Raw genomic sequence first — 115,343 nt, 5'->3', positions numbered from 1 at the left:
CTCAAGCCGAACCGCGCCCACATCTACGGCATGGGCATGGACATCGACCCGATCGAATACATCACCGAAGGGTCGAGCTCCCAGCTCGCCGAACTCCCCGAAGGAGCATGGGACTTCGGTCTCCTGCTCAAGGACGACGCGATCACCCTGACGCGGGAACTCGAGAAGTCCGACATCAGCGCGATCGGCTACTCCAACCCGGTCCGGTCGGACTTCATCTCCGACATCGCCGGAATCCAGTTCACCGGCCTGGAAGCGAACCGGTACAACATCGAGAACAACCTCGGTGTCGACCTGTCGCAGATGATCGCCGACCCGGAGACCGGTGAGATCGCGTTCGATCAGCCGGCCATCACCGCGATCCGACAGCAGCGCTACCTGGCGCTGACCCAGTTCAACACCGGTGTCGACCGGATCTACCTCGGCCGCCTGCTCTACGCGGGCGAAATTTCCGAGATGGGTGAGCAGACCATCTCCGACGGCGAGGGATCGCTGACATGGCCGACGACTGTCAACGCGACGGTCGACACCGAGCATGGTGTCTCGGTGCGGCACTACTTCGGTGGTCCCGGCTGGAACCGTGTCCTCGAGGACGCCGGGTTCAAGCGCAGCGCACTGACGATCACCACCGCGTCGCTGCCCGGCGGCACCGTGAGCGTGGCGTACTCGCAGACCCTGACGGTCACCGGCGGCACCGGCACGAAGACCTGGTCGGTCACGACCGGCTCTCTGCCTGCCGGTCTGACCCTGAACGCGTCGACCGGTGTCATCTCCGGAACCCCGACCGCCGCGGGTACGTCGAACTTCACCGTCCAGGTCGTGGACAGCGTGACCCCCGGCAGCGTGCAGAAGCCGCTGTCGATCGTCATCGCTGCCTGACCGATGCCCGGCCCTCGCGCCGGGCCCGAGAACGCACTGGGCAGGCGGGGATCGGCGGTCGACCGCCTGCCCAGTGCATCTTGACCGCCACACCGACCGTCACCGAAGGAGATCCCGTCATGGGACAGATGCGCACCATCAACAAGGCCGATTGGACACCGACACCGCTGGTATCGCCGGACGGCCACCTCTACACGCCCAGCTCGTACGTCGAGCACAAGCAGCTGGTCGCGTCCGGGTACGCGCCCGCGGCCGCATCCGAGCCGGTGCCCGCCGAGCCCGAACCGGCTCCGGCGCCCACCGCGCCAGTGCCCGAGCCCGCTGCGGAGTCGAGCGAGAAGCCGACTGACGAACCCGCCGATGTGCCGGCCGATTCGCCAGCCGATGCACCCGCCGAGGCGCCCAAGACCAAGATCACCCGACGCACCACCGGAGGCGCACAGTGAGCAACGACCTCGACAACGTGACCCAGTTCGACGACCCGAACGTCCGCAGATACGGCGGCGAGCAGCGTGAGCCCAAGGAGCCGTTCAAGTTCCAGATCGGCGAATCGCCCACCTTCCTCGTCCCGGAACCGGACTCCGACACCGTCATGGACATCGAGGAGGCCAACACGTCCCGGCGCGTCCTCAAGCTGTTCCTCGGCGATCAGTTCGACGATGTCGCCGACTTCCTCGGGCCGCAGCACCCGGACACGCTGATCGACCTCGCGCGTGACCTGTCTCGGCACTTCGGGCTGTTCGACACCGAGCAGGCGGTGAACCGGGCCGATCGGCGTAGTCGCGACCGGCGCCGCGCCGGGCGTCGTCGCTGACCGATGACCAATGACAACGGGTCGGCGGCCTCCTACTTCGAGACCCTCCTCGATGAGGCCGCCGGCCCGTTCGTCGTGCACCTGGACGACGACGGGCCCGAGCTCGTCATCGAGGCGCCCGAAGCGGCTGACGTCGCCGACCTCGACACCACCGCCTCCGTCCACGACCAGCTCGACCTCCTCGTCGGCGATGAACTGGCCGACGTCATCGCCGACCACTACGCACGCCGGCCGATCTCCGAACTCGCCGACCTCGTCGACGACATCCGCGAGCATTTCGGGGTCCTCATCCCGCCGGACTCCGGATGGGCGTACCTGGTCCACGAGATCGACCGCTACGGCGAGGCCATCGAAAAGGACCTGTTCGCCATGCCCGGCGACGAACGGCTCTACGACTGGGTCCGCGATCACCTGAGCAACCCCTGGAACCGGCTGCTCCGGCTGTTGCCCGCACTGCCGGAGGGCGGCTGGTACTACGCCGCGATCTCCGACGACGACGAGCGCGCCATGCAGCGCCTCGAGATGGAGCAGCGCGGCGAGCTGCCCAAGCCATCGAAACGACCCTCACTCGTGGGGTGGACACAGGACCGTGAGCTTCTCACCGAGGCGGTCGAGGCGATGGCGCTGATCGTGCACGGCGTGTGGGGCGCGAGCCCGAAGTTCAAAGGCAAGGGCGGGAAGCCGCCACGCCGTCGACCGCGGCCGCAGACAGCACGTGACCGCGCCGAGGAATACCAGGCGCTCGTCGAGCACGACGACATCTCGTCGCAGCTGCTCGGCAGCCGTTACACGCGGCGCATTCAAACTTAGGAGGTGTCCAGTGGCTGACCTACAGGGTGGGCAGACCTTCATCAACGTTCTCCCGTCGATGGGTGGTTACTTCAAACGGGTCCGGACCGCGATCAAGGCCAACCCGGTCAGCCACGAGATCGGTGTGCGGGTCGACCAGCGTCAGCTCGCGAAGGCGAAGTCGGATCTCGATCGCGCCGCCAAGGGCGCAGCCGACGCACGCCGCCGCGAGGTTGCGGCGACCAAGGACGTCGTCGCGGCCGAAAAGGAACTGCAGGCCCTTCGTAACCGGGGCGTCACCGATGCGGGCCGACTCGCCGCCGCCGAAGGCAAGGTCGCCAAGGCCAAGCGCAACAGTCAGTCCGCGGCCGATGCGTTGCATGCTGCGGAGTCGAAGCGTTCGACGGCGGGCACCCGTGTTGCACGCATCGAGGCTCGGATCGACAGCAAGCGCGCCGAGGCCGACAGCGCATCGCTGCTGCAGCGCCTCTCTGCAGGTTTCGAGGAAGGTGGCCGCACCGTCGGCTCCCGGTTCGTCGACGGCATGAGCGCCACGATGAACTCGAACGCCCGCGGAAACGACGAGGGCCGCAGTTTCGCGGCGGGATTCGTCTCCGCCATCGGAACTGGAATGCGGATGGCGGCAGTAGGTTTCACGGTCGCCAACGATGCGGCACGGTCGGTCGTCAGAAATGTGGGGATGGCGGCCGCCGGTATCGGACTGGCCGCACGGGTACTGAAGTCGTTCAGCGCGGGCCTGCTCGTCAGCTCGTCGCTGCTGAAGGTGATGACCGGCGCCGGCGTCGCCAAGCTCGCCGGTCTGCTGCGCCTGGCCGCCGCGGCCGCGAACATCCTCGCCCGGGATATCGGCCGGGTCACCTCGGCGCTGCTGGTCATGGCCGCAGTGTCGAAGCTGATCGGCACCCTAACGCGCATCGGCAAGGCGCTGGGAATGGTGACCGTCGGGTCCGCAGTCGCATTGGGTGCGATCTCGGCGCTCGGTTCCGTCGTCGCATCGTTCGCCACCGGCCCGCTGGTAGCGGGACTGACCGCCGTCGCCGCAGCGATGGGAACCGTCGCGGCAGCAGCGGCGGGCATCCTCGGCCCGGCCATCGGCGTGGCGAAGATGGCGTTCGCTGGACTGTCCGATGGCGCCAAGGCGTGGGACAAGGCGCAGAAGGCTGCCAACACCTCGTCCTCGCAGGGCGCATCGGCGATGAAGGCCGTCGAGAGCGCCAAGAAGTCGCAGGCCCGCACCGCGGAGCAAGGTGCCCGGCAGATCGTCGACGCCGAGAAGCGGGTCGTCGATGCGCAGGAGGCGGTCAAGGACGCGCAGGACGACGTCAACGACGCCCGGAAGGAGGCCAAGCGCGACGCCGACGGCTACGCGCGGACCCTGAAGGGCCTGGCTCTCGACGAGGAGAGCGCAGCCCTGGCCCTCGCCGAGGCCAGGGAGAACCTGCGCGAAACCCAGGGCAATCGTGACTCGGACGCCACCGACATGTGGCGGGCGGAGCTCGGTGTCCGCGAGGCGGAGCAGGCTCTCGAGGAGATCAAGGCCTCAAACAAGGAGCAGCGCGCCGAGATCGCCGACGCACAGGCCAAGGGCATCGAAGGCTCCGACAAGGTCGTCGAAGCCAAGGGCCGCGAGGTCGACGCCCAGGAGCAGCTGCGCGAGGCCCAGGCCGATGCCGCACAGACGCAGCGGGATGTGGCGCAGGCCAACATCGACGCCGCAGAGGCTGTGGCGGACGCCTACCAGAGCATGGCGGACGCGCAGCAGTCGGCAGCCTCGGGAGATGACCCGTTCGCCGCGATGATCGGGCAGCGGCTCGCACCGCTCCTGCAGGCGTTCAAGAACCTGCGCGAAGAAGTCACCGACCGTTTCAGCGGCGCGATGATCGGCTCCTTCGGCATTCTCGGTGGACTGATCACCCGGCTCACGCCGAGCCTCGGTGGACTCGCTACCACCCTGGGCAACATCGGGTCGCAGATCGCGACGTCGATCTCCAGCCCGGCCGCCGTGGCGGGCTGGGAGCGAATGATCGACGGATCGAACCGCTTCTTCGGAAGTCTCGCGCAGGGCGAGAACGGTTTGGGTTCCGCGTTTTCCGGGCTGATCAGTGTGCTCGGAACCGCGGCGCAGACCTTCGCCAGCAGCGGAGCTGGAATCAACGAGTGGCTGCTGGACCTTGGCGAGAAGCTGCGGAACATCAGCGCCGAGGACCTTCGATCCTCGTTCGACGGGATCCGGCAGACGTTCGAGAACATTGGCAGCGTTGCCGGTCCGCTGTTCTCGCTGTTGCGTGGGTTCGGTGCGGAAGCCGCGTCCGGGCTGGCACCCGGGTTCTCGGCGTTGGGTCAGGCGATCCGGGACTCCATTCCCGGGCTGATGGACATGGCGCGGGTGTTGATGCCCGCACTGGGGCAGGCGCTGGCCAACCTGGCTCCCGTGCTGCCCGGGCTGGTGGAGGCGTTCCGTCCGTGGGCGGACGTCCTCGCGGCGGTGGCGCCGCACCTGGCGACCATCATCGAGAAGCTGGCCCCACTGGCGCCGCTGCTTCTGGCGACGGTCATGGCGGTGAAGGTCATCATGGTGGCGGTGACCGCGTGGAATGCGGTCATGTTCGCCGCGTCGGTGGCGCAGGGTGTGTTCGCTGCTGCGACCGGGCGCTCGGCTGCAACGCTGGGCGCCAATACGGTCGCCCTGGCCGCGCACCGTGCAGCGCTGCTGATCGGCACCGCGGCGCAATGGGCCTTCAACGCAGCGATGAGTGCGAACCCCATCGCACTCATCGTGATCGCGATCGCCGCACTCGTTGGGTCGCTGATCTACTTCTTCACCCAAACCGAGACAGGAAAGCGGATCTGGGAGACGGCGTGGAACGCGATACAGGCCGCAATGTCCGCGGCGTGGGCGTTCGTACAGCCGATCTTAGGATTTTTTCTTGAGAAGATTCGCGAACTTGGATCGGTCGTATCCTGGTTGTACGACAACATAATTCAGCCATATTTCGGACTCGTCGGAACCGTGATATCCACGGTCGTCGATGGGGCGGTGGCTGGATTCGGACGCTTCATGGACGGCCTGCGATCGGTCGGAGATTTCACGAGGAGCGTCGTCGGTGGGATCGAATCGGTCTGGAGTGGACTCCGGTCCATCCTGGCGAAGCCGATCAACTTTCTCATCAACACGGTCTGGAACGAAGGCATCCTCAAGGCCTGGAACAAGGCCGCAGGCCTCCTCGGTCTCGACCAGGCCCAGCCGCTCGCCGGCATCCCCGAACGGGCGACCGGTGGACCGATCTTCGGGCCCGGCAGCGGCACGTCGGACGACGTGCTGATGTGGGGCTCGAACGGCGAGCACATGGTCACCACCAAGGAGGTTCAGGCGGCGGGCGGCCACAACGCGATCTACGCGATCCGCGACATGATCCTGCGCGGCATCCCGTTCGAATGGGATGGCGGGCAGATCGTTCGGCAGGTCGGCCGCGACAACCTCAACGCCTACGGTGCCAGTGTGGCGGCGCAGGGGTACGGCAACGTCGACCCGCAGGGCATGTTCGACTGGCTGCTCCCGGCCTACAAGGACGGCGGCGAGATCCGCCCGATGTGGCAGACGCAGCTCGAGAACGGCCACCGCGCCGCGAAGATGCGCAACGGCAACCCGTACACGTGGGGGTTCGAGGACTGCTCCGGGTACATGTCGATGATCGCCGACGCCATCATCAATGGCGGCGACGGTATAAGAAAGTGGGCGACCGGGTCGTTCCCCGGCGGCCAGCCGTGGGCGCCCGGTCTCGGCGAGGGCTTCTCGGTCGGCGTGCACGACAACCCGGGCGGGCCGGGTGGTGGACACACCGCGGGCACCCTGACCGGTGTCGGCGGGTACTCGACGGTCAACGTCGAATCCGGTGGCGCTCACGGGCACGTCGCCTACGGCGGACCCGCGGCAGGTGCCGACGATCCGCAGTTCGCCGGCAAACACCCGGGGCTGTTCCACCTCGCTATCGGAGCCGACGGCGCATTCAAGCCGGCGGGCCCCGGCGGCGGTGGTGGGGGACCGTCCCCGGACGGGAAGAAGTCGTTCGTGCAGTCGAAGATCTCGGAGATCTTCGACTTCTTCCTGAACCCGATCAAGGCCGGTATCGGTGCCGCGATCGGGACACCTCCGCCCGAGTCGCGTGGTGTGCCGCCCGCTTTCCTCGACAAGGGCCGCGACATGACGTCGTCGTTCCTGGCAGACAAGGTCACCGGCCTGGGCGATCTGCTCGGGTCGGTCTGGGACAAGGCCAAGGGCATCGGCGGACTGTTCCGTGATCAGGGTGGCTGGATCCCGAATGGCTCTCGATCGTCCGCAACGAGACCGGCAAGCCCGAGGCCGTACTGAACTGGGATCAGGTTCGCTCCATCGAGGACGTGATGCAGTTCATGCAGTCGAACTTCGCTGCGGCGGGCAAGTATGCCGGTGAGATCGACTGGGGCGGTGTCGGCGGACAGATCGGGACCTCGCTGCTCGCGGAGTGGGGCAACGACCTGCTCGGCATGGCTGGGTTCTCGTCACAGTTCGAGGGGATGCAGCTCGTCGACGAGACGGGCCGTAGTCGCTCGGATCAGGCGGGGCCACGGGACGAGGCCACGTACGACCAGACGCCGGCCGAAACCCCAATGGCCGATCCTGGCACACCGGAGGCCGCCCCGGCCCAGGCGGAAGCCCCGGCCGTAGTGGAAGCTCCGGCATCGGTCAAGGTGCAGGCGGAGCCGGAGTCCGTCGTCGACGCCGTCAAGCGCGCGTTCGCGGCAAACGGTTGGAACGAGGGCGAGCAGTGGGCCGCGACCGACTGGATCATCCAGAAGGAATCGGGGTGGAACCCGCTGGCACGCAACCCGCAATCGGGTGCGTTCAGCCTGTTCCAGTTCCTCGGCTCGACGAAGGACCAGTACCTGCCCGACGAGAGCACCGACCCGTACACCCAGGGCGTCGCGGGACGGAATTACATCCGCGACCGGTACGGCGACCCGATCGCCGCGAAGTCGTTCTGGGAGAAGAACGGTTACTACGACCAGGGCGGAATCGCCTCGGGCAAGGGATATCTGCTCAAGGACGTCATCCGTCCTGAGCGGGTTCTCTCGCCGCGGCAGACCGAGGCGTTCGAGTCGCTGGTCCCGATGCTCGATCGGGTTCAGTCGGCGGCGACCGCACCCGGTGACGTGCTCACCGGTGCGGATCGGGGAGCGCTCGAGTACGCGCCAGTTGGTGTGGGCGGTGACACCTGGAATGTCCACGGTCGCCTTGATCCGGAAACGAGACGGGAGATCCAGATCATGATCAACCAGCGTGACCGCGGCCACGGCAAGGGCCCCGAGTCCAGGAGGCGTTGGTGAACGACTCGATCGTCATGGTCGGGTGGAACGGGACGCCGCCGTACACGCTCGGCGGCCCGACGCGGGGGAGGGCGCGGGATGTGTGGATCGAGGACGGCCTGGCCGGTCTCTGGGTCCCCGCGCCCCGCACCCCGACCCGCACCTCGCGGGCCTACCAGCACGGTTCGACGCCGAAGGTCACGAAGATCGAGGAGCGCCTCCTCGACTTCCAGGTGAGGATCGAGGGCCGCACCCGATCCGACTTCGAGATGGCGTTCGCCGACTGGATGGCGGTGTGGTCGTTCGACTACGACAACGAGGTCATCACCAAGACCGGTGCCGGTCCCCGGTCGATCAGGCTCCGGCTTGACCGGGACCCGAAGATCGTCGGCCGGATGTCGATGCAGACCACCCGCATCAGCATCGAGATGGTCGTGGTCGCGTGCTGGCCGTACCTGACGTCGAAAACCGACATCCTGAAGTGGGAACCCGGTGTCGGGTCGCACACGGGCACGGTGGTAGTCGACAACCCGACCGATGTGCCGTTGTGGATGAAGTTCGAAGGCACACCGGCCACGAAGTGGATCCTGCCGGACGGCATCTCGGACCGCACGGTGCCGCTCAAGCCGCAGACCACAGGCTGGCGGGTCCAAACCCGGCAGGACTTCCAAACCATTCGGGCGGCCGGCGCCGGATTTGAGGTGTGGAAGGCGATGCGTGGCGTGAACTTCATGCACGAGATCCCACCGCGGACCCCGCCGACCGAGATTCCAGTCGAGGTGCAGGGGTCCACGGTTCCCGCCGAGCTTCGCATCCACCTGCCGCGCTACCACGAGATGCCCTGGGGGTGATCGCCTGTGAGTTACAACCTCGACGCTGACCTCGCGGCGATCGACGCCCAGGAGTACGAGGAGGCGGCGCTCGCGCTCCTGCGGACCCGGGTCACGATCCACGACAAGTACCTCGAGCTGGTCGGTGAAGTCGAGGGCGAGTACGACGGCTCGTGGGAGACGATGTGCAACGAGGTCGGTGAGGCGTCGGTCGGCATCGACGGCCGGGACGACCTTGCGGCGTGGCTGATCGACGGACTGTCCCTCGATCACGACATGTTCCTGGTGTTCCGCTCGCCGTGGAAGAAGGCCTGCTTCAAGGTCTACGACATCGAGTTCGACGAGGACGAGCACGGCGAGGCGATCGTTCGGCCGTTGGCCCGGCACATCCTCGATGAGGCCAAACATTGGCAGTGCTGGCCGAATACGTTCGCGCCGCTGAGTGTCCAGGCGCCGAAGATCGACTTCCAGGCGGGCAACTCGATCAAGGTGATCAAGGGCTACGCGCATCGGAACCTGCTGCGCCAGCAGCAACCGCTGTGGATTCCGTTCTTCGATATCTGGGACGCGGCGAACTGGCAGGCGAACTTCGACAACGCGAAGTGGCCGATGGTGATGATCCCGTACATCGAGTCGCGGGATGGTGTCGGACCGTGGACCGCGCTCGGCTCACGAATGGATGACTTCTGGGATCTGGTCCACCCGACGCTCGAGGACGGCGGACTGCAACTCACCGGCGACCTGTGGGAACCGGGGGACCCGCAGCCGTGCCCGACCCACTTCATCCTGGATCGGCCGACGTTCGTGTTCGACGTCAAGAAGCGGGCCACGATCCCCGGCGTCACCGGCACGATCCTCGACCCGATTCTCGACCTGCTGCGGATCTTCGCGCCAGATGGCACCTCGGACACCGTCACTATCGCAGACCCGAACGACGATCCCAACAACACCGATCCGAATGGCCCCTTCGCCATCTTCCGTCGCGGCCAGCACCGCGGACTGAAGTCGAAGATGGTGATACACAAACCGATTGAGCACTCAATCATGACGGGCGGACGCTCACCGGACGCTATTAACCAAGGTGCAAAGCTCGTATCGAACATCCTCCTGGGGTTGCTCGGCAGCGCGATTGGCCTGCCCTGGCTCACACTCGGCATCTTCGACAAGGCCGTCGAGGACATCATCCTTGCCTGGGCCATCGGGATTGACCATCAGCGCAAGGAGCGGATGGGGCCGTACTCGCACAAGGGCGGGTTCGAGGCCGGCGGCGGTGTCGCCATCTCGCCGTCCGGTTTGCAGACGATCCGCGTGGGTCTCCACAAGGCTCGCGGCTATGTCTCGTTCGCCGCCGAGGTCGACGACGCGGCACCATACCGCGTTGGACTGCATATCGACGACGGGCATCGCTGCGGATTCGAGATCGGTGACCGGATCTGGCTCTCGCACATCGCGTCCGTCCGCCAGTCGTGGGACCGCGCCAACCCCGACCAGCCGTGGGAGATCAACCTCGGCGACTACCGCTCCGAGGAATTGGCCGGAACCCGCGCGCTGCGCGGGCTCGAAGCCGTCAGTAGCGCGCTGCGCCAGCACAGCAGCGCCGTCTAGACCAGGAGACATCTGTGACACCCGAAGAGCTACAGGCGGCCCTGCCGGCCACCATGCACCCCTACGCCTACGCGCTGATGCATCCGCCGACGAACGGCGCCGGGTCGACCCCCGCCACGTTCGAGCCCGACGAGATCAATTCCTTCTGTCGGCACCTCGAGCGGTTGGGGTTCCGGCCCGTCGAGGAGTCACTCGACCGGTACGACCAGCCGGCCACCGGGCCGATCCACCCGCACAACCCGGGGCAATGGCGATCGAAGAAGATGCCCGAACCGAAACGTACTGATCCCTACTCGCACATCCGTGCGCAGCTCGCCGCGCTTCCGGGCGCGGCGCAACTCGAGCTGCTCCAGGAAGTAGTGGACGCACCGACCACCACTGAGCCGCCGGAGGAGGAGACGTGACCTCACCCGACAACTTCGTTCCCGGCGGACCGAACACCGGCTGGGACGACGTCGGCGATCTCGCCGACGCGCTCGGCTCGCAGGGCATTCTGGGGTTGCTGTTCGGCGGATTCACCAACCTGCAGGCGGGTCTCAATGACCTCGTATCGCAGATCGTTTACGGGCTGAAGGGAGTCACGGGCGGACTGATCGACCTGACTGGATTTATCCTCGAGACGGACCAGAAGGCGTCGGACGCGCAGACGGCCGCCGAGCAAGCACAAACCGAGGTCATCAACATCGGGTCCTCGATAGTAACGGTCGTCGACACCATCAACTCGGTGTCAGCGAACCCGTACTGGGTGTCGCTGAATCCGTTCGAGGACCCGTCGTTCGCTGTCAACGACCTCAAGCCTGTGACGGTTTACACGGGGACGAACAACACCGGCATGCATAACCACTCGTATGACGGGAATGCCGGGTCGTTCGCCTCGACCTCGATGGACGGCATCCATAGTCACACGCTGACGACCACGGTGCAGCAGCCGTTGATGCCGGCGACGTCGGGACGTCTGTACTTGGTGCCGATCCGTTGCCTCCAAGATCGCTTGTACTCGACGGCCGGGTTCGTCACCGACGGCACCACGGGTATGACTGGGCTGTACGCCGGCATCTTCACGTTCGACCCGAGCACGGGTGATGCGACCCGAGTTTGGGATTTCGGGAACGTGAAGGGCAACTTGTTTGCGGGCTCCGGTTTGCTCGATCAGCGGATGTTGACGACGGAGGATATCGCCGCCCAGCGTGGGCAATCCCTGTATGTGGGGATCCTCGCGGTGGGCGGGACGATGCCGAAGCTGGGTGCTCTTCCGTCGGCCGCGATCACCCGGTCGGACGGGCTGCACCCGAAGGCGCAAACCTTGTACGTCGATGGGCAGTCGTCGATCCCGTCCTCGATCGCCGGGTCCTCGGTGCAATCAAACCTGGGATACCAGGTGTGGGCGTGCCTCGGGCAACCAACGTCCTCGTACGATCCCGGCGCCCAGTTCGTGTTCACGGAATCCTTCAACCGTTCGGACGGCACCGGGTACGGGCCGTCGTACCTCACCCGAGGAAACTCACAGGGCATCGACGGCGGCATGGCATCGGTACTCGGCGGCTCCGACGGATACCGGGGTGCGCTACGCACGTCGCCAACGAACACGGACACGCAGTACTCGGAGATCGTATTGGGCACTCCGTCGCAGCTAGCGACGCGGGCGTACGTGCGGTGCCGGTCGGACTTCTCGTCCGGGGCGTGCGTCGAGGCGACGTCGAGTGAGGTTCGGATTCGGACGTTCACGAGTCTCGGGGGCGGCACGATCCGGGACTCTCGGTCGATCCCCGAGGCGTTGCCCGCCGGTTCGGCGCTTCGGATCTCGGCGTCGGGGAACGTGTTCACGGCGACTTACGAGGGCGGGTCGTTCTCGTGGACGGACACCGGCGGTGCGGTGGCCACCGGTTCGCAGTGCCGATATGTCGGCTGGGGCCTCTATCGCCTACTCGGCGTGAACTCTTCGAAGATCGACTCATGGGTAGGAAGGGACTACTGATGATCACTTCCGGCCAATTGGCTTCAGCTCACGAGGAATCCGACGCGGCCGCAGTATTGCTTCTGCACTCGACCGGTCAAACGGAGATCGTCACCGGCTGTGACGACATCACGCCCTACCAAGTCCGCGACGCAGATCCGCGGTACGTCTGCCGAATAGGTGCCGTGCACAGCCTCGTCCGCGCACTCGGCGCAGAACGCGCACGCGACCAGATAAACCGGCTGCTTCCCGAACCGAACCCACAGACCAAGGAGGCATGATGCCGACACGTGTTCGACCGGTCGCGCCAGAGTTTTACGTAACCAGCGGGTTCGGTAACCGATCCGGTGGATTCCACTGGGGAACAGACTTCGGGCGCAACGGCGGATCGGGCGGCCAACCTGTCTTCGCCGCGCAGGGTGGCTCCGTCGTGATGGTCGGTCCGGCATCCGGCTTCGGCCAGTGGGTCGTCCTCGATCACCCGACAGCAGACGGATCCGGAACGACGGTCTACGGCCACGTGATTCCCGAGGTCCGCCAGGGCCAGCGCGTCGTGGCCGGGCAGCGCATCGCGCGTATCAATCCCGACTCGAACACCAACGGCGGCGTTGCGCCGCACCTGCACTTCGAGGTGCATCGCTACGTCTGGGTCCAGCCGGGACCCGACCGCCTCGACCCCGTGCTGTGGCTCGCCAGTTCGGCACCACCCGCAACAGGAGGTACACCAGTGGGACAGCTACAGGCTGATGTCACACTGCTCTCGCCCAACGACGATGGGCCCCGGAACCCTGCGAACTGCACGCTCGCGATCGTCCACACCGACGAGGGCGACCCCAACGGGCCGATCGAGGACCTCCTTGGATGGCTCAAGCAGGAGCGGGCGCAGGCGTCGTACACGCTCCTCGTCGGCCGCGACGGGCGCATCGGCCGATCGAACGACGACAACTACGTGCCCTGGGCTGCAGGCTCGCCCGCGAACGAGCGCGGCCTGCACCTGTGTTTCAAGGGCCGCGCCTCGCAGTCCCGTGCCGAGTGGCTCGCGCAGGGCCGCCAGCTCGACGCCGGCGCCCGCGTGCTCCGCGACTGGCGCGACCGCTATGGCATCCCGCTCGTCAAGCTCAGCGGCGCGCAGATGCGAGCCGGGCAGAAGGGTGTGGGCGGACACGTCGACACCGTCGATGCCTGGCACTCGACCGACCACACCGACCCCGGCCCCGGATTCCCCTGGGACGTCTTGCTCGCCAAGGCTGCCGGAAACACCACTCCTGAGGAGGGCTTTCTCATGGCACTGTCCCACGAGCAGCAGCAGCGCATCTTCACCGAGTTGACGCAGAAGCTGCCATCTCGATCGAAGTACCGCACCAACGACGAACCGGTCGACACGCTCGCCGGAATGGTCCTCAACATCGACGCCCGCATTCACGAGGAGTCGACCGAGCGCGAAGCGCTCAACGGAGTGAAGTCCGCGATCGACCTCGTCCGCCGCGAGGCAGGCAGAGGCGACGCCGGCGCACAGGCAGTGCTCGCGAAAATCAACGGAGGTAAGTGACCATGAGCTCGGAATACTACGAAGCGACTGTCGAGCTGCGCAGCCTCGACTCCCGGACGTTCTGGCTGGACGCCCTCGACCGAGCTGGCCGGTCGTTCCTGCAGAACGTGCTCGTGTTCTTCGGCGCCGGCGTCACGATCGTGTCGGTGTCGTGGCCCACGCTGCTCGGCGCCGCGGCGCTGGCCGCCGTGGTGTCGCTCGTCCTCGCAGTGAGCACCGCCACGGCAGTGACGTCGGGGAACTTCCTCGTCGACCTCGCCGACCGGGCCGTGCGCACCGGCGCCGGATCCCTCGCCGCGGCGATCCCGGTCACCGGCAGCATCACCGACATCGACTGGCCGAGCTCCCTGACGATCGCAGGCACCACGGTCCTGCTTTCCGTCGTGACCTCGCTGCTCACCGAGAACCGCGGTCCCGCAAAGGGCCTGCCGACACTGGCACCCGTGGACGGTGAAGTCGTCGAGGTCACTGACACCGAACTCGACGGCTGATGTCCGTGCTCACCCCCGCCGCGTGGGAGGGGGTCAGCACGGTGACGGTTGTCATCGTGCTGTTCCTCCTCCTCGCCGTGTCGCTGATCCGAGGCTGGATCGTCTTCGGGCCGGCGCACCGCGAGATCGTGCGGGCGAAGGATGAAACGATCACCGACCTCCGTGGCGGCCGCGCCGAGGACAAGTCGGTGATGGCAACACTTGCCGCGACGAACGCCGAATTGGCCGTCACCGGTGAACTGTCCGCGCACGTCGTCCAGGCGATCCGTGAGGCGACCGGGCAACGGGCAGAAGCCGCGGGGAACGCGGGGCCGACATGAGGTGGCCGTGGTCGAAGGACGTCGACGCGGCCCAGGCCGAAGCGCGGGCCGCCGTCGAAGAGCACGCCTACGCCGTGGATCGACGCATCGAGACCGAACGCAAGAGCACGACCGAAACGCGAGTGGCGAGGGTGGTGCGAGCGGAGTTGGAACGCAACGGATACACCGAGCTGCTGCAGCAGGCATGGGGAGGTGTCCGGTGAAGAATGCTGCCGACTGGACGCTGTTGGTATTCGCTGCACTGGTCACATGTTTCGCGTTGACATACGTAATTCGGTCACCGTGGTGGCGCAACCGAATCGGCGAGATCTACCTCGTCAAGTCGGTGATCCTGTCGCTAGTCCTCATTCAGATCAGCCTGGCGACATGGGTATCGACGGAGTATCCCGGCCGGCACGTGGTCCGGTTGATCATCTACACCCTCGGGATCGTCTCGTACGTCTTCATGCTGTGGGCACTGGTCCGCGAGCAGAACGAAGACCGCGCCCAGAAGCGCGCCGAGAAGGCTAAGGCAGAGAAGGCTAAGGCCGAGCGAGGGCAGACATCGGACGAAAGCGATGAAGCCACCCAATGAGTTGTGGCCGAACCTGATCGACGAATAGAGGAGAAATTGTGACTGTCTACTCGCAGCCCATCACCGACATAGCAGGTGCTGGCGACCAGAGCCGATTCTGGTTCTACCGGGAAGACAACCTCAGCCCGAGTGCCGACGAGTCGGAGATCATCACCGGTAGTTGGGTGGACGTCCAACCGGTCGCTGGAGTGCTTACCACGCCGCCACTCAAGCCGGGTCCGGCGAAGGTGTCGTGGGGTGGGAAGGCGTACGACCTGGTCATTCCCGACGTGCCCGACGACGAGCCGATCCCGCTGTGGCCGGACATCCAGAACTACGTGCCGCAGCCGGGCCCCGTCGTCAGTGCGGCCGTCGCCGCGAAGGAGGCCGCCGAGGCTGCTCGCGATGCTGCACAGGAGATACTCGCTGACGTCGAGTCCGGCGTCGTGCCCGACTCCGGCGTTGCGGCCCGCGTCGCGGAGGAAGGAAGCGCTACCCGAACCGCCGTCGATGCCCGGGTCGAAGCTGTGGGTAACGGTATTTATGCCCCGGTGGATGCGACGGGAAGCACAAACCGAGTCGTCATCATCGGACCCTCGCTCGAGGAGCAGAACGGCCAGGGCGCGATAGCGCTGGACCCGGATTTCTCGGTGCCGTCCAAGACTGCGATGCGCGCCCGCGGCTGGTTCACCTGGTGCAACGGCTTCCTCGGGAACATCCTCAACTTGGCGAAGAACTCCGGTGTCGGCGGTAACAAGTTCTTCGAGATGCGCGCACGGTTCGCGACGGACGTCCTCGCCTACGACCCGGACGTCGTGATCATCGGTTCCCCCACCAACGATGTCGGCGCGGACCGCGCTCTCGCGGACATCCTGGCTGACCTCGAGTGGATGATCGAGCAGTGCCGCGCTGTCGGCGCTGTGGTCATCGTGCTGAACATCCCACCCCGCATCACATTCACGTCCGCAGCTCGGCGGCTCACGGTGGCCGAGTACAACCGGTATGTCGCGGCGCTGTCAGCCACCCGCAAGGGAGTTCTCGGGGTCGACACCTGGCGTTGCCTGGCCGACCCCCTCAGCGGATTCCCCGTACCCGCGACCACGGTCGACGGCACCCACTACTCCATTGCTGGCGCAGCGATTCTCGGCAAGTCCATTGCCGACCAGATCCGTCACCTGTTCACGAACAAGCCCGGGCAGACCTCGTTCTCGGTGGACCCCCGCCGCTTCATGGATAACCCCGCCCTACTGAGCAACGGCAGCGGGTGGACCGCCCTGGCTGGGTCGACCGTGACGTACACGCAGGAGGTCGGCGGCTACGGCAACGAGGCAACGGCCACCTTCAGCGGCAATGCCAGCGCCACGGCAGTGTTCGGCCTGACACGAACGGTCGACATTGCATCCGGCCTGTTCTTTGTCGCGGACGTCATCCAGGCCACGGCTCGCGTGAAGTGGTCGAGCATGGTTGCACTGGCTGGCGATATCCAATGCCAGCCGGTACTGATGCTGGAACAGCTCACCTCCGGTGGGTCCGTCATCAAGACGGCCCGGGCGCTGTGGTCGAACTCGACCGAGTGGGCGACCTGGCCGTCAGGCAACACCGTCGTTCAGCCGACGCCAACGGCGGGCGACATGGTCCTGTCGACCTGGCAGTCGACCATCGCGTCAAACTGCACGCAGGTGCGGCTGACGATCGGGTGGATGGGTGCGGCGTCCGCCACGGTGAAGATTTCCGAGCTCTCGCCGCTGAAGGACTCGGCCTCGACGATCGCTCATCCGAGCCCCGCTCCCGCGAACACTCTCCCGACCCCGGTGATCACCGAGACGATAACCAACCTCACAGCCTCGGTATCAGGTACGTCCTCCACGGACGGCGATGGATCGATCGTGGCCTACGCCTGGAACTTCGGGGACGGCACGACGGCCAGCGGTGCGACCGCCTCGCACACCTACGCCACAGCCGGATCGAAGACTGTCACCCTCACGGTCACCGACAACGCGGGTGGAACCAACTCGACGTCGAAGTCGATCACGGTCACCGATCCGCCCGCGGTCACCCGCGACGATCCGGGCGTCTCCGGGTACAGCTTCCGGTGGGTGGCGGACGAGGTCACGGCGGCAGACGGTACAGCGGTTGCCTCCCTCGCGGACTGGGAGAGCGGGAAGAACCTCGCGAACGCCACGTTGGCATCGCAGCCGACCGTGCAGACCGTGGCCGGCGAACGGGTCATCCGCTTCGACGGCACGGACGACTTCCTCAGCGTCACTGGTCTAACGGCCTGGGGTTCGTGCGTCGTCATCGGCCGCTACGTCAGTGATGCACCCGACGCGGTTGCCGGCATCTTCTCGGCCACCGATGGCAAGCCTGGTCTTCAGCGCGGCACATCCGCAACGTCGTACCGCGGCACTGTCGTCTGGACCGGCGCCCGGTCGGTGACTGCACCGTCTGGCGTCACGCTCCCCAACGGAACATGGTTCTGCTTCGCCATGAGGAACACGAACGGCGACGCACGGTACGAGCAGAACGGCTCCGCCGTCACGCTGGCAACGGCCGACGCAGTCGAGACGGCAACCACCTTCCAGATCGGACGTCGGAACACCGCCTACGGCAAGGTGGAAATTGCGGAGGTCATCCTCTACCCAGGGCAGCTGACTGACGCGCATATGGCGTCGATCTACGCAGCGGCTCGGGCGAATCACCCTGCTCTCTTGCCGTAGCCTTCAGGGCTTCGCCGTTGACCATTTCTGTGACGACCATGCCCATTGTGAAGATGAGGGGCTGCCACTGGGGGATCAGGGGCGTGACAAGCAGGGCCGGTACCTCTCCAGCGAGAGCAAGAGGATGCCGGTCCTGCTTGACTGGAGCGCGAACAATTGGGCTGGCCGGTCAAGTACTCGAGCCGCTTCCGACTGACAGTGGCTGGATCCGCGGACGTGCAAGCGACTTCAGCCGCAGTGCCGGCTTCTCGATCCAGAACCAGCTCAGCGCTGCGATGGGCAGCGTGATCGCGGTCGCGAGAAGCGCAAAGACGAGCGGCGGAAATCCGCCAATTGTAATGAACAGCAGCTGCTGAATCGGGAAGGCGTAGATGTACACGCCGTACGAAACGTCATTTCTGAGCACAAGGTGCTTGCTCTTGATCAATGCGCCCGTGCCGATCACGGCGTACGCCCAGAATATTGCTCCGACGACCCTGTAGTCGGGCAGCCACATCGACCCAGCCGTGATCGCGAATGCGCCAATCACCAACGGCCACGAGCATCGGATCGAATCTTGAAAGCGGAAGATCAAGGCGCCAGCGAGGAACATCACCGCGAATCGAGCAGCGTTCTCGGCGTGTCCTCCGATCGAGCCCAGTGTGGTTACAGCCAACAAACCCCAGGCGCCAGCGAATGCGAATGGCAGGCACCAACGTCGTGGGAGCACACCCGTCACGCCGAGGGCTAGCACCCCCAGATAGCAGAGCGCTTCCCATCCGAGTGTCCAGAGCGAACCGTTCCACGTACCACTGTGAGGGAGGGAAGACGGCGTGTCGCCTACTCCGCGCTCGAAGATCCAGATGCCCGCGTTGGCCAGGACGTACCGCACGGGCGCGAATGAGGAGAGAAGCGCGACTCCGTTGCCGCCTTGCATCCACACCCCGACTGGAGCGACGACGAATGCTGTTAGGGCCAGGCACAGATACAGCGCCGGGAGAATGCGAACAAGCCTCGCCACCACATAGGCCCGGACGTCAGGTCTGCGGACCCAACTCGACGTGATGAGAAACCCAGAGACCGCGAAGAAGCCATCCACCCAGACATCGGCGACAAACTGGCGCAGTGGCGCAAAGCCGATATCGTCCCCGGTCAGTGGGAAGGAATGCCAGAAGATCACTCCTACGGCCATCAATAGCCGTACCGCATTAAGAGCGTTCAGCTTTGGATCGAAGGCCTCACGCAGCGTCATTCTTCCCCCAGTGCAACGGTTGGGGACCGCACGCTTCGCGCTAGCTGGTCCGCCTTTTGGAAGTGCAATGGTTGCGGACCTGACCGCAACTCAACCGGACGGCACGTCACTTGCCACCGCTTTTCGCGCCTACGATACAACTAGTGCGTAGATGACGTGAGCCTGCGCTCCCTGAAAGATGCACAGCCAGTGCCGATTCATACCGCACCCTTGTTTGCGCCCCCAAGTCCGGACTTCTGGTGCGCTCTGCTGGCCGCATTCGTTCCAACGTGATCATTGACTGGGTCGGATTGGGCCACGTGACCGTGATTTCGGAGCGTGGTGTCGTCGCCGACCGTAAGCCAGCCCACTTCCCTGAGCGCAGGCCCACGTCCACCCGCTAAGCTCACCGAGAATCATCCGAGGTTGAGCAAGGGGAAGCACGCGCCATGGCCTACTTGGCAACGATCGGACTGTTGGGGATCTTCCTGGTGATCAACATTTTGATCGTCAGGCCACAGTGGTGGATAGGGATCGTTGTACTCACAGTAGCGGCGACAGTGCCAGTCCAGATTCCAATGGCCGTACCCATCGGCGGGTTTGGTGTCTACCTATCCGAAATCGCGCTTCTTCTGGCCGCGCTGTTCGTAGGCGTGAAGTACCAGGCGAACCGGTTGAGCGACTTCTGTTCAGCCGCGGTCTTTGCAGCGACGACCGTGTTCGCCCTATATGGGATTCTGAGCGGATACCCGACGCAGCAGGTTGCCGGCGACTCGCGCGGGCTGTTCGCGCTCGCGCTCGCACTGTTTGTTGCAGGGCGGGTCGCGGGGACCCCCATCGCAATGACAGCACTGAAGGCTGTCCGCGCGACCCTGTGGTTGTCGTTTGTCTTCATCAGCCTGGCCGCGCTGGATGTCGTCCAGATCGCCGGCCGAACATCGGACGCATCACTCGACCCAAGCTCATCGATAGAGGTGACACGCATTCAGTCGCCCACAACACACCTGGCGGCGTCTGTTGTAGCTATCAGCATCGCCTTGTGTGTCGCTAAGCCGGGGTCGTTCCGGGTGGTGCTTCCATACCTGATTCCGGCGCTGGGAATTACCTTCTTTGCATACTCGCGAAATGCGCTCGTGTTGGTCGCTATCACGGCTGTCCTAACCCCTCTGCTTGAGAGAAGGTTCAGGGCGTGGGTCAGAATGATGGTCGTCGCCGGATGCCTGTGGGTTGTATTCGTGGCGACAGGTTGGACGCTCAGTCAGCTCGCAGATCTCCCGGGCTTCGGGTATCTGCACCGCATGTACGTCGCCTACTCCGACCGAGTCATTGGTGGACTGTCAGCTGAGGCGCAACTCACTGACTCGTCAATCCTGTACCGGCAGCTTGAGGTCCGGAACATGAAGACGGCGATCACCGACTACGAGGTAGTCGGACACGGGTTGGGATATGCGTATCAGCCACAGCGAGATCGGAATACGCCAACCTCATCGTTCTATGGTCATCACTTCTACATCTGGGCGATTGTGAAGACAGGCTTTCTCGGACTGCTTATATACCTCGTGGCGCTGATTGCGCCCCTGGTGCGGGCTACGAAGTGGTCTGGCAATCCATTCCGCTCCGCATGCGCGAGCGCGGCAGTCGCAGTCCTGTATGTCAGCACGGTCGCGCCGATGCCAATGAGTACCAACGGTGGACCACTCCTCGGAGCGCTGTTGGGTGTGGCAGCAGGCTTATGGCCTTCAGCCGGAGGTCAAGGAAAAACCGTCACTACGAGCCGTGGCATGGGTGATCGCAAAAGCAAACCTCAGAGCCCCACCCTGAGTACCCTTCCGTCGTAACAAGACACTCCGCCGACCGCGGCTTCATTCGGAGCAATCTCCGTAGTATCGATACGCTGCGGGGAGGCGTGATTGCCGTGTGGCCACAGCGTGGGCATTTGCCGCCCTCCACGATCGCCCGAACGGGGACTTTCATGCGCGTTTCTGCCATTGGAAAAGCGTACTTCACTCCTTGCCAACCTGACGGCGATGAGTCAACGGTGACCGCATCCTGCGGGGCCAGCTTTACATAGGATGCGGTCCTCAGAATCCGACCTCATGTAGTTTCTCGGCGACCGCTGCGGAGATTTTTTCCTGGTAGTCCGGGGTCATGTGCGACCTATCTCGCCTGGTTGGTGTCGTTCCAACGAAGCTCGGGCAATGGCCACTTGGAGTGCAGAACCACTGCCTCGAATCAATGAAGTGCCCGCCGACCGCATCGGCCAGGCGCCCTTCCGTCGAAGCGCGCGTCGACCACTGATCGACTACTTGGCCGAGGCAGTCGGCCGGCTTAGCGGATCTGGTGTAGCAATCTCCGATGTCGATGCTCGCCGGAGGTGCCGCGAGGAACACCACGCTCTTCGCGCTCGTCGCGAACCGATCAACGAAGCGCCTCATCGCTTCAGTCCACTCCGTGGAGCCCTCCGATGTGTAATTGTTCGCGATTACGACCGCATCCGGCTTGACCTCGTTGATGAAGTTGATCGTATTCTCTCGGTGTTCCGGGCAAGCGGCACCGATCTTGTTGTCAGTGGCCTCAACAGCAAGATCAACGAATCGACAGCCAAACATTCCCTCCACAATCACCTTCCACTGTCCACCACTATTCTCAGCAAAGCGTGCGAGCGGGTGGCCATACGTCATTGAGATCGAGTCGCCGACGAGGATCATCGTCTTCGGCGCCGTCGGCGAACCCCAGGAGCACTCTGCCACTGGCAATCGCTTTGGATTGCCACACTTTAGAACCTCTGCTGGCGCCTGAGGTCCGCCGATTGCGTCATCCATCGACGGAGCTAGGTCCGGCCATTCCGTTGCACTGGCGGCGTCTGTGATTTCCTCGCTGAGCGCTGTTTGAGCTGGGCCGAGATCCATGTTCAGACCAGCGTCGACCCCGGCTACCGCAGAAGACGGTGTGTAACGCGGAACTGGTGAAACGGCCACGGTTACGGGTGCGAGGGCGAATGCGGTGACACCGGCCGTGACTAGTGCAAGGGCTCCGATGCCGATGCCTTGATTCCTCTCGCTCATCTTCGTTATCGGTAGCCGCCAACGCGAGAGGTCGAGGATCTTCTGATCCTTCTTTTCGGTGGAAGTCTCAAGCCACCTCGATCGTCGAATTGGGTTCTCGAAGAAGTGGTAAGCCGCGATTGAGAGACCGAACATCAAGAGAATGGCTGCGGAGAAGTAGTAGCCATTACGGTCCATGATCGCCGCGAGCAGGATGATCACGGGCCAGTGCCATAGGTACAGCGAATACGAGATGTCGCCAACGTAGGTGCTGATGCGGTTGGTCAGTAGTTTCAGGGACTTCTGCTCGCCGGAGACACCAGCGACAATTACGAGAGCTGCACCGAGTACGGGTACCGCAGCCCAAGGTGCAGGGAACCCGCCACCCGTTTCGGTAATTACGAGCGCTCCAGCAGTAATCGCAATCAACCCAGTCCATGCGATGAATGGACGGGCACGGTTCGGGATGCGTTCGAAGAAGCTGATCGCGATCGCCAGTAGGGCGCCGATACCGAGCTCCCATACGCGAGTGAGTGTGGAGAAGTATGCCCACGTCGGGTTACCTGCGGTATCGATCACTGCATAGACGAACGACGCGGCGACGACGGCTCCCATTACTCCAGCCGAGAGTGCGAGTCGCGCTTTGCCCTTCCATGCCAATCGAGCCGAGATGACCCCGATGACGAAGATGACAGCAGGCCAAACGAAGTAGAATTGCTCCTCGACTGAGAGCGACCAGTAGTGCTGCAACGGGGAAACTGGGCCGGAGGCGTTGAAGTAGTCAGTTCCCTCGATGCCGAACCGCCAGTTCGAAACGAATAGGAAGGCGGCAATTGCGTCAAGCCCAGTCGACCTGAACCGATTCCCCGTGTAGATGAAGTATGCGGCGACGCACGTCGTGACTAGGACGAGGGTGGCGGCGGGGACGATACGGCGGATACGCCGTCGGTAGAAGCTGGAGAACGAGATCCGCCCTGTCTTTTCTAATGTGTGTAGCAGCGACCCAGTGATGAGGAATCCGGAGATCACGAAGAATACGTCTACGCCAATGAACCCGCCCCGCGGCCAGTTGAAAAGGTGGGAAAACACCACCAGCATCACCGCAACCATACGGAGACCCTGGATGTCGAGTCGCTGGGTCGCCTTTTGTTTTGGCTTACCAGGTTTCCGGCGCGGCGAAGAAGGCCTCGTGATGGTTGCCACCGATGTTCCCCTCAATATCTGGCCCCCATAGAGGAGGGCGATGGTAGCAATATAGACCGCCCGGTACCTACTCGCCGGTTAAGTAGATCGTGCGAATGACACTCGCGTACCGAGATACTCCCAAGTCAGCCGACCGCTAACGCGAGCTTCGCATGGCCCTGGGGCTGCGCGCCGGCCAGCACGCCCATACCGCAATGAGCACTGCCGTGACCGACAGCAGGTCCGAGACGGTCACCCCATTGGTGGGCGTGATCTCGTACAGCGTCCGGCCCTCGAGCGGGCCGTTGCCGAAGACCCATAGGACCGCCGCGACCACGGTGGCGGTCGCGGCAACCCTCGTAGGCCGAGCAAGGCACCACGCAGATGCGGCGAACAAGAGATTCATGAATACGAGCGGGTAGAAGAGTGTCGACGGGTCTGACGGCATCTGCCCATCCTGCCGTGAGAACCGATCATCGTCGTGCCGCACCCCGCCCAGAATTGCTCACTATGCCCCGCGAAGGAGTAGCGATGCTCAACACGTCAGCGGAGCGGAAGCGGGAGCGACGGCTCATGATCTTGACCGGGATTTTGTCCGGCCTCGGTATTCACCCACGGGGCCTCGGTCGATCGTACCGCTAGGCAAATCATCGACGAGATGAAACAATCGCCTACCACGCGCCAAGCGGCGTGTGCGAAGCTGTGCAACAAGCCGGATTAGTCTTGCGAGGAGGGAAAGCGCATGGCACGTTCCCCCGAAGCGCCCGTTGAACCGGATACCATCGTTGCCGCCCGGATAAGCACTGGTCACGACGTTGAAAGCGCGGCGAAGAAGCTGGGTGTTGCCCCAGAGAAGCTGAACAGCTGGGAGCTCGGAGACGCTCGGCCGACACTTGCGCAGGCCAGGAACATGGCGAAGCTGTACGGAACCACAATCGCAGCGTTGCTCACGAATATCGAGGCAAACTTCGAGCCGGTGCCGCGCCTACCGGATTTCAGACGCGATCATGATCGTCCGGTAACGACCGCGGTGATCGGTGAACTACGTAAGGCTAGGGATCGAAGGAAGCGTCTGCTCGAACTGTCTGGTCCAACTGGTGAATTTCCACGGCTGGATTTACGTCGCAGCAGTATTGAAGAGGTCGCGAACGAGGTCCGACGACTGACTGGTGTATCCATCGATGATCAGCGCAAGTTCCGCGACGCAGGGGCAGCGTTGAATGGCTGGATCCGAGCGGTCGAGCGCCTCGGCGTTCTCGTGTTTCAGGTGAGTCGGATCCCGACCAGTGAGTTCCTGGGAATGTCCTACTACGAGGAGCTTCAGCCAATCATTCTCCTCAATGGCGCTGACATACCGCAGAGACGCATCTTTACGCTGTTCCACGAACTGGGCCACCTCCTCAGTCGGACCAGCGGGATCTGTGATATCTACAGTGGCGGTGCATCCGAATCCACGTGCAACGCGTTCGCAGCCGCGTTCCTGCTGCCCGAAGCCGCATTGCTCGCTGCGCTTGGACATCAGGAACCGATTGGTGCCTTGGACCGGTTGTCCAAACACTTTCGGGTGAGTCAGTCCGCAGTTGCGGTTCGCCTTCGAGAGCTCGGACGAATCTCTGCCCGCGAGTTGTCCCGACAATTGGCGATCGCGCGGGAGAAGGCACAAGCGCCTAGGGAGCCAAGTGACAACGCCGGGTTTGTCCCTCCGTATGTGCTCAAATTGAGGAACCTCGGAGAAACCTACGTGTCTTCCGTGCTTGACGCTATGCACGAGGGCACGATTTCTGCCGTCGATGCGAGTTACTTCCTCGACGCGAAGCTGCCCACCATCGACAAGATGGAGCGCGAGATCGCCAAGAGAGCGGTGGGTCAGTAGGTGGATACGTATCTTGTCGACACCAATGTCATTGTGCTGATGAAGCGTTACACCCCGCGAGACCTACACCCGTCATTGTGGCAGGCCGTCGAGGCTCTGGTGTCCGATGGTCGCCTGATGATTCCGCGTGAGGTGCTGGAAGAGCTTGACCGAGTTGAAGATGAGCTTGCTCCGTGGGCGAAGCGGATGGACGGCTTTGTCGATGAGCCGACGCTCGAAGATATTCAGATCGTTGCCGACATATCTGCAGCACACCCCGGGTGGGTGGTTGGTCAGCAGAATGGTGCCGATCCATGGGTTGTTGCTCAGGCATACCGGCTGGGGTCGGTCATCGTGACCGATGAGCGCGCCAAGGGTCCGAACACCGCTGACAAGAATTTGAAGATCCCGAATGTCGCGGCGAAGTACAACGTTGAATGCATCAATATGAATGATCTCGGGCGCAGGGAAGGCTGGGTATTCTGACGGCGTTGTAGCGCCGGAATCCCGCTCCGTGACGTCCAGATCATGGCCCGCCGCTCCGACCCGCGCATGACCCAGCGGTACGACCGGGCGCGCAGCAACCTCGACCGGCACGGGCAACTACGTCCGCGCCTCATTCCTCGGCGGCGCCGCGTAGTCACGGACAGACGAATGCGGCCCGGCCGGGGCTTCCCTCCCCGAACCGGACCGGACCGCGTGAGCACGCTACAACCGCGCACCGACATAAACGCACCCACTCTCAGTGCGAGAGCGGGGGCGTTTGGTTCGTTTATGCGCGTATCAAACCAGACGATCCGGACCCTGGGTGGAAATGAGCCCTGTGTTGGACTCTCCACTTACTCTCCACTTTGGTCGACACAACTCGGCACAAACGGGAACAAGCGTTCGACGGGGAATCGCGGCGAAACTTGAAATCTGCTGGTAGGCGACATCTTTGACTTATTCCGCCTTGTGTCATATGTGCCCTCGGCAGGATTCGAACCTGCGACCTACCCTTTAGGAGAGGGTTGCTCTATCCCCTGAGCTACGAGGGCGCGTGTACACCCGTGGCGTACGCCGTGGTGAGTGTAGCGGGAATTGGGGTGCGCTCGCGATCCGGAGTGCATAGTCGGCAACAGATGTCCTGGCGGGGCTTGCCTGGCAGTCAAGAGACGGCGTGCCGGGCGCGGGAGGTGGCGTTCCGGTAGTCGAGGCCGCAGACCCGCATGACCTGACCGAGCGTGAGGTACCCGTCCATGGTCGTGGCCTTCGCGAACTTGCCGTCCGCGCGCACGGCGACGGTCACGGTAGAGCGGTCGCAGTCGATGCGTGCGAGTTCGTACTCGTCCACACCGTTGCTCGCACGGGCGGCGGTCCGCACGGCGCCCTGTGCGTACGCGATCTCGATGAGGTCGTCGATCATGAACTCAGCTCCTGCCTCGGTAAGTTCTAGGAAGGTTAGCCTTAGCTGGGTGTGGCCTGTCAACCCCTGCGTCTGAAGACACTGCCCTCGAACGCGGGTCTCGAGGAAATCGCGCGTAACGTGACCCACGCTTTTGTGGGGTGCGTTTCTCGGGCGCCAGACCCCGAGGGCGCGGCACGTACGACGAAAGGGTTGCGGGTTTCCATGGCTGACCGAACTTCCTCGACGGGCGCGATCGGATCGGAATCGGGCGAAACTCCGTCCACCGGATCAGCGGAAGCACCGCATCTGTCGCGGCAGCTGGCCAACCGTCATATCCAGCTGATTGCGATCGGTGGAGCCATCGGCACGGGCCTCTTCATGGGCTCCGGCAAGACGATCTCGCTGGCAGGGCCGTCGGTGATCTTCGTGTACATGATCATCGGCTTCATGCTGTTCTTCGTCATGCGGGCGATGGGTGAACTTCTGCTCTCGAATTTGCAGTACAAGTCCTTCTCCGACTTCGCGGCAGACCTTCTCGGCCCGTGGGCCGGATTCTTCACCGGCTGGACGTACTGGTTCTGCTGGATCGTCACCGGAATCGCCGACATCATCGCCATCTCGGGTTACGTGCAGTACTGGTGGCCAGACCTGCAATTGTGGATTCCAGCGGTCGTCGCTATTGCAGCGTTGCTTCTGCTGAACCTCCCCACCGTGCGGGCGTTCGGCGAGACCGAATTCTGGTTCGCTCTGATCAAGATCATCGCAATCGTCAGTCTCATCGTGGTGGGTCTCGTCATGGTGTTCGCCCACTTCACTGCCCCGAACGGTGCTCAGGCCGGCTTCGACAATCTGTGGAACGACGGTGGCATGTTCCCCACTGGCGCAATGGGTTTCGTCGCCGGATTCCAGATCGCGGTGTTCGCGTTCGTGGGCATGGAACTGGTCGGCACCACCGCGGCCGAAGCGAAGGATCCGGAGAAGAACCTTCCGAAGGCGATCAACTCCATCCCCATCCGCATTCTGTTGTTCTACGTGGTGTCGCTGATAGTGATCATCTCGGTCACGCCGTGGCGTGAGGTGGTTCCCGGCGAGAGTCCCTTCACGGCGATGTTCTCGCTCGCCGGTCTCGCGATCGCGGCGGGAGTGATCCAGTTCGTGGTGTTGACCTCTGCCGCGTCGTCGGCCAACTCGGGTATCTACTCGACGTCACGGATGGTTTACGGTCTCGCCCGCGAGGGTGACGCACCCGCCCGATTGGGCACGCTCAGCTCGCGCCGGGTGCCGGCCAACGCGTTGATGTTCTCGTGCACGTTCCTGCTGTCGGCCATCGCGCTTCTCTTCTCCGGCGATTCCGTGATCGAAGCCTTCACGACGGTAACGACGATCTCGTCCGTGCTCTTCATGTTCGTGTGGACGATGATCCTGGCCAGTTACCTCGTCTACCGGAAACGTCGGCCGGAACTGCACGAGGCGTCGGCCTTCAAGATGCCCGGCGGTGTGGTGATGTGCTGGGTGGTGCTGGCCTTCTTCGTGTTCCTGCTCTGGGCTCTGACGCAGGAAGAGGACACGCTCGAGGCGCTGCTCGTCACGCCCCTCTGGTTCGTCGTGCTGGGTATCGCCTGGGCGGTGGTGCGGACGCGCGCCCCACACAAGGCCCGCTATGCCGAATTCCGCGCCGAACTCGAGCGGCGCAAAGCATAAAGATTCGGTCACGGTGGCGCTGACCTATATCGTTTTGTTACATTCGTCGCCAGACAGAGGAGCCCACCCCACACGGGGCGTGCTGCAATCCGACGACTGACGAGGTATCAACTGTGGGTTCCCACCACCGCTCGAACGGCAATTCGCTCCGATTCGAGATCGATCCGGACGCGGCGCGCGGGCGCCATCGCACTGCGCAGACCGGAGCGGGAGTGGGCGTGAAGGCAGCAACGGTTGCGGCGGCCACCGGCGCCCTCGTCGTCGGCGCAGCCCAGCTCGGAGCGGGCAGCGCGGCCGCTGCCCCGGCCGACTCGCACGCTGTCGAGCCGGCAGCACCGCACACCGCTCCCAACCTTCCCTTCGAGATTCCGGCGGGCGTCCTCCCTGCCGGATTCGAATTGCCTGCAGATTTGGGGGCTGCCGTCCAGAACTTCGGCGGACCCGACCTGGGGGCGCAGGCACAGCAGTGGCTGAGCTCGGTCAACCCCGTCAAGCCGCACGCGGTACAGCCGGTCTCGGGCACCCTCACATCCAACTTCGGCTCGCGCTGGGGGGCGCACCACGGCGGCATCGACATCGCCGCTCCCATCGGTACCCCCGTCCTTGCGGCCGCCGATGGTCAGGTCATCGACGCCGGCGCTGCGTCCGGTTTCGGCCTGTGGGTGCGGTTGCTTCATGACGACGGCACCGTGACGGTGTACGGGCACGTCAACGACTACACCGTCGCCGTCGGGCAGCGTGTCTCCGCCGGACAGCAGATCGCTCACGTGGGCAACCGTGGTCAGTCCACCGGCCCGCACCTGCATTTCGAGGTCCATGACGCCGCCGGCAACAAGGTCGATCCCGCCCACTGGTTGAAGGAAAACGGCGTGGCTGTCACGTGGGGCGACGCCGGCGCCAACGCCTGAGTCTCATTCCGGCTCGAGATCCGGGTCGTTACGGAAGACGAGGGGCCCACCGTCGAGGGCTATCGCCCATCGGCGCGACACGGCCCAGTTGCGGCCGTAGGACTCGTCGGTGATGTCCTGGACGCCGCCGAACTCGTCGACGATGACGCCCGTCTCGAGTGGCCACTCCTTCTCGGGAAGCTCGGGATCGACCGAATGGCGGGTCTTCACCCGCGTTCCCACGCTGAACTCTGGTTTCTTCCTCGAGTCGGTGTGAGGTGTCATCTCGGATCCTTCCGCTCACCAGCGTCTGGTTCGAGGTTATCCCGCCACCCCGGTCTCGTGCCGACCGAACGGATATGCTCGCGGAACCGAAGTCGCAGAGCAGAGGAGTGGCATGGGCCGCGAGGTCACCTCTCGGACATTCAGCCGAGCAGATCGACGTTTGTTCCGCCAGAAGGTCCTGATGTGCGCCGACGCGCTCGAACGCATGCTGCAGGAAGGCGCTTTCCGGGACGACATCGATCCACCACGACCGATGTTGGGCATGGAGATCGAGTTCAATCTCGTGCACGCAGACATGACGCCGGCCATGTCCAACAATGCCGTGCTCGAGTCGATCGGTGACGACGCGGTGTTTCAGACCGAGCTGGGTCAGTTCAACGTGGAGATGAACGTCAAACCAGGGCCGCTTGTCGGTGACGGGACGTTCGACCTCGAGCGCACGCTGCGGGCATCACTGTCCGTCGTCGATGCCCGGATCCACCGCCACGACGCACAACTGGTCATGATCGGGATGCTGCCGACCCTCGAGCTCGAGCACCTGGATCGCGAGTGGATCTCGGCCAACCCTCGGTACGAACTGCTCAACGAGCAGATCTTCGCGGCACGTGGGGAGGACATCGAACTCGACCTCGAGGGTGTCGCTCTCGAAGGCCGTCCGCAGGAGCAACTTCGTGCCGACAGCAATTCTGTGGTCCCCGAGGCAGCGTGCACGTCACTGCAACTGCATCTGCGAGTGGCACCCGAAGAGTTCGCTGCACATTGGAATGCTGCCCAGTGCCTCGCAGGTGCGCAGGTCGCGCTGGCAGCCAACTCGCCGTTTCTCGCGGGGAAGGCGCTGTGGCACGAATCGCGCATACCGATCTTCGAGCAGGCTACCGATACCCGACCCCTCGAGCTCAAGAATCAGGGCGTCCGTCCACGGGTGTGGTTCGGGGAACGGTGGATCTCGTCGGTCTTCGACCTGTTCGAGGAGAACTCCCGGTACTTTCCGGCGCTTCTTCCGGAGGTGACGGATGTCGACCCCGCGGCCGAACTGGACGCCGGCCGCATTCCCGACCTGAGTGAACTGCAAATGCACAACGGCACCATCTATCGCTGGAATCGTCCCGTTTACGACTGTGCCGACGGCAAACCGCACCTGCGGATCGAGAACCGGGTGTTGCCTGCCGGCCCCACCGTGCTCGACATCATGGCCAACGCGGCCTTCTACTACGGCGCATTGCGAGGACTGGTCGAAGCCGATCAGCCCGTATGGGCGCGCATGTCGTTCGACGCGGCGGAGGAAAACCTACGCGCCGGTGCCCAGCACGGCATGGATGCCCAGATGTACTGGCCGGGTGTCGGCACGCTGGGAGCGGACGAGCTGGTACTGCGGAGGCTACTGCCGATCGCCGACCAGGGACTGGCGGCCTTCGGCCTGTCACAGAAAGCGCGGGACCGCTACCTCAGCGTCATCGAGGGCCGATGCCTCACCCGGCAGACAGGGGCAGCGTGGCAGCGCGCGCAGGTAGTTCGTCACGAGGACGCCGGGATGAACCGGCGGGACGCGCTCGCCGCCATGATGCGTCAGTACGTCGAGAACATGCGTGACGGGAGCCCTGTCCACACGTGGCGAGTGTGAACCCCGGACGGTGACGAATCTTCCCCGTCGACGGCCGCCGCTCGGTGCTTCGATGAGCTAACCATGGGTGACATCGGCGCGGCTCGGGAGGACGATGAAAACGGACCGGTCTCATTTCATCTGGTCCATTCATCTGCCAATCCGTACAAGGAATGATTGCAATGCCGGTTACCGAGCAGTCCGTCGTCATCGCCCGCCCTCCCTCGGAAGTCTGGAATTATCTGACCGTCGCGGAGAACTGGCCCTCGTGGGAATCGTCGATCGTCGAATGCGAGCAGCTCACCGACGGGGACCCCGGGGTAGGCACCCGGTGGCGCGGAGCAACGCGGATCCTGGGGAAGCGATTCGAGTGGGTCAGCGAGTTCGTCGAATATCAGCCGGCGAAGGCCGGTGTATCCAAGTCGGTGGAGGGCCAGATCGGATTCACAGCCTCGACGAGACTCGAAGAGGTCGACGGCGGCACCCTGTTCACCTATCGCGTCGACAGCGACAGTGGTCTCGGAGGCATCTTCGGCAAGCTGGCGGACCCCACCGTCAACAAGGCGTACTCCCGCACGGTGCGGGCGAGTCTGGACAACCTTGCCGACCTGCTCACCACCGAAAGCTGAACTCGGAAAGGTGCACCACCCCGACGTCGAACAGAGATGTGATGTCGGTGACAGCGGTGTCGATCAACGGTCCGTCGGTAGCGGGTCGCGCAGTCGTGATGTGCTCGACCAATGTATCTGTCCAACAACCCCTTTGAAATATACACACGGAACTATCCGCAGGGCGCCCGACCCGCGAAGGGGCTGGAGTCTATGGTGCGTGGTGATGCCGGCCCGTTGCTGAAAGATGAAGGGCGGCAGACCCGAATTGGCGACCGGGGATAGTGTGGAGGCATGAGCGCACGGGACCGCAACAGTGTCGTCGTCGGGGTCGACGGTTCGGACAGCTCCAAGGCTGCGGTGCGAATGGCGGCTGAACTGGCCACCGAGCGCGGACTGAATCTGAAGATCATCCACGCGCTCGATTTCGCCCCGTACGGTTTCGGTGGGCCCTACATGGACTCGGGGGGCGTGTACGAGTGGGTCGAGGCGAGCGGGAAAACGATCCTCGCCGAAGCCCAGGAACAGGCGTACGTGGTCAACCCCATCATCGATGTCTGCACCGAGCTGTCCATCGGCAGCAGCGCTCAGTGGCTCGTCGACCTATCCGAGACCGCGCGGATGGTGGTGGTCGGCGCGTCGGGGTCGGGGGCTGCGGCCACGGCCCTGCTCGGCAATACCGCGATCAACGTCACCAGTCACGCGCATTGCCCGGTCGTGGTGGTACGCGGTGACGCGCACTCCGGCGGCCCGGTCGTGGTCGGGGTCGACGGGAGTCGCACCAGCGAACGCGCCATCGCCGTGGGCTTTCATGAGGCCTCGTTGCGGAACGCGGCGCTGGTGGCCGTCCACGTCTGGAGCGACCTCGGCCCGATGACCTTCGACGACCCCCGCAACGCCGCGCTGGTGCCCGCCGGCCTCGAGGAGGACGAGCGGGCAGTGCTCGCCGAGCGACTCGCCGGCTGGCAGGAAAAGTACCCTGACGTGCAGGTCTCTCGGAAGGTTTACGTCGACAACCCGCGAGCCCGGCTGCTCGGATGGTCGAAGAAGGCGCAGCTCGTGGTGGTCGGCAGCCGGGGGCGAGGCGGGTTCACCGGGATGCTGCTCGGCTCGACCAGTAACAGTCTGGTGTGCGGTGCCCATTGTCCCGTCGTCGTCGTGAGGCCTGAACGCCCCTGACGCCATCGGCGGCAGTAGTGTGCTGAGTTAGAGAAGAACGCCAGGATTGGGGAGCGACGTGCGCATCGGTATGGGCTTGAACTACAGCGGCGGATTCGCCGAAACGGTCGCAGAGGTCGCAGACCTGGAAAGGGCGGGCCTCGACATCGCGTTCGTGCCCGAGGCCTACTCGTTCGACGCGGTGAGCCAGCTAGGCTACCTGGCCGCCAAGACGTCCACGCTCGAACTGGCCTCGGGAATCTTCCAGATCTACACCCGTACGCCGAGCCTGACCGCCATGACGGCCGCCGGTCTCGACTTCGTGTCCAACGGACGCTTCGTCATGGGTCTGGGCGCGTCGGGCCCACAGGTGATCGAGGGCTTCCACGGCGTCAAGTACGACGCACCGCTCGGCCGCACTCGTGAGGTCGTCGAAATCTGTCGTCAGGTGTGGCGTCGTGAAAAGGTTCAGTTCCAGGGCAAGTACTACCAGGTGCCGCTTCCTGCGGATAAGGGCACAGGCCTAGGCAAGCCGCTCAAGATCATCAATCATCCTGTGCGTGAGCGCATTCCGATCATCATCGCCTCTCTCGGCCCCAAGAACGTCGAGCTGACGGCCGAGATCGCGGAGGGCTGGGAGCCGCTCTTCTACCACCCGGAGAAGGCGGCAAGTGTGTGGGGCGAGCCACTGGCCAAGGGCAAGGCCAAGCGCGACCCCAGCCTCGGTGAGCTGCAGGTTTATGCGTCGCCGGCGCTCGCTATCGGTGAAGACGTGGAGCACATGCTCGACTGGGTTCGCCCGAGTCTCGCGCTGTACATCGGCGGCATGGGTGCCAAGGGCAAGAACTTCTACAACGACCTCGCGGTCCGGTACGGCTACGAGAAAGAAGCCGAGACGATCCAGGATCTCTATCTTGCAGGCAAGAAGGACGAGGCCACCGCGGCGGTGCCCGACGAACTCGTCCGGGCCGTCTCGCTGATCGGACCGGAGAGTTACGTGGCGGAGCGCGTCGCGGCGTTCGCCGAGTCCGGCGTCACCACTCTCACCGTGTCGCCGCTGGCCGCCGACCGAGCTGGCCGCGTCGAGTTGGTCGAGAAGCTGCGCAAGATCTGCGGGTAACCGAACCACCGAATTGCCGTGCCTGGAAGCAGGTGTGAAGGAGGGGAAGGCGATCATGACCGGACATAAGCCGATCATCGTGGGTGTCGACGGATCCGAGTCGGCGTCCGCTGCCGTCGTGTGGGCGGCCCGGACTGCAGCTGCGCTGTCCCTGCCACTGCACATCGTGACGGTGGTGCATATCCCCGCCTTCTACTACACCGAGCCCTATCTGGCCGAGAGCTTCAAGGAAGAGCTGGCCGACACTGCCAAGGCCCGCCTCGGCAGTGCCCGCGTACTGGCCAAGCAGACCGTGGACGGCAGCCTCGACATCACCACCGAGCAGCACGAGGGCAAGGTGAGTCAGACGCTGATCGCCCTGTCTGCCGACGCGCACATGGTGGTTCTCGGCTCGCGCGGGCACGGTGAGTTCACCGGGTTGCTGGTCGGTTCCACCACATCCTCGGTGGCGGCCCACGCACAGTGCCCGCTGGTGGTGGTGCGTGGCCGCACACTCGACGGGCGGCCGCCCACGGAAGGTCCGATCGTGGTCGGCGTCGACGGTTCGGAAAGTAGCAAGGCGGCAGTGGACGTCGCCTTCGCGCAGGCGTCGGCGACGTCGTCGACGTTGGTCGCGGTGAACGTGTGGAGTGACGTCAGCGTTCAGCCTTCGCTCGGTGCAAGCCCGGACGACCCCTTGTGGGGGGGTATCCAAACCGGGGAAGAGGTAGTACTTTCCGAGCGGCTCGCCGGCTTCCAGGAGCGGTATCCCGACGTCACGGTCGAACGCGTCGTCGCGCGGGATCGTCCGGTGCGTGTCCTCAGTGAATTCGCCGAAAAGGCGCAGCTCGTCGTGGTCGGAAGCCGTGGGCGCGGCGGCTTCACGGGCATGCTGCTCGGTTCCACCAGTAATGCCCTGATGCATACCGCCGACTGTCCGGTGATGATCGTGCGGGAACAGTAGAAAGCATGACCACACGAGTGTTTCTCGTCGACGACCACGAGATCGTTCGCCGGGGCCTGGTCGACCTATTCGGCAGCGTGCCGGATCTGGAAGTGGTCGGGGAGGCGGGTTCGGTAGCGGAGGCGTTGGCCCGGTTGCCCGCCAGCGGTGCGGATGTCGCCGTCCTGGACGTCCGGCTGCCGGACGGCAATGGTGTGGAGCTGTGCCGGGACCTTCGAGCCGCCCTGCCTGCGCTCCGCTGCCTCATGCTCACGTCGTATTCGGACGACGAGGCGTTGTTCGACGCGCTCATGGCGGGTGCGTCCGGTTTCGTCCTCAAGCAGATTCTCGGCACAGACCTGGTAGCCGCAGTCCGTACGGTGGGGCAGGGGGGTTCGCTACTCGACAGCCGTGCCACGTCGGCGCTGATGCAGCGCATTCGGTCCGAGCGGAGGGAAGATCCGCTCGCGCAACTGTCGGAACAGGAACGGGCGGTGTTCGAGCTGATCGGGGAGGGTCTCACCAACCGGGAGATCGCCGAGCGGCTGTTCCTCGCCGAGAAGACGATCAAGAACTACGTCTCGCGACTGTTGGCCAAGCTGGGAATGCAAAGGCGCACTCAGGCAGCGGTATTGGCGACCGAGCTGCGGCGCCGGACCTAGGAGATGGGTACTCGCCATGTGACGAGTGTCCCCGAGGGGCCCGTCTCGACGGTGCAGGTGCCGCCGCACAACTCTGCTCGGCGATCGAGGTTGGCCAGGCCGCTACGGTCTCCTGGCGTGATGCCGATCCCGTCGTCCTCTACGGTGATGGCGAGTTCGTCTTCGGCTGCGATGCAGATGTCGATCGTGGTCGCGCGAGCATGCCGCAGCGCATTACTCAGGGCTTCACGCAGGACTGCCTCGGCGTGTTGGTGGATCCGGTTCGGCACGAGTGTGTCGATGGCGCCGGCGAATTGAACGTTGGGAGCGATCGGTGACTGCGCCGTGAGATCACTGACCACGTCGAGGAAACGTCTGCGCAGGCTCGTCGCGGACGCGGCATCGGTGGCCTGAAGATCGAAGATGGTGGTACGGATTTCGCGCACCGTCCGATCGAGTTGCTCGACTGCGGTGGCCACGATCGAACGCACCGCCTCGGGCACATGTCCGTCGGCGTCGGTGCTCTGCAGGCTCATACCCGTGGCGAAGAGACGCTGAATCACGTTGTCGTGCAAGTCCCGGGCTATCCGGTCGCGATCGGCGAGTACCGACAACAGTCGCTGTTTGCGCTGTTGGTCCGCGAACTCGACTGCCACAGCGGCGAGGTCGGCCACCGACTCGAGCCGAGCAACCTCGTCGGGGTCCCAGGGCTCGTTCCCGCGGGCGGTGACCACCAGGACGCCGCCGACCCCAGATGCCGTCGACAACGGAAGAACGGCGGCGCGACCGGCATCCGGCGAGAACGGCGCCAGACCGGCCAATCCCGTCAGCAGAGCGGGAGTCCGGGAATGCTGGACCTCGGCCAGCGGCTCGGCGTGCGCAGCGATCCGATAGGCGTCGGGAAGGGGACGTGCGGCGGTCTCCGCTCCCACAACGGCGCCGTCGCCCTGCGTGACGACGATGAACACCTCGTCGCCGCTCGACAATTCGCGTACCTGCCCGGCGAGGGTACGTAGGGTCTCGTCGAGTGAGCCACCGATCATCAAGCGCGACGTGATGGAGGCGACCGCCGTCAGCCACCGCTCGCGCGTCCGCGACTCCTCGAACAACCGGGCGTTGTCTACGGCCACCCCGGCCGACGTGGCGAGTGCGAGCAGGATCACCTCGTCCTCTTCCGTGAACTCGGGACCGCTGCGTTTCTCGGTGAGGTAAATGCTGCCGAAGACGGTCCCGCGCATCATGATGGGCGCGCCGAGGAAGCTATTCATCGGTGGGTGGCCGGGCGGAAGGCCTACAGATGCGGGATGGCGGGAGAGGTTCGGCAGACGGACCGGGCGCGGGTCGTTGATCAGGAGGCCGAGCAGCCCGCGACCTTCCGGGAAATGGCCCATCCCGGCGCGCTCGTCCGGGGTGATGCCCCGAAACACGAACTCGGCCAGACCGCCGTCGGGGGCACGCACACCCAGTGCGCCGTAGCGGGCGTCGAGCAGCGAGGTGGCCGAATCGACGATGCGCTGCAGGGTGGAATCGAGTTCGAGACCCGACCCCACCACGAGGACCGCCTCGAACAGACGCTGCAAACTCTGACGGGTGGGGACGACCTCGCTGAGTCCTCCGCGAGGCAGTCTGATCCTCATCCCGTGCTGGTCGTCCCGTCCCATGTCAGCAGCATAGGTGTGAGAGGGGGGTAACGCCCGGAACTGGGTATCGATAGAGGCGCGAGAGTGTTTACTCATTCGAAGTAACGCTTATCCATGAAGGACGAGGAGAAGAAGAATGAATCGACGGCACTTCGGACGACGGATCGCGGCAGGCCTGACCGCTGCAGTGGCAGCGACGATGATGTTTACCGGGGCGGCTTCGGCGCAGCCCACAGATTCAGTTCCGGCTGTCGACCCCACCACGGCGATCGCCAAGCTGCGGACCGCTGCAGCAGGTAATCCGGACGCCGAGGCCGCCATCGAACGGCTGGCACTCTCACCGACCGATGCGGCCGCGATGGACATCGCCCTGCCGGGCCAGATCTTCCAGGTTCCCGCGTACTCCGACACCGGTCAGGGCGGACCCGTCCTCGGCCAGCTGTACGGCGCCGGAGTGGCAACCAACATGAGCAACCAGTTCCGCTTCGGGTTCTTCGGGGGACCGGGGACCATCGCTGCCGACCAGGCGGGTGCCCAGCTCGAGGTCGTGTATTACAGCTTCGCCACCGGTGCCAGTGGCGTCGTCAAGCTGGACCAGAACAACGTGGCGGTTCCCACCGTCATCTCCACCCCGCCGGTCGCGGGTCTCGGTGGTGGCCTGGTCGTGGCGGCCGTGTACGGGTCGCTGAATCATCAGGTCGGTCCGAACATCGTCAAGAGCACGATCTGGTGGCCCAGTCTGGGGACCGTGCTCGCCTGACAGTCGAGCAACTAGGTGGCGGGTCCGGCCGACGGCCGGGCCTGCCACCACTCCGTCCAGCGCTCCTCCAGCTCGCGGAACTCTTCCTCGTCCAGGCCGTACACGGCCAGCAGTATCTGAGCACCACCGTGCGGGCGCGCAGAGTTGACCGGCTGCTCGCCGAACTGCAGCAGTCCAGGGCCGAGATCGTCGACACTTACCGCGGTCTGGTGTTCGCCGACGAAGCACACCACGCCGGACAGCAGGTCGCCCGCCGCAGAGACGGCGCTGAAGTGGTCGCCCGGCCTCGCGCCGGTGATCTTGTCGAGGCCCAGCAGATGCTGCGCCGAATCTCCCTGCGCGACTGGGCCTTCGAGAAACAGTGTGCGCCGCTCCGCCAATCCGTGCCGCTCGATGCCGAATTTCAGGAACTGCAGAAACGTGGTCCAGCCCTCGGTGACGTCGTCATACCAGTCGCCCGCGTCCGGGCTGCTGTCGCGGGGTGGCCGGGTGATCCGCACGAGGGTAGTGCCCTCGTGTTCGTGGAGTGTGAAGCGGTCACCCCCGGCCAAGGCCAGGCTGTACGTGGCAGGATCCTCGGTCACGTCGCGGAAATAGATTTCCTCGATCTCGGCGTCGAGGCCGTCATAATCCCATCCGTGCCAGCGCCGGATCAGCTCCGGATCCCGCAGCGCGGGCCACACCACGGACGGCGCCGCAGCCACGGACACCCCGATCACCGGTTGCGTATCGGTCATGTCACATGGCGACGGTGAGCAGAAAAGCCACGTCCTCCAGCGCTTCGACGCTGTGCCGATCACTCGGGAGAACCAGGAAATCGCCCGAGGAGCCTTTCCATGAATCCTCGCCCGATACCAGGGTCAGCTTGCCGCTGAGAATGAACAGAGTGCCTTCGCCCGGGCTCTCGTGCTCAGCCATCTTCTGACCTGCGGTGAGCGCGACAACGGTCTGACGGAGACTGCGCCGGTGGCCGCCGTACACGGTCTGCGAACTGCGACCGCTGGACGTCCCGCCTGCCAACTTCAGTTGCTGACGGGCAAGGGCGGTCAGTGACTTCTTGTCCATGAGTCGAGTATGACCCAACGCGCGCACCGTCACCCGGTGAATGGGGTAACGGTGCGGTCGTGGTGCTGTGGTCAGCGACGGGCGAGTGTCCACCCCTGCAGCGCCGCGAAGGCCCCGACCACAGCAGCCTGCAGTACAGCCCAGGCAGCTCCGGCAGTGGTGAGATGCTGCCATCCCGCGAGTACGAGTGCCAGGCTGGCGACCACCCACGCGGCATTGGCGACGATGACGGCCTCGACGGCCGCGGTTCGCGGGCGGTCGGGCGCACTCACCGACCACACGCCCACGGCGAAGGCGAGGAGGAACACCCCGATGACCCGCAGAAAACCCGTCGTCGGACCGAGCAGGCCGTCGAGTAGGCCGGCGGCAACGAGATAGGCAAGCCCGTTGACGCCCGTGACGACGGCGTCGAGGCGCAATACGATGCGCAGCGGGGAGAGGGCGGTTCGGGCTTCGAGTGCGGCGATCATGTCGGCGATCCTCACGTGAGACGAGTGAACGGGTATGTCACTCAGACTCGCGCCGAAGCCGAATGCTCTCAATTACCTTGCAGGTAATGCCCGGGTGTAGGTAATCCACCGGTACCGGGTGCCGTTCTTCGCCGACGTGAGCCACTCACCGGTGTCCTCAGCGTGCCAGGAGTCGTCGATCGGCGGTGCCCAGGCATCGCCGTCGACCGTGACGTCGACTTCGGTGACGAACAACCGTGTGGCGAAAGGCATTGCCGCGTTGTAGATTTCGCCACCGCCCATGATACAGACGTCCTCGTTCGTCAGTGCCAGCGCCGATGCGAGCCCGGACGCGGTCTCCGCGCCCTCCGCCATCCAGTCCGGCTGCCTGGTGACCACGATGTTGCGCCGCCCCGGTAGTGGCCGGAACTTTGTCGGCAACGAGTCCCAGGTCTTGCGGCCCATCACCACGGGGTGTCCCTGCGTGACCTTCTTGAAGTACGCCATGTCCTCGGGCACGTGCCACGGAATGGTGTTGTCGCGACCGATGACGCCACCGTTCGCCTGCGCCCAGACCAGGCTGACCTGCCGTGCGCCCACTAGACGGCCACCGGAGCCTTGATGGCCGGGTGATGCCGGTAGTCGACGATCTCGACGTCCTCGAAGGTGTAGTCGAAGATCGAATCCCGCTTGTTCAGCTTCAACGTCGGATACGGAAACGCTTCCCGGCTCAGCTGCTCCGTGACCTGGTCCACGTGATTGTCGTAGATGTGGCAGTCGCCGCCCGTCCAGATGAAGTCACCCGGTTGGAGTCCGGCCTGCTGCGCCACCATATGGGTGAGCAGCGCGTAGCTGGCGATGTTGAACGGAACACCCAGGAACATGTCCGCGCTGCGCTGATACAGCTGGCACGACAACCGGCCGTCCGCCACGTAGAACTGGAAGAACGCATGGCACGGCGCCAACGCCATCTGCGGGATGTCGCCGACGTTCCACGCCGACACGATGATGCGCCGGGAATCCGGATTCGACTTCAGCGTCTCGATGGTCTGGGTGATCTGATCGATGTTCTCACCCGAGGGGGTGGGCCAGCTGCGCCACTGCACGCCGTAGACCGGGCCGAGTTCACCGTCCGCGTCGGCCCACTCGTCCCAGATGGTCACGCCGTTGTCCTGGAGCCATTTCACGTTCGAGTCGCCGCGTAGGAACCACAGCAGCTCGTAGACGATCGACTTGAGGTGCACCTTCTTGGTCGTGACCAGCGGAAACCCGTCCGCGAGATTCCACCGCATCTGATGACCGAAGACACTCCTCGTGCCGGTTCCTGTGCGGTCGGCCTTCGGCGTGCCGGTGTCCAGCACGAGTCGGAGGAGGTCTTCGTACGGGGTCGGCACAGTCACGGCGTTCAGTTTAGGCGGCTCCGCCGCCCGTGAGTGGTCTGCGGGTCCCTGGAGTCCTCGACCACTCACGAGCGATAGCCTTCGCCCATGCGTGAACTTCTCGTGATCGGCATCGGCGCCGGCGACCCCGACCAGGTGACCGTCCAGGCGATCAAGGCGATGAACAAGGCTGATGTGTTCTTCGTCATCGGCAAGGGCGACGAGAAGCAGGACCTCGTCGATCTCCGCACCACCATTCTCGACGAACACGTCACCGGTCCGTATCGGGTGGTCGACATCGTCGACCCGCCGCGGAACCGCACGCCCGACGACTACGAGGGCGTGGTGGACGACTGGCACGAGCGCCGGGCGGCACTGTTCGAGGAGAAGTTCGCGGCCGAACCGGGAGTCGGGGCGATCCTCGTGTGGGGTGACCCGTCGCTGTACGACAGCACGTTGCGGATCGTCGAGCGAGTACTCGCCCGCGGAAATGTGTCGTTCGACTACTCGGTGATCCCTGGCGTGACCAGTGTGCAGTCGCTGGCGGCGGGACACCGGATGGTGCTCAACCGGATCGGTGAACCCATTCACATCACCACCGGTCGCCGGCTTGCCGAGGGACTCCCCGAGGGCGTCGACAACGCGGTGGTGATGCTCGACGCGAACACGACGTTCACCCAAGTGCCCGGCGAGGACGTGCAGATCTGGTGGGGCGCCTACCTGGGCACCCCCGACGAGGTTCTCATCTCCGGTCGCCTCCGCGACGTCGAAAGCGAGATCCAGCGGGTGCGGACCGAACTTCGCGAGCGCAAGGGCTGGATCATGGACACGTACCTGCTGCGGCGGTACGTCCGTTAGCCTGGTGCCATGCCCGAGCTGCCGGAGGTGGAGGCGTTAGCCGAGTTCCTGCGGAAACATGCCGTGGGCGCGGTCGTCGGACGGGTGGACGTGGCCGCGCTGAGTGTCCTGAAGACGTTCGACCCGCCGATCACGGCGTTGCAGGGCCGGGATGTGACGGGTGCTGCCCGTTTCGGTAAGCACCTGGCCCTCGACTGCGACGGGGTGTGGTTGGTCACGCATCTCTCCCGCGGAGGATGGTTGCGCTGGACCGACAACCCGTCGGCCGCCCCACCGAAGCCGGGGAAGGGTCCGCTCGCGTTGCGGCTCCACTTCTTCACCCCGGAGGGCGCGACACCGGCGTTCGACCTCACCGAGGCGGGAACGAAGAAGCGGCTCGCGGTGTGGGTGGTGCACGACCCGCAGGAAGTGGAGGGGATCGCGCGACTCGGCCCCGACGCCCTGGAGGTCACCGAACCGGAGTTCGCCGCGTTGCTCGAGACCTCCTCTGCGCGGATCAAGAACGCGCTGGTCGATCAGTCTCTGCTGGCAGGCGTGGGCAATGCGTACTCGGACGAAATACTCCACACGGCGAAGATCTCACCGTTCGCGACGGCGAAGACACTGCCGGAGGATTCCGTCCACATTCTGTACGACGCGATGCGCACGGTGCTGACCGATGCTGTCGAACGATCCCTCGGCCAGGATGCCGCGCGGCTCAAGGGGGAGAAGAGATCCGGTATGCGTGTGCACGCGCGCACAGGTCTGCCCTGCCCGGTGTGCGGCGACACGGTGCGGGAAGTGTCGTTCGCGGAGAAGTCTTTTCAGTACTGTGCCACTTGTCAGACCGGCGGCAAGGTGCTCGCGGATCGGCGGATGTCCAGGCTGCTGAAGTAGCTCTACGCACGCATATAGTTGTCGCCATGCGGAAACAGGCACCCGAGCGGTTCGGTACACCTCTGACGGCGGGCGCGATACGTGTGATGCTGCTCGGGTCGGGTGAGCTGGGCAAAGAAGTCATCATCGCCCTGCAGCGACTCGGCGTCGAGGTGATCGCGGTCGACCGGTACGACAATGCGCCCGGGCATCAGGTGGCGCACCGCGCGCACACCGTCGACATGAGCGATCCGGAAGCGCTGTTGCGTCTCGTCGACGCCGAAAAGCCGCACTTCGTCGTTCCCGAGATCGAGGCCATTGCCACCGACGCGCTGGCCACCGTCGAGGAGTCCGGTGCCGCCGTGGTGATTCCGACGGCGCGCGCCACCGCGCTGACCATGAACCGGGAGGGGATACGCCGTCTCGCGGCCGAGGAACTGGGACTCCCGACGTCGCCGTACGAATTCGCCGACTCGCTGGACGCAGTGCGTTCCGCTGTCGAACGCATCGGTGTGCCGTGTGTGATCAAGCCGGTGATGTCCTCGTCAGGGAAGGGGCAATCTACCGTCCGCGATCTCGAGGACGTTGACAAGGCTTGGGAATACGCACTTTCCGGCGGCCGGATCAATCACGGACGCGTCATCGTCGAGGGGTTCGTCGACTTCGACTATGAGATCACCCAGCTCACCGTTCGGGCCGTCGGCGCGGACGGTGAGGTGCACACCGCCTACTGCGAGCCCATCGGTCACCTGCAGGACGCCGGTGATTACGTGGAGTCGTGGCAGCCGCAGGCGATGAGCCCGGTAGCGCTCGCCCGTGCGCGGGAGGTAGCGGGAACGGTGACCGCGGCGCTGGGCGGCAGGGGAGTGTTCGGGGTCGAACTGTTCGTCAAGGGTGACGACGTCTATTTCTCGGAGGTCAGTCCCCGTCCGCACGACACCGGCTTGGTAACACTACGCACCCAACGCTTCTCGGAGTTCGAGCTCCACGCCCGCGCCATACTCGGGCTTCCCGTCGACACCACGCTCATCGCGCCCGGCGCGTCCGCGGTGATCTACGGCGGCAGGGACGCAGTCGGCATCGGTTTCGAGGGTGTCGCCGAGGCGATGGCCGTACCGGAAACCGACCTACGGCTGTTCGGGAAACCCGAAAGCTACGTCCGACGGCGCATGGGAGTGGCCGTGTCCACGGGACCCGACGTCGAGACGGCGCGCAGCAGGGCACGCGAGGCCGCGTCCCGCGTTCGTCCGGTCGAATGAGCACGGGAGCAGAGGCGCTCGTCGGCCTCGTTATCGTGATCGGGTTGATCGGCATCGTCATTCCGGTACTTCCCGGAACGATACTGATCTTCGCCGCAATTCTGGTGTGGGCAATCATGTCCGGCACCGCTACCGCGTGGGCCGTGTTCGCCGCTGCCACGCTGTTTCTCGTAGTGAGTGGCGTCGTGAAGTACACCTGGCCAGGTAAGCGGATGCGCAGTGCCGGCGTGCCCAACATGTCACTCGTCGCCGGTGGACTGACGGGGATCGTCGGATTCTTCGTTATCCCGGTAGTGGGCTTGTTTCTCGGCTTCATCGCGGGAACGTATGTGGCCGAGCTCTACCGGCTGCGGGCGCACAACCGTGCATGGGCGTCGACCTGGCACGCGTGCAAGGCAGTCGGGCTGTCGATGCTGATCGAACTGCTCGGCGCCCTGATCGCCTCCGGTATCTGGCTGGCGGCGGTGGTCGCGACTTAGGGGTATCCAGACGCGGTCGTCACCTGCAAGTATGGAATGCGGAACGAGATCTCCCACCTAGCGGAGGAACGCCCGTGCACACCAAGACGACCTGGATACTCGGTCCCCTCACTGTCATCGTCCTGGCCGTGAGCGGCTGTGGGGACGACTCGTCAGGCTCGTCGGCGGCGAGCGACACCAGCACTCCGAGCGCGAGCACCGCCGCGACCACCACCGCGGCAGCGGCCGCCCTGATGGAGCAGATTCCCTCCCCGTTCGAAGAAGAACCCCAGCTCGAGAGAACCTTCCTCGGCGCGGTGGACGATTCGGACGCCTATGTCGCCGTCGTCACGTCGGGTAGCGACGCTGTCGCATTCCTGTGCGACGGCGACGACATGTGGATGTGGATGTCCGGAACGATGGACGGTGACCGGTTGGCACTGACTGCGCCGGACGGGTCGGCGCTCACCGGCACGATGAGCGACGGAAAGGTGTCGGGGACGGTTACCGCTGCGGGCATGACCGACAAGGCGTTCGAGGCCGCACCCGCGGTGGCCGATGAAGGCCTCTACCGCGCCACCACCAACCGCGACGGTGCCGACTACACCCTCGGTTGGATCATGCGCACTGACGGGGTGCGGGGGCTCGAACGGCAGGCCAACGGATCGACCACAGGTGGTATCGCCGTCGACCGGAACGACGACATGGACGAACGCAATCGGGAGCGGCGGCAGGAGCGCAGGGACGACGATCAGGCCGCATGCGAGCAGATGGGCGGATACAACGACTGGCTCGCCTCACAACCGCAGACACCGCCGGTCAGCGAGATGATGTCGATGAACAGCATGCAGATGGAAGGCTGCTAGCAGCGTCCGTGTTCTAGCAGGGGCCCTGTTCGGAGCTGCAGCGGTACCACTCGCGTGCGTTGTCGCCCATGACGGCATCGAAATCGTCTCCGACCGCCTCCGCGACGATGTCGATGTCGCTGTCCTGGAACACTCTTCGGGAACGGCTGCCGGGGAGGTCGGTGCCGAACATCAGTGCCCGGGGATTGACGGCGTGAATTTGGCGGAGCACTTCGCACACGTCGTCGATGGTGGTTCTACCGAATCCGGTTGCTTTCACGCGTGCGCCGCGGTCGACGAGATCCAGTAGGTAGGGCAGCCCGCGGGTCGACATGCCGAGGTGATCGATACTGACGGCGGGAAGCTTGGCGAACACCGGCTCCAGCGACAACAGGAGGGTGGCGTCGACGTAGAACTCGGCGTGCCAGCCGGCGAGTTCGTAAGCGCGCAGCGCCTGCTTGGTGAGGAGCTTCAGATCGGTCGCGCTGCGGCGGAGGTTGAACCGGACTGCCCGCACGCCGGCAGAATCGAGACGCAGAATGTCCTCGTCAGTGGCGTCGGGCTCGAGGTGTGTGACGCCGACCCAGCTGGGGCCGAGTTCTTCCAACGCGGCAATCAGATAGCTCTGGTCGGTGCCCTGGTACGACGCAGTGACCACGGCGCCACCGTCCACGCCGAAACCTTCGGTCCGTGCCCGGTAATCGGCAATGGTGAAGGGGTCAGGCAGGTAGCCGTGATTCTCGAACACCGGGAACCGGGGATCGATGATGTGCACGTGGGCATCAAACACGGTTCACATTCTGCCTTGTCGCCGGCGTACCACGAGGGACTGCGAAGGGAACCTCCCGTGGGAGGCTCCCTTTCGCTGATGCTCGACGATCAGGCCTTGTCGGGCTCGCTGGCCTTGAGCATGTCTTCGCGTTCGACAACCTTGATGCGCTCGCGGCCCTCGGGCTCACCCAGGCTGCGCTCGTGCGCGTCGAGGCGGTACCAGCCCTGCCAGGTGGTGTACGGAATCTGCTTGCTCTCGAGGTACTCGATGATCCCGTCCTCGGACGGGTTGGCCGGTTCGGCGAAGGTGGGCCGGTCCTCGAGCAGGTTTGCCACGGTCTCGTTGGCGTCGCCCTTGGTGTGCCCGATGAGGCCGACGGGGCCGCGCTTGATCCAGCCGGTGACGTAGGTGGCCGGCATGAACCGGGCGGCACCCTCGGCCGAGTCGTCGGCGATGACGCGTCCGGCCTCGTTGGGGACGGTGCCGGCCTGCTCGTCGAACGGCAGCTTCGCGATGTTCTGCGACAGGTAGCCCACCGCGCGGTACACGGCTTGGACGTCCCAGTCGTTGAACTTGCCGGTGCCCTTGACGTTACCGGTGCCGTCGAGCTGGGTGCGCTCGGTGCGCAGACCGACGACCTTGCCGTCCTCGCCGAGGACCTCGGTGGGTGATTCGAAGAAGTGCAGGTACAGCCGGTGCGGCCGGTTACCGACGTCGCGGATAGCCCAGTCCTGCAGGGTGTTGGCCACCATGTCGACCTGCTTGGAGTTGCGGCGCGCCTGCTCCGAGCCCTCGTCGTAGTCGATGTCCTCGGGGTCGACGATGACCTCGATGGTCGGGGAGTGATCGAGTTCGCGCAGCTCGAGAGGCGTGAACTTGGCCTGCGCCGGTCCGCGGCGGCCGAAGACGTGGACCTCGACGGCCTTGTTGGCCTTGAGCCCCTCGTAAACGTTGGCGGGGATCTCGGTCGGCAGCAGCTCGTCGCCGGTCTTCGCGAGGACACGGGCGATGTCGAGGGCGACGTTGCCGACACCGAGGACAGCGACCTTCTCCGCGTCGAGCGGCCAGGTGCGCGGCACATCGGGGTGGCCGTCGTACCAGGAGACGAAGTCGGCGGCGCCGTAGCTGCCGTCGAGGTCGATGCCCGGGATGTTCAGGTCGCGGTCGGCGTTGGCGCCGGTGGAGAAGATCACCGCGTCGTAGAAGTTGTGCAGGTCTTCGAGGGTGATGTCGGTGCCGTAGTCGATGTTGCCGAGCAGGCGCACCGACGGCTTGTCGAGCACCTTGTGCAGGGCGGTGATGATGCCCTTGATGCGCGGGTGGTCGGGGGCGACGCCGTAACGGATCAGACCGAACGGTGCCGGCATCCGCTCGAACAGGTCGATGCTGATCCCGCCGTCCGAGGCGGCATCAGATTTCATGAGTGCATCGGCAGCGTAGATACCGGCGGGGCCGGCACCGACGATCGCTACGCGCAACGGACGTGTCTGATCAGTCATCTGGAGCGAACTACCTTCTGATGGGCGGACAACGAATTTTCAGCTTAAGTTAAGCCCAGCCTAATCGGGTGGCCGAGGTGTTGCGTCACGCCCCTGCCCGGCCGGGCCCGCACTCGGTGGCGCCGGTGAGAGCTGGGCGGCTCCCATTGTCTGGGCTTGCGAATGTCGAGGGTAGTCGTCTCCCGGTTGGGGGGTCACAAACCGGATTTGTACCAGCTGCTCTATACACTGCTGACCACGCCGAAACGAAGGGAAGTCATGTCCGATCCGAGCGAATCGCCGCACAACGCCGCGGGGGACGACCCGGAGGATCCCCGGCGTACCACTGCCACACCGTTCATCGCCGCCGTCGCCCTCGTCGTGATCATCCTGGTCGCGATCGTCGTCGGCAGTATTCTCTCGCCCGCCGACGAGAACGTCACCGAGGCCGACCGCATCAACCGCTCGGTGGCCGATTACATCCAGGCCCGCAATCATGACGACGCCGACCTGCAGAAGTCGTTGGTGTGTTCTACCTGGTCGGACGACCGGTCACCGCTCGCAGGGCGCGAAGGGGAGATCACCCTGCAGGGTGTCGACTCCTCCGAGGTGAACGGCGACCGCGCCCGGGCAGAGGTGCGGATCACGGCCGAGGACGGTCGCGGTGAGGCGACGGACACCTGGCAGCTGACCCGCTCCGGCGACAAGTGGGTCGTGTGCAATTGATGCGGGCCCAGAAGAGGGCCGCTTGCCCGGGAGGGCATCGATAAGAGGGTTGTGAAAAGCTGACATGGTGAGTTACGCAGGCGACATAACGCCGGAGCATGCCTGGGAGCTGCTTCGCGACAATCCCGACGCTGTGCTGGTCGACGTACGAACAGATGCCGAATGGAAATATGTCGGTGTTCCCGATACGTCCGCACTGGGCAAGCAGCCGGTGCTGATCGAGTGGGTGAGCTATCCCCACGGTGCCCGTAACGACAATTTCGTGGATCAGTTGAAGGAAGCCGGGATCACCGGGGGCGAGGACGCACCCGTCATCTTCCTGTGTCGATCCGGTCAGCGTTCCATCGGTGCGGCGGAGGCCGCGACAGCGGCGGGCATCGGCCCGTCGTACAACGTGCTCGACGGTTTCGAAGGCGCCTTGGACGCCGACGGTCATCGTGGGGCGGTCGGCTGGCGGGCGCTAGGCCTGCCGTGGAGGCAGTGGTGAGTGCAATTCCCCAGGGCGGCGCGTTTCAGAAGGCGCTGCCGGACGGCATCGGTCAGGGCACGATCAGTGTGCGCGGCGGAACCCTCCGATCAGGCTTCGAAGAAACGTCCGAAGCGATCTTCCTGAATTCGGGCTTCGTGTTCGAGAGCGCGGGAGCGGCCGAGGCGTCGTTCACCGGCGACATCGACCACTTCGTCTACTCGCGTTACGGCAACCCGACCGTGAAGATGTTCGAGGAGCGGCTCCGTCTCATCGAGGGTGCGGAAGCGTGCTTCGCCACCGCGAGCGGGATGTCGGCGGTGTTCACCGCCCTGGGCGCCCTGCTGAAGGCCGGCGACCGCCTGGTGGCGGCGCGCAGCCTGTTCGGGTCCTGCTTCGTGGTGTGCAACGAGATCCTGCCCCGCTGGGGTGTCGAGACCGTGTTCGTCGACGGCGAAGACCTCGACCAGTGGGAGGAGGCCCTCTCGACGCCGACCACGGCAGTGTTCTTCGAGACGCCTTCCAACCCGATGCAAACCCTTGTGGACGTGCCGCGCGTGGTGGAGCTGGCGCATGCGGCAGGTGCCAAAGTCGTGCTCGACAACGTGTTTGCTACGCCGCTGCTGCAACGCAGCCTCGATCTGGGAGCTGACGTCGTCGTCTACTCCGGGACGAAGCACATCGACGGGCAGGGGCGCGTGCTCGGGGGTGCGATCCTCGGCTCACAGGAGTACATCGACGGTCCGGTCCAGAACTTGATGCGTCACACCGGTCCGGCACTCAGTCCGTTCAACGCCTGGACGCTACTCAAGGGCCTGGAGACGATGCCGATCCGCGTTCGGCACTCGGTCGGTTCCGCTTTGCAGATCGCGCGGTTCCTCGAATCGAATGCCGCGGTCGAGTGGGTCAAGTACCCGTACCTCGAGTCCCATCCCCAGCACGAGCTCGCCAAGCGCCAGATGAGCGGCGGCGGCACGGTGGTCACCTTCGCGCTCGCCGCCCCCGAGAACGAGGCCAAGAAGCGTGCGTTCGAAGTACTCGACGCGCTGCGGCTGGTCAACATTTCGAACAATCTCGGTGACTCCAAGTCGCTCATCACCCACCCCGCCACCACGACCCACCGGGCAATGGGACCCGAAGGGCGTGCGGCAGTGGGAATTACGGACGGGGTCGTCCGGCTCTCCGTCGGACTCGAAGACACCGAGGACCTACTGTCCGACCTCGAGCACGCGCTGAGCTGAGCTGACGCAGCACCCGTGAGTACTTGTTAACTACGGAGCGTTAACAAGTACTCACGGGTGTCAGACGGAGGTTTCGGCCCGATCGAACGGGTCCGAGGTGCGCCCGACGAGATCGGCCACGGACTTGAGGACTGCCGTGGGGCGGTAGGGGAAGAGCTCGACGGAATCGCGCGTCGAGATACCGGTCAGCACCAGAATGGTCTGCAGCCCGGCTTCGAGCCCGCACACGATGTCGGTGTCCATGCGATCGCCGATCATCAGGGTGTTCGCGGAGTGCGCCCCGATGGCCCGGAGTGCCGAGCGCATCATCAGGGCGTTCGGCTTGCCCACGTAGTAGGGGTCGCGGCCGGTGGCCTTGCTGATCAATGCGGCAACGGAACCGGTGGCGGGTAACGATCCCTCCCGGGACGGTCCGGTGGGATCGGGGTTGGTGGCGATGAAGCGAGCACCTCTCTCCACCAAGCGGATTGCGGTGGTGATCGCCTCGAAGGAGTAGGTGCGGGTCTCGCCGAGCACCACATAGTCGGGATCGTTCTCGGTGAGGACGTAACCGATGTCGTGCAGTGCGGTGGTGAGACCGGACTCGCCCACCACATAGGCGCTGCCGTTCGGCCGCTGGCTCGCCAGGAACGTGGCTGTCGCCAACGCGGACGTCCAGATGGATTCCTCGGGAATGTCGAGTCCCGTGCGGAGAAGCCGGGCGCGGAGGTCGCGGGGTGTCCTGATGGAGTTATTGGTCAGCACGATGAACGGGATCTCGGCCTCGCGGAGCTCGGCCAGGAAGAGGTCTGCCCCCGGGACCAGGTGTTCTTCGTGAACGAGAACTCCGTCCATGTCCATCAGGTACGTCCAGCCGGGGTTTTCTACATCTGTTGTGCTCACCGACCCAGTATGAGGCAGCACCAGGCTGCTTGCGCGACTACGCCAGGAGCCGGCCCAGCCCGATCAGGCCGACCACCACGATGGTCACCCGGAGCGCGGCGGGGGACAGGCGACGGCCGTAGCGGGCCCCGAGCACTCCGCCGACGAGCGAACCGACCGCGATGAGGCCCGCGGCGGCCCAGCTGATCCGGTCGAAGGCGACGAGCGTGTACGCGAGCGCGGCGACGATGTTGACGAGCAGGGAGAGCAGGTTCTTCGCGCCGTTCATCCGCTGCAGACTCTCGGGGAGGATCGCGCCCATCACACCCATCAGGAGGATGCCCTGCGCTGCGGTGAAGTACCCGCCGTACACCCCGACCGCAAACGTGCCGGCCGTCAGCAACAGCAGACGCGGCCGGCTGAGGCCGGCTTCGTGGCTACCGCGCTCCTTCGCCCACGCCTGGATCCGCGGCTGCAACACCACGAGCACGAGCGCGAGGACCAACAACACAGGGACGATGAACTCGAACACCGATTCGGGCAGGTGCAGCAACAACCAAGCGCCGAGAATCGCACCGCACAGTGACGCCGGGATCTGCCAGCGCAGCCGGGACCCCTGCCCGGCCAGCTCTCGCCGGTAACCCCAGGTGCCGGAGACGCCGCCGGCGACCAAGCCCACCGCATTCGACATCGTGGCGGTCACGGGTGGAAACCCGAACGCCACCAGGGTCGGGAAGGTGATGAGCGTACCGCTGCCGACGACCGCGTTGATCGCACCTGCGCCGATGCCGGCAACGAGGATCGCAATGGCTTCGAGTGGAGTCACCGGGGCGACGTTACAAGGGGCGCCTGGCACCCTGCGCCCGGGTTCCGGACACGCGCCCCGTAGAGAGGGTGCCCACCCCATCCAACCTCATGGCGCGGCCGGTGTCAGCATTTACACGCAGCCTGATCCGATTACGGGGTTTTTCGGGTTTCCCCTGTGTGGCAGGGGAATTCGCGTGTTGACGAGGTGACGTGATGCGGATAGTGTTCGCGTCAACCATCCAGAGCGACCGAGAGACCTGGCTCGTCGACGTCGCAGCAACCCTTCCGACATTCTTTCGGGTGTGGGTGCTACCGCCAGGATCGATGGAAGGCATCACATGACACACACCGCACGCAGCACATGGCGCAGACGGCACATCGATCTGTGCCGCACCAAGTCCTGCGGTTGTTGACGTAGGTCCACCTCTCAGCTCACCGGGCGCAGTGCTCGGTGAGTGTCTGGCGCGTGTCCACGGGGAGCGTGGAAGTGCGCTTCCCTCTCGATCCCCGCCTCGATGAAAGGCCGTGTAGTGATGTCTGTCATAAGTGCGCCCCGACCCGTGGAGGACAGCCTCGACGACGGTCCACTCGGGGCGCACGCCTTCGAGAAGGCTGTGCCCGCCCCCTCGTCGGCGTCGAGGAAGTTCCAGTCGGCATGAAGTTTCTGCTGATGACTCTCGTCACGCATCAGCCCGACCCGGTAACCGGCGAGAAAGTCGACACTGCGACGCGATTGCGGGAAGTAGTCGATTCGGCGGTCCTCGCCGAACAACTCGGTTACGACGGGTTCGCTGTCGGTGAGCGGCACGAACACCCATTCCTGTCTTCGGCACCGCCCGTCGTGCTCAGCGCGATCGCGGCGCGCACAACCACATTGCAGTTGTGGACAGCCGTGACCACGCTCAGCCTGCTCGACCCGGTCCGGGCCTTCGAGGACTATTCGACGCTGGACAACCTGTCGGGCGGCCGCCTGCAGCTGATCATCGGCAAGGGAAACGGCACGGCCCAGGCCGAACTGTTCTCCGTGACCCCCGACGACCAGTGGGATCGCAATCGCGAGGGGTACGAACTGTTCCGGCAACTGTGGGAGAGCGAGGACGTGACGTGGCAAGGCAGCTTCCGTCCGCGTCTCGAACACGCTGTCGCACTTCCGCGACCACTCCAGCCCCGGATCCGGATCTGGCACGGCAGCGCCACGAGTAGGGAGTCGGTCGACTTGGCCGCTCGCTACGGTGATCCGCTCTTTTCCGCCAACGTCACCAACCCTGTCGAGCCGTATGCCGAACTCATTCGCCACTATCGCGAGCGGTGGATCGACTACGGCCACGACCCCGCCGACGCTCTGGTCGGTGCCGGGACTGCGGGCTTCTATGTGACGCCGAAGTCGCAGGACGCCCTCGACACCTGGCGGCCGATCCATGCCGCAAGGATCGAGTTCGCGCGCAGGACCGGACTGCCCGTGGTGTTCGACACGGTCGAAGACTTCGTGGAGCGAAGCTCGGCGCTCATCGGCAGTCCCGAGCAGGTGATCGACAAGGTCGCGCGGTACCACGAGCAGTTCGGCCACGAAGTGATCCACCTCGGGGCTGATCGAGTGGGGACAAGCGACAAGCAGCACCGCGAAAGTCTCGAGCTCTTCCAGGCAGAAGTGGCGCCCGCGTTGCGCGCGACCATCCCGAGCCGATCCCTCACAACCCTTCCGTGCACGTGAGCGTCCCCGAATCCCGGGTGTCATTCGTGCCTGTCATCGAATTTACGGAGCTATCGGTGTCCTCAGTGCTTGTGTCCTTGTCCCCGACCTTCCGCGGAAAAGCCCGTAGGGCAGCAGGTATCGGCGTCGCCGCCATAGTGGCGTCGATTCTCACCGCCTGCGGTGGCGGTTCCAGCAGTTCCTCCGCGGATGCGGGTCCCGCGCAACCGGGCGGCACACTCCGCTACGGCCTGTCCCAGGCGCCCACGTGCGCCGACCCCGCACAGTCCGGCACGAACCAGACGATCTACGTGACTCGTCAGGTGGTCGATTCGCTCACCGATCAGGATCCCCGAACAGGTGAGTTGACGCCGTGGCTCGCGGAGAGTTGGGAACTGAATGCCGACGCCTCCGCCTTCACCTTTCGCCTGAAGGAGGGCGTCACCTTCAGCGACGGAACTCCCCTCACCGCAGAGTCGGTGAAGAAGAATTTCGACGCGCTCGTCAACACCCTCACCGGGGCCAAGGCGCCACTGGCCGCCAGCTATCTGACCGGATACACCGGGACCACCGTGATCGATGCGCGCACCGCGCAGGTCAACTTCTCGGCACCGAACGCCCAGTTCCTGCAGGCATCGTCCACCCCGCAGCTGGGCATTCTGTCGGATGCGTCCGTCGCCAAGCCGGCGGAGGAGCGCTGCACCGGCAACATCTCGGGAACCGGGCCGTTCACGTACGCCGACTACCAGCAGGACAAGTCGGTGACCCTCGCCAAGCGGGCCGGATACAGCTGGGGCTCAGACGTATTCGGTCACGACGGCGAGGCCTACCTCGACACCATCGAGTTCAGCGTGGTGCCCGAATCCGGTGTCCGTACGGGCAGCCTGTCCTCGGGACAGCTGGACGCAATCAGCGATGCGCTGCCGCAGGATGCCCCGCAGATCGAAGGCGTCGGTGGGCAGGTGCTCACCACATCGAACCCGGGTACGCCATTCGGATTCCAGCCCAACGTGACTCGCGGACCGCTCGTGGATCCCGTCGTGCGCAGTGCGCTGGTCTCGGCGATCAACCGGCAGGAACTGGTCGACACCGTGCTCGGCCCCAACTTCACGCCCGCCACCAGCACGCTGGCCAGCCGCACCCCCGGCTACGTGGCGCTGCCGGACGTGACGTACGACCCGGAGAAGGCCAAGTCCATCCTGGATCAGGCGGGTTGGGTTCCCGGTGCCGACGGCATCCGGGAGAAGAGCGGTCAGAGGCTGAGCTTCCCCGTTCTGTTCAGCTCCGTGTTCGCCGGCAACCAGGCAATCCTCGAACTGGTGCAGCAGCAGCTCACAGCGGTGGGAGTGGATCTGCAGCTGAATCTCGTGGCCACTCCGGAGGCCACCGCTCGCCAGAATGCCAAGGACTTCGACGCCACCTACTACAACAGCACCCGCGCCGACGGTGACATCCTGCGTACCCAGTTCGGACTCGACGGCCGCAACCTCAACAGCCGTGGCCCGATTCCCGCGCTCGACGACGTGCTCGCGAAGCAACTCGCCACCACCGACACCACCGAGCGGAACGCACTTCTCGCCGACGCCCAGCAGCAGGTGCTCGACAACGGCCTGTGGATCCCCACCGTGGAGTTGTCGCAGGCGATCGGCGCAGGACCGAACGTGCAGGATCTGAGGTTCGAGGCCTCGGCCCGGCTCCAGTTCTTCGATACCTGGATCAGTGGACGCTAGAAGATGACTCGATACCTCGGATCCCGCGTCCTGCAGGCGTTGGGCGTGCTGTGGGCAACATTCACCGTGTCGTTCGCAGTCCTGTTCCTACTGCCTTCGGACCCAGTGAGCATCGCGGTCGATTCCGCAACAGCGGGGACGACGGTCGACGCGGCGGCCGTTGCGGAGTTGCAGGCGCGGTATGGCCTGGACCAGCCGGTATGGGTGCAGTACTGGAACTCCCTGAGCCACTCCGTTCGCGGTGACTTCGGATACTCGATCGCCACCGGGCAGTCGGTGACCGAGGCCATCGGGAACGCGGTGCCCAGCACCTTCGCGCTCGCGTCCGTGGCGCTCGTTCTCGCCGTGGTGTTCGGGACCGCGGTAGCGTTCGTCGCCACGTACACCAGGGTGCGCTGGGTACGGAATCTGTTGTTCTCGCTGCCGCCGCTCGGTGTCGCGGTGCCGACGTTCTGGGTAGGCCTGATTCTGCTGCAGCTGTTCTCGTTTCGATGGAAAGCCTTTCCGGCGTTCGGCGACCAGGGGATCGCGACCCTGGTGCTTCCCGCGGTCACTCTCGCACTGCCGACCGGCGCCGTGATCGCCCAGGTGCTCGCCGCGAGTCTGCAGACCACGTGGCGGCAAGCGTTCATCGACACCGCCCGGGCGAAAGGAGCCTCCCGGTGGAGGATCCAGACCCGGCACGCGCTGCGGTTGTCGAGCATCCCCGCCTTCACCATCGCCGGAGTATTGGTGGGCACGCTGCTGGCCGGGTCCGTGGTCGTCGAAACCGTGTTTTCACGAGCCGGAGTCGGGCGGCTCACACAGACCTCCGTGATGGCGCAGGACATCCCGGTGGTCCAGGGAATCGTGGTACTGAGCTCGCTTGCCTACGTCCTCGTCAACCTCGCCGTGGATCTGCTCTACCCGCTGATCGATCCGCGAATCATCGAGGGCAGAGGCAGTTCCGGCGGCACCGGCGAATTCGCGGAAGTGGAGGAGAAGGTTCATGTCTGACATCCTCACGAGGGAGGTGACGGGCGAGGTCGTCGATGTCGATCCGTCTCCGCGCATACTCACACCCGTGGCCGGGCCCTTCCCTGTTACCCGTCGGCGCAGTGTCGCGGCCTGGTTGCGTCGCAATCTCATGCTCGGGGTCTCCGCCGTCGTGCTCCTGCTTGCTGTCGGGTGTGCGGTGGCGCCCTCCGTATTCGCCGGCGGCAACCCACTCACCGGCGTGCCCGCGCAGAAGCTGCAGGCCCCGAGCGCCGCGCACTGGTTCGGCACCGACAACATCGGCCGGGACGTGTACACCCGAGTCGTTCACGGTGCCGGACTCTCGCTCACCGCAACCCTGCTGGCGGTGGGAATCGCCCTGGTTGTCGGTTCGCTGATCGGTCTGCTGTCCGGTGCGGCCGGGGGAGCGGTCGATGCGGTGCTGATGAGACTCGTCGATGTGTTGCTGTCCATTCCGGCATTGCTGCTCTCCCTCGCACTGGTCACGGCCTTGGGATTCGGCACCGTCAACGTCGCTGTGGCCGTGGGTGTCTCCCTGATCGCGAACTTTGCCCGTGTGATGCGGTCAGAGGTGCTGCGAGTGCGCCGGTCACTCTACGTCGAGGCCGCATTCGCCTCGGGAGTCCGGTGGCACACAGTGCTCCACCGGCACATCCTGCGGAACTCCTACGCACCCGTCGTCGCCCTCGCCGCCGTGGAGTTCGGCATGGCGGTCCTCGCGGTGTCGTCGTTGAGCTTCCTCGGATTCGGGGCGGTACCACCGACACCGGAGTGGGGTTCGCTGATCTCCGAGGGCCGCAACTACCTCGCGACGGCGTGGTGGATGACCACCTTGCCCGGCCTGGTGATCGTGGCCGTCGTGCTGTCGGCACACCGCCTCGGGCATGCACTCGAACAGAGAGAGTCGCGATGAGCACGAACGACACCCCGCTGCTGCAAGTCTCCGGACTGCGGGTCGCGTACGGGAGCGTGAGCGATCCACTTCTGGCGGTGACGGGCGTCGACCTTACGGTCTCGCGCGGGGAAGTGGTGGCCGTGGTGGGCGAGTCCGGCTCCGGTAAGTCGACCACCGCGCACGCGATTCTCGGGCTACTGGCGGGGAGCGGACGCGCGATCGGCGGCACCGTCACCTTCGACGGCGAGCGCCTCGACACCCTGTCCGAGCGCGCATTGGGGCGCATCCGCGGCGCGAGGATCGGGTTGGTGCCACAGGACCCGACGACCTCGCTCAACCCGGTGATCAGGGTGGGGGTTCAGGTCGCCGAGGTGCTGCGGGTGCACGGTCTCGCCGACCGGCGGACGGCCGGAATCGAGGCGGTGCGCATTCTCGCCGAGGCCGGGATCGACAAGCCCGACGTGCGTGCCCGGCAGTATCCGCAGGACCTGTCGGGCGGACAGCGGCAGCGCGTCCTCATCGGAATCGCGCTGGCCTGCAACCCCGAACTGGTGATCGCGGACGAGCCCACCAGTGCACTCGACGTCACGGTTCAACGCCGGATCCTCGATCACCTGGCTGCGCGTACCGCCGAGTCTGGCACCGCAGTCCTGTTGATCACGCACGACCTGGGTGTCGCGGCCGACCGCGCCGACCGGATCATCGTGATGAACCGCGGCGAGGTGGTCGAGTCGGGGCCCACCCGGGAGATCCTGACGCGGCCGCAGTACGCGTACACGCGCGCACTGCTGGCAGCCGCGCCCAGCCTGTCCGCGGCACCCCGGCGCAGAGAGCACTCGTCCACCGTGGTCGACCCGCTCCTGCGCGTGTCGGGCGTGTCGAAAACATTCCGGATCGACCGGAAGACAGCGATCGAGGCCGTCGAGGACGTGTCCTTCGAGGTTTCGCGCGGTCGCACGCTGTCCCTGGTCGGAGAGTCGGGATCCGGCAAGTCGACGGTGGCCCGCATCGCGATCCGGTTGGAGACGGCGTCTCGTGGCAGCATCGAATTCGACGGAGAAGACATCACGACGCTGCGGGGTGGCGCGCTGCGTGCCCTCCGCCGGCGAGTCCAACTCGTCTACCAGAATCCGTACGCCTCGCTCGATCCCACACTTGCCGTCGCCGACATCGTGGCCGAACCGCTCGGTGCCTTCAGGATCGGGAGCAAGGCCGAACGAGCGGAGCGGGTCGCCGAACTCCTCGAGCAGGTGGCGCTACCGCGCAGCTACCTCGCGCGGAAACCCGCAGAACTGTCCGGCGGCCAGCGTCAACGGGTCGCGATTGCCCGGGCGCTGTCACTGAACCCGGAACTTCTCGTGCTCGACGAGCCGGTGTCCGCTCTGGACGTTTCGGTGCAGGCGCAGATACTCGATCTACTGGAGACCCTTCAGCGCGAACTCGGCCTCAGCTACCTGTTCATCTCGCACGATCTCGCGGTGGTCCGGCAGATTAGCGACACGGTCGCCGTGATGCGGTCCGGTCGCATCCTCGAATCCGGCACCACCGCCGAGATATTCGACACACCCCGTCACGACTACACCCGGGAGCTGCTCGACGCGATTCCCGGGCGGTCCATCGCTCGCCCACCGTCTGCACAGCTGGAGGAAGCCATTCATGCCTGAACATCGTCACCACCCCCTCATCGCCGTCGACCTGTACGGCACCGGTCTGCACCCGCAGGCGTGGCGTCGCCCCGACTCACGCGCAGAAGATCTCTTCACGGCTGGTTACTGGACCGGGCTTCTGGGAGTTGCCGACAGGGCCGGCATCGACCTCGCCTTCATCGGCGACTCTTTCGCTCTCGCCTCGGCGGGCCACGGCGAACAGCGGGGGCAACTCGATGCTGTCGCGATCGCGTCACGGGCTGTGACGAGCACCCGGACCATAGGTCTGGTCCCGACGGTGACCGTGACCCATACCGAGCCGTTCCACGTCTCGAAAGCCATCGCGAGTCTCGACCACGCCTCGCTGGGGCGCGCGGGGTGGCAGGTCGATGTGTCGGCCGGTCGAGCCCAGGCTCAGCTGTTCGGCCGTAAGGACCCCCAGGACGGCGAAGATTTGTGGTCGGAGGCGAGCGAGGCCATCGAAGCCGTGCGTCTGCTGTGGGACAGCTGGGAGGACGACGCCGAGATCCGCGACGTCGCCACCGGCCGATTCGTCGATCGGGACAAACTGCACTACATCGACTTCGAGGGAACCCACTTCTCCGTGAAGGGGCCGTCGATCACACCGCGCTCACCACAAGGCCAGTCGCTGGTCGTGCTCGGTGTGCACGATGAACATTCCCACCGGGTGGCCGCATCACACGCCGACGTGATCCGCATCAGCGGCCTCACCGTCGACGCGGCCGGCCGGGCTGCGGCGGACATTTCGCGCGACGTGGTCGAGGCGGGCCGCGACCGGAGCGCGGTCCGGATACTCCTCGATGTGGAGGTGTTGCTCGCCGCCGACCACAGTGGCGCCGCCCGGGACCTCGCCCAGCTCGAGAACTGGGCCGGGACCGGGTACGAACCACGATCGCTCCTCTACCGGGGGGATGCGGCGGGACTGGCCGATCTCGTCGTGAACGTGGCGGGGGTGGGCGAGGTGGACGGCGTGACTTTCCGCCCGCTCGCGCTTCCCTCCGGACTGGACACCCTCGCCGAGGCAGTACTGCCGCTCCTGCGACCCGACGACGGCGACGTGCGTTTACTGCGGGAACGCCTCGGCTTCGACCGTCCCACCAATCACTTCACCCGAACAGGACTTTCGGCATGACGACATCGCGAGCGATGCCCCGCAAGCAGATACACCTCGCAGCGCACTTCCCGGGGGTGAACAACACCACGGTGTGGAGCGACCCCGAGTCGAAGAGCCAAATAGCTTTCGAGTCGTTCGTGCACCTGGCGCAAACAGCGGAACGCGGGTTGTTCGACTTCTTCTTCCTCGCCGAGGGCCTGCGGTTGCGTGAGCACCGCGGACGGATTCACGACCTCGACGTCGTCGGCCGGCCCGACACCCTGACCGTGCTCGGTGCGCTGGCCGGGGCGACGACCCACCTCGGCCTGGCCGGGACGATCAACACCACCTTCAACGAACCGTACGAATTGGCGCGGCAATTCGCGTCACTCGATCATTTGTCGGACGGCCGGGCTGCGTGGAACATGGTCACCTCCTCGGACGCGTTCACCGGCGAAAACTTCCGGCGCGGGGGATATCTCGATCGCAGAGACCGTTACGTCCGCGCAAGTGAAATGATCGAGGGCGCGCGGAAGTTCTGGGACAGCTGGGATCAGGACGCTCTCGTGATCGACCGGGAGCACGGGGTTTTCGCGCACGAGTCGTCGATCCGTGAGGTCGCCTTTTCGGGCTCGCAGTTCGACGTGCGGGGACGGTTCACGGTGCCCCGTAGCCCCCAGGGTCATCCGGTGTTGCTGCAGGCGGGGGATTCGGAGGAGGGCCGCGAGTTCGGGGCGGCTCAGGCCGACGCCATCTTTACCGTGCACGGCACACTCGAGGACGGCCGCACGTTCTATTCCGACGTCAAGGGCAGGCTGGCGAAGTACGGGCGCAGAGCCGAGGACCTCAAGGTGCTCCCCGCGGCCACTTTCGTTCTGGGTGATACGGCGGCGGATGCCGCCGAACGGGCCGATCACATCCGGCACCAGCAGGTGGGTCCCCAGACAGCCATCGCATTCCTCGAGCAGGTCTGGGGGCGTGACCTTTCCGGATACGACCCGGACGGCCCCCTTCCGGACGTCGAACCCGCCGACAATCCGGACATCACCCGCGGCCGTGTCCGGCACGTGAAGGATCCGCGGGAGATCGCCTCGGCATGGCGGGCGAAGGCCGAGGCGGAGAAGCTCAGCATTCGTGAGCTGATCATCGCGGTCACCGCCCGGCAGCAGTTCGTGGGCACCCCTGCCCAGGTGGCCGAGGACATCGACCACTATGTGCAGTCGGACGCCTGCGACGGTTTCATCCTCGTGCCGCACCTCACACCGGCCGGGCTCGACGAGTTCGTCGAGAAGGTGGTGCCGCTCTTGCAGGACCGTGGCAGTTTCCGCACCGAGTACTCGGGCACCACCCTGCGCAGCCATCTCGAGCTGAGCCATCCGCACCGCCAGAACGAAGGAGTACGAGCATCATGATCGCAGCGTCGGAAGCCACGGAATTCGAACAGGATCGGCAGTAGATGGTCACCCCGTTGTCCGTCCTCGACCTGTCGCCCATCAGCGAGAGATCCACCGCCCGAGCCGCGCTGCGCAACACCGTGGACCTCGCCCAGCACGCAGAGCTGTGGGGCTACAAAAGGTACTGGGTTGCCGAGCATCACTTCGTCGGCGTCGCAAGTTCGTCACCCGCCGTGCTGGTCGGCATACTCGCTGCGGCGACGAGCACATTGCGTGTCGGCGCCGCGGCCGTGCAGCTGGGGCACACCACGGCAGCAGCTGTGGTGGAAGCGTTCGGAACCGTTGATGCCCTGTACCCGGGGCGTGTGGACCTCGGCCTGGGGCGGTCGGGTCAACGCCGGGCGCAGGCACTGCAGGCTGTCGGCGAACGCCGACAGCAACCTTCGGTGCCGCCGTCCCGGACCGAGATCCGGGACGGCGTCGTGATTCCGGCGCCGTTCGACCCGTCCGAACTGCTGTTGTCCCCGCGGCTCACGGCGTCGATGTCGGTGCTACAGCAGCCGGGGGCACGGTCACCCGAGTTCGAAGAGCAGGTGGACGACATCCTCGCGTTACTCGAGGGCACGTACCGTACCGAGGACGGCATCGACCTCCACGCGAGTCCGGGGGAGGGCGCCGACGTCGAGCTGTGGGTGTTCGGGAGCAGCGCGGGCCCGAGCGCCGAACTCGCCGGGCGGCTCGGGCTACCCTTCGGGGCCAACTACCACGTGAGTCCGGCGACGACGATCGACGCCGTCGAGGCATACAGGGCCGCCTTCCGGCCGTCACGGGTACTGCGGGAACCGTATGTCGTCGTCTCCGCGGACGCCGTGGTGGCGGAGGACGACGCGGCAGCCCGGGAGTTGGCATCGACCTTCGGACATTGGACCCACAGCATCCGAAGCGGGCACGGTGCGATTCCGTATCCGGATCCCCGCCGTACCCCGCCGCTCGGTGAGGCGGAACGCGCCGCGGTGGAGGACCGGCTGATCACGCAGTTCGTCGGGGCACCCGCCACCGTCGCCGACCGGCTCGACAGCCTGCGGAAAGTCACCGCCGCCGACGAACTGGTGGTCACCAGCGTCACCCACGACCACGTCGACCGATTGCGTTCCTACGAGCTGCTTGCGCGGGAATGGGGGCTGCCCCGACTACTCGCTGCCTGACACCGCGATGGTTGAACGCTGGTCCAAGTGGGCATTCCCCGCTCATGGACACAGCACACGCCCCTGTGCCCGAGCCTTCTGACGGGTTGGTCGAGCAGCTACGGCAGTACCTCAGTTCGATCACGTCGACGGATCTCGGACCCGACGACGACTACTTCACGCTGGGCCTGGTGAGCTCTCTGCGGGCCCTGGAGATCGTCACCTACATCGAGGGCTCCCACGACGTCGTGGTCGAGGTGGAGGACCTCGACCTCGACAACTTCCGCACCGCTGCCCGTGTCGCCGAGTTCATCCGGAGGAAGCGGGGCGAGCAGGTTCGGGCCACGGACGGGGCGTCGCCGTGATCGGGATCGACACTCTCGTCGCGGCAGCGGAGACGGACGCGGTCGCATGGGACGAGTCGGGGCTTCCCACCGAGGTGATCGACGCCGCCGCCCGGGCCGGTGTCCTGGGTCTGGACCGGACCCCCGCCTGCAAAGGCCTCGGCCTGAGCGCAGCCGAACTGGGCTCGGTGGCAGAACGACTCGGAGCTGTCTGCACGTCGCTGCGGTCGCTCCTCACGGTGCAGGGAATGGTGAATGCCGCGCTCGACCGATGGGGAAGTGCCGAACAACGGGAGCAGTGGCTGCCGGTGCTGACCACCGGTGAGCTCCTCGCCGGGTTCGCGGCGACCGAGGCCGGTGCTGGAACCGAACTCTCCTGCGTGGCCACCACCTTCGACCCCGCCGGTTCCGATTACCGGGTGTCGGGCAGGAAGCTGTGGGTCACCTACGGCCAGGTCGCGGACGTACTCCTGGTCCTCGGACAGACGTCCGGGGGCCTCACGACCGCACTTGTCGAAACGAGTTCGCCGGGGGTCACCGTGGAACCGGTACACGGGCAGCTCGGCATGCGAGGTACACGGGTGGCGCACATCGAACTCGACAATGTGTCCATACCCGCCACCCACGTCATTGCGCCGCCCGGATTCGGTCTGTCCCACGTCACCGGCACAGCCCTCGACCACGGCCGGTACACCATCGCGTGGGGGTGCGCGGGGATGGCCCGGGCGTGCCTCGCCGATGCGGTGGCTCATGCCTCGACCCGGGTGCAGGGCACTGCAGTGTTGTCCGAGCGGGACGCGGTGCGGTCGATGATCGGCCGCGGTTGGGTCGAGGTCGCCGGTGCGCGCGCCCTCTGTGAACGCGCCGCGCAGGAACGCGACGCACGCGAGCACACCGCCCTCTTCACCACCGTTGCCGCCAAGTACGCCGCTGCGCGCGCAGCCGTGACGCTGAGCCAGCAGGGAGTCCAGATCCTCGGCGCCACCGGATGCGCCGGAGACAGCAGGGTCGGCCGATTCTTCCGGGACGCGAAGGTCATGCAGATCATCGAGGGCGCCACCGAGGTCGCCGAATTGCAGATCGGTGAGTACGTGCTGGCCGGTGGTGTTCGATGATTGCCCCCGTCGCCCTGCACTCGATCGCGCTGTGGTTCCCGGACGACGAGGTCACCGTGGCGGGTCTGCCGGAACTCGATCAGCTTCCTGTAGCGCAGCGCGAGCACGCCCTGTCCCTCGGCATCGACACCGTTCGGATCGGCATCGGTCAGTCCGAGTCGGACATGGCTCACGCCGCCGCCACCGCGCTGCTGCGCGCAGCGGACATCGACCCGACCCAGCTCGATGGCCTCCTGCTCGTGCAAGGGAGGGTTCCGCAATATCTGCTCGCCTCCGAGGCCACCCGGCTGCAACACCGGCTCGGTGCAAATCAGGCCTTCACGACCGGTCTCGGTGACCTGGGCTGCGTCTCGATCTCCGCGGGATTCGCACTGGCATCCGCGCTACTTCGGGGAGACCCCCACTGCCACAATGTTCTGGTCGTCGCTGCGGCGAAGACGCCCACGCGAGCCCGCTACCGCTCACCGATGACGCTGCTCGGGGACGGTGCGGCCGCGGTGCTGTTGACGACGTCGGGGACCGGGCGATACGAACTCGTCGACCAGATCGTCCGCAGCGACGGGAAGTACTCCGACCTGTTCCGAATCGACTACCGGAACGTGCGCGAGGCCGACTGGACCGAGGAATGCACGGACGAGCCGACGTACTCGTTCCGGCTGGCCGTCGAGAGCCGGAAGCGCTTCACCGACATCAATGCTGCGCTTCTCGGACGCAACGGTGTGGAACACGACAGGGTGGGGACCTTTCTGATGCAGAACCTTTCGGCCGGTGCGTTCGCGTTCTGGCAGGAAGCCCTCGATGTGCCCATCGACCCGGTGTGCCGCGCGAACCTGGCCCGGTTCGGCCACCTCGGATCCGTCGACGTCGCGCTCAACCTGGAAGCCGCGGCTGCGTCGCAGCGGCCGGGCGACTATGCCGTACTCATGAACAGCAGTCCTGTCGCGGCGTGGAGCAGCGCGCTCCTGCGGCGACTGCCGGATCCGACCGGGAACGGGAAGTAAGCGCAATGGAGCAGACCGTCAAGTGCGTGGTCTGGGACCTCGACGACACCATCTGGGACGGGGTGGTGCTCGAGCAGGATGTCCCGGTGCCGAAGGCCGAAGTGCTGCGCACGCTCGACGTGCTCGACCGCCGCGGCATTCTGCACGCCATCGCGAGCCGCGGAGAGTTCGAACCCGCTGTCGCTCATCTGCGCGCCCACGGCCTCGAAGAACTGTTCTGCGCCGTCGACGTCGGATGGGGGCCTAAATCCAGTGCAGTGCGGCGGATAGCGGACACCCTGAATATCGGTCTCGACACGGTGGCCTTCGTCGACAACGATCCGGTCGAGCGCGCCGAAGTCGCCGGAGCGTTGCCGTCGGTGCGGTGTTATCCGGCCGAGAGCATCGCTTCCTTCCCCGATCTGCCCGAGCTGACTCCGGAATCGATCACGGCCGAGGCAGCGGGGCGCCGCGCGCTGTACCGCGCCGAGCGGATCCGGCAGAGCAGTGAGGAGGTTTTCGCGGGATCGAGCGCCGAGTTCCTCGCCACGCTGGGCTTGGTGATGACCGTGCGCAGGGCAGAGGACGACGACCTGGCGCGGGCGCACGAACTGACCGTGCGTTCGCATCAACTCAACACTACCGGTCGCACATTCGGCATCGACGAACTCCGCCGACTGTGCCGTTCGGATCGCCACGAGGTGCTCGTGGCGGCCCTGGAGGACCGTTTCGGTGGATACGGAACGATCGGACTCGCGGTGTCGGAGTTCCGTGGGGACGACTCGGTGCTCCAGTTGCTGTTGATGTCGTGCCGAGTGATGTCCCGCGGAGTGGGCGCGGCCCTGATTCAGCATGTCGTCGACCGGGCGCGGGCGCGCGGACAGCAGCCCTGTGCGGAATTCGTGCCCACCGAGGTCAATCGCGTGATGCTCGTGACCCTGCGTTTCGGTGGGTTCGAGGTCGTCTCCACGGACCCCGAGCGATTACTGCTGCGGCACAATGGCATTGCTCACGGTGGTCCGAACACCGATCACGTCCGCATCGTGAGCGCGGTGCCATGAGCGCCTGGTGTCCGGGTGGCGAGGTGATCGCGGGAATCCTCGAGCAATGCTCACGAGTTCCCGGGCGGATCGCGATAGCGGTGGGAGAGCGAGCCCTGACCTATGCCGAGCTCGCTTCGAGGAGTGCGGAACTCGCCGCCGATCTGGTGTCGACCGGCGTGCGGCCCGGCCGGGTCGTTCTGATCTACCGGAAGCAGAGCACCGACACGATGGTGGCGATGATCGCCGCCCTACGGGCGGGCGCCGCCTGGTGCGTCATAGAACCAGGCCACCCGGCGATGCAACTGCGCGCCTTGCTGTCGGACGTCGACTGCGGCGCCATCGTGTTCGACTCCACGGATCCGGCCACCTCCACGGACGGTGTCGGCGCCCTCGCCCGTGAAGCCGGTGCTGGCGTGCGTGCATTGATCGACCGGCACCGGGAATCACCGCCACGGTCACGTGCGATCGGCCTTCCCGAACGCGTCCCCGCAGGCGCACCCGCCTATGTGATCACCACCTCGGGGACGACCGGTGTTCCCAAAGCCGTCGTGGTCACCCGCGCCAATCTGGCGAGCATGGTCGCGGGGCGGAACTACGACTACGACGAGTCCGATCTGGTCACCTTCTCCGCGTTTCGTCTGACGTGGGACGGCGCCCTGCTGAAGACAATCTGGGCGCTCTGCACCGGCGGCACCAGCGTGCTCCCCGACGCGGGCGGTATGCGCGATGCCGAGGCCGTCGCAGCGCTCGCAGGGAAGTGGCGGGCCACCCATCTGGCCGCGACACCGTCGTTCTACCGGCTGCTGCTGCCGCACCTCGCTCCGCTGCGCTCGCACCTGCAGTGGGTGACCCTGGCCGGCGAGGCGCTTCCCACGACGCTCGTCGAACGGCACCGCGCGGTGCTGCCTGGCGTGCCGCTGGCCAACGAGTACGGGCCCACGGAGACCACCGTCAGCTGCATTGCGCACCGGGTGCGTGAGCTGCCCGCGTCGATCGCCCCGATCGGCAGGCCGCTGGGTGCGACGACGGCGCACATCCTCGACGCGAAGCTGGTTCCCGTGCCGCCGGGAACGGTGGGGGATCTCTACCTCGGTGGTCCCCAGATCGCCGCAGGCTACGCGCATCGCCCGGCGGGCACCGCAGCCAGATTCGTGGCCGACCCGTTCGCCACCGATCCCGGTTCCCGGATGTACCACGCGGGTGACCTCGCACGTGTCGATGTCCACGGCGATATCGAATTCTGCGGACGGGTCGACGGTCAGGTGAAGGTGCGGGGGGCGAGGGTCGAGCGGCACGCGGTGGAGTCGGTGCTCGAGAGTCACCCGGCGATCCGTCAGGCGGTGGTGCTCGCGACCGTGGACGAGTACGGCGACACCGCCCTCACCGCATTCTGGGTTCCCGCCCCGGCGGCGACCCTCCTGCCCACCACCCGCGACCTGATCGCGCATTGCACCCAGCGTCTCGTCGCGCAGGCGGTGCCCGCCCATTTCGTGGCGCTCGGTGCCCTTCCTCTCGCGGCGAGCAGCAAGGTCGACGAAGCGGCGCTGCGGACATTGCTGGAAAAGTCCGAGATGAACGGCGGTGGCGGCGGTTGACAGTGTGCTGGATTGGAGGCAGTCTCGATCTTCTCGGGGATTTCGTTGCGTGGTCAGGGTGAGGGGCAGGTAGTCCGTCACCGTGGTTGGTTGCTCCCGGATGCGAAGGCGATGGGGGCCTTGGCTGGGATGCGATTGCGATGGAGCGACGAGCAGCGAGGGGGTCGGCCGGCGAACCCGCCTGTGTCGCCGACACTCCCGCCCATTTCCTCGCTTCACCAGCCTCACCGTTTCCACTGTCCGCCGCGCAGTACGAGGCCTGGCTGGCGCAGCAGCTCGCACCGGACGTGCCGTTGTGTATCGCGCAGTATGTGAAGTTGTACGGAAACCTGGACGTCGATCTCCTCAGGTCCGCCACGGTGGCCGCCGCCGACGAGTTCGGGTCGCCGTTCCTGCGTCTGATCGAAGTCGAGGGCCGCCCGTTCCAGCTGGTCGACCCTTCGACGGACCGATCCATCGGGCTGGTTGACTTCCGCGGAGAGGTCGACCCGGAAGACGCGGCTCGCCGGTGGATGCGGGCGGACTGCGCCACGCCGATCGACCTGACCCACGACCGCCTCGTCGAATCCGCGATTCTGCGGGTCGGCGACGAGCACTACCTGTGGTACAGCAAGATTCATCACGTTGCGCTGGACGGCTACGGCGCAATGACGATGCTCAACCGGATCGCGGCCCGATACAGCGCCGCGATCGCGAACCGAGAGCCGCCACCGAATGAGGCTGTCGATCCCCGGTACCTCCTCGACGTGGACGAGCAGTACCGATCGTCGAGCCGCTTCGCCGCGGACCGCCAGTTCTGGGCCGAGCGGATCGCCGGACTCGGTCCTGCACCGAGCCTGGCTCGCAGGGCCGCACCCGCGGTGGCCGACAGCAATGACATCGCGGGACCGCTGCCCGAGACGGCCGAGCGTGCGCTGCGCGAGGCCGGGCAGCACGGCACGGCGAGAATCATCGCCGGGTTCGCCTGCTATCTCGCACGCATGACAGGACGCCGGAACGTGCTGGTCACTATCCCGGTGTCGGCGCGAACGACGGCGGTTTTGCGACGTTCGGGCGGCATGGTGGCCGGTATCGTGCCGCTGCCGGTGGAGATCCGGCCCGAAGACACGGTGGGCGAGTTGGTCGAACGAGTCCGGCTCGACTTGCTGGGTGCCCTGCGACACCAGCGTTTCGGGCTCGGGGACATTCGCCGCGACGCAGGGGCGGGCGCCGCCGACACGCTGTCCGGGCCGATGATCAACGTGATGCTCTTCCATCAAGAGCTGAGGCTCGGCTCCCTCGTGGGCGAGTACCACATCGTCACGTCCGGGCCGGTGGAAGATCTGCTCGTCGACGTGTACCAGAGCGGTGCGCCGGTGAAGACCTTCGTCCACTTCCTGGCGAACCCGAATCGGTATTACGCCGAGGAGGTCGGTGCCCACCACCGCCGGTTCGTGGAACTGCTCGACGAGTTCCTGCGGGCGGACGCGGACGCCGTGATCAGCACTGTCCACGAAGACACAGCCAGATTGGATTTCTGGACGCGGACGCTGGCGGATGCGCCGCCGCTGATCGAGCTGCCTGCCGATCGGCCCCGGCCACCCCGGCCGTCCGGGCGCAGCGCCGCCGTGGAGGTGGCGATCGGCGCAGCTCTGCAGCATCGGCTGACGACGTTCGCGGCCGAGTACCGCACCGACGTGTTCACGGTGGTCCACGCTGCGCTCGCTCTGCTGCTGTCGCGGGTAGCGCGTACCGCGGACGTGGTCGTCGGAACCGCGGTGGACGCGGAGGTACTGGTGTCGCGGACCCGGCTGCGTGGCAGCGAACCGTTCACGGAGTTGGTCCAGAGGGTGCGGGACGCGGCACGAGAGGCGGCCGCTCACCGCGGCGTGTCGTGGAAGCAGATCGTGGACGCGCTCGACCCGCCGCGGTCCCGATCACACGCGCCACTGTTCCAAGTGTTGCTCGACTACGGAGACCGAGGCCGGGATCTCGGCGATCTCGACCTGCTGGTGACCGTGGACGAGCGGCATGATCAGGTCCGATTCTCCTATGCCGCAGACCTGTTCGACGCCGATATAGTCTCGGGCTTCGGTCATCGGCTGCTCCGACTCGCGGAGGCCGCCCTCGACGACCCGTCCGTCCCGGTCGGCGACATCGAGCTGCTCGCGCCGGCCGAGCACACGCTTCTCCTCGAGTGGTCGACGCGCCCCACGTCGCCCCCACGTCGGACGCTGACCGAGCTGTTCGCAGTGCGGGTCGCGGGCACACCTGATGCCACCGCGGTCGTGGCGGGCGGCGAACGGCTCACGTACGGCCGGTTGGACGCCCGGTCCAATCGGCTTGCGCGGCAGCTTCTGTCGAGGGGAGTGGGTCCGCAATCCCTGGTCGCGGTCGCTGCACCGCGGTCGGCCACGCTGGTGGTCGCGCTGGTCGCCGTCGTCAAGGCCGGTGCGGCGTATCTCCCGATCGACGTCGATCACCCCGGTGAGCGGTCGGCGCTCGTGCTCGACGACGCCCGACCGGTGTGTCTTCTCGCCACCCCGGGCACCGCAGCGGCACTGGCGCCGTCGAATATCCCTGTCTTCCTGCTTGATTCGGAGGAAGGCGAGCTCGACACCGTTTCAGCGCTGCCGGTGACGGACACCGAGCGGGCGCCGATCAACCCGGATTCGCTCGCGTACGTGGTCTACACATCGGGATCGACGGGCAGACCGAAGGGCGTGGCAGTGTCACACGGAAACGTGGTGGCCCTCTTCGCGAGCGCCGAGCAGCTGTTCCGGTTCGACGGCACCGACGTCTGGACGATGTTCCACTCACCGGCGTTCGACTTCTCCGTCTGGGAGCTGTGGGGAGCTCTGCTCCACGGGGCGACGCTCGTGGTCGCCGACTTCGACACCACCCGTTCGCCGGCACAGTTCCTCGAAGTGCTGCGCCGAGAACGGGTGACGGTGCTGAGCCAGACGCCCACGGCGTTCGCCCAGCTGATCGAGGCGGAAGCCACGAACGAGAGCGCCGAACCACTCTCGCTGCGATACGTCGTGCTCGGCGGTGAAGCGCTCGACCTCGGGCAGCTCGCACGCTGGTACTCGCGGCACGACGACAACGCGCCCGTACTCGTCAACATGTACGGCATCACGGAGACGACGGTGCACGTCAGTCACCTTCCCCTCGACCCTGAGTTCGCAGCCGCCGCGTGGACGAGTGTGATCGGGCGGGCAATTCCGGGTTTCCGCGTATCGGTGCTCGACCCACGACTCCATCCTGTGCCGGTGGGTGTGGCCGGTGAACTGTACGTTTCGGGACCGCAAGTGGCGCGCGGATATCTGGGCCGCGCCGGGCTCACGGCATCCCGATTCGTCGCGGACACGTCCGGGTCGCGCATGTACCGGACCGGTGACGTGGTGCGGTGGCGCCGGGACGGACATCTCGAGTACCTCGGGCGCGACGATCAGCAGGTCGAGATCCGTGGATTCCGCGTGGAACTCGGCGAGGTGGAATCGGTGTTGGGCCGCTGCGACGGGGTGGCGCAGGCGGTGGTGACGCTGCTCCGGAACGAGGTGACCGGCCCGGCCCTTGCTGCCTACGTGGTACCCGGACCGGGGGCGCTCATCGACCCGCACGCCGTTCGCGAGGCAGCGGAATCCGCTCTCCCCTCGTACATGGTTCCCGGGTCGGTGACCGTTCTCACCCAGCTGCCGCTCACCGTCAACGGCAAGGTCGACCGGGCGGCCCTCCCGTCTCCGGTAGCGCACGCCCGTGCCGACTTCGTCGCACCGGGCTCTGCCGTCGAGGAGGCGCTGGCGGCTGTCTTCGTGGAGTTGCTGAACGTGCCGTCCGTCGGTGTCGACGACGATTTCTTCGGACTGGGCGGCAACTCGCTGATCGCCGCCAGGGCCGCGGCCCGAGTCCAGACCGAACTCGGTGCGGGTGTGGGCGTGCGCGACCTCTTCGAGGCCCCGACGATCCGGTTGCTGGCCACTCGCGTGGGTAGAGCCGCGACGACGACTCGGCCACCGCTGGTCCCGACGGATCGCTCCTCGCCGGTGCCGGTGTCCCTCGCGCAAACGCGGATGTGGTTTCTCGACCAGTTCGACACGACGTCGCCCGCCTACAACATTGCAGCGGCCTTCCGATTGCGCGGGCCTCTCGACTCAGCCGCGCTGGAGGCCGCATTGACCGATGTCGTGGACCGTCACGAGATTCTCCGGACCGTGTTCCCACTGGCCGGAGACACCCCCGTGCAGTCGGTGCTCCCGGTGAGGGATGCCCTGCCGGAACTCCGTGCGGTGGTAGTGACGGGAGAAAGCGAACTGCGCCAACGAATCTCGTCGGCCTTGGCGACAGGCTTCGATCTCACGACGCAGGTGCCCCTGCGGGTGGAACTGTTCGAAGTCGGGCCGAGCGAGCACGTCTTCGCTCTCGTGGTGCACCACATCGCGGCGGACGCGCTGTCCCTGGGCCCACTCGCCCGGGATGTGACGGCCGCCTACGCGGCTCGGGTGGCCGGCCACGCGCCGCGGTGGGAACCACTGCCCGTACATTACGGCGACTACACCGTGTGGCAACGGGCGCTGCTCGGATCGGAGGACGACCCCGACTCCCTGATGTCCCGGCAACTCGCATACTGGCGTTCCACGCTCGCCGATGCGCCGATCGTGGCGGATCTACCGCTCGATCGTCCTCGTCCGGAAGTGCGGTCACTCGCCGGGGCGGGCGTGTCGTTCACCGTCGACGCACGCCTGCACGAGCGACTGCGGGACCTCGCGCGAGAACACGAGGTGACGGTGTTCATGGTGTCGCACGCGGTGTTCGCGGTACTACTCGGGAACCTGACCGGCACGAGTGACGTGGTGATCGGTTCGCCGGTCGCCGGTCGCAGCGAGGCGGTCCTCGACGACCTGGTCGGGATGTTCGTCAACACTCTCGCGCTCCGGACCCCGGTTCCCGGCTCCGGCTCGTTCGCAGACCTGCTCCACACCGTCCGGGACCGTGATCTGGAGGCGTTCGCGCACGCCGACGTGCCCTTCGAGCGGGTGGTCGAGGCGCTCGACCTACCGCGCACCACGTCACACGCGCCGTTGTTCCAAGTGTTGTTCGAGTTCCAGGACGTCGAACGGCCGACGCCTGCCTTACCGGGTCTCACGGTGGAAGAGATCGATCTCGGCGTGTCCGTGTCGACCTTCGACCTGCAACTGACGTTGATCGAACAGTTCGCCGAGGACGGCGCCCCGGCGGGAATGAGTGGTGGCTTCACCTACGCCACGGATATCTTCGACGCTGCGACCGTGCACGCGTTCGCCGAACGGTTCGTGCGTCTGCTCGACACGATCGTGGCATCGCCCGACGTTCCACTGGCGCGCATCGATGTGCTCACGCCCGACGAGCGGGGGGCGCTGGTTCCGGTCGGCGGACACCCTGCCGAAGCGCCCCGGTTGCTGCCGGACATTCTCGCTGCCGCGGCGCAACGCGATCCGCATGCCGTCGCGTTGTCCTACGGCAACGCGGTGATGTCGTATCGCGAACTCGACGACTGGTCGAATCGGCTGGCCTGGGTGCTGATCGATCGCGGAATCGGCCCGGAAGACCAAGTGGCGATCGGCCTCGTCCGGTCGGTGGAGCTGGTGGTGTCGGTGTGGGCGGTGGCGAAGTCGGGGGCATCCTTCGTACCGGTCGATCCGAGTCTGCCGCAGGCGAGGATCGCCGACATCCTCGCCGATTCCGGCGCGGTCGTCGGTTTGACGGTCGCCGAACAGCGCGACCGGATGCCCGACGGTGTGGAGTGGCTACACCTCGACTACCCGGGTCCGTCGCGGCGGTGGCGGTCCCATCCCATCACCGACGGCGACCGGGTCGCCGCGCTGCGGCCGGGACATCCCGCCTATCTGATGTACACGTCCGGGTCGACCGGAACGCCGAAAGGTGTGGTGATCACCCACACGGGGCTGCAGAATCTCACCGTCGAGCAGCACATCCGGTATGCCACGACCGCCGCGTCCCGGGTGCTCAATCTTGCGGCGCCCGGATTCGATGCGTCGATGCTGGAGTACCTCATGGCCTTCGGTGCGGGCGCCCGACTGGTGATCGCGGCACCCCACGTGTACGGCGGCGACGCGCTGACGGATCTCCTCGCCTCCGAGCGCATCACGCATGCCTTCGTGACCCCCGCCGTGCTCGCCACGGTCGATCCGCGCGGCCTGCACCTCCTCCGCACCCTTGTCGTCGGCGGGGAACGCTGTCCACCGGAGTTGCTCGACCGCTGGGCATCCGGGCGCACCCTGCTCGTCGCCTACGGGCCCACGGAGACGACGGTGGTGTCCAACATCGGTGCCCCGATGGCGCCCGGCGACCTCGTGCGGATCGGGCGCCCGATCCGCGGCATCCGCGAACTCCTCCTCGACGAGTGGCTGCGACCGGTTCCCGTCGGAGTGGTCGGTGAGCTGTACATGCTGGGGGACGGGTTGGCGCGCGGTTATCACCGGAAGCCCGGTTCGACCGCCGCCTCGTTCGTGGCCAACCCGTTCGACCGCGCGGGCTCGCGAATGTACCGTACCGGCGACCTCATGCGGTGGGCACCCGACGGACTCCTGGAGTATGTGGGCCGCAACGATTTTCAGGTGAAGTTGCGTGGACAGCGGGTGGAGCCGGGAGAAATCGAGGCGGTGCTCACCCGTTGCCCCGGGGTCGCGCAGGCGGTGGTCACGGTTCGCCGCACCCCGGCCGGCCAGGCGGTGCTCGCCGGCTACGTCACGGCGAACGAGCATGCGGATCTCGACAGCACAGAAGTCCTGCTCTTCGCCGGATCCGTCCTTGCGCCGTTCATGGTGCCGGCCACGGTGACCGTCCTGGATCGAATGCCGCTCGGCCCCAACGGAAAGGTCGACAGGCGGGCACTCCCGGATCCCGAGCTCGCCCCGCGTGTCTTCCGGGCGCCCACCACGCCGTTCGAGTCGATCGTTGCCGGCATCTTCGCGGAAGTGCTTCGAAGCGGTGCCGTGGGCGCCGACGACGACTTCTTCGCGTCGGGTGGCAACTCACTGACAGCGACACAGGTCGTCGCGCGGATCAACGCCGCACTTGGCGCGAGCATCGGGGTGCGCGACGTGTTCGAGGCCCCCACGGTGCGGGCCCTGGCTGGACGGATCGAGGGTAGAGGCGCTGCCGACCGGCCCAGGTTGACGGCGGTGCAACGGCCGGACCCGCTCCCGCTGTCGTGGGCGCAACACCGGATGTGGCTACTCAACCAGATCGACACCTCCTCGCCCGCCTACAACATTGCAATGATGGTGCGGCTCTCGGGAAAACTCGACGTGGACGCGCTCGCCGCCGCACTCACGGATGTGGTGATCCGGCACGAGACGCTGCGCACGCGGTATCCCCACGGGGTCGCGGGGCCCACCCAGGTGATCATCGACGCTCACGACGTCGCGGGGCTCACGGTGGTGACCACGGGAGAGTCACCCCTGTCAGAGTTGGTGTCGACAGGGTTCGACGTGGCCGCCGAAGTCCCGATGCTGGCGCGACTGTTCGAGTACGGCGAGCGGGACCACCTGCTCGTCGTCGTGGTGCACCACATTGCCGCGGACGGGTTCTCGATGGTCCCGTTGGCGCGGGATGTTCTCACGGCGTACAGCGCCCGAGCCGCGGGCCGCACGCCGGGGTGGGACCCGCTGCCGGTCCAGTACGCCGACTACACCGTGTGGCAGCGGCAACTGCTGGGTTCGGAGGACGACGCCGACTCCCTGATGTCCCGGCAACTGGATTACTGGCGAGCCGTCCTCGCCGATGCGCCGGTGGTAACCGAGCTACCCGCGGATCGGGAACGACGGCCGCATCGATCCGGTGCCGGCGACCGGTGGACGTTCACCATCGACGCAAACATGCACAGGGATGTCGTAGCGCTCGCACGGTCGCGGCACTGCACCGTCTTCATGGTGGTGCACGCGGCGTTCGCGCTACTGCTGTCCAGGTCGGGGGGCACCCGCGACATCGTGATCGGATCGCCCGTCGCCGGACGCGGAGAGGCGGACCTCGACGACGTCGTCGGGATGTTCGTCAACACCCTCGTCCTGCGGACCGAGGTCTCGGGAACGTTCGCCGATCTCCTGGGGCGGGTCCGCGACACCGACCTCGCTGCATACACCCACGCCGACGTGCCGTTCGAGAGAGTGGTGGAGGCATTGAATCCGCCACGCTCGCAGTCGCATTCGCCGCTGTTCCAGGTGCTGCTCGAATTCCGGAACACCGAGTACCCCGCGCTTCCGCTCCCACACCTCGATGTCGAGGTGCTCGAACCCGAAGTCACGGTGTCCCTGTTCGACCTGCAACTGACCCTCCGTGAACGCCACGACGAGTCCGGGTCGCCGACCGGGATGACCGCTGCCTTCACCTACGCCACCGATCTGTTCGACGAGCAGACCATCCACACCCTCGCCGACCGGTTCACCAGAATCCTCTCGGCCGCAGTCGCGGAGCCGGGTATCGCCGTCGACGAGATCGATGTTCTCGCCCCCGCCGACCGGCGGCAGCTCCGCGAATACAGCTTGGCGACAGGCACTTTCATTCTCGATTCCCGTCTGCATCTGGTGCCCGAGGGAGCGACGGGCGCGGTGTACGTGGCCGAGTCCGCGGCGGACGACCTGTCACCGCGGGCGGCGGCCACCACTGTCGTCGCCAATCCTTTCGGTGCCCCCGGATCCCGCATGGTCCGCACCGGCCGGCTCGCTCGGTGGACACGGTCGGGACGCCTCGTCGGCGTCGACGGCTCCCCGCTTCACTCGATTCCGGACATCATGAAGACTCACCCCGCAATCCGCGAGGCGGTCGCGCTGACGACGGCGGCGGGAATCACGCTGTTCTGGGTTCCGGCGGCAACTGCGGCGGTCCTGCCGATGCCCGAGGATCTGCGCGCATTCGGTGCCCAGCGACTCGAATCCCGACTCGTGCCCGCGCAGTTCTTCGCGCTCGGTGCAGTGCCGCGCACCCCCGAAGGCGAGGTCGACGAGGATGCGCTGCGCGCACTGATTCCGGAGGCGCAGGCACCCGACCGCACGTCACGACAACGGTGGACCGAGGTGCAACGCGCCGTCGCCGAGGAGTGGGCGGCCGTCCTGGGGCATGACGATTTCTCTCGCGAGGACGGGTTCTTCGACGTCGGCGGCAATTCTGTCCGTGTCGTGGAACTTGCGCGGCGGTTCGAGGACCGGTGGCCGGGCGCCCTCCGCGTGGGCCGGCTGTTCGACGTCGTCACGGTCGCCGCGCAGGCCGAGGTGATCTCGCACTCTGCCGGGGCAACGCAGGTCCGCGCACCCGCTACCTACGAATTCTGACCGAACTTCTGACCAACTCCGGGAGGCAACAGTGACCCAGCGACAACCGGGCGACGACGACGTCGTCGTGGTGGGCATCGCCGCGCGCTACCCCGAGGCCGACGACCTGGCGGAGTTCCGCGCGAACCTCGCGGCCGGCCGGGATTCGGTGCGCCCGCTGTCCCGGTCGCGGGCCGAGGCCACCGGACTCGGTCCGCCCTCGGACTACCAGCCGATGGGGTTCGTCGAGGACATCGCCACATTCGACTACTCGTTCTTCACGCTGTCGAAGCGGGAGGCGTCGCTGATCGACCCGCAGCAACGTCTGGCGTTGGTCCTGGCGTATCGAGCGATCGAGGAGGCCGGCTATTCGGCGACCGACTTCCGGGACAGTGCGACAGCGGTGATCTTCAGCGCCGCGACGTCCACCTACCCGGCGATGTGGGCGGAACCGGGCGTCCTGAGCACCCTGGGCAACGTTCCGTTCGCGGTGCCCGCCCGCATCGCGTACCAACTCGGGCTCACCGGGCCCTGTTACGCCGTCGACTCGGGCTGCAACGGTTCGCTGATCGCGGTGCACCACGCCTGCCGGGAGCTGCGCTCGGGAGACGCCGATTTCGTGCTCGCGGGCGGTGTCAGTCTGCGGGTGAACGGCATTCGCGCCGATCTGGCCGAGGGCTCGGCCGAGCTGATGTCACCCGGCGGACGATGCCGGGCATTCGATGCGAGCGCGGACGGTACTGCCGTCGGCGAGGGTGGCGCGGCGCTGCTCCTCACCACGATGGGGCGCGCGCGTGCCGACCGTGTGCCGGTGCACGCGGTGATCCGCGGCACCGCAACGGTGTCGAGCGGTCATTCGTCGGCGACCATCAGTTCACCGAGCGCTCGGGCGCAGGTGGCCGTGATCGAGCGGGCCTGGCGCAACGCGGGGCTCGCACCGCGCGATGCCGGGTATCTCGAAGCGCACGGTTCGGGAACACCCTTGGGCGATGCCGTGGAACTGGAGGGAATCGCCACCGCATTCGAGGGCAGGTCGGGTGTTCTACCCATCGGTTCGGTGAAGACCAACATCGGCCATCTCGACCACGCAGCAGGAGTGTCGGGCCTGGTGAAGGCGATCCTTGCCGTCGAGCACGGTGAGCTGTACCCGTCGCTGCATTTCGACAGGCCCACCGGCGGAGTAGATTTCGCCGGCAGCGGGATCGAGGTGGTCACCGAGGCCAGGACCTGGAGCGAGGAGCGCAGCCCTCGACGGGCCGGAGTCAGCTCGTTCAGTCTGGGCGGTATCAACGCGCACTGCGTGGTGGAGCAGCCACCCCGGCAGGACACCGCGCCCCGCGCCGAGGACACCGCGCCCCGCGTCGAGGACGCTCTTCGGATCGTGGGTGTGTCGGCGAAAAGCGCAGCGGCGCTGGCCACTCTGTGTGACGATCTGGCGTCGGCGGTGCGCGGGTATCACCTCGCCGACATCGTCTTCACTCTCAACCAGGGGCGGCCGCATCACGAGTATCGGGTGGCGGTGCAGGCGCGCACTGTCGACGAACTGGCGAAGGCACTCGCCGCGCAGGCTGCGGACCTCGAGGATCGGAACGAGACTGCGCCGACCCGGCGGGCACCGTCCGTGGCACTGCTGCTGTCACCGGACCCGATGCCCGCCGCACTCCGTGGCCGTTCCCTTCCGCCGGCACTGCCGGCCACGGGTGACGAGGCGGACCTTCTCGCCGGCCAGATCGCCGTTCACCGGGAATTGCGGAACGCTGGGATATCCGTGGACGCCGTCCTCAGCGGTGGTGTGTCGCGCTATGCCGCGAGGTATCTGCTCGGCACGTTGTCGGAGGTCACCGCCTCCGAGATCGCGGCGGCCGCCGCCGACCCTGCGATCGATACGGGACGGTTCGTCGCCGTCGCGAAAGGAATGCTCGCCGACGGACCCGTCGTGTTCGTGGAGCCGAGCCCGGACGGGCGGCTCGGACGGTTGCTCGCCGACACGCTCGGTGACCGAGCGGATGCAGAGATCCTGCGCGTACCGGACACCTCCGGGGCCATCACCCATGTGCTCGCGGGATTGTACGAGCGCGGAGTCGACCTCGACTGGGCTGCCGTCGGTGCGGCTGACGAGACCGCTCGGCGGGTGCGGTTGCCCGGGCACCCCATGCTGGGCTCCCGGTGCTGGTACGACCTGCCCGGCCGGCCGGAGTGGGGTCGAACCCCCGAAGTCGGCGCGCCGGAACCGAAGCCGGAACCGGCGCGCGTCGCCCCGGCGGACAGCCTCGACTGGCTGCAGACGACACTGCGCGGTCTGCTGCACAGCGAGACGGCGGTTGCCGCAGACGACGACTATTTCGAACTCGGCGGCAACTCGCTGATCGCGATGCAACTCGTCGACAAGGTAGCCGAGCAGTACGGGGTCAGACCCAAGTTGATCGACCTCTACGAGCGGCCGAAGGTCGCAGATTTCGCGGAGCTGCTCGCGGCGGGCACGTCCGCAGCCGGTGGGCTGCCCCCGATCACACCACGCGGACGGCATGTGATGTCCTTCGGCCAGGTGCGCATGTGGTTCCACCACCAACTCGACGCCGCCACGACGATCTACAACCTGCCGATGGTCAGCGACCTGCACGGACCGATCGATGAATCGGCCGTCCGCGGAATGTGGGACGACCTCGCCGCACGGCATCAGGTACTGCTGTCCAACTACGTCAACGTCGACGGAGAGCCGCAACTGCGCATTCGCCCATCGCTGGGCGACTTCTTCCGGACCGCCGACGTGTCGAACGAGCCGGACCCTGTGGCTGCGGCCCGGGCACTCGTGCACGAAGCGGCGATCGCACCGTTCGACCTGGCAAACGACCCGCTGGTGCGTGCTCTCCTCGTCCGGATCGGCCCGGACGAACACGTCCTGCAGGTGACCACCCACCACTCCGTCAACGACGGTGGTTCGCCGCGAATATTCGAACGCGAACTCCCCGCCCTGTACGCCGCACGCCGGACCGGTCGCCCCGCGGATCTCCCGCCACTGTCCATCCAGTACTGGGACTACGCGCTGTGGCAGCGGGAACTCATTGCGAGCGCCGCACTCGAGCCGGAACTCGACTACTGGCGACGGGTACTCGCCGATGTCCCGCTGCTGCGGCTTCCCACCGACTTTCCTCGACCGGAACGGAAGAACTTCACCGGCGCATTCCACACCTTCACCATTTCGGCCGAACATACAGCACGCCTACGAGCCGTGGCCCGGCGTGAGTCGGTGTCACTGTTCGTGGTACTCCTCTCCGCGTTCTTCCTACTCATGGCGAGCCGGAGTCGCCAGCGGGACATCGTCGTCGGGACCCCGACGACGGGGCGCAACCGGCCGGAACTCGCCGGCATGATCGGGTACTTCAACAGCACTGTGGCGTTGCGCGCCGACCTGTCCGGCGAACCGAGCCTGACGGAACTGTTCGGCCGGGTGCGCGACGTCGTGCTGGGCGCCCTCGAACATCAGGAGATTCCGTTCGACCGGGTCGTGACGGCACTCACCGGTGACCGAGACACGAGCCGTACCCCGCTCTTCGACGTCTGCCATGTCCACCAGGAACTGCCCGCGTTGCAGTCGCAACAGGGGCTCACCGAGACGCTGTTCGATCAGGAGGATCCCTCGGCCATCGCTTTCGGCGGGGTGCCCTCCGGTACAGCGAAGTTCGACCTCACCCTCGTCACCACGGAGCGCGGCGGCGAAGACGACATGGCCGCCGGGCTCGAGTTCAGCACGGAACTCTTCACCGAGCAGACCGCCGCCGCGCTGTGCGGGGAGTACGTTGCCATCCTGGCGGGCATCGTCGATTCTCAGGCGGCGCAGCCGATCTCAGCGTTGCTCACCGACTCGTCCGACGAGTTCCCGTCGCGCGAACTGCCGACCGCACCCCCGGTGGTACCGGCCGACCGGCCGCGGCCGACATCGAACGGCGCGGAACCGCTTCGCTACTCGATCGCTCGGGTAACCGCGAACCTCGACGACGCCCCGGAATTCGCCGAGTTGCTCGCCGCGTGGATCACCCTCCTCGCCTGGTACACCGCTCAGGACGAGGTGGTCGTCGGCACCGCCGCGGCCCCCGGGGGTCCGCCGCGGCTCGTCGGTGTCGACCTGTCGGGTGAACCCTCGTTCCTCGAACTGGTGTCGACGGTACGTAGGGAACTGTCTTCCGAGAGCAGCATGCGGGATTCCGCAGCAGTACACTTCCCTGTTCTCTGCGACGGAGAACGCGCCCCGAGTGACGACCGTGCCGAGGCATCGTCCGCCGAACTGGCGCTGGTGTGGTCCCGTGGGCAGGGCCCGAATCTCACCCTCGAACTCGACTACGCGGTGGAACTGTTCGACCGCAGCACGGCAACCGCGATGCTCGCCGACCTCCGTCAGCTCATCCGGGGGCTGGTGACGCATCCCGACCTGCCGGCCCAGGAGGTGGCGATGGAGTACGTGCATCAAGACGACACCGGTCGCTCCTCGGAGGCGGCGCGATGAGCATCGGTGTGGTGGGCGCAGGCACCATGGGCGTCGGAGTCGCCGAGTGCTGTGCGCACTCCGGCCACGACGTGATCGTCGTCGAGTCGGATCCACACGCCGTCGAAGTCGCGCGCAAGCGCATGAGCGACTCGCTGCGGCTCGCGATACTCCTCGGCCGCAGCGCGGGCCCGAAACCCGCCGAGGTGGTGGCACGTGTGCGATGGACCGATCAGATGTCCGAGCTGCACGACGCCACCGTCGTCGTCGAGTGTGTTCCCGAACGGATCGACCTCAAAGAGAAGATCTTCGCCGAACTGGACCGCTGCTGCGCCACCGATGCCGTACTCGCATCGTGCACCTCGGGGATTCCGATCGATCTCGTCGCCGCATGCACCTCGAGGCCGGAACAGGTTGTCGGGCTGCACTTCATGAACCCGGCGCCGCTCAAGGACACCGTAGAGGTAGTGGCCGGACCGCGAACGTCCCAGCGCACCCTGGACCGCGCGCAGGAGTTCCTCACCTCCCTGAACAAAACCGGCATCATCGTGGGTGACGGACCCGGCTTCGTGTTGAATCGCGTGCTCATGCTGTGCATCGCGGAGGCGGCCGCCTCCGTCGACGCCGGTATTGCCGACCCGGAAACCGTCGACGCACTGTTCGAGGGCTGCCTCGGCCATCCCATGGGGCCGCTGCGCACCGCGGACCTGATCGGCCTCGACAACGTTCACGACACGATGACCACCCTCCGCGCGCTGACAGGCGACGACCACTACCGCCCGCCCGAGTCGCTCACCGCATTGGTCGACGCCGGCCACCTGGGGCGTAAGACCGGGCGGGGCTTCCATGACTACCGATGAACGACCGCCTGCCGATGAAGAGCTCACTGGCAGTGTGGAACTGCCCCTGACGTACGACCAACTCGCACTGGTCGAGACCGGACACGACAACCCCACTTTCGCGTTGTATCTCGAACTCGACGGCCCGCTCGTCGAGGACGCATTTTCTACCGCATTGCGGCAGACGCTGACCGAATGTGGTTGTCTACGCGTCACCCTCGGCGGTAACGGGCAAGAACTACGCCAGAGAACCGGGACCGGGCACGTGTCCGGACCGGATGTGATCGACGCGAGCACCTCGGCCGACGCCGACACTCTCGTCGCGGCGTGGATCAGCCGCGAACTGGACCGGACAATGGACGTCACCACCGGCCCGCTGTACGTCCACACCCTTTTCCGTTTGCCGCACGGCCGTTTCGGCTGGTTCCAGCGCTACCACCGCCTGGTCAACGACGAACCGGGCATGGCGGCGATCGTCCGGGCCACCGCCGAAACCTACGAGGCCGCCCGCACCGCGCCGCCTCGGAGAGTGAACTGGCCGTTCACGTCCCCGTCGGCACTGCTCGCCTCCGATGCCCGCTACCGGGAGAGCGCCGCGTGGCTCGACGACCGCTGCTACTGGGAGGAGCTTCTCGCCGGGGTCCCGAAAGCGGAAGAACTGTTCGATCAGATTCCCGAACAGAAGGATTCACGCTACGAGAATATATCGGTCGGCGGTGTAGCGGCGCGACTCGCACGCCGCAGCGGCGGCGGTACGGCAGCAGTTCTCCTCGCGGCTCTCGCGCTGTACCGGCAGAGCCTTACGGGCGTCGACGACGTACTGCTCGGGTTCCGGGAACGTGGGACGACGATGCCGGTCAGGGTGACCCTCGCCCCCCATTTCACGTTCGACGCGGTGACGCGGCAGCTGGGCCTGCAACTGCGGAGATCCCGTCGACGGCGCTTCCTCTCCACAACCGATGCTGCCGCAATCGGGCAGGACTGGTGCCCGCTGGCGGGTGAAGTGCGGGAACCGCTCGGCGTCGAGCGGATCGGGAACTGCGCCGTCGCAGTGGTGAAGCGTTGGGGCGCAACGGGGGAGCGCGCATCTATCGCCGTGGACGACGGGGACGGGACGTGGTCCGTCGAAGCACACGGTCCGGCCGATCTACAGCGCTTCGTCCGAATCCTCACGGCCGCACTGGAATCGCCCGATGGGTTGTTGGCGGGGGTGGAGGTGTTGAGTGCGGGGGAGCGTGGGGTGTTGGTTCCGGTGCGGGGTGGGCGGGGTGTGGGTGTTCGGGTGTTGCCGGAGATTTTGGCTGGTGGGGTGGGGGTGGATCGGGGGCGGTGGCGGTTTCGTGTGGTGGGGTGGAGGTGTCGTATGGGGAGTTGGATGAGTTGTCGTCGCGGTGGGCGCGGGTGTTGATCGGTCGGGGTGTGGGGCCGGAGTCGGTGGTGGCGGTGGTGGTGGGGCGTTCGGTGGAGTTGGTGGTGGGGGTGTGGGCGGTGGCGAAGGCGGGTGGGGCGTTTTTGCCGGTGGATCCGGTGTTGCCGTTGGTGCGGGTGCGGGAGATGTTGGTGGATTCGGGTGTGGTGGTGGGGTTGTCGGTGTCGGGGTGTGTGGTGCCGGATGGGGTGGAGTGGTTGTGGCTCGATGATTCGGGTGTGGTGGAGGGGTGTCGGGGGTGTGGTGTCGGATGGGGATCGGGTGCGGCCGTTGAGGGCGGGGTGTGCGGCGTATGTGATGTATACGTCGGGGTCGACGGGGCGGCCGAAGGGGGTGGTGGTGACGCATGAGGGTTTGGCGAATTTGGCTGTGGAGGAGCGGGTTCGGTTCGGGTTGTCGTCGGGTTCGCGGGTGTCGCAGGTGTCGTCGCCGAGTTTTGATGCGGTGGTGTACGAGTGGTTGATGGCGTTTTCGGTGGGGGCGCGGTTGGTGGTGGCGCCGCCGGGGTGTTCGGGGGTGTGGGGTTGGTGGAGTTGTGGGAGGCGGAGGGGGTGTCGCATTGTTTTGTGACGCCGTCGGTGTTGGCGACGTTGGGGTCGGGTGTGGGGTTGGGGTCGGTGCGGGTGTTGGTGGTGGCGGGGAGGTGTGTGCGCCGGAGTTGGTGGCGCGGTGGGCGCCGGGTCGGGAGTTTTTCAATGCGTATGGGCCGACGGAGGTGACGGTGCAGGCGACGGTGGGTGGGCCGTTGGTGGCGGGGGTGTGGTGTCGGTGGGTGGTCCGGGGGTGGGGGTGGAGGTGGTGGTGTTGGACGGGTGGTTGCGTCCGGTGCCGGTGGGGGTGGTGGGTGAGTTGTATGTGTCGGGGTCGGGTGTGGCGCGGGGGTATCGGGGTCGGGCGGGGTTGACGGCGGTGTCGTTTGTGGCGAATCCGTTTTCGGGTGTGGGGTCTCGGGTGTATCGGACGGGGATGTGGTGCGGTGGGTTGAGGTGGGGGTGTTGGAGTTTGTGGGGCGGGTTGATGGGCAGGTGAAGGTGCGGGGTCAGCGGGTGGAGTTGGGGGAGGTGGAGGCGGTGTTGGCGCGGTGTCCGGGGGTGGCTCGGGCGGCGGCGGTGGTGCGGGAGGGGGTCGGTTGGTGGGGTATGTGGTGCCGGAGGTGGGGGTGCGGGTGGATCCGGATGTGGTGGTGGAGTGGGTGGCGGGGGTGGTGCCGGGGTGGGTGGTGCCGTCGGTGGTGGTGGTTGTGGGGGAGTTGCCGGTGACGGTGAGTGGGAAGCTTGACCGCACAGCACTACCCGAACCGGAACTTGTGCACCGACCCCAGCGGCCCGCGCGCACCGCAGCCGAAGAGACGTTGGCATCGGTCTTCGCGGAAGTACTCGGAATCGAACGGGTGGGGTACGACGACTCGTTCTTCGCGTTGGGCGGCGACAGCATCCTGTCGATCCGGTTGGTGTCGCGGGCCAAGACCCGAGGACTGGTGTTCACCCCGCAACAGGTGTTCGAGCACCGAACGGTGGCTGCGCTGGCAGCACAATCGGACATCGCGGACCGCACGACGCCCGGACCTCTCACCGAACTCGCCGGCGGCGGTATCGGCACTTTCCCGCCCACACCTGTGGTGCGGTACCTGTTGGAGCGCGGCGGCCACTTCGAGCGGTTCAGTCAGAGCCTGCTGCTCACGCTCCCCGCCGGGATCGACGAAGACGGACTTGTCGCTGTCCTCGCCGCGGTGATCGCACGGCACGACATGCTGCGGTCCCGGCTGTTGCGGGATGCGAGCGGACAGTGGCAGATGGAGACCCGCACGGACACCGACGTGGATGCGGCCTCACTGATCCGTCGCGTCAGGTTCGACGCCACTGTCGAGGCCGACCCGCCGGCGACACTCGTCGCGGCCGAGCACCAGGCTGCTGTCGAGAGACTGCGTCCCTCCGATGGTGTCGTCGTCCAGTTCGTGTGGCTCGATCCGGGACCGTCGAGCGTCCCCGCAACCTCGGGCCGATTGATCGTCGTGGCTCACCATCTTGCCGTTGACGGGGTGTCCTGGCGGATTCTGTTGCCCGACTTCGCGACCGCCTGGTCGCAGATCTCCGCCGGACACGGTGCGGAGCTGCCGGCGCCGGGAACGTCCATGCGCCGGTGGGCGCATGCCCTGGCGGAGGAGGCACAGCGCGGTGAGCGGGTCGCCGAGCTGGCGTGGTGGCGGAGCGTCGTGGACGGGCCGGACCCCCTGATCACCGACCGCCCTCTGGATCCCGCGGTGGACGTGGCGACGGCAATTCGTGACGTCGGCGTCGAGATGTCGACCGAAGACACCTCCGTACTGTTGACAACCCTCCCGGGGTTATACCACGGGGGTGCCCACGACGTGCTCGTCACCGCCCTGGCAGTGGCATCGTCGAGATGGCGACGCGATCGGGGAATCTCGTTGTCGTCCATGCTGATCCGCATGGAGGGGCACGGGCGCGAGCAGTATGTGGTGCCGGGCGCCGACCTGTCCCGCACCGTCGGCTGGTTTACCACAATCTTTCCCGTCCGCGTCGACCTCGCCGGTGTCGACCTCGACGACGCGCTCGCCGGCGGCCCCGCGATGGGCCGGGCGGTCAAGGTGGTGAAGGAGCAGCTGCGCGCTGTACCCGACATGGGCATCGGCTACGGCCTCCTCCGCTACCTGAACCCCGACACGGCCGACACGCTGCCGAAGACCGAACCGGGGCACATCAGTTACAACTATCTCGGCCAGGTCCCCGACGCACCAGCCGGCAGCACGGTGGCATGGGCACCCGCCGACGGATTCGGCGACCTGCAGTACGTTCCGGACCCCGACATGCCCGCCTCGGCCGCGCTCGAGGTCAACTCGATCGTGGTCGGCGGAAAACTTCGGGTGAGCGTGGGCTACCCGGACACCCTGGTGGCGCGCGACGATGCCGAGCGGTTCGCGATTCTGTTACGGGAGGCGTTGTCCGCATTGACAACTCATTCTCACCGTCCTGAGGCCGGGGGGGTCACCCCTTCCGATGTTCCGCTCGTCACCGTGACTCAGAGCGACCTCGACGCGTGGGAGGAGCGCTTCGGGCCGCTCACCGATGTGTGGCCACTCGCACCCCTGCAGGCCGGGTTGCTGTTTCACGCCCTCATGGCGAAACCCGCGATCGACGCCTACACGGTGCAGGTGTCGCTACATTTGAAAGGCGCCGTCGATCCGGCGCGGATGCGCCGCGCGGCTCAGGCACTGCTGGATCGGCACGCGAACCTGCGGGTGGCCTTCGTGCCGTCCGCCGACGGCACCTTCGTACAGGTGGTGCCGGCGACCGTCGACGTGCCGTTCCGCCAGGTCGACCTGACGGGCATTCCCGAGGAGGCGCGCGGCGCCGAACTGGACCGGATTCTGGCCGCCGATCGCTCTGCGGCATTCGACACCTCCCACGCACCGCTGATGCGATTCCTTCTCCTGTCCATCGGACACGACGAAGTCCGTCTGGTGTGGACCAACCACCACACCCTCCTCGACGGGTGGTCGATGCCACTCGCGATCCGGGATCTCCTCGCCCTGTATGTAGCAGATGGGGCGGGGACGCTGCCGAGTCCCCGGCCCTACCGGGACTTTTTGACCTGGCTGCGCCACCGAGATCCAGAGGAGTCGCGGGGGGTGTGGGCGAACGCGCTCGCCGGCATCGACGGACCGACGCTGCTCCTGCCGGAGGCGTGGGGAAAACAATCGTCGGTCCCGCCCGCCCAGGTACAGTTTTCGCTTTCCGAGAGCCTTACCGCGGAACTCGCGACTCTGGCACGCGAGCGCAACGTCACTGTGAATACGGTGACCCAGGCTGCGTGGGCACTTCTGTTGAACGGGGCCACGTCCTCGTCCGATGTCACGTTCGGCGGCACGGTGTCCGGGCGATCACCGCAACTCGCCGGCGCCGAGTCGATGATCGGATTGTTCGTCAACACCGTCCCCGTTCGTATCACGCTCGATCCCCGGGAAACGGTGGGCGAGTTGCTCGAACGAACGCAGTCGGAGCAGGCGGCGTTGTTCGACCACCACCACCTGGGTCTCGCCGACATTGCGCGCGCGGCCGGCCCACAGCTCGGATTCGACACGGCAACCGTCTTCGAGTCGTACCCGATCGATCGAGGTGGGCTGACCGAGGACACCGACCTGGCCGGAATCCGGGTAGTGGACGTCAGCGGTGTCGATGCCACGCATTACCCACTCAGCGTGGCCTTCTCGATGGACACGCAGCTGCGCATGACCTTTCACTACCTACCCGACCTGATCGAGGCGGCCACGGTCAAGACGATCGCGGCACGGGTCACCCGGATATTCGAGGAGATGGCCACCGAACCGGATGGGTTGTTGGCGGGGGTGGAGGTGTTGAGTGCGGGGGAGCGTGGGGTGTTGGTTCCGGTGCGGGGTGGGCGGGGTGTGGGTGTTCGGGTGTTGCCGGAGATTTTGGCTGGTGGGGTGGGGGTGGATCGGGGGCGGTGGCGGTTTCGTGTGGTGGGGTGGAGGTGTCGTATGGGGAGTTGGATGAGTTGTCGTCGCGGTGGGCGCGGGTGTTGATCGGTCGGGGTGTGGGGCCGGAGTCGGTGGTGGCGGTGGTGGTGGGGCGTTCGGTGGAGTTGGTGGTGGGGGTGTGGGCGGTGGCGAAGGCGGGTGGGGCGTTTTTGCCGGTGGATCCGGTGTTGCCGTTGGTGCGGGTGCGGGAGATGTTGGTGGATTCGGGTGTGGTGGTGGGGTTGTCGGTGTCGGGGTGTGTGGTGCCGGATGGGGTGGAGTGGTTGTGGCTCGATGATTCGGGTGTGGTGGAGGGGTGTCGGGGGTGTGGTGTCGGATGGGGATCGGGTGCGGCCGTTGAGGGCGGGGTGTGCGGCGTATGTGATGTATACGTCGGGGTCGACGGGGCGGCCGAAGGGGGTGGTGGTGACGCATGAGGGTTTGGCGAATTTGGCTGTGGAGGAGCGGGTTCGGTTCGGGGTGTCGTCGGGTTCGCGGGTGTCGCAGGTGTCGTCGCCGAGTTTTGATGCGGTGGTGTACGAGTGGTTGATGGCGTTTTCGGTGGGGGCGCGGTTGGTGGTGGCGCCGCCGGGGGTGTTCGGGGGTGTGGGGTTGGTGGAGTTGTGGGAGGCGGAGGGGTGTCGCATTGTTTTGTGACGCCGTCGGTGTTGGCGACGTTGGGGTCGGGTGTGGGGTTGGGGTCGGTGCGGGTGTTGGTGGTGGCGGGGGAGGTGTGTGCGCCGGAGTTGGTGGCGCGGTGGGCGCCGGGTCGGGAGTTTTTCAATGCGTATGGGCCGACGGAGGTGACGGTGCAGGCGACGGTGGGTGGGCCGTTGGTGGCGGGGGTGTGGTGTCGGTGGGTGGTCCGGGGGTGGGGGTGGAGGTGGTGGTGTTGGACGGGTGGTTGCGTCCGGTGCCGGTGGGGGTGGTGGGTGAGTTGTATGTGTCGGGGTCGGGTGTGGCGCGGGGGTATCGGGGTCGGGCGGGGTTGACGGCGGGGTCGTTTGTGGCGAATCCGTTTTCGGGTGTGGGGTCTCGGGTGTATCGGACGGGGGATGTGGTGCGGTGGGTTGAGGTGGGGGTGTTGGAGTTTGTGGGGCGGGTTGATGGGCAGGTGAAGGTGCGGGGTCAGCGGGTGGAGTTGGGGGAGGTGGAGGCGGTGTTGGCGCGGTGTCCGGGGGTGGCTCGGGCGGCGGCGGTGGTGCGGGAGGGGGTCGGTTGGTGGGGTATGTGGTGCCGGAGGTGGGGGTGCAGGTGGATCCGGATGTGGTGGTGGAGTGGGTGGCGGGGGTGGTGCCGGGGTGGGTGGTGCCGTCGGTGGTGGTGGTTGTGGGGGAGTTGCCGGTGACGGTGAGTGGGAAACTTGACCGCACAGCACTACCCGAACCCGGCACCGGGACGCGTCGCTTCCGGGCGCCCGCCACCCCCCTCGAAGCCGTCGTGGCCGGTGTGTTCGGCGACGTCCTCGGAATCGAACAGGTCGGCGCCGACGACGACTTCTTCCGCTTGGGCGGCGACTCACTGTCCGCCACCCGCGTGGTTGCCCGGGTCGACGCGGCACTCGACGTCGAAGTCGGACTGCACGCCCTCTTCGAGGCGCCGACCGTCACAGCGTTTGCGGCCCGTGCCGCGAAAGCCACCGTGCGTACCGACCGGCCGGTGTTGCAGTCCGGACCGCGTCCGGAACGAATCCCGTTGTCGCTGGCGCAGACTCGTATGTGGTTCCTCAACCAGTTCGACACCTCCTCGCCCGCCTACAACATTGCCATGGCGTTCCGGCTCTCCGGCGCACTCGATGTCGACGCGTTGCGCGCTGCGGTGGCCGATGTGGTGGCGCGGCACGAATCGCTCCGGACCCGCTTTCCGATGTGCGACGGTGAGCCGGTGCAGGTGATCCTCCCCGACGCGGCACCGGACCTGCCCGAGGTGACGGTGACCAGCGAAACCGAGTTGCGCGAGCGGCTCTCGGCGTCGGTGTCGGAAGGCTTCGACGTCACCAAGCAGGTGCCGGTGCGAGCGGCGTTGTTCGAGACCTCCGATGCCGACCGAGTGCTCCTGGTGGTGGTGCACCACATCGTCGCGGACGGAGCATCGATGGTCCCGCTCGCCCGGGACGTGCTGGTGGCCTACACGGCCCGCACCCACGGGGGTGCCCCGGAATGGGAACCCCTGGCGGTGCAGTACGCCGACTTCGCACTCTGGCAGCGGCAACTCCTCGGTTCCGACGAGGATCCGCAGTCGCTGGTGTCGGCACAGCTGGACTACTGGCGGAACGCGCTGGCCGGTCTTCCTGCCGCACTGGATCTACCGGCGGACCGTCCGCGTCTGATGCAACGGTCACCGGGTGGAAGCCGAGTGGGATTCGAGATCGACGCCGACCTGCATCGTCGGCTGACAGCGCTGGCGTCGGCGCACCAGTCGACGCTGTTCATGGTCGCGCATGCCGCCCTGGCCGCTTTCCTGGCCCGGATGTCCGGTTCCGAGGACATCGCCATCGGAACCCCCGTCGCCGGACGCGGCGAGGCCGCACTCGACGACATGGTCGGAATGTTCGTCAATACCGTGGTGCTACGCACCGTCATCCGGTCCGCGAGCACGTTCGCCGAACTGCTCGAGCAGGTGCGCGTTGTCGACCTCGGCGCATACGCCCACGCCGAGGTGCCGTTCGAGAAGGTCGTCGAAGCGCTCGACCCACCTCGCTCGACGGCGCATTCACCGCTGTTCCAGGTACTACTCGAATTCCAGAATGTGGAGCAATCCGACCTGTCGCTGCCGGACGTCGAGGTGACCGGCATCGACCTCGGTGCGACGATCGCACGATTCGACTTTCAGCTCACCGTGTCCGAAGAGTACGACGACGAGGGGTCACAGTCGGGCATCAGGGCCGCATTCAGTTACGCTACCGACCTTTTCGATGCCGACACCGTGGCCGAGCTGGCCGACCGTTTCGTTCGCATGCTCGGCGCCGTGGTGGACGACCCCTCGGTGCGGCTGGGGAACCTCGACATACTGGACGCCTTCGAACGGGACGAACTCGCGCCGGTCCGGGGTGCGCCCGCGGTTCCGGAACGGACGCTGTCGGACGTGCTCGTCGCCGGCGCCGCCGTGGATCCGGAAGCAATCGCACTGTCGAGCAACGGTATCGACGTTTCGTACCGGACGCTCGACGAACGGTCCAACCGGTTGGCCAGAGCGCTCCTCGACCGGGGCGCCGGCCCCGACTCCTTCGTCGCAGTCGGGGTGCCGCGGTCGATAGAATCGGTGCTGTCGGTGTGGGCGGTCGCGAAGTCGGGTGCGGCGTACGTGCCGATCGACCCCGCGCTCCCGGCCGCCCGCATCACGGCGATGCTCGAGGATTCCGGTGCAATCCTCGGACTGACCGTATCGGCGCACCGCGGGCATCTGCCCGGCGCGGTGGAGTGGCTGCTGCTCGACGACCCGGAGGTCGACAGCGCGTACCCCGGGGACCCGGTGACCGACGACGACCGCGTGCGACCGTTGCATACCGGGCACGCCGCCTTCCTGCTCTACACCTCCGGCTCTACCGGCACACCGAAGGGTGTCGTCGTCTCGCACAGCGGTCTGGCAAACCTGGTAGTCGAGGAGCGGGAACGCTTCGCAGCGACGCACGGGGCACGGGTGTCGCACCTGGCGTCGCCGAGTTTCGACGCGTCCGTCTTCGAACTGCTGATGGCCTTCACCGTCGGGGCGACGCTGGTGATCGTGCCCCCCACCGTGCTCGGTGGCCGCGAGCTGGCCGAACTCCTCGAGGCCGAACACGTCACACATGCGTTCTTCACCCCTACCATCCTGGAAACGGTGAGTCCCGAGGAGCTTCCGTCCGTCCGAGTTCTGGCAGTGGCAGGTGAACGGTTCGCCCCCGAGCTTGCGAACCGCTGGACACCGGGCCGGTTTGTCTTCAACGGATACGGTCCCACTGAGGCGACGATTCAGACCACGGCCAGCGAGGCGCTGTCGCCGGACGAGCCGGTCACCGTCGGGGGTCCCGGCCGCGGCGTCGACGTGATAGTCCTGGATCCGTGGTTGCAGCCGGTCCCGGTGGGTGTGGTGGGCGAATTGTATGCGGCGGGACCGGGACTGGCTCGTGGATACCATCGGCGCCCGGGTATGACAGCAGCGTCGTTCGTGGCGCACCCCTTCGGAGGTCCGGGCTCCCGCATGTACCGCACCGGTGACCTCGTGCGCTGGACCGAGATAGGCCGGCTGGAATACATAGGCCGCAACGACTTCCAGGTGAAGATTCGAGGACAGCGGGTGGAGCTCGGCGAGATCGAGTCGGTACTGGCCCGCTGCGACGGGGTGGGCCGGGCGGCGGTGACCACACACGCCGGCGCAATCGATCGATTGGTGGGTTACGTAGTCCCGGAGGGCAATGCGAACATTGATCCGGCGGAAGTGCTGCGCTACGCCGCCTCTCATCTCGCGCCATACATGGTGCCTGCTCAGCTGGTCGTGCTCGACGAGCTGCCGGTCGGGCGCACAGGCAAACTGGACAGGCGGGCACTTCCCGCGCCGATGGTCTCACCCAGGCCGTTCAAGGCACCAGCCACTCCGCTCGAGCACGCCGTCGCGGAGGTGTTCGCCGACGTACTCGGGGTAGAACGCGTCGGAGCCGACGACGACTTCTTCGCACTCGGTGGGAACTCCCTGGTCGCGACCAGGGTGGCGTCCGCACTGCGGGACCGGCTCGGCACGGACGTCGCACTGCAGTGGATCTTCCGCAACCCCACTCCCGAAGGGCTGGCGCGCCGCATCGTCGACCCGTCCACGCCCGGCGCCGCGGCGACCGACGACGTGTTGAGTGTCGTGGTCCCGCTCCGGTCCGGTGGAACACGTCCCGCTGTGTTCTGCGTCCACCCCGCGGGCGGACTCGCCCTCGGATACGCCGGACTGATCCAGCACCTCGCGCCGGACAGGCCGGTGTACGGGCTCCAGCTGCCCATCCTGAGCGGAGGCGCGACGTTCGAGTCGATGGAAGAACTGGCACACCGCTACGTCGTCGAGATGCGGGCGGTGCAGCCCCGAGGCCCGTACCACCTGCTGGGATGGTCACTCGGTGGCGTGATCGCACACGCGATCGCCGTCGAATTGCGAGAGTCCGGGGCGGACGTCGGCACGCTCGCGATGATGGACAGCTACCTGGCAGAGGAGGGCGATTTCGGTGACCTCGAGGTCGACGCCGAGCAATGGCTGCACGGACTGGGCGTCGATTTCGAGGGCAGCGGCGACGACGACAGGTCGTATCGAGAGCAGTTGGTCGAGATGCTCGGCCGATCGTTCGGCCGCGACCCGGCGTTCGCGTCGACCCTACTGGGCCGCATCAGCGCGGGCCTCGAGAACTCGAAGCGGATCTCGGCCGAACATCGGCCCCGCGTGTTCGACGGTGACTTGCTGTTCTTCGCCGCCGCGCAGGGCGCCGACGACGAGGGTGAACGACCCTCGCCGAGCGTGTGGCAGCCCGTGGTGACCGGCGTGATCACCGCGAACGAGGTGGAGTGCGATCACGTGCGGATGACCACACCGGAGGCCTTCGCGGTGATCGGGCCGGTCCTGGAACGCGCACTGGCGCGCACGCCCTGATGGTCGCCGCTCATGCCCCGATCGCCGCTGTCCCCCCGGTCGCCGCTATGCCCCGAGAGCACTGCCGATGACGGGCCAGGAGTCGCGTAGCTCGGTTTCGAACAGGCCCCAGGAGTGGGTGCCCTGCGGTAGGTAGGCGAACGTGGCCGGGATTCCGAGCTGCCGAAGCCGCGATTCGAACGCGCCGGCGCACACATGGGTGACCATCTCGACGACACTGCCGCCGATCGTCTGCGGCACGGCCAGTAGTGGGTCGTGGTTGTCGATCGGCCCCGGCATCCCGTTGCCGGTCGACACGAACAGCGTTGTGCCGCGCAGGCGCTCGGCGCTCAGCATCGGATCGTGCCGCGCCCACGCGGGATCCCCGGGCGCACCCCACATGTTGGCGGCGTTACCGCCGCCCCGCAGTTCGACCATCGACCGCACCATCGCCTGCCCGAGCACGCCACTGGTCTGTGCGCACCCGCTGTACGAGCCCACCGCACGGTAGAACCCCGGTACCTGCGCCGCCAGGTCGAGTACCGCGCTGCCCGCCATCGAGACTCCGCCGATGGCTTTCGAGCCCGTCGTCGAAAACCGGCTGTCGATTGCGGCGGGAAGCTCGTGGGTGAGGTACGTCTGCCACCTGTTACGCCCGAGCACCGGATCATCCGCGACCCAGTCGGTGTACATGCTGTACTGGCCGCCGATCGGCATCACGACGTTCACATGCTTGTCGGCGAAGAAGTCCCGGACCCCCGTGTTGTTGAACCACGAGATGCCGTCCGATCCGCCGCCGATCCCGGTGAGCAGGTAGAAGGTGGGTGCGGACGCACCGGAAGCGGGCGAGATGACGTCGTTGGAAACCCAGCGGCCCATCGCCTCCGAGTAGACGTCCACCCGGGTGATCCGCGGCTCCGCCGAGGCGGGCGGCGGTCCGAGCGCCAGCCACGCGGACAACAGCAGAATCGTCACCACCAGTCCACGGAGAGGGGCCGAGCGTCGCAGAACGTCGAACGGTCGCATGATGCCCCCTGCCTGTGGCCTGCTCGTCCAATCTAAGACGCCGGGCTACCTGCTTGTCGCGGTTCCACGGAACCGGTGTATAGATGGATCGATGACGGACACCGACCGGCCCGACGAGCGATTCACACTCGCCAGTGAGCGGACGTTTCTGGCATGGATGCGAAGTTCGCTGGCCTTGCTCGCGGGTGGTCTCGCGATGATCCACCTAGTCCCCGAATTCAGCACCGGGTGGGTGCGGACGACCCTCGGCCTGATTCTGATCGGTCTCGCCGCGGCAGCGGCCCTCGTCGGACTGCGACGGTGGTCTCAGGTCGAGAAGGCCCTACGCGACGGCGCGCCGATGCCACCGCCCCACGAGTTGAGGCTGTTCGCCGTGGCTCTGACGGTGGTGGCGCTGGGAGCGGGGCTCGCCAGCGTCGTCGCCGTTCTCTAACCTGCAGAAGAGGTTTGCATAACGCGAACCGCACGTGACGACGAAGGAGTACACGGTGGCCCACGAGCTCAAGCTGGGATACAAGGCGTCGGCGGAGCAGTTCGGTCCGCGGGAGTTGGTGGAGCTGGGTGTGCTGGCGGAGGCGCACGGGATGGATTCGGCGACGGTGTCGGATCATTTCCAGCCGTGGCGGCACGAGGGTGGGCATGCGCCGTTCTCGATTGCGTGGATGACGGCGGTGGGGGAGCGGACGGAGCGGTTGCAGTTGGGGACGTCGGTGATGACGCCGACGTTTCGGTACAACCCGGCGGTGGTGGCGCAGGCGTTCGCGACGATGGGGTGTCTGTATCCGGGTCGGGTGATGCTGGGGGTGGGTACCGGTGAGGCGCTCAATGAGATCGCGACGGGGTATGCCGGGGAGTGGCCGGAGTTCAAGGAGCGGTTCGCGCGGTTGCGGGAGTCGGTGCGGTTGATGCGGGAGCTGTGGCTCGGGGATCGGGTCGATTTCGAGGGCGAGTATTTCTCCACGAAGGGGGCGTCGATTTACGACGTGCCCGAGGACGGGATTCCGGTGTATATCGCGGCGGGTGGTCCGGTGGTGGCCCGGTATGCCGGGCGCAGTGGGGACGGGTTCATTTGTACGTCGGGTAAGGGTATGGAGTTGTATACGGAGAAGTTGCTGCCGGCGGTCGCGGAGGGGGCGGCGAAGGCGGAGCGTGAGGTCGCGGAGATCGACAAGATGATCGAGATCAAGATTTCCTATGACACGGATCCGGAGTTGGCGTTGGAGAACACCCGGTTCTGGGCGCCGTTGTCGTTGACGGCGGAGCAGAAGCATTCGATCGATGATCCGATCGAGATGGAGAAGGCGGCGGATGCGTTGCCGATCGAGCAGGTTGCGAAGCGGTGGATCGTGGCGTCGGATCCGGATGAGGCGGTGGCGCAGATCAAGCCGTATCTCGACGCCGGATTGAATCATCTGGTGTTCCATGCGCCCGGACACGACCAGAAGCGGTTCCTGGAGCTCTTCGAACGTGACCTCGCCCCCCGGCTGCGCGGCTAGGCGGCTTCGCCGCCTGTGAGTGGTTAACGAGTGTAGAGACTCGTTAACCACTCACAGGCGCGGAGCGCCTCAGAGCATGTGCACCCGCTTGTACAGGCGCTTGGACGGCCCGCCCAGCAGGTCCGCGTCGGCGAGGAAGCGCATCAGTGGCTGCGAGCTTTCGCGTACCTTCGCGGCGCGGAACGAGTTGTTCTTCGCCTCGCGCAGCGCTCGCTCGGTGTCCAGCCCGGCGGCGGCGTAGACAGCGGGGTTGATCATGCTCGACACGATGAGGTTCGCCGCGATCGCGATGGCGCCGCGGCTGGCCGCCCGGCGAGCCTTGCTGGTGCCCGCTGCACGGCGCAGTGTCTCCTCACGAGCGAAACGCATGTGCCGGGCTTCCTCGACCACGTGGATCTTGCTGGTCACCCGAACGATCGGCTGAACACGGGTGTCCTTCATCCAGTCGCGCTGCATGACGTCGAGGATTTCTTCGGCGACCAGGATGCCGGCGTAGGCGACCTCTCCCGACGCGAGAGCTTTGAATCCGCGACCCAGGTTGACGACGGCACGGCGCGGCACGTACGACGGGCAGCCGAACTTCTCGGCGGTACGAGCGAACATCACGGAGTGCCGGCATTCGTCGGCGACTTCGGTGAGCGCGAACTGGAAGTGCGCCTGCGAGGCATCCTTGGCATACATGTCCCGGATGACCATCTGCTGCAGGATCATTTCGAACCAGATGCCGGTGCCCATGATCGAGGACACTTCGTGCTTGGTCAGGGTGATCTGCTGCTCGAACGTCATTTCGTTCCACAGCGGGGTTCCGAACAGTGTGGACCATTCCGGCGTCAGGCCGTACAGGTCGTCGGGGACCGGTGCATCCCAGTCGACCTCGACCATGGGGTCGTACGACATCCTCGCGGAGGATTCGAGGAGCCGTGTACCCGTGTCCTGGCGATCGGTGATCCTCGGGTTGCGAAGCTCGAGCGTAGAACGGGTCATGAGCGTCCTCCATATCAGTGTGACGAGACGTAACATGTAATATGGACCTCAGAATGATTTACGTCAAGGCCGCTCGTGTACAAATGCTGGACTCGCTGACGGATACGCCGCCCATCGAGCCGGTGGGTGATGATTCCCACACACGCCCGGAGTTGGCTTGCTGAATGTTTGCTGATGGTCTGTAGTGGGTGTGCCTGCAGTCGGCAACAAGCTCCCGAACCGCAACGCGCAGGGTTCGGGATCGGCCGGCGGTCCCTCCCCCGACTCGGGGTCGTCGGCTGTTCCCACACCCGCTCACCCCAGCGGGTGTGGGAACAACCAGGCCGCCCGCGGCCCTCCTTCGAAGAAAGTTGGATGAGCAATGCCCGAGCAGAACCCTGTGAAACCCGACATCGTCGTCGGAGCCCGTGTCCGGGTTCGGCGCGAGACGGAAACGACGGCGCAGGGTGTGGTGATCGAGGATTTCGCGGAACTGACCACGTCGGGGCAGTCACTCGGCCGCGACTGGGCTCCGGTGCACCGGTGGGCGGTCGCTCTCGACGACGGACGTCTCGTGTTCGCCCACGACGGCGAACTCGACGTCGACTCGGCGTCGAGCGGACAGTGACCGACGTCAGTCGACGCCGTGGAGACGTTTCATCGCTCGGTGCAGTTGGTCTCGCTGAGCGCGGGTACGCCCAGGCTGCTGTGGCCATCCCGGTTTGCGCGGAGACCGTCGAGCGCGAAGCCGGTGCTGACCGATCCGGCTGCGTGGTGCCTCGTATTTGGTGATGTTGATTTCTGCGGTAGGCATGTTCGGGATCTTTCTGTTCCTCACCTATTACCTCCAGCAGCTGCTCGGATACAGCCCGATCGCGACCGGTATCGCCTTTCTGCCGATGGTCGCGTCGATCGCCCTGAGCGCTTCGTTCTCGGGAGCGGTGCTGGCCAATCGATTCAGCCCGCGGATACTTGTTACGTCCGGTCTGCTCGTCTCTGCACTCGGTATGGCATTCCTGACCGCGATCGATGTCGACTGCGCCTACCTCACCGGCATCCTGCCGGGTCTTGGCGCGGTGGGGCTCGGTCTCGGATTCGTCTTCTCGAGCGCGATGGCCTCCTCCACGGCGGGAGCGCGGGCCGACGACGCCGGCGTCGTTTCGGCCACGGTGAACACCGCGCAGCAAGTCGGCGGTTCGATCGGGATTGTCCTCCTCAGCAGTGTCGCAGCCTCAGCAGCAGACAACTACAGCGCCGAGCACGCCGTGTCTGGGGATCCGGCCGTCGTGGGCGCAGCAGCTCGCCGAGGGTGCGGCGCTGGCCGGCTATCACTCCGCGTTCTGGGTGGCCGCAGCATTTTCGCTGTCGGCGCGTTGGTGTCGATGACACTGTATCGCAACGAGATTCCGCAGCAGGACGCCGATGCGGGGCCAGTTCTGGTCCACTGATGGAGTGTGCTGATCGGGCCCTATCGAGGCGGTTCGCGCCGAACGGTGCGGGGGGTCGGCCTGGCATCTGGAGACCGCGCGATGGTGCGGATGCCGGTCAACCCCTCGATGGCCGCGGCCAGATCGTCGGCGGACAAGTCTCCTGATTCGGGGTCCGTATCTGCAGGCTCGTGGCCTCGCCGGGACTTCTGGTTCATATGTCTGCCTGTCTTCGAGTCGACGTGGGGGGAGAACTCACTGATCAGGGTCGGGCGGATTCGGCTTCAGCGGCACAGGCGCCACCACATACGGGCGTAACTGTCTGGCTGCAAGCATGTTTCCCCCTTTCCCGGCGGTTGTCCGCCTCATCTCCTGGTTCCACCACACACCACGAGCAAACCTCTGGCAACTTGCGGCGCTGTGATTGTCCCCACGTAGATGGTACGGGCGGGAACAGATATCCCGGGGTAGCGCTGGCGAGCGGGTCGCGCTGATGACGCAATGACGTCTGGTCAGGTGGCAGTCAGTGCGAACACCCGCATGTTGCGATCGGTGCGGGTCTCGTAGACGCCGTAGACCCTGACCATGGCATCGAATTCACGATAGATGCGGGTTCGTTCCGGTTCGGTGAGGAGAGTGGCGGTCACCGGGATCGCCTTTCCCCCGATGGTCACCGTCGCGTGCGGCTCCGCGATGAGGTTCGCGGACCAGGCGGGGTGTTTCTCTTGCCCGAAGTTGCTGCCCACCACGTAAATTCGGTCACCCTCGCGGTAGTACAGCAGCGGGCTGGTCCTCGGCTTCCCGGACCTGCGGCCCGTCGTGGTGAGAAGCACCACCGGCGCGGCGATCGGGCCGAGAACAGTGAAACGACCACCGCTCTTCTCGAGTAGACGCCGGTCTACTCCGGCGAGCTTCCGAATCACCCACGACCCCGGCCGGGTAGCGGCGAAGGTCGCAGCGGGCTCACGGAGGAAGCTGTTTTCGCTGCCCCACCGCACGTCGGGGAAGGGTGATTCGGCCATATGTCATCTGACCGCTTCGCAGGACCCCTGTCAATCGTGGTGGCCGGAGGTGCCGACGGCGACGGCGCCGGCGCGGACCGCCGGATACGCTATGGCCATGGCTGCACCTGGAACCTCCGCACCAGTGAGTCCGCCGGGCCGTTCGGCGCCGTCGAGCATTTACATCGCCTCGCCGGAGGGGGACACCGGTAAATCCACCATTGCGTTGGGTGTCTTGCAGATGCTGTGTGCCTCGGCGGCACGGGTGGGTGTTTTCCGGCCGATCGCGCGATCGACGGAGGAGACCGACTACATCCTTGAGTTGCTGCTCGAGCACACCACCGCCGACGTCGGTTACGAGCAGTCCCTGGGTGTTACCTATGAGCACGTCCACGCCGACCCCGATGGCGCGCTCAGTGAGATCGTCGCGCGGTATCACACGATGGCCGAGCAGTGCGATGCCGTGGTGGTCATCGGTAGCGACTACACCGACGTGGCCAGTCCAAGTGAGCTCGGGTACAACGCGAGGATCGCCGTCAACCTGGGTGCGCCGGTGCTCCTCGCATTGCGGGGAGCACGCCGCAGTCCTGACGAGGTGGCCCAGCTCGCTGCGCTGTGCATAGGCGAATTGAAGGCACATCACGCTCATCTGATCGCGGTGATCGCCAATCGGTGCAACCCGGACGAACTCGGCGCAGTCACGTCCGCGCTGTCCTCCACCGGCGTGCCTGCGTGGAGCTTGCCGGAGATTCCGCTGTTGACCGCGCCGACCATGGCAGAACTGCTCGACGCCGTCGACGGCACCTTGTTCAGTGGGGATCCCGAGCTTCTGCACCGTGAAGCGCTGCGGGTGATGGTCGGCGGTATGACGGCCGAGCACATCCTCGAGCGTCTGAGTGACGGGGTGGTGGTGATCGCGCCTGCCGACCGTTCCGACGTACTGCTGGCGATGGTCAACGCGCACGACGCGGAAGGGTTTCCGTCGCTCGCCGGAATCATCATGAATGGTGGTCTGCTCCCGCATCCCGCGATCGCCGACCTCATGGCAGGTTTGAAACCGCGTCTCCCGATCCTCACCACGTCGCTGGGGACGTTCGACACGGCAAGTGTTGCCGCGCAGACGCGGGGCCGGGTGGCCGTCGGCTCGCAACGCAAGGTCGACACCGCGTTGAGCGTCATGGAGCAGCACGTCGATCCCGCTGTTCTCGTCGAACGGCTGAAACTTCCGATTCCCTCGGTGGTCACACCGCAGATGTTCGAGTATCAGCTGATCGACCGGGCCCGGCGCGGTCGCAGGCACATCGTCCTTCCGGAGGGTGATGACGACCGTATCCTCCGGGCCGCGGGCCGTTTGCTCCAACGCCAGGTGGCGGAGCTGACACTCCTCGGAGACGAGGGACGGGTACGCAGGCGTTCCGCCGAACTTGGTGTTGACCTCTCCGAGGCGCAGGTCCTCGATCCGCGAACCTCGGAGTACACCACCTCGTTCGCCGAGGAGTACGCCCGGCTGCGCGCGCACAAGGGCATGACCCTCGAGCGTGCACGGGAGGTGATGGGCGACATCTCGTACTTCGGAACCATGATGGTGCACAGGGGAATAGCGGATGGAATGGTGTCCGGCGCCGCGCACACCACCGCGCACACGATTCGGCCGTCGTTCGAGATCATCAAGACTCGGCCGGGTGTGAACACGGTGTCGAGCGTGTTCCTGATGTGTCTGTCCGACCGCGTCCTCGCCTACGGCGACTGCGCGGTAGTGCCCGACCCCACCGCCGAGCAACTGGCCGACATCGCGATCTCGTCCGCTGAGACTGCCGCGCAGTTCGGCATCGACCCGCGCATCGCGATGCTGTCGTACTCCACCGGCGACTCCGGGACCGGCGCGGATGTCGACAAGGTGCGCTCCGCCACCGCCGTCGTCCGTGAGCGGCGACCGGATCTGTTGGTGGAAGGACCGATTCAATACGACGCCGCCATCGAGCAGAGTGTGGCCGACAAGAAGATGCCCGACTCGCAGGTGGCGGGTAAGGCGACGGTGTTCATCTTCCCCGATCTCAACACCGGCAACAACACCTATAAGGCGGTGCAGCGCAGTGCCGGTGCCATCGCCGTCGGCCCGGTGTTGCAGGGTCTGAACAAGCCGGTCAACGACCTCTCCCGGGGCGCGCTGGTCGAAGATATCGTCAATACGGTGGCCATTACGGCCATTCAGGCCGCGGCGCTCGAACCTCAGGGGGCAGACACGTGAGCGACGACACCGCAGGATCGGTACTGGTACTCAACTCCGGTTCTTCGTCGATCAAGTTCCAGCTCATCCAGCCGGACACCGGCGAGTCGATCGCCTCCGGGCTGATCGAGCGGATCGGCGAACCGGACGGTCACATCGTGTATCGACACCGCACGGGCGTGGAGGAACGACACGGTGTCATCGCCGACCATCGCGCGGGTTTGAAAACGGTCCTCGAGGTGGTCGCCGAGGTCGGCCGGCCGCTCGGTGAGGCGGGGATCGTCGCCGTGGGACATCGCCTCGTTCATGGTGGCAAGGTGTTCTACGAGCCCACGATCATCGACGACGACGTAGTGCGCGCCATCTCCGATCTGTCGAGCCTGGCGCCGCTGCACAATCCGGCGAACGTGATCGGCATCGAGGTGGCACGGGAAGTGCTTCCCGATGTCCCGCACGTCGGAGTATTCGACACCGCGTTCTTCCACACCCTGCCCGCGGCGGCGTCCACGTATGCCATCGATCGGAGCATCGCGCAGGAGTACGACATTCGCCGTTACGGCTTCCACGGGACGTCGCACCAGTACGTGTCGTCCTGTGCCGCCCAGTTCCTCGGCAGGGATACCTCCGAGCTCGACCAGATAGTTCTGCATCTGGGCAACGGCGCCTCGGCGTCCGCCATACACGGCGGCCGCGCCGTCGACACCAGCATGGGATTCACGCCACTCGAGGGCCTCGTCATGGGTACGCGCAGTGGTGACATCGACCCGGGAGTCCTCCTTCATCTGTACCGGCAAGGACTGACGGTCGACCGGATCGACGATCTGCTCAACCGGCAGTCGGGTCTGCGTGGGCTGTCCGGTGTCAACGACTTCCGCTCGCTCCGGACCCTCGTCGGTGAGGGAAACGCGGACGCCGCGCTCGCCTATGACGTGTATGTGCACCGGCTCCGCAAATACATCGGCGCCTACCTCGTGGAGCTGGGCGGTGCCGACGCCATCACGTTCACCGGGGGAGTGGGCGAGAACAACGTCGATGTCCGGCGCGACAGCCTGGCGGGGCTCGAACGTCTCGGCATCATCGTCGACGACACCCGCAACAGCTCGGAATCCCGTTCGGCCCGGCGCATCTCCTCGGACGACTCCGAGGTGGAAATTCTCGTCGTCCCCACCAACGAGGAGTTGGCGATTGCCCGGGCGGCAGTCGACTTGGTGGGTGGCTGAGCCGGTGACCGACTGCTAGAACAGGCTTTTCGGGCGAATGGTGTTAGCCCGGTCGACCAGTGCATAGCGGTGGGTGCGTTCGGGTGCTTTGCGGGCCAGTGCGCGCAGCGCCGCCTCGGCGCCCGTGCGTAACCCGTGTTCGGTGAACGGCACGCCGAGAAAAGGTCTTTGTTCGGTGGTCGACGTGTGGCCGCTGCGTATCCAGTCGAGTGCGGTACCCAGTACGAGGGTGCGCATCTGAAGTGCCCGGCTCTCTTCGTGCGGCAGCGCGGCGACACGAAGCGCCGCCTCGCGCAGCTCGGACTCCTCGATCTTGTCGATCGGCCGCCCGGACAGCAGCACCAGCACACCGGTCATCCGGGCCACGGTGAAGTGCCGGGAGGTGGGGGGAACCTCGTCGAGCGCCGCGAGGGCACCGGAAAGATCTCCGCGCTCGGTGAGTTGCCGTGCCAGCCCGAATGCCGCACTCACAGCGTTGTGGTCGGTGCGCCACACCGACCGGTAGTACTTCTCCGCGAACGACCGCCACGGGGCCGGGTCCGAGGTATCCCAGTGCTGCAGGATCAACTCGGCGGTCGCGGCCAGGGCGAGCTTGGGTGCCGTCTCACCGGGCATCGCTTGCAGCACTCCTTCGAAGTGGGAGAAGGCTGCCTCGTAGTCGCCGGAGAGCAGTGCGGCGATTCCTGCGTACCAGTCGATCCGCCAGTTGTCGCCGACGTCTCGCTCCACTTCCCCGAGCAGAGTGAGTGCCGTGGCCGCGTCACCGAGATCGAGGTGGGCCTTGATCTCGGCGAGCGTGAGTTCGCGGGAAAACGACACATCGGGATTTCCGACGAGGCGTTCGATGCCGTTGTCCCGGGCATGTCGCAGGGAGTCGAGCGTCTGCTGCGGTTCGCTGTGAACGGCGGCGGCCAGCAGGGGAGCGTTGGGGTCGGTGGGATCGATCAGCGGCACCGCCAGGGCCTGCGCCACCGAGCGCGCATCGAGTTTCTGCTCCCGTTGCACACCGTCGACGTAGACGTCGGTCTGTTCGACGGCCTCGTCGGTGCCGAATGTTGTTCGCTGCCTGCTGAACACCGTGGAGAGCCCGGGGTGTTCCTCGCCGGTCTGCTGCGCGAGTACCTCACGGAGTACGCCGGTGAGCTGGCCGGCCATCTCCTGCGCCGAGCGGAAACGCTTCGCGGGGTCGGGATCGGTGGCACGCAGCAGGAGTCGATGGAAGAACTCGTATTCGGCCAGCAGCGGCGCGTGATCCGGGGTCGGTATCCCGTCGAGGTACCGGCCCTTGTCGGAGGGCATGTCGAGCGTCAGCACCGCCAGCGTGCGGCCCACCGTGTAGATGTCGGAGGCGACGGTCGGGCCCGTCTTCACGATCTCCGGTGCCTGGAAACCCGGTGTGCCGTAAAGATAGCCGTAGTCCTCGATGCCCGCGACCGCGCCGAGGTCGATCAGCTTGAGCGAATCCTCGGTCACCATCACGTTGTCGGGCTTGAGGTCGTTGTAGACCAGGCCCGTGGAGTGCAAATAGTCGAGTGCCGGAAGTATTTCCAGCACATAGGCGATGGCTTGCTCGATGGGCATCCGTTCGGGGCGATGGTGCGTCGAGAGAACGTCCCTCAGAGAGTGCCCGCCCACGTACTCCATGACGATGTACCCCATCGGAGTCCCGTCGGATCGGGGGTGCTCGACGAAGTTGTAGATCTTCACGATGCTCGGGTGCGCCACCTCGGCGAGGAACTGGCGTTCGGCCAAGGCGACCGCCTGCGCCTCGGCATCACCGAAATGCAACAGACCCTTGAGAACCACCCATCGATCGCTCACGTTGCGGTCGATCGCGAGATAGATCCACCCGAGACCGCCGTGCGCGATGCATCCCTGCACCTCGTACTGGCCGCTCACCAGCTCCCCTGGCTGCAGAAGCGGCCGGAAGTCGAACGTGGCGGCGCACGAAGGGCATGTGCCGAACTCGCACTCTTCCGCAGTGGCGCACTTCCGGCCGACGGGATTGCCGCACTTCCAGCAGAACCGCTTGTTCTCGGGAACCGTCGGGTCCGACATCACGGCCGAAGCCGGGTCGACCGTCTTCACCACCGGCACTTCGACGAGCCCACCACCCAGGCGCAGGCGGCCGCCGGAGCGACTGCGCGGTGACCGCGTCGAACGACCTGTCGTCGAGGCCCCCGATGGACGCGAAGCCTGCGTGGCCTGTTCCGGTTCGCGGGGTGCAGCCTGAGTGGCCTGTTCCGGTTTGCGGGGCGCAGCCTCGGTGGCGACGTCGGGATCCGGCGACCCCGTATTCTCCTGGGACATGGGCCTCAGTCCTGGTACACGGCGGCCGGAGGGACGGGCGACGGTCCCAGCATCGACAACCAGCGGTTGTAGGAGTCGGTCCAGGTTCCGTCGCGGCGGATCCGCTCGAGGGTGCCGTTGACGAACCGCACCAGGTCCTCGTTCGATTTGGTGATGCCGATTCCGTACGGTTCGGCGCCCATGCTGTCCCCGACGATCTCGAGGTACGGGTCCTGAGATGCCAGTCCGGCCAGAATCGTGTCGTCGGACGTCACCGCATCGACCTGCCGTTGCTGCAACACCACCAGGCAGTCGGACCACATCGGCACGGTGAGGATCTCTGCCGTCGGCGCCACCTGCTGCAGCCGCTCCAACGAGGTGGTGCCGCGCACCACACATACCCGTTGTCCGGCCAGATCCGCCGGACCGCGGATGGGCGAGCCCTTGACGACGAGGACGCGTTGTCGCGCCTCGAAGTACTGGCTCGAGAACGCCACCCGCTCTCGCCGGTCGCAGGTGATCGTCATCGTCTTGGCGACGACATCGACCAGCGACTCCTGCAGCGCCCGTTCACGATCGGCGGAGGTGAGAATTCGGTACTCCAGGCGCTCCGGGTCACCGAATAGATCCCGTGCGATCTCACGGGCGATGTCGACATCGAACCCCTCGATCGTGCCGGTTGCCGGGTCGCGGAAACTCATGAGGTTACTGCCGGTGTCCAACCCGACGATCAGCCGGCCCCGCGCGCGGATGGCGTCGACGGTCGGGCTCGGTGGTGGTGCGCCTGCTTCGGAAACGGGGCGCAGACTGGCTGTGGGATCGCCGCAGTCGCCGCCCGGCGCGGGAGCCGGTGTCGAACGGTCCGTCGGTGCCGGGGCGACGCCGGCGGGCAACGGCGGTTCGGTGTACGAGATGCTCGGCGAACCGACGTGCCCCGACGTCGACTGGGCGCAACCGCAGAGGAGCATCGCCAGCGCTAGCACCACGGGTGCTATCCGGTGCGGCCTCACTGATACTCCCTCAACCGCGGCCACAGTCCGATGATAATTCCGATCACGGCGATCAGCGTCAGGGCGAAGGCCCCCGGGCCCAACGCTGTCAGCACCCCGGATGCGGACGCCACATGGGAGCGAAGGTGATCACGGGCAGAGTCGATGCCTTCGGTGAGCGCATCGTCGAGAGCGGTGAACTGGGCGGCCGAATTCTCGTCTCCGGGTCCGATGGCGATGGCCGCGCCAGTGAGGAAATCGCCTTCGGCGAGAACGGTGTTCATCCGTTCGTGCGCCGTCGACCATCGGTTCCATGCTTCCTCGGCCCGGGTCACCTCGGCGTCACCGACCGGGTTGTCGTCCTCGCGCGGATAGTTCGACAGCACCGCACCGAGCTGAGCGGACTTGTCGTCGAACACCGCGTCGTAGTCGCCGTTCGAATCGCGCCGCACCAACCGGAGTGTCTCCTCGGTGCGCGCCTGCTGGGCGAGGATGCGGCCGGTGGTCAATTCGTGCAGCGGCCGGGCACCCTCGGTGAGTGCGCGATGGGTGTCGAGAGCCGAGATCAGCCCTGCTATCAGCATCCATGCCAGCAGAATGGCGGTCGCCGACGATGCCACTATCAAACCGAGGTTGAACGTGCGCCGAGTGAGCCGCGCCAGCACGACCTGGGTGAGGACCAATCCCACCGCGGTGGTCAGCAGGAGCGCGAGAGCGAACCACGGAGGCCGTGAATAGTTACTCTGCGTCGACGCCACACGGGCCTCGTGCCCGGCGTGCAACTGCTGCGCCATCGGAAGCAGGCTCGTCTGCATCAGCGTCGAGGCCTCCCCGAGGTAGGCCGCCCCGACGGGGTTGCCCACCCGGTTGTTCGCCCGCGCGGTCTCGACGAGCCCGGTGTACACGGTGAGGTCGGTGGAGATGGAGGCGAGGAGTCGGCGGCTGTCCGCCTCGCTCGCTGCCAGCCCGCCGGAGGCATGGACGAGATCCGCCGACGCCGTGCCGATCGCCTGCGCGTACCTGTCCCGAAGGTCGCCCGGCTCGAGACCCCCCGAGATGAACGCCGTCGTGGCTGCGGCGTCGGCCACCGACAACGCGATATACAGATTCTGCGCCGAGTACGACAGCGGTTCGGCATCCACGAGGACGGCGTCGAGCGTGGCCGCCCTGCCGTTCACCGTGGAGGTGGCCACCAGACCGGCGGCCACGCACAGGAGCATGAGCAGAATGCCGAGACCGGTCAGTCTGGCCGGGGTCGAGTGGAGGAAGGCGCGCAACTCCCTGCGGCGAGCCACCGCCGGATCGACCTCGTCGTCCCCGAGGGCCGACAAAGCTCGGCTACCGTGGGGTTCGATCGACGGTGCCTCACGCAGAACCACGTCGCACCTCTTCTGGAAACGGCCGCACTGTGTGGGGAGCATATAAGCTGCCGCGCCGGGAGGCGGTCAACCGGACGGAGCGCGGGATCGTGCCCCCGGCCGAACGGGGCCCGAACGGGGCCGTGAGCTGGCGAGGCCGGGAGAAACCGTTAGTGTGAGGGAACTGCAGGTGACCCATCAGGTCGGACAGGGGTAGTCGATGCGTGGTGACGGGGACGGCTGGGCAACCGGTCCGGACGGCAGTCGTCATTGGGGCAAGCACGGTGCGGCCGGATTGTTGTTGCGTGCTCCGCTCGCGGACGAGACGCCGGCGGTGCTGCTCCAACATCGTGCGGTCTGGAGTCATCAAGGCGGGACGTGGGCGTTGCCCGGCGGCGCCCGGGACAGCCACGAGACGACGACCCATGCTGCGGTCCGGGAAGCCCACGAGGAGACCGGCATCGAGAGCGCGGCCATCCGGGTGCGCACCGAGGTCGTGACGATGGAAGCCGCCAGCGGTTGGAGCTACACCACGGTGATCGCCGACGCCGAGCGCCCGCTCCCCACCGTTGCCAACGGTGAGAGCACGGAGCTGCGCTGGGTTCGTGAATCCGACGTTGCAGGGCTGCCGCTCCATCCGGGGTTCCAAGCGGGCTGGCAGATGCTGCGCACCACCGAGGTACGGCTCGTCCTCGCCGGGCACGACGTTCTGGGGGAGCACGCCTTTCTGACACACTTGTCAAAGGCGTTGCCCCGCACGATCCACTTGCCCGACGGAACCTACGGCTGGCTCCCGCGCATCGAGGTGCTCGACTCGCTCGAGGTGTTCGGTGGCACTGCGGAGCCGGCAGGCCATGGCACCACCGTCGGAACGGTGACCGCCGTGGTGACCGCGGACCCCGAACTCGTCGACCAACTCGCGGGCACCGTCCTCACCCTGGAGCCGTCGACCGTCCTGGGCTGGCTGGATCAGCCGTAACTCAGCTGTTGCCGCGGAGCATTCCGGCGAGTGAGCGCGCCGCCGCCTGAGGGTCCCGGGCCTCCGTGATCGCCCGCACCACGACGATGCGGGTCGCTCCCGCAGCCAGAATCTCCGGTACTCGCGACTCGTCGATGCCACCGATCGCGAACCAGGGTCGGGTGGGCTGCGCATCGGCTGTGGACCGCACCAGCTCGATGCCCGCCGCCGTGCGTCCCGGCTTGGTGGGGGTGGCCCACACGGGCCCGGTGCAGAAGTAGTCGACGTCGTCCTCGATCGCCGCGAGACTGGCCTGCGCCCGGCTGTGGGTGGACCGGCCGATCAGGACGTCCGGCCCTACGACGTTCCGGGCGTACGGCACCGGAAGGTCGCCCTGGCCGAGGTGCAGGACATCGGCACCGGCTGCGAGCGCCATGTCGGCGCGGTCGTTGACGGCGAGCAGGGCGCCGTGCCTCCGTGCGACGGCGGCGAGCACGGACAGTGCCGCAAGTTCGTCGCGTGCGTCCATCGGACCCAGCTCGCGCTCGCCGGCCGAGCCCTTGTCGCGGAGCTGGATGATGTCGACACCACCGGACAGCGCGGCTTCCGCGAACTGTGCCAGGTCACCTTTCTCGCGTCGAGCGTCGGTACACAGGTACAAACGCGCAGCTCCGAGGCGACGCCGACGTTCTGCATGGCTGGTGTGATGCGAGGTGGTCACGGCATGACGGTAGCCTCTACGGTGAAAGTGCAACACGGGAGTCCCGGGATCGTGGGGCTGAGAGGGGCTCACGCCGAGCCCGACCGTCATACCTGACCCGGATCATGCCGGCGCAGGAAGTGAGGTGGTGTTCGATGTCAACGGTTCTGAGACCACGGTCGGTGTCCGTCGTCGGCGGCGGGGTGATCGGGCTGTCGATTGCGTGGCGCGCCGCCCACGCCGGGTGGTCGGTCCGCCTGTACGACCCGGCGATCGGCTCGGGTGCGTCGTGGGTGGCAGGGGGAATGCTGGCACCGCTGTCCGAGGGCTGGCCCGGCGAGGAGAGTGTCCTCGAGCTGGGCAGTGCGTCACTGGACCGGTGGCCCGACTTCGGCAAGGAGCTCGAGGCCGCCGCCGGTGTCGAGCTGTTCACTTCGGCCAGTTCACTCACCGTCGCGCTCGACGCCGCCGATGCCGAAGATCTGCGCACCATCGCCGAATGGGTGGGTGCGCAGGGACGCGATCTGCAGATCCTGAGCCGCAGCGAGGTGCGCGAACTCGAGCCGATGCTCGGGCGTGGGGTTCGGCTCGGACTGCTCGCGGTCGCGGAACTCGCCGTGGACAACCGGTTGCTGCTGGCGGCACTGCGGACGTGCGCAGTCGACGCCGGAGTGGAGTTGATCGAGGAGAGTGTGTCCGACCTCGGCCTGCTCGACACCGACCAGATCGTCCTCACCGCAGGCGTCGCGTCGCCGTCGCTGTGGCCGGGTCTTCCGGTTCGCCCGGTGAAGGGGGAGATCCTGCGACTGCGTGCCCGTCCCGGGGTGACGCCGGCGCCGGGTCGCACCATCCGTGGCAGTGTGCACGGCCGTCCCGCGTACCTCGTGCCGCGGGCCGACGGAATCGTCGTTGGCGCGACTCAGCACGAATCCGGCCACGACACCCAGGTCACCGTCGCCGGGGTGCGCGATCTCATCGCCGACGCCGAAGCACTGATGCCTGCGATCGGTGAGTACGAACTGCGCGAGGCCTCGGCCGGTCTGCGGCCGATGACTCCTGACAATCTGCCCCTGATCGGGCGAGTGTCGGATCGGGTCGTGGTGGCGACGGGACACGGACGCAACGGCGTCCTGCTCACCCCCGTCACCGCTGACGCGACGGTGGCACTGTTGGAGGGATCGGCTCTCGCCGAGGCGAAGGCTGCCGACCCCGGACGTTTCGAGAAAGTAGCGAGGTAGAGATGAGTGAGCAGCAAGTCGTGGTGCCCGTCGGCATCACCGTCAACGGCGAGGACCACGAGTTCGCGGTAGCGCCCACCGTCGCACAGCTGCTGGAGACGCTGAACCTGCCCACGAAGGGCATCGCGGTAGCTGTCAACGGTGCCGTGTTCCCGAAGGCCCGTTGGGATGAAGTCGTGGACCGCGGCTGGGACATCGAGATCCTCACGGCGGTGCAGGGTGGCTGACGTGACGCCGGTGGCGCAGAAGGGCTTGACCATCGCCGGCCGCTCCTTCGACTCGCGGTTGATCATGGGCACCGGCGGGGCCGCCAACCTCACCGTGCTGGAAGAGGCGCTGGTGGCGTCCGGCACCGAGTTGACGACCGTCGCGATGCGTCGGGTCGACGCGGCCGGCGGCACCGGCGTGCTCGACCTGCTGCGGCGGCTCGACATCGCGCCGCTGCCGAACACCGCCGGTTGCCGGGGCGCGGCCGAGGCGGTGCTCACCGCGCAGCTCGCCCGTGAGGCGCTGGAAACCGACTGGGTGAAGCTCGAGGTGATCGCCGACGAACGCACCCTGATGCCCGACGCGATCGAGCTCGTCAGTGCGGCAGAGCAATTGGTCGACGACGGCTTCGTCGTCCTGCCGTACACCACGGACGACCCGGTGCTGGCCCGTCGGCTCGAGGACATCGGGTGTGTTGCCGTGATGCCCCTGGGGTCACCGATCGGAACCGGATTGGGCATCGCCAACCCGCACAACATCGAAATGATCGTCGACGGGGCCGGGGTGCCGGTGATCCTCGACGCCGGCATCGGAACTGCGAGCGACGCCACCCTGGCGATGGAGTTGGGCTGTGACGCCGTCCTCCTGGCCACCGCCGTCACCCGGGCCAAGGACCCGGCGCTGATGGCGTCGGCGATGCGCGGCGCTGTCGTGGCGGGGTACGAGGCACGTCACGCGGGCCGGATACCCAAGCGATTCTGGGCGCAGGCGTCGTCCTGACCACTTCCGTGCGGGTGGCGTTCTCAGGGTTCTGTCGGGGTGGGTCCGGGGACGGGTGGTACCACGGGACGAGTCGACAGTAGACCCACGGCGGATGCGCCTCACCCCATGGTTCGGGCATCCTCGTCACCATGATTGAAGTGAGGGGACTGACAAAGACCTTCGGTGCGACGAAGGCGGTGGACAACCTGACGTTCACCGTCCAGCCGGGTATGGTCACCGGCTTCCTCGGGCCGAACGGTGCAGGCAAATCGACGACGATGCGGATGATCCTCGGGCTGGACCGTCCCACCGCGGGCACGGCGCTGATCGACGGCAAGCCGTACCGCGAGCTGGTGCAGCCGCTCCGGACCGTGGGCGCACTCCTGGACGCCAAGTGGGTGCATCCCAACCGCTCCGCCCGCGCCCACCTGCAGTGGATGGCGGCCTCGAACTCGCTGCCGAAGAGCCGGGTGGACGAGGTGCTGCACCTCGTGGGCCTCACGGAGGTGGCCGGCAAGAAGGCCGGTGGGTTCTCGCTCGGCATGTCCCAGCGACTCGGCCTGGCCGCCACGCTTCTCGGTGACCCGAAGGTTCTGCTGTTCGACGAGCCGGTGAACGGTCTCGACCCCGAGGGCATCGTGTGGATCCGCAAATTCATGCAGCGCCTCGCGGCCGAGGGACGCACCGTGCTGGTGTCGAGCCACCTGCTGTCCGAGATGGCGCTCACCGCAGAGCATCTGGTGGTCATCGGCCGTGGGCGCCTGATCGCAGACACGACGGTGTCGGAATTCGTGAGCAAGTCCTCGGAATCGACGGTGCGGGTGCGCAGTCCGCAACTGGATGCGCTGCGGAGCGCGCTGACGTCGAATGGGCTCACGGTCCGCGAGGACGGATCAGACGGGCTGCAGGCGCTCGTCGTGGTCGATTCGTCCACCGACGTGATCGGCGCGATCGCCGGATCGCAGGGAATCACCCTCCACGAGTTGGCGTCTCAGCGCGGTTCGCTCGAGGACGCCTTCATGAAACTGACAGGAGACGACGTGCAGTACCACGCAGAAAGCGTCGACGACGTGATGAGGGGTGCACTGTAATGGCTGTTCTCAATGCGGAACGCATCAAGATCACCTCCACCCGGTCGCCGTGGTGGTGCACCGTCATCATCGTCGTGCTGGGTCTCGGCCTTGCCGCGGTCATCGGGTTGAGCGCGAAGGCCAGCATCAACTCCTTCAACGACCAGTTGGCGGACGGGAAGGAACCCGATTTCGAACCCTTCCTGCCGCAGATGGCCGATGCCGTCGGCGGTGTCTCCGGATTCGGTGTCCTGGTCCTGATGATCCTCGCGACCCTGGCCGTGACCAGTGAATACCGCTTCGGGGTCATTCGCACCACATTCCAGGCGATTCCGAACCGCGCCTCCGTCCTCGTCGCCAAGGCCGGCCTGATCGGTGCGTTCGGTGCCGTGCTGACCTTCGTCCTCACCTTCGGGGCGTACGCCATCGCGAAGGCGACCGCGGGCAACGAGGCAGGTGCTGCCCTCACACTCTCCGGTGGGGATGCATGGCGGTCGATCTACGGAGTGCCGATCTACGCGTTCCTGTGTGTCGTGCTCGCCGTCGGGATCGGTGCGTTGCTGCGCCAGTCGGCGGGAGCGATCGCGCTACTGCTGCTCTGGCCGCTACTGATCGAAAGCCTGTTCAACCTGTTCGGATCGTTCGGTGAGAAAATCATGCCGTTCCTGCCGTTCCTCAATGCCAATCACTTCCTCGGGGCACCGCAGGGCGTGGACTTCCACTGGGGACCGTGGGGCAGTCTCGTGTACTTCGCGGTGTTCGTCCTGGTGATCTTCGGGGCCAGCCTGGTGGTGGTGAACAAGCGCGACGCGTGAGACCGATAGAGTACTTTCGCCCTGCCTCTCCGCCAGGTGAACGTCGGGAGACCTGGCTGGGATCGTAGGCAGGGCGGGGAGCCTGTGGGCCGGTGCGACATCCATTCGCACCGGCCCACAGGTGGTTCTGCGTTAGGCTCCCGACATGCGACTACGGGGACTTTTCACCGTCGGAGTGACCGGTGCGCTGGTGCTGGCCGGGTGCTCGTCCACGAGCGAACCGGAGTCGCCACCGGTCGACGCGAGCGCACTCGCCGGATCGGTCACCGAGGACGCGCTGGTAGCGCATCTCGAGGAACTGCAAACCATCGCCGACGACAACGACGGCAACCGCGCCGCAGGCACCCCCGGATACGAAGCCAGCGTCGACTACGTGGCACAAGTTCTGACGGACAACGGCTTCGACGTCCAGACCCCGGAATTCGAGTTCCACAATTTCGATGTCACCGCCGAGAAACTGAGGTCGCGCGACCGTGACGTCGAGGTGCGAGCACTGTCCTACAGCCCGTCCACCGGCCCCGAGGGACTGACGGCGAGATTGGTGCCGGCTCGCCAGGACGAGACCCCGGGGTGTGAGGCAACGGATTACGACGGTCTCGACGTCAACGGAGCGATCGTGCTGGTCGACCGGGGTATCTGCCCGTTCTCGGCCAAACAGCAGATTGCGGCCGAGCGCGGTGCTTCGGCCGTGATCGTGGTCAACAACGAGGACGGGCCGATGAGCGGCGGCACTCTCGGCGATCCGTCGGCGGGCAAAATTCCCACCGGCGGGGTGAGCAGGGCCGACGGTGACACGCTCCGGCAGGGCGGCGGAGACGTCACGCTGACGCTCGACACCAGCACCGAGACCAGCACGTCCCGTAACGTCATCGCCCAGACGACGACGGGCTCCACCGGCGATGTCGTCATGGTCGGCGCTCATCTCGACAGCGTTCCCGAGGGGCCCGGCATCAACGACAACGGCACAGGCGTGGCCGCGATCCTCGAAACGGCGGTCCAGCTCGGCGGTTCCCCGGACGCCGACAACGCGGTGCGGTTCGCCTTCTGGGGCGCCGAAGAACTGGGCCTGCTCGGCTCCGAGGCCTATGTCACCGGCCTGAGCGAGGCGGAACGCAACGACATTGCGCTCTACCTGAACTTCGACATGCTCGGCTCGGAGAACGCCGGCTACCTGACCTACGACGGCGACAACTCCGACAACGTCGGCGAAGGTCCCGGCCCCGAAGGTTCGGCGGGAATCGAGCGCACTTTCGTCGAGTACCTCGGTAAGAACGGCATTGCCGCGAACGGCACCGATTTCGACGGCCGCTCCGACTACGGTCCGTTCATCGAGCAGAAGATTCCGTCGGGCGGGGTGTTCAGTGGTGCCGACGACAAGAAGACCGCCGAGGAGGCCCAGAAATGGGGTGGCACACCCGACGCCGTGTTCGACAAGCATTACCACAGCCCGACCGACACCCTCGCGAACATCGACCGGGCAGCTCTTGCGAAGAATGCGTCCGCGGTGGCCTACGCAGTCGGGGTCTACGCGGAGTCACTGGCCGGTCCCAACGGTGTCCCCACCGGCGCCGATCGGGAGAAGGCTCGGGCAGCGCAGTGATGTCCGATTCGTCACGGGCTTCTGCCTGTGACGCTGGGTTACCCTTGCGCTCGTGAGCGAAGACCCGGCCGACGACAGCGCTGCCGAACTCGACGCTGCGTCGGAGAGTAGACAGGACAAGGTTCTGGGCTGGGTGGGGGCACTGAACCGTCGGCCCCAGCTGATCGAAGGACTGCGCAGGGTCCGCCGTGCCTTGCCGGGAGATCCGGCATTCGGCGACCCGCTGTCCACCGCAGGCCCCGGCACCGCACGCGCCGTGGCCCGCGTGGCGGACCGCTTCCTCGACCATCAGCCGGGAGCGTCCCGGGAGATGAGCCTCGGCGCCCTGCAGGTGTGGCAAGCGCTGCTCGAGCGCACCGGCCGCGGCCGGGGAACCCAGGAAGTGACCATCGTGTTCACCGATCTCGTCGGCTTCTCGAGCTGGTCTCTCCCCGCAGGCGATACCGCCACCCTCGCGCTGTTACGAGACGTCGCCAAAGCAATCGAGACACCCATGGTCGACCGCGGCGGGCACGTCGTGAAGCGGATGGGCGACGGCGTGATGGCCGTCTTCCCCAGCCCTGATCGCGCCATCGACGCCGTCTTCGCCGCGCAGGACGCGCTCCGGAATGTCGAGGTCGACGGCTACCGTCCGCGGATGCGGGTCGGAATCCACACAGGGGTTCCCCGGCAGCTCGGCAGCGATTGGCTCGGCGTCGACGTCACCATCGCGGCCCGCATGATGGAACTCGGCGGGGACGGCAACGTCATGGCGTCGTCCGCCACCCTCTCGGCGCT

General features: G+C 66.2%; 96 protein-coding genes, 1 tRNA gene and 1 riboswitch (2 of these 98 running past the window's edge). Of the genes, 74 read left to right on the top strand and 23 right to left on the bottom strand.

Annotation, left to right across the window (positions count from 1 at the left end; genetic code table 11):
- The 17 genes from JQT59_RS31080 to JQT59_RS31000 form a co-directional block, all read left to right on the top strand.
- Positions 1-879 carry the 3' portion of an Ig domain-containing protein gene (locus JQT59_RS31080; RefSeq protein WP_213573277.1) on the top strand. It extends 54 nt beyond the left edge of the window, so 879 of the gene's 933 nt are visible here — the last part of the coding sequence; the start codon falls outside the window, past its left edge; its stop codon occupies positions 877-879.
- A gap of 119 nt (positions 880-998) precedes the next feature.
- Positions 999-1,325 (top strand): hypothetical protein, encoded by a 327-nt coding sequence (locus JQT59_RS31075; protein ID WP_213573276.1) that lies wholly within the window; start codon positions 999-1,001, stop codon positions 1,323-1,325.
- Positions 1,322-1,693: a hypothetical protein gene (locus JQT59_RS31070; protein WP_213573275.1), complete on the top strand. Its 372-nt coding sequence runs from the start codon at positions 1,322-1,324 to the stop codon at positions 1,691-1,693. The genes JQT59_RS31075 and JQT59_RS31070 overlap by 4 nt, the downstream gene beginning before the upstream one ends.
- A gap of 3 nt (positions 1,694-1,696) precedes the next feature.
- Positions 1,697-2,503 carry a hypothetical protein gene (locus tag JQT59_RS31065; RefSeq protein WP_213573274.1) on the top strand — a complete coding sequence of 269 codons (807 nt, stop codon included), beginning with the start codon at positions 1,697-1,699 and terminating at the stop codon, positions 2,501-2,503.
- A gap of 10 nt (positions 2,504-2,513) precedes the next feature.
- Positions 2,514-6,872, top strand: coding sequence for a coiled-coil domain-containing protein (locus JQT59_RS31060; protein ID WP_213573273.1), 4,359 nt, complete (start codon positions 2,514-2,516; stop codon positions 6,870-6,872).
- Positions 6,873-6,904: 32 nt separating this feature from the next.
- A complete protein-coding gene (locus JQT59_RS31055) occupies positions 6,905-7,867 on the top strand; it encodes an aggregation-promoting factor C-terminal-like domain-containing protein (protein WP_213573272.1) in 963 nt (320 codons plus the stop codon).
- A complete protein-coding gene (locus JQT59_RS31050) occupies positions 7,864-8,697 on the top strand; it encodes a hypothetical protein (protein WP_249353967.1) in 834 nt (277 codons plus the stop codon). Before JQT59_RS31055 ends, JQT59_RS31050 begins: the two co-directional genes overlap by 4 nt.
- Positions 8,698-8,703: 6 nt before the next feature.
- Entirely contained in the window at positions 8,704-10,281 is a 1,578-nt protein-coding gene (locus tag JQT59_RS31045) for a Gp37-like protein (RefSeq protein ID WP_213573271.1), read from the top strand.
- A 14-nt stretch (positions 10,282-10,295) separates the two neighbouring features.
- Positions 10,296-10,685 (top strand): phage gene 29 protein family protein, encoded by a 390-nt coding sequence (locus JQT59_RS31040; RefSeq protein ID WP_213573270.1) that lies wholly within the window; start codon positions 10,296-10,298, stop codon positions 10,683-10,685.
- Positions 10,682-12,256 (top strand): DUF7257 domain-containing protein, encoded by a 1,575-nt coding sequence (locus JQT59_RS31035; protein ID WP_213573269.1) that lies wholly within the window; start codon positions 10,682-10,684, stop codon positions 12,254-12,256. Before JQT59_RS31040 ends, JQT59_RS31035 begins: the two co-directional genes overlap by 4 nt.
- Positions 12,256-12,516: a hypothetical protein gene (locus JQT59_RS31030; protein WP_213573268.1), complete on the top strand. Its 261-nt coding sequence runs from the start codon at positions 12,256-12,258 to the stop codon at positions 12,514-12,516. The genes JQT59_RS31035 and JQT59_RS31030 overlap by 1 nt, the downstream gene beginning before the upstream one ends.
- The gene (locus tag JQT59_RS31025; RefSeq protein ID WP_249353965.1) at positions 12,513-13,784 is read left to right on the top strand and encodes a peptidoglycan DD-metalloendopeptidase family protein; all 1,272 of its coding nucleotides are present in this window, start codon (positions 12,513-12,515) and stop codon (positions 13,782-13,784) included. Before JQT59_RS31030 ends, JQT59_RS31025 begins: the two co-directional genes overlap by 4 nt.
- Before the next feature lie 2 nt (positions 13,785-13,786).
- A complete protein-coding gene (locus tag JQT59_RS31020; protein WP_213573267.1) occupies positions 13,787-14,275 on the top strand; it encodes a holin in 489 nt (162 codons plus the stop codon).
- Positions 14,275-14,595, top strand: a complete 321-nt coding sequence (locus JQT59_RS31015) for a hypothetical protein (RefSeq protein WP_213573266.1) — start codon at positions 14,275-14,277, stop codon at positions 14,593-14,595. Before JQT59_RS31020 ends, JQT59_RS31015 begins: the two co-directional genes overlap by 1 nt.
- Entirely contained in the window at positions 14,592-14,798 is a 207-nt protein-coding gene (locus JQT59_RS31010) for a DUF7620 family protein (RefSeq protein WP_213573265.1), read from the top strand. The genes JQT59_RS31015 and JQT59_RS31010 overlap by 4 nt, the downstream gene beginning before the upstream one ends.
- Positions 14,795-15,169, top strand: coding sequence for a putative phage holin (locus JQT59_RS31005; protein ID WP_249353964.1), 375 nt, complete (start codon positions 14,795-14,797; stop codon positions 15,167-15,169). The genes JQT59_RS31010 and JQT59_RS31005 overlap by 4 nt, the downstream gene beginning before the upstream one ends.
- Before the next feature lie 38 nt (positions 15,170-15,207).
- Positions 15,208-17,865, top strand: coding sequence for a PKD domain-containing protein (locus JQT59_RS31000; protein ID WP_213573263.1), 2,658 nt, complete (start codon positions 15,208-15,210; stop codon positions 17,863-17,865).
- Between the two features lie 169 nt (positions 17,866-18,034).
- Here JQT59_RS31000 and JQT59_RS30995 read toward each other — a convergent pair whose 3' ends face one another.
- Entirely contained in the window at positions 18,035-19,096 is a 1,062-nt protein-coding gene (locus JQT59_RS30995; RefSeq protein ID WP_213573262.1) for an acyltransferase family protein, read from the bottom strand.
- Between the two features lie 428 nt (positions 19,097-19,524).
- On the opposite strand from JQT59_RS30995, the gene JQT59_RS30990 reads away from it, so the two are divergent.
- Positions 19,525-20,913 carry an O-antigen ligase family protein gene (locus JQT59_RS30990; protein WP_213573261.1) on the top strand — a complete coding sequence of 463 codons (1,389 nt, stop codon included), beginning with the start codon at positions 19,525-19,527 and terminating at the stop codon, positions 20,911-20,913.
- Between the two features lie 243 nt (positions 20,914-21,156).
- Here the strand turns inward: JQT59_RS30990 and JQT59_RS30985 are convergent, their stop codons facing one another.
- A complete protein-coding gene (locus JQT59_RS30985) occupies positions 21,157-23,322 on the bottom strand; it encodes an acyltransferase family protein (protein ID WP_249353962.1) in 2,166 nt (721 codons plus the stop codon).
- Positions 23,323-23,458: 136 nt separating this feature from the next.
- The gene (locus tag JQT59_RS30980) at positions 23,459-23,749 is read right to left on the bottom strand and encodes a hypothetical protein (RefSeq protein ID WP_213573260.1); all 291 of its coding nucleotides are present in this window, start codon (positions 23,747-23,749) and stop codon (positions 23,459-23,461) included.
- Between the two features lie 294 nt (positions 23,750-24,043).
- Here JQT59_RS30980 and JQT59_RS30975 point away from each other — a divergent pair, with 294 nt between their 5' ends.
- Positions 24,044-25,174: an XRE family transcriptional regulator gene (locus JQT59_RS30975; protein ID WP_213573259.1), complete on the top strand. Its 1,131-nt coding sequence runs from the start codon at positions 24,044-24,046 to the stop codon at positions 25,172-25,174.
- The gene (locus JQT59_RS30970; protein WP_213573258.1) at positions 25,175-25,639 is read left to right on the top strand and encodes a DUF4411 family protein; all 465 of its coding nucleotides are present in this window, start codon (positions 25,175-25,177) and stop codon (positions 25,637-25,639) included.
- A gap of 478 nt (positions 25,640-26,117) precedes the next feature.
- Here JQT59_RS30970 and JQT59_RS30965 read toward each other — a convergent pair.
- Together JQT59_RS30965 and JQT59_RS30960 are read right to left on the bottom strand one after the other, a co-directional pair.
- Positions 26,118-26,190: transfer RNA gene (locus JQT59_RS30965), tRNA-Arg, on the bottom strand.
- 110 nt (positions 26,191-26,300) lie between these two features.
- A complete protein-coding gene (locus tag JQT59_RS30960; RefSeq protein ID WP_213573257.1) occupies positions 26,301-26,558 on the bottom strand; it encodes a hypothetical protein in 258 nt (85 codons plus the stop codon).
- Between the two features lie 204 nt (positions 26,559-26,762).
- Between JQT59_RS30960 and cycA the strand changes: the two genes are divergently transcribed.
- Positions 26,763-28,241 (top strand): D-serine/D-alanine/glycine transporter, encoded by a 1,479-nt coding sequence (cycA, locus tag JQT59_RS30955; RefSeq protein WP_213573256.1) that lies wholly within the window; start codon positions 26,763-26,765, stop codon positions 28,239-28,241.
- Between the two features lie 113 nt (positions 28,242-28,354).
- Positions 28,355-29,149 carry a M23 family metallopeptidase gene (locus tag JQT59_RS30950; RefSeq protein WP_213573255.1) on the top strand — a complete coding sequence of 265 codons (795 nt, stop codon included), beginning with the start codon at positions 28,355-28,357 and terminating at the stop codon, positions 29,147-29,149.
- Positions 29,150-29,152: 3 nt separating this feature from the next.
- Here the strand turns inward: JQT59_RS30950 and JQT59_RS30945 are convergent, their stop codons facing one another.
- Entirely contained in the window at positions 29,153-29,413 is a 261-nt protein-coding gene (locus JQT59_RS30945) for a hypothetical protein (protein WP_159919981.1), read from the bottom strand.
- 112 nt (positions 29,414-29,525) lie between these two features.
- Between JQT59_RS30945 and JQT59_RS30940 the strand changes: the two genes are divergently transcribed.
- From JQT59_RS30940 to JQT59_RS30915, 6 genes are all read left to right on the top strand, one after another.
- Positions 29,526-31,034, top strand: a complete 1,509-nt coding sequence (locus JQT59_RS30940; protein WP_213573254.1) for a glutamate-cysteine ligase family protein — start codon at positions 29,526-29,528, stop codon at positions 31,032-31,034.
- A gap of 152 nt (positions 31,035-31,186) precedes the next feature.
- Positions 31,187-31,642: an SRPBCC family protein gene (locus JQT59_RS30935; RefSeq protein ID WP_213573253.1), complete on the top strand. Its 456-nt coding sequence runs from the start codon at positions 31,187-31,189 to the stop codon at positions 31,640-31,642.
- 273 nt (positions 31,643-31,915) lie between these two features.
- A complete protein-coding gene (locus JQT59_RS30930) occupies positions 31,916-32,800 on the top strand; it encodes a universal stress protein (RefSeq protein ID WP_109327547.1) in 885 nt (294 codons plus the stop codon).
- A gap of 58 nt (positions 32,801-32,858) precedes the next feature.
- A complete protein-coding gene (locus JQT59_RS30925; protein ID WP_213573252.1) occupies positions 32,859-33,899 on the top strand; it encodes an LLM class F420-dependent oxidoreductase in 1,041 nt (346 codons plus the stop codon).
- A 55-nt stretch (positions 33,900-33,954) separates the two neighbouring features.
- Positions 33,955-34,842, top strand: coding sequence for a universal stress protein (locus tag JQT59_RS30920; RefSeq protein ID WP_109334909.1), 888 nt, complete (start codon positions 33,955-33,957; stop codon positions 34,840-34,842).
- 5 nt (positions 34,843-34,847) lie between these two features.
- On the top strand, positions 34,848-35,483 hold the full coding sequence (locus JQT59_RS30915; protein WP_213573251.1) for a response regulator: 636 nt from the start codon (positions 34,848-34,850) through the stop codon (positions 35,481-35,483).
- Here JQT59_RS30915 and JQT59_RS30910 read toward each other — a convergent pair.
- Complete coding sequence (locus JQT59_RS30910) at positions 35,480-37,123, bottom strand: sensor histidine kinase (protein WP_213573250.1); 1,644 nt, start codon at positions 37,121-37,123, stop codon at positions 35,480-35,482. The two genes, JQT59_RS30915 and JQT59_RS30910, sit on opposite strands and share 4 nt — an antisense overlap.
- Before the next feature lie 115 nt (positions 37,124-37,238).
- Here JQT59_RS30910 and JQT59_RS30905 point away from each other — a divergent pair, with 115 nt between their 5' ends.
- On the top strand, positions 37,239-37,862 hold the full coding sequence (locus tag JQT59_RS30905) for a Tat pathway signal protein (RefSeq protein WP_213573249.1): 624 nt from the start codon (positions 37,239-37,241) through the stop codon (positions 37,860-37,862).
- An 11-nt stretch (positions 37,863-37,873) separates the two neighbouring features.
- Here JQT59_RS30905 and JQT59_RS30900 read toward each other — a convergent pair whose 3' ends face one another.
- The 5 genes from JQT59_RS30900 to JQT59_RS30880 form a co-directional block, all read right to left on the bottom strand.
- On the bottom strand, positions 37,874-38,599 hold the full coding sequence (locus JQT59_RS30900) for an SRPBCC family protein (RefSeq protein ID WP_213573248.1): 726 nt from the start codon (positions 38,597-38,599) through the stop codon (positions 37,874-37,876).
- 1 nt (position 38,600) lies between these two features.
- On the bottom strand, positions 38,601-38,927 hold the full coding sequence (locus JQT59_RS30895; RefSeq protein ID WP_159919999.1) for a cupin domain-containing protein: 327 nt from the start codon (positions 38,925-38,927) through the stop codon (positions 38,601-38,603).
- Between the two features lie 71 nt (positions 38,928-38,998).
- Positions 38,999-39,397, bottom strand: coding sequence for a hypothetical protein (locus JQT59_RS30890; protein WP_213573247.1), 399 nt, complete (start codon positions 39,395-39,397; stop codon positions 38,999-39,001).
- A gap of 72 nt (positions 39,398-39,469) precedes the next feature.
- Complete coding sequence (locus tag JQT59_RS30885) at positions 39,470-39,976, bottom strand: dihydrofolate reductase (protein WP_213573246.1); 507 nt, start codon at positions 39,974-39,976, stop codon at positions 39,470-39,472.
- On the bottom strand, positions 39,976-40,776 hold the full coding sequence (locus JQT59_RS30880; protein ID WP_109327565.1) for a thymidylate synthase: 801 nt from the start codon (positions 40,774-40,776) through the stop codon (positions 39,976-39,978). Before JQT59_RS30880 ends, JQT59_RS30885 begins: the two co-directional genes overlap by 1 nt.
- Positions 40,777-40,863: 87 nt before the next feature.
- On the opposite strand from JQT59_RS30880, the gene cobF reads away from it, so the two are divergent.
- The 5 genes from cobF to JQT59_RS30855 all read left to right on the top strand — a co-directional run bounded on the left by cobF (position 40,864) and on the right by JQT59_RS30855 (position 45,051).
- Positions 40,864-41,613, top strand: a complete 750-nt coding sequence (gene cobF, locus JQT59_RS30875; RefSeq protein ID WP_213573245.1) for a precorrin-6A synthase (deacetylating) — start codon at positions 40,864-40,866, stop codon at positions 41,611-41,613.
- Between the two features lie 9 nt (positions 41,614-41,622).
- The gene (locus tag JQT59_RS30870; RefSeq protein ID WP_213573244.1) at positions 41,623-42,489 is read left to right on the top strand and encodes an Fpg/Nei family DNA glycosylase; all 867 of its coding nucleotides are present in this window, start codon (positions 41,623-41,625) and stop codon (positions 42,487-42,489) included.
- Between the two features lie 26 nt (positions 42,490-42,515).
- Positions 42,516-43,727, top strand: coding sequence for a formate-dependent phosphoribosylglycinamide formyltransferase (purT, locus tag JQT59_RS30865; protein WP_213573243.1), 1,212 nt, complete (start codon positions 42,516-42,518; stop codon positions 43,725-43,727).
- A complete protein-coding gene (locus tag JQT59_RS30860; RefSeq protein ID WP_213573242.1) occupies positions 43,724-44,206 on the top strand; it encodes a DUF456 domain-containing protein in 483 nt (160 codons plus the stop codon). The genes purT and JQT59_RS30860 overlap by 4 nt, the downstream gene beginning before the upstream one ends.
- A 74-nt stretch (positions 44,207-44,280) precedes the next feature.
- On the top strand, positions 44,281-45,051 hold the full coding sequence (locus JQT59_RS30855) for a hypothetical protein (RefSeq protein ID WP_213573241.1): 771 nt from the start codon (positions 44,281-44,283) through the stop codon (positions 45,049-45,051).
- A gap of 13 nt (positions 45,052-45,064) precedes the next feature.
- On the opposite strand, the gene JQT59_RS30850 is transcribed toward JQT59_RS30855, so the two are convergent.
- Together JQT59_RS30850 and JQT59_RS30845 are read right to left on the bottom strand one after the other, a co-directional pair.
- The gene (locus JQT59_RS30850; protein ID WP_213573240.1) at positions 45,065-45,820 is read right to left on the bottom strand and encodes an amidohydrolase family protein; all 756 of its coding nucleotides are present in this window, start codon (positions 45,818-45,820) and stop codon (positions 45,065-45,067) included.
- 89 nt (positions 45,821-45,909) lie between these two features.
- Positions 45,910-47,301 carry an FAD-dependent oxidoreductase gene (locus JQT59_RS30845; RefSeq protein ID WP_213573239.1) on the bottom strand — a complete coding sequence of 464 codons (1,392 nt, stop codon included), beginning with the start codon at positions 47,299-47,301 and terminating at the stop codon, positions 45,910-45,912.
- A 258-nt stretch (positions 47,302-47,559) separates the two neighbouring features.
- Here JQT59_RS30845 and JQT59_RS30840 point away from each other — a divergent pair, with 258 nt between their 5' ends.
- From JQT59_RS30840 to JQT59_RS30830, 3 genes are all read left to right on the top strand, one after another.
- Positions 47,560-48,006, top strand: a complete 447-nt coding sequence (locus JQT59_RS30840; RefSeq protein WP_109327581.1) for an Rv0361 family membrane protein — start codon at positions 47,560-47,562, stop codon at positions 48,004-48,006.
- Between the two features lie 67 nt (positions 48,007-48,073).
- Positions 48,074-48,493, top strand: coding sequence for a rhodanese-like domain-containing protein (locus tag JQT59_RS30835; protein WP_213578242.1), 420 nt, complete (start codon positions 48,074-48,076; stop codon positions 48,491-48,493).
- Positions 48,490-49,713, top strand: a complete 1,224-nt coding sequence (locus JQT59_RS30830) for an O-succinylhomoserine sulfhydrylase (protein WP_213573238.1) — start codon at positions 48,490-48,492, stop codon at positions 49,711-49,713. The genes JQT59_RS30835 and JQT59_RS30830 overlap by 4 nt, the downstream gene beginning before the upstream one ends.
- A 60-nt stretch (positions 49,714-49,773) precedes the next feature.
- Here the strand turns inward: JQT59_RS30830 and JQT59_RS30825 are convergent, their stop codons facing one another.
- Together JQT59_RS30825 and JQT59_RS30820 are read right to left on the bottom strand one after the other, a co-directional pair.
- Positions 49,774-50,553, bottom strand: coding sequence for an HAD-IIA family hydrolase (locus JQT59_RS30825; RefSeq protein WP_109327585.1), 780 nt, complete (start codon positions 50,551-50,553; stop codon positions 49,774-49,776).
- Between the two features lie 79 nt (positions 50,554-50,632).
- Entirely contained in the window at positions 50,633-51,400 is a 768-nt protein-coding gene (locus JQT59_RS30820) for a sulfite exporter TauE/SafE family protein (RefSeq protein WP_213573237.1), read from the bottom strand.
- A 213-nt stretch (positions 51,401-51,613) separates the two neighbouring features.
- Positions 51,614-51,712, top strand: a riboswitch (SAM riboswitch).
- A gap of 324 nt (positions 51,713-52,036) precedes the next feature.
- Between JQT59_RS30820 and JQT59_RS30815 the strand changes: the two genes are divergently transcribed.
- From JQT59_RS30815 to JQT59_RS30700, 23 genes are all read left to right on the top strand, one after another.
- Positions 52,037-53,092: an LLM class flavin-dependent oxidoreductase gene (locus tag JQT59_RS30815; RefSeq protein WP_213573236.1), complete on the top strand. Its 1,056-nt coding sequence runs from the start codon at positions 52,037-52,039 to the stop codon at positions 53,090-53,092.
- Between the two features lie 119 nt (positions 53,093-53,211).
- On the top strand, positions 53,212-54,801 hold the full coding sequence (locus JQT59_RS30810; RefSeq protein ID WP_502939884.1) for an ABC transporter substrate-binding protein: 1,590 nt from the start codon (positions 53,212-53,214) through the stop codon (positions 54,799-54,801).
- A 3-nt stretch (positions 54,802-54,804) separates the two neighbouring features.
- Entirely contained in the window at positions 54,805-55,797 is a 993-nt protein-coding gene (locus JQT59_RS30805; protein WP_213573235.1) for an ABC transporter permease, read from the top strand.
- Positions 55,790-56,710 carry an ABC transporter permease gene (locus tag JQT59_RS30800; protein WP_249353958.1) on the top strand — a complete coding sequence of 307 codons (921 nt, stop codon included), beginning with the start codon at positions 55,790-55,792 and terminating at the stop codon, positions 56,708-56,710. The genes JQT59_RS30805 and JQT59_RS30800 overlap by 8 nt, the downstream gene beginning before the upstream one ends.
- Entirely contained in the window at positions 56,707-58,356 is a 1,650-nt protein-coding gene (locus tag JQT59_RS30795; protein ID WP_213573234.1) for a dipeptide ABC transporter ATP-binding protein, read from the top strand. Before JQT59_RS30800 ends, JQT59_RS30795 begins: the two co-directional genes overlap by 4 nt.
- Positions 58,349-59,491, top strand: a complete 1,143-nt coding sequence (locus tag JQT59_RS30790; protein ID WP_213573233.1) for an LLM class flavin-dependent oxidoreductase — start codon at positions 58,349-58,351, stop codon at positions 59,489-59,491. The genes JQT59_RS30795 and JQT59_RS30790 overlap by 8 nt, the downstream gene beginning before the upstream one ends.
- Entirely contained in the window at positions 59,488-60,864 is a 1,377-nt protein-coding gene (locus JQT59_RS30785; RefSeq protein ID WP_213573232.1) for an NtaA/DmoA family FMN-dependent monooxygenase, read from the top strand. Before JQT59_RS30790 ends, JQT59_RS30785 begins: the two co-directional genes overlap by 4 nt.
- Positions 60,865-60,908: 44 nt before the next feature.
- Entirely contained in the window at positions 60,909-62,051 is a 1,143-nt protein-coding gene (locus JQT59_RS30780) for an LLM class flavin-dependent oxidoreductase (RefSeq protein ID WP_213573231.1), read from the top strand.
- A 44-nt stretch (positions 62,052-62,095) separates the two neighbouring features.
- Positions 62,096-62,395, top strand: coding sequence for an acyl carrier protein (locus JQT59_RS30775; RefSeq protein ID WP_159920038.1), 300 nt, complete (start codon positions 62,096-62,098; stop codon positions 62,393-62,395).
- Positions 62,392-63,489, top strand: coding sequence for an acyl-CoA dehydrogenase family protein (locus JQT59_RS30770; RefSeq protein WP_213573230.1), 1,098 nt, complete (start codon positions 62,392-62,394; stop codon positions 63,487-63,489). Before JQT59_RS30775 ends, JQT59_RS30770 begins: the two co-directional genes overlap by 4 nt.
- Positions 63,486-64,490: a 3-oxoacyl-ACP synthase gene (locus JQT59_RS30765; RefSeq protein ID WP_213573229.1), complete on the top strand. Its 1,005-nt coding sequence runs from the start codon at positions 63,486-63,488 to the stop codon at positions 64,488-64,490. Before JQT59_RS30770 ends, JQT59_RS30765 begins: the two co-directional genes overlap by 4 nt.
- 5 nt (positions 64,491-64,495) lie before the next feature.
- Positions 64,496-65,530 (top strand): HAD-IIIC family phosphatase, encoded by a 1,035-nt coding sequence (locus JQT59_RS30760; protein ID WP_213573228.1) that lies wholly within the window; start codon positions 64,496-64,498, stop codon positions 65,528-65,530.
- Entirely contained in the window at positions 65,527-67,107 is a 1,581-nt protein-coding gene (locus JQT59_RS30755; RefSeq protein WP_213573227.1) for an amino acid adenylation domain-containing protein, read from the top strand. The genes JQT59_RS30760 and JQT59_RS30755 overlap by 4 nt, the downstream gene beginning before the upstream one ends.
- Positions 67,108-67,247: 140 nt before the next feature.
- Positions 67,248-76,415, top strand: coding sequence for a non-ribosomal peptide synthetase (locus JQT59_RS30750; protein WP_213573226.1), 9,168 nt, complete (start codon positions 67,248-67,250; stop codon positions 76,413-76,415).
- Between the two features lie 31 nt (positions 76,416-76,446).
- Positions 76,447-80,895, top strand: a complete 4,449-nt coding sequence (locus tag JQT59_RS30745) for a condensation domain-containing protein (RefSeq protein WP_213573225.1) — start codon at positions 76,447-76,449, stop codon at positions 80,893-80,895.
- Positions 80,892-81,734 carry a 3-hydroxyacyl-CoA dehydrogenase family protein gene (locus JQT59_RS30740; protein WP_213573224.1) on the top strand — a complete coding sequence of 281 codons (843 nt, stop codon included), beginning with the start codon at positions 80,892-80,894 and terminating at the stop codon, positions 81,732-81,734. The genes JQT59_RS30745 and JQT59_RS30740 overlap by 4 nt, the downstream gene beginning before the upstream one ends.
- Complete coding sequence (locus JQT59_RS30735) at positions 81,721-83,121, top strand: condensation domain-containing protein (protein WP_213573223.1); 1,401 nt, start codon at positions 81,721-81,723, stop codon at positions 83,119-83,121. Before JQT59_RS30740 ends, JQT59_RS30735 begins: the two co-directional genes overlap by 14 nt.
- Positions 83,043-83,492, top strand: coding sequence for an AMP-binding protein (locus tag JQT59_RS30730; protein WP_349306991.1), 450 nt, complete (start codon positions 83,043-83,045; stop codon positions 83,490-83,492). Before JQT59_RS30735 ends, JQT59_RS30730 begins: the two co-directional genes overlap by 79 nt.
- The gene (locus tag JQT59_RS30725) at positions 83,440-83,712 is read left to right on the top strand and encodes an AMP-binding protein (RefSeq protein ID WP_213573222.1); all 273 of its coding nucleotides are present in this window, start codon (positions 83,440-83,442) and stop codon (positions 83,710-83,712) included. Before JQT59_RS30730 ends, JQT59_RS30725 begins: the two co-directional genes overlap by 53 nt.
- A 562-nt stretch (positions 83,713-84,274) precedes the next feature.
- Positions 84,275-87,706, top strand: a complete 3,432-nt coding sequence (locus tag JQT59_RS30715) for a condensation domain-containing protein (RefSeq protein ID WP_213573220.1) — start codon at positions 84,275-84,277, stop codon at positions 87,704-87,706.
- On the top strand, positions 87,628-88,077 hold the full coding sequence (locus tag JQT59_RS30710; protein ID WP_349306991.1) for an AMP-binding protein: 450 nt from the start codon (positions 87,628-87,630) through the stop codon (positions 88,075-88,077). Before JQT59_RS30715 ends, JQT59_RS30710 begins: the two co-directional genes overlap by 79 nt.
- Entirely contained in the window at positions 88,025-88,297 is a 273-nt protein-coding gene (locus JQT59_RS37815) for an AMP-binding protein (protein WP_213573218.1), read from the top strand. The genes JQT59_RS30710 and JQT59_RS37815 overlap by 53 nt, the downstream gene beginning before the upstream one ends.
- 564 nt (positions 88,298-88,861) lie before the next feature.
- Positions 88,862-93,241: a non-ribosomal peptide synthetase gene (locus JQT59_RS30700; RefSeq protein WP_349306990.1), complete on the top strand. Its 4,380-nt coding sequence runs from the start codon at positions 88,862-88,864 to the stop codon at positions 93,239-93,241.
- 45 nt (positions 93,242-93,286) lie between these two features.
- On the opposite strand, the gene JQT59_RS30695 is transcribed toward JQT59_RS30700, so the two are convergent.
- Positions 93,287-94,246 (bottom strand): alpha/beta hydrolase, encoded by a 960-nt coding sequence (locus tag JQT59_RS30695; RefSeq protein WP_213573216.1) that lies wholly within the window; start codon positions 94,244-94,246, stop codon positions 93,287-93,289.
- A 91-nt stretch (positions 94,247-94,337) separates the two neighbouring features.
- On the opposite strand from JQT59_RS30695, the gene JQT59_RS30690 reads away from it, so the two are divergent.
- Together JQT59_RS30690 and fgd are read left to right on the top strand one after the other, a co-directional pair.
- The gene (locus tag JQT59_RS30690) at positions 94,338-94,679 is read left to right on the top strand and encodes a YidH family protein (protein ID WP_213573215.1); all 342 of its coding nucleotides are present in this window, start codon (positions 94,338-94,340) and stop codon (positions 94,677-94,679) included.
- Positions 94,680-94,734: 55 nt separating this feature from the next.
- On the top strand, positions 94,735-95,742 hold the full coding sequence (gene fgd, locus JQT59_RS30685; protein ID WP_213573214.1) for a glucose-6-phosphate dehydrogenase (coenzyme-F420): 1,008 nt from the start codon (positions 94,735-94,737) through the stop codon (positions 95,740-95,742).
- Between the two features lie 69 nt (positions 95,743-95,811).
- On the opposite strand, the gene JQT59_RS30680 is transcribed toward fgd, so the two are convergent.
- Positions 95,812-96,726: an AurF N-oxygenase family protein gene (locus JQT59_RS30680; RefSeq protein WP_159920062.1), complete on the bottom strand. Its 915-nt coding sequence runs from the start codon at positions 96,724-96,726 to the stop codon at positions 95,812-95,814.
- 361 nt (positions 96,727-97,087) lie between these two features.
- Here JQT59_RS30680 and JQT59_RS30675 point away from each other — a divergent pair, with 361 nt between their 5' ends.
- Together JQT59_RS30675 and JQT59_RS30670 are read left to right on the top strand one after the other, a co-directional pair.
- Complete coding sequence (locus JQT59_RS30675; RefSeq protein WP_213573213.1) at positions 97,088-97,333, top strand: hypothetical protein; 246 nt, start codon at positions 97,088-97,090, stop codon at positions 97,331-97,333.
- A gap of 163 nt (positions 97,334-97,496) precedes the next feature.
- On the top strand, positions 97,497-98,153 hold the full coding sequence (locus tag JQT59_RS30670) for an MFS transporter (protein ID WP_213573212.1): 657 nt from the start codon (positions 97,497-97,499) through the stop codon (positions 98,151-98,153).
- Positions 98,154-98,644: 491 nt separating this feature from the next.
- Here the strand turns inward: JQT59_RS30670 and JQT59_RS30665 are convergent, their stop codons facing one another.
- The gene (locus JQT59_RS30665; RefSeq protein WP_213573211.1) at positions 98,645-99,154 is read right to left on the bottom strand and encodes a nitroreductase/quinone reductase family protein; all 510 of its coding nucleotides are present in this window, start codon (positions 99,152-99,154) and stop codon (positions 98,645-98,647) included.
- Between the two features lie 91 nt (positions 99,155-99,245).
- Between JQT59_RS30665 and pta the strand changes: the two genes are divergently transcribed.
- Positions 99,246-101,381 carry a phosphate acetyltransferase gene (pta, locus tag JQT59_RS30660; protein WP_213573210.1) on the top strand — a complete coding sequence of 712 codons (2,136 nt, stop codon included), beginning with the start codon at positions 99,246-99,248 and terminating at the stop codon, positions 101,379-101,381.
- Positions 101,378-102,580: an acetate kinase gene (locus JQT59_RS30655; protein WP_213573209.1), complete on the top strand. Its 1,203-nt coding sequence runs from the start codon at positions 101,378-101,380 to the stop codon at positions 102,578-102,580. The genes pta and JQT59_RS30655 overlap by 4 nt, the downstream gene beginning before the upstream one ends.
- Before the next feature lie 15 nt (positions 102,581-102,595).
- On the opposite strand, the gene JQT59_RS30650 is transcribed toward JQT59_RS30655, so the two are convergent.
- The 3 genes from JQT59_RS30650 to JQT59_RS30640 are packed head-to-tail and all read right to left on the bottom strand — an operon-like array spanning position 102,596 to position 107,237.
- Positions 102,596-104,890 carry a serine/threonine-protein kinase gene (locus JQT59_RS30650; RefSeq protein ID WP_213573208.1) on the bottom strand — a complete coding sequence of 765 codons (2,295 nt, stop codon included), beginning with the start codon at positions 104,888-104,890 and terminating at the stop codon, positions 102,596-102,598.
- A 5-nt stretch (positions 104,891-104,895) separates the two neighbouring features.
- Positions 104,896-105,879, bottom strand: a complete 984-nt coding sequence (locus JQT59_RS30645; protein WP_213573207.1) for a glutamate ABC transporter substrate-binding protein — start codon at positions 105,877-105,879, stop codon at positions 104,896-104,898.
- Complete coding sequence (locus tag JQT59_RS30640) at positions 105,876-107,237, bottom strand: GlnX family signal transduction membrane protein (protein WP_249353957.1); 1,362 nt, start codon at positions 107,235-107,237, stop codon at positions 105,876-105,878. The genes JQT59_RS30645 and JQT59_RS30640 overlap by 4 nt, the downstream gene beginning before the upstream one ends.
- 199 nt (positions 107,238-107,436) lie before the next feature.
- Between JQT59_RS30640 and JQT59_RS30635 the strand changes: the two genes are divergently transcribed.
- Positions 107,437-108,195, top strand: coding sequence for an NUDIX hydrolase (locus JQT59_RS30635; RefSeq protein WP_213573205.1), 759 nt, complete (start codon positions 107,437-107,439; stop codon positions 108,193-108,195).
- Between the two features lies 1 nt (position 108,196).
- Here JQT59_RS30635 and thiE read toward each other — a convergent pair whose 3' ends face one another.
- On the bottom strand, positions 108,197-108,895 hold the full coding sequence (thiE, locus tag JQT59_RS30630) for a thiamine phosphate synthase (protein WP_213573204.1): 699 nt from the start codon (positions 108,893-108,895) through the stop codon (positions 108,197-108,199).
- Positions 108,896-109,029: 134 nt separating this feature from the next.
- Here thiE and thiO point away from each other — a divergent pair, with 134 nt between their 5' ends.
- The 7 genes from thiO to JQT59_RS30595 form a co-directional block, all read left to right on the top strand.
- Positions 109,030-110,112 (top strand): glycine oxidase ThiO, encoded by a 1,083-nt coding sequence (gene thiO / locus JQT59_RS30625; protein WP_213573203.1) that lies wholly within the window; start codon positions 109,030-109,032, stop codon positions 110,110-110,112.
- Between the two features lie 2 nt (positions 110,113-110,114).
- Positions 110,115-110,339: a sulfur carrier protein ThiS gene (gene thiS, locus JQT59_RS30620; RefSeq protein ID WP_159920084.1), complete on the top strand. Its 225-nt coding sequence runs from the start codon at positions 110,115-110,117 to the stop codon at positions 110,337-110,339.
- Positions 110,332-111,099, top strand: a complete 768-nt coding sequence (locus tag JQT59_RS30615) for a thiazole synthase (RefSeq protein WP_283254029.1) — start codon at positions 110,332-110,334, stop codon at positions 111,097-111,099. Before thiS ends, JQT59_RS30615 begins: the two co-directional genes overlap by 8 nt.
- Before the next feature lie 131 nt (positions 111,100-111,230).
- A complete protein-coding gene (locus JQT59_RS30610; protein ID WP_213573202.1) occupies positions 111,231-112,172 on the top strand; it encodes an ABC transporter ATP-binding protein in 942 nt (313 codons plus the stop codon).
- The gene (locus JQT59_RS30605; protein ID WP_109327640.1) at positions 112,172-112,966 is read left to right on the top strand and encodes an ABC transporter permease; all 795 of its coding nucleotides are present in this window, start codon (positions 112,172-112,174) and stop codon (positions 112,964-112,966) included. The genes JQT59_RS30610 and JQT59_RS30605 overlap by 1 nt, the downstream gene beginning before the upstream one ends.
- A gap of 145 nt (positions 112,967-113,111) precedes the next feature.
- Positions 113,112-114,566: a M20/M25/M40 family metallo-hydrolase gene (locus tag JQT59_RS30600; RefSeq protein ID WP_213573201.1), complete on the top strand. Its 1,455-nt coding sequence runs from the start codon at positions 113,112-113,114 to the stop codon at positions 114,564-114,566.
- Between the two features lie 52 nt (positions 114,567-114,618).
- Positions 114,619-115,343: the 5' portion of an adenylate/guanylate cyclase domain-containing protein gene (locus JQT59_RS30595; RefSeq protein WP_213573200.1), read on the top strand. 127 nt of this gene lie beyond the right edge of the window; 725 of the gene's 852 nt are visible here — the first part of the coding sequence; its start codon is at positions 114,619-114,621; its stop codon lies beyond the right edge, outside the window.

The organism is Rhodococcus sp. USK13 (assembly GCF_018343855.1).
In the GTDB taxonomy this organism is placed as follows: Bacteria; Actinomycetota; Actinomycetes; order Mycobacteriales; family Mycobacteriaceae; genus Rhodococcus_F; species Rhodococcus_F oxybenzonivorans.
Note: the sequence above shows the minus strand (reverse complement) of the source record. Positions and strands in the feature narration are given on the sequence as shown.

Excerpts from the sequence above, each read along its gene's own strand:
- JQT59_RS31075 (WP_213573276.1), top strand. The coding sequence starts at position 999 with ATGGGACAGATGCGCACCATCAACAAGGCCGATTGGACACCGACACCG.
- JQT59_RS31065 (WP_213573274.1), top strand. The coding sequence starts at position 1,697 with ATGACCAATGACAACGGGTCGGCGGCCTCCTACTTCGAGACCCTCCTC.
- JQT59_RS31055 (WP_213573272.1), top strand. The coding sequence starts at position 6,905 with ATGCAGTTCATGCAGTCGAACTTCGCTGCGGCGGGCAAGTATGCCGGT.
- JQT59_RS31030 (WP_213573268.1), top strand. The coding sequence starts at position 12,256 with ATGATCACTTCCGGCCAATTGGCTTCAGCTCACGAGGAATCCGACGCG.
- JQT59_RS31025 (WP_249353965.1), top strand. The coding sequence starts at position 12,513 with ATGATGCCGACACGTGTTCGACCGGTCGCGCCAGAGTTTTACGTAACC.
- JQT59_RS31020 (WP_213573267.1), top strand. The coding sequence starts at position 13,787 with ATGAGCTCGGAATACTACGAAGCGACTGTCGAGCTGCGCAGCCTCGAC.
- JQT59_RS31015 (WP_213573266.1), top strand. The coding sequence starts at position 14,275 with ATGTCCGTGCTCACCCCCGCCGCGTGGGAGGGGGTCAGCACGGTGACG.
- JQT59_RS31010 (WP_213573265.1), top strand. The coding sequence starts at position 14,592 with ATGAGGTGGCCGTGGTCGAAGGACGTCGACGCGGCCCAGGCCGAAGCG.
- JQT59_RS30995 (WP_213573262.1), bottom strand. The coding sequence starts at position 19,096 with ATGACGCTGCGTGAGGCCTTCGATCCAAAGCTGAACGCTCTTAATGCG.
- JQT59_RS30990 (WP_213573261.1), top strand. The coding sequence starts at position 19,525 with ATGGCCTACTTGGCAACGATCGGACTGTTGGGGATCTTCCTGGTGATC.
- JQT59_RS30980 (WP_213573260.1), bottom strand. The coding sequence starts at position 23,749 with ATGCCGTCAGACCCGTCGACACTCTTCTACCCGCTCGTATTCATGAAT.
- JQT59_RS30975 (WP_213573259.1), top strand. The coding sequence starts at position 24,044 with ATGGCACGTTCCCCCGAAGCGCCCGTTGAACCGGATACCATCGTTGCC.
- JQT59_RS30960 (WP_213573257.1), bottom strand. The coding sequence starts at position 26,558 with ATGATCGACGACCTCATCGAGATCGCGTACGCACAGGGCGCCGTGCGG.
- cycA (WP_213573256.1), top strand. The coding sequence starts at position 26,763 with ATGGCTGACCGAACTTCCTCGACGGGCGCGATCGGATCGGAATCGGGC.
- JQT59_RS30945 (WP_159919981.1), bottom strand. The coding sequence starts at position 29,413 with ATGACACCTCACACCGACTCGAGGAAGAAACCAGAGTTCAGCGTGGGA.
- JQT59_RS30940 (WP_213573254.1), top strand. The coding sequence starts at position 29,526 with ATGGGCCGCGAGGTCACCTCTCGGACATTCAGCCGAGCAGATCGACGT.
- JQT59_RS30935 (WP_213573253.1), top strand. The coding sequence starts at position 31,187 with ATGATTGCAATGCCGGTTACCGAGCAGTCCGTCGTCATCGCCCGCCCT.
- JQT59_RS30930 (WP_109327547.1), top strand. The coding sequence starts at position 31,916 with ATGAGCGCACGGGACCGCAACAGTGTCGTCGTCGGGGTCGACGGTTCG.
- JQT59_RS30920 (WP_109334909.1), top strand. The coding sequence starts at position 33,955 with ATGACCGGACATAAGCCGATCATCGTGGGTGTCGACGGATCCGAGTCG.
- JQT59_RS30915 (WP_213573251.1), top strand. The coding sequence starts at position 34,848 with ATGACCACACGAGTGTTTCTCGTCGACGACCACGAGATCGTTCGCCGG.
- JQT59_RS30910 (WP_213573250.1), bottom strand. The coding sequence starts at position 37,123 with ATGGGACGGGACGACCAGCACGGGATGAGGATCAGACTGCCTCGCGGA.
- JQT59_RS30905 (WP_213573249.1), top strand. The coding sequence starts at position 37,239 with ATGAATCGACGGCACTTCGGACGACGGATCGCGGCAGGCCTGACCGCT.
- JQT59_RS30900 (WP_213573248.1), bottom strand. The coding sequence starts at position 38,599 with ATGACCGATACGCAACCGGTGATCGGGGTGTCCGTGGCTGCGGCGCCG.
- JQT59_RS30895 (WP_159919999.1), bottom strand. The coding sequence starts at position 38,927 with ATGGACAAGAAGTCACTGACCGCCCTTGCCCGTCAGCAACTGAAGTTG.
- JQT59_RS30890 (WP_213573247.1), bottom strand. The coding sequence starts at position 39,397 with ATGATCGCCGCACTCGAAGCCCGAACCGCCCTCTCCCCGCTGCGCATC.
- cobF (WP_213573245.1), top strand. The coding sequence starts at position 40,864 with ATGCGTGAACTTCTCGTGATCGGCATCGGCGCCGGCGACCCCGACCAG.
- JQT59_RS30870 (WP_213573244.1), top strand. The coding sequence starts at position 41,623 with ATGCCCGAGCTGCCGGAGGTGGAGGCGTTAGCCGAGTTCCTGCGGAAA.
- purT (WP_213573243.1), top strand. The coding sequence starts at position 42,516 with ATGCGGAAACAGGCACCCGAGCGGTTCGGTACACCTCTGACGGCGGGC.
- JQT59_RS30860 (WP_213573242.1), top strand. The coding sequence starts at position 43,724 with ATGAGCACGGGAGCAGAGGCGCTCGTCGGCCTCGTTATCGTGATCGGG.
- JQT59_RS30845 (WP_213573239.1), bottom strand. The coding sequence starts at position 47,301 with ATGACTGATCAGACACGTCCGTTGCGCGTAGCGATCGTCGGTGCCGGC.
- JQT59_RS30840 (WP_109327581.1), top strand. The coding sequence starts at position 47,560 with ATGTCCGATCCGAGCGAATCGCCGCACAACGCCGCGGGGGACGACCCG.
- JQT59_RS30825 (WP_109327585.1), bottom strand. The coding sequence starts at position 50,553 with ATGGACATGGACGGAGTTCTCGTTCACGAAGAACACCTGGTCCCGGGG.
- JQT59_RS30815 (WP_213573236.1), top strand. The coding sequence starts at position 52,037 with ATGAAGTTTCTGCTGATGACTCTCGTCACGCATCAGCCCGACCCGGTA.
- JQT59_RS30805 (WP_213573235.1), top strand. The coding sequence starts at position 54,805 with ATGACTCGATACCTCGGATCCCGCGTCCTGCAGGCGTTGGGCGTGCTG.
- JQT59_RS30800 (WP_249353958.1), top strand. The coding sequence starts at position 55,790 with ATGTCTGACATCCTCACGAGGGAGGTGACGGGCGAGGTCGTCGATGTC.
- JQT59_RS30795 (WP_213573234.1), top strand. The coding sequence starts at position 56,707 with ATGAGCACGAACGACACCCCGCTGCTGCAAGTCTCCGGACTGCGGGTC.
- JQT59_RS30790 (WP_213573233.1), top strand. The coding sequence starts at position 58,349 with ATGCCTGAACATCGTCACCACCCCCTCATCGCCGTCGACCTGTACGGC.
- JQT59_RS30785 (WP_213573232.1), top strand. The coding sequence starts at position 59,488 with ATGACGACATCGCGAGCGATGCCCCGCAAGCAGATACACCTCGCAGCG.
- JQT59_RS30780 (WP_213573231.1), top strand. The coding sequence starts at position 60,909 with ATGGTCACCCCGTTGTCCGTCCTCGACCTGTCGCCCATCAGCGAGAGA.
- JQT59_RS30775 (WP_159920038.1), top strand. The coding sequence starts at position 62,096 with ATGGACACAGCACACGCCCCTGTGCCCGAGCCTTCTGACGGGTTGGTC.
- JQT59_RS30765 (WP_213573229.1), top strand. The coding sequence starts at position 63,486 with ATGATTGCCCCCGTCGCCCTGCACTCGATCGCGCTGTGGTTCCCGGAC.
- JQT59_RS30760 (WP_213573228.1), top strand. The coding sequence starts at position 64,496 with ATGGAGCAGACCGTCAAGTGCGTGGTCTGGGACCTCGACGACACCATC.
- JQT59_RS30755 (WP_213573227.1), top strand. The coding sequence starts at position 65,527 with ATGAGCGCCTGGTGTCCGGGTGGCGAGGTGATCGCGGGAATCCTCGAG.
- JQT59_RS30750 (WP_213573226.1), top strand. The coding sequence starts at position 67,248 with ATGGAGCGACGAGCAGCGAGGGGGTCGGCCGGCGAACCCGCCTGTGTC.
- JQT59_RS30740 (WP_213573224.1), top strand. The coding sequence starts at position 80,892 with ATGAGCATCGGTGTGGTGGGCGCAGGCACCATGGGCGTCGGAGTCGCC.
- JQT59_RS30735 (WP_213573223.1), top strand. The coding sequence starts at position 81,721 with ATGACTACCGATGAACGACCGCCTGCCGATGAAGAGCTCACTGGCAGT.
- JQT59_RS30725 (WP_213573222.1), top strand. The coding sequence starts at position 83,440 with ATGTATACGTCGGGGTCGACGGGGCGGCCGAAGGGGGTGGTGGTGACG.
- JQT59_RS37815 (WP_213573218.1), top strand. The coding sequence starts at position 88,025 with ATGTATACGTCGGGGTCGACGGGGCGGCCGAAGGGGGTGGTGGTGACG.
- JQT59_RS30695 (WP_213573216.1), bottom strand. The coding sequence starts at position 94,246 with ATGCGACCGTTCGACGTTCTGCGACGCTCGGCCCCTCTCCGTGGACTG.
- JQT59_RS30690 (WP_213573215.1), top strand. The coding sequence starts at position 94,338 with ATGACGGACACCGACCGGCCCGACGAGCGATTCACACTCGCCAGTGAG.
- JQT59_RS30680 (WP_159920062.1), bottom strand. The coding sequence starts at position 96,726 with ATGACCCGTTCTACGCTCGAGCTTCGCAACCCGAGGATCACCGATCGC.
- JQT59_RS30675 (WP_213573213.1), top strand. The coding sequence starts at position 97,088 with ATGCCCGAGCAGAACCCTGTGAAACCCGACATCGTCGTCGGAGCCCGT.
- JQT59_RS30670 (WP_213573212.1), top strand. The coding sequence starts at position 97,497 with ATGTTGATTTCTGCGGTAGGCATGTTCGGGATCTTTCTGTTCCTCACC.
- JQT59_RS30665 (WP_213573211.1), bottom strand. The coding sequence starts at position 99,154 with ATGGCCGAATCACCCTTCCCCGACGTGCGGTGGGGCAGCGAAAACAGC.
- pta (WP_213573210.1), top strand. The coding sequence starts at position 99,246 with ATGGCCATGGCTGCACCTGGAACCTCCGCACCAGTGAGTCCGCCGGGC.
- JQT59_RS30650 (WP_213573208.1), bottom strand. The coding sequence starts at position 104,890 with ATGTCCCAGGAGAATACGGGGTCGCCGGATCCCGACGTCGCCACCGAG.
- JQT59_RS30635 (WP_213573205.1), top strand. The coding sequence starts at position 107,437 with ATGCGTGGTGACGGGGACGGCTGGGCAACCGGTCCGGACGGCAGTCGT.
- thiO (WP_213573203.1), top strand. The coding sequence starts at position 109,030 with ATGTCAACGGTTCTGAGACCACGGTCGGTGTCCGTCGTCGGCGGCGGG.
- thiS (WP_159920084.1), top strand. The coding sequence starts at position 110,115 with ATGAGTGAGCAGCAAGTCGTGGTGCCCGTCGGCATCACCGTCAACGGC.
- JQT59_RS30610 (WP_213573202.1), top strand. The coding sequence starts at position 111,231 with ATGATTGAAGTGAGGGGACTGACAAAGACCTTCGGTGCGACGAAGGCG.
- JQT59_RS30605 (WP_109327640.1), top strand. The coding sequence starts at position 112,172 with ATGGCTGTTCTCAATGCGGAACGCATCAAGATCACCTCCACCCGGTCG.
- JQT59_RS30600 (WP_213573201.1), top strand. The coding sequence starts at position 113,112 with ATGCGACTACGGGGACTTTTCACCGTCGGAGTGACCGGTGCGCTGGTG.